The 114,386-nt window shown below is 50.8% G+C and carries 105 protein-coding genes, 3 tRNA genes and 3 pseudogenes (2 of these 111 running past the window's edge); 57 read left to right on the top strand and 54 right to left on the bottom strand.

The window, feature by feature from the left end:
* Positions 1 to 22 carry the 3' end of a low molecular weight protein-tyrosine-phosphatase gene (locus H3L98_RS01480; RefSeq protein ID WP_027022413.1) on the top strand. It extends 440 nt beyond the left edge of the window, so 22 of the gene's 462 nt are visible here — the last part of the coding sequence; its start codon lies off the left edge, out of view; its stop codon occupies positions 20 to 22.
* Positions 23 to 1,057: 1,035 nt separating this feature from the next.
* Here H3L98_RS01480 and lpxB read toward each other — a convergent pair.
* Positions 1,058 to 2,209 (bottom strand): annotated as a pseudogene (gene lpxB / locus H3L98_RS10875) (lipid-A-disaccharide synthase); the annotation flags it as partial.
* Positions 2,210 to 2,532: 323 nt separating this feature from the next.
* Between lpxB and H3L98_RS01470 the strand changes: the two are divergent.
* From H3L98_RS01470 to H3L98_RS01460, 3 genes are all read left to right on the top strand, one after another.
* Complete coding sequence (locus H3L98_RS01470; protein ID WP_027022412.1) at positions 2,533 to 2,931, top strand: YccF domain-containing protein; 399 nt, start codon at positions 2,533 to 2,535, stop codon at positions 2,929 to 2,931.
* On the top strand, positions 2,932 to 3,366 hold the full coding sequence (dtd, locus tag H3L98_RS01465; protein ID WP_027022411.1) for a D-aminoacyl-tRNA deacylase: 435 nt from the start codon (positions 2,932 to 2,934) through the stop codon (positions 3,364 to 3,366).
* Between the two features lie 204 nt (positions 3,367 to 3,570).
* Positions 3,571 to 4,290 carry a hypothetical protein gene (locus H3L98_RS01460; RefSeq protein WP_027022410.1) on the top strand — a complete coding sequence of 240 codons (720 nt, stop codon included), beginning with the start codon at positions 3,571 to 3,573 and terminating at the stop codon, positions 4,288 to 4,290.
* Positions 4,291 to 4,356: 66 nt separating this feature from the next.
* Here H3L98_RS01460 and dprA read toward each other — a convergent pair whose 3' ends face one another.
* A complete protein-coding gene (gene dprA / locus H3L98_RS01455; protein ID WP_027022409.1) occupies positions 4,357 to 5,520 on the bottom strand; it encodes a DNA-processing protein DprA in 1,164 nt (387 codons plus the stop codon).
* A gap of 706 nt (positions 5,521 to 6,226) precedes the next feature.
* Here dprA and rnhB point away from each other — a divergent pair.
* Complete coding sequence (gene rnhB, locus H3L98_RS01450; RefSeq protein ID WP_156932321.1) at positions 6,227 to 6,826, top strand: ribonuclease HII; 600 nt, start codon at positions 6,227 to 6,229, stop codon at positions 6,824 to 6,826.
* Positions 6,823 to 7,449, top strand: coding sequence for an esterase/lipase family protein (locus H3L98_RS01445; protein WP_027022407.1), 627 nt, complete (start codon positions 6,823 to 6,825; stop codon positions 7,447 to 7,449). Before rnhB ends, H3L98_RS01445 begins: the two co-directional genes overlap by 4 nt.
* Here the strand turns inward: H3L98_RS01445 and H3L98_RS01440 are convergent.
* The 3 genes from H3L98_RS01440 to H3L98_RS01430 all read right to left on the bottom strand — a co-directional run bounded on the left by H3L98_RS01440 (position 7,442) and on the right by H3L98_RS01430 (position 10,174).
* A complete protein-coding gene (locus tag H3L98_RS01440) occupies positions 7,442 to 8,782 on the bottom strand; it encodes an ATP-binding protein (protein WP_027022406.1) in 1,341 nt (446 codons plus the stop codon). The genes H3L98_RS01445 and H3L98_RS01440 overlap by 8 nt on opposite strands.
* Before the next feature lie 97 nt (positions 8,783 to 8,879).
* Positions 8,880 to 9,572: a response regulator gene (locus tag H3L98_RS01435; RefSeq protein ID WP_027022405.1), complete on the bottom strand. Its 693-nt coding sequence runs from the start codon at positions 9,570 to 9,572 to the stop codon at positions 8,880 to 8,882.
* A 77-nt stretch (positions 9,573 to 9,649) separates the two neighbouring features.
* Complete coding sequence (locus H3L98_RS01430) at positions 9,650 to 10,174, bottom strand: PepSY domain-containing protein (protein WP_027022404.1); 525 nt, start codon at positions 10,172 to 10,174, stop codon at positions 9,650 to 9,652.
* Between the two features lie 135 nt (positions 10,175 to 10,309).
* Between H3L98_RS01430 and H3L98_RS10980 the strand changes: the two genes are divergently transcribed.
* The 4 genes from H3L98_RS10980 to H3L98_RS01415 all read left to right on the top strand — a co-directional run bounded on the left by H3L98_RS10980 (position 10,310) and on the right by H3L98_RS01415 (position 12,830).
* Positions 10,310 to 10,558, top strand: coding sequence for an ADP-ribosylglycohydrolase family protein (locus H3L98_RS10980; protein ID WP_051532125.1), 249 nt, complete (start codon positions 10,310 to 10,312; stop codon positions 10,556 to 10,558).
* Positions 10,558 to 11,304: an ADP-ribosylglycohydrolase family protein gene (locus tag H3L98_RS01425; RefSeq protein WP_051532124.1), complete on the top strand. Its 747-nt coding sequence runs from the start codon at positions 10,558 to 10,560 to the stop codon at positions 11,302 to 11,304. Before H3L98_RS10980 ends, H3L98_RS01425 begins: the two co-directional genes overlap by 1 nt.
* Before the next feature lie 115 nt (positions 11,305 to 11,419).
* Positions 11,420 to 12,223, top strand: a complete 804-nt coding sequence (locus tag H3L98_RS01420; protein ID WP_027022403.1) for a DUF4198 domain-containing protein — start codon at positions 11,420 to 11,422, stop codon at positions 12,221 to 12,223.
* A 79-nt stretch (positions 12,224 to 12,302) separates the two neighbouring features.
* The gene (locus H3L98_RS01415) at positions 12,303 to 12,830 is read left to right on the top strand and encodes a TIGR00645 family protein (protein ID WP_027022402.1); all 528 of its coding nucleotides are present in this window, start codon (positions 12,303 to 12,305) and stop codon (positions 12,828 to 12,830) included.
* A 53-nt stretch (positions 12,831 to 12,883) separates the two neighbouring features.
* Here the strand turns inward: H3L98_RS01415 and H3L98_RS01410 are convergent, their stop codons facing one another.
* Complete coding sequence (locus H3L98_RS01410; RefSeq protein WP_124795757.1) at positions 12,884 to 13,543, bottom strand: hypothetical protein; 660 nt, start codon at positions 13,541 to 13,543, stop codon at positions 12,884 to 12,886.
* Between the two features lie 192 nt (positions 13,544 to 13,735).
* On the opposite strand from H3L98_RS01410, the gene fdx reads away from it, so the two are divergent.
* Together fdx and H3L98_RS01400 are read left to right on the top strand one after the other, a co-directional pair.
* A complete protein-coding gene (fdx, locus tag H3L98_RS01405; protein WP_027021964.1) occupies positions 13,736 to 14,074 on the top strand; it encodes an ISC system 2Fe-2S type ferredoxin in 339 nt (112 codons plus the stop codon).
* Positions 14,075 to 14,168: 94 nt separating this feature from the next.
* The gene (locus H3L98_RS01400) at positions 14,169 to 15,158 is read left to right on the top strand and encodes a S49 family peptidase (RefSeq protein ID WP_027021965.1); all 990 of its coding nucleotides are present in this window, start codon (positions 14,169 to 14,171) and stop codon (positions 15,156 to 15,158) included.
* A 360-nt stretch (positions 15,159 to 15,518) separates the two neighbouring features.
* Here the strand turns inward: H3L98_RS01400 and H3L98_RS01395 are convergent, their stop codons facing one another.
* The 3 genes from H3L98_RS01395 to H3L98_RS01385 all read right to left on the bottom strand — a co-directional run bounded on the left by H3L98_RS01395 (position 15,519) and on the right by H3L98_RS01385 (position 19,204).
* Positions 15,519 to 17,117 (bottom strand): peptide chain release factor 3, encoded by a 1,599-nt coding sequence (locus H3L98_RS01395; RefSeq protein WP_027021966.1) that lies wholly within the window; start codon positions 17,115 to 17,117, stop codon positions 15,519 to 15,521.
* A gap of 63 nt (positions 17,118 to 17,180) precedes the next feature.
* On the bottom strand, positions 17,181 to 17,969 hold the full coding sequence (locus tag H3L98_RS01390; protein WP_027021967.1) for an RnfABCDGE type electron transport complex subunit B: 789 nt from the start codon (positions 17,967 to 17,969) through the stop codon (positions 17,181 to 17,183).
* Between the two features lie 71 nt (positions 17,970 to 18,040).
* Positions 18,041 to 19,204 carry an extracellular solute-binding protein gene (locus tag H3L98_RS01385; protein WP_027021968.1) on the bottom strand — a complete coding sequence of 388 codons (1,164 nt, stop codon included), beginning with the start codon at positions 19,202 to 19,204 and terminating at the stop codon, positions 18,041 to 18,043.
* Positions 19,205 to 19,334: 130 nt separating this feature from the next.
* On the opposite strand from H3L98_RS01385, the gene H3L98_RS01380 reads away from it, so the two are divergent.
* The 4 genes from H3L98_RS01380 to H3L98_RS01365 all read left to right on the top strand — a co-directional run bounded on the left by H3L98_RS01380 (position 19,335) and on the right by H3L98_RS01365 (position 24,165).
* Entirely contained in the window at positions 19,335 to 19,997 is a 663-nt protein-coding gene (locus tag H3L98_RS01380) for an HAD family hydrolase (protein ID WP_027021969.1), read from the top strand.
* Positions 19,998 to 20,147: 150 nt separating this feature from the next.
* Positions 20,148 to 22,034, top strand: a complete 1,887-nt coding sequence (locus H3L98_RS01375) for a monovalent cation:proton antiporter-2 (CPA2) family protein (protein WP_027021970.1) — start codon at positions 20,148 to 20,150, stop codon at positions 22,032 to 22,034.
* A 315-nt stretch (positions 22,035 to 22,349) separates the two neighbouring features.
* Complete coding sequence (locus H3L98_RS01370; protein ID WP_182078442.1) at positions 22,350 to 23,303, top strand: hypothetical protein; 954 nt, start codon at positions 22,350 to 22,352, stop codon at positions 23,301 to 23,303.
* 73 nt (positions 23,304 to 23,376) lie between these two features.
* Positions 23,377 to 24,165 (top strand): substrate-binding periplasmic protein, encoded by a 789-nt coding sequence (locus tag H3L98_RS01365; RefSeq protein WP_027021972.1) that lies wholly within the window; start codon positions 23,377 to 23,379, stop codon positions 24,163 to 24,165.
* A 46-nt stretch (positions 24,166 to 24,211) separates the two neighbouring features.
* Here H3L98_RS01365 and recC read toward each other — a convergent pair whose 3' ends face one another.
* Entirely contained in the window at positions 24,212 to 27,523 is a 3,312-nt protein-coding gene (recC, locus tag H3L98_RS01360; RefSeq protein WP_027021973.1) for an exodeoxyribonuclease V subunit gamma, read from the bottom strand.
* A 188-nt stretch (positions 27,524 to 27,711) separates the two neighbouring features.
* Here recC and H3L98_RS01355 point away from each other — a divergent pair, with 188 nt between their 5' ends.
* The 4 genes from H3L98_RS01355 (at position 27,712) to H3L98_RS01340 (ending at position 35,617) form a co-directional block, all read left to right on the top strand.
* Positions 27,712 to 33,393 carry a hypothetical protein gene (locus H3L98_RS01355; RefSeq protein ID WP_027021974.1) on the top strand — a complete coding sequence of 1,894 codons (5,682 nt, stop codon included), beginning with the start codon at positions 27,712 to 27,714 and terminating at the stop codon, positions 33,391 to 33,393.
* Positions 33,394 to 33,572: 179 nt separating this feature from the next.
* Positions 33,573 to 33,902: a thioredoxin TrxA gene (trxA, locus tag H3L98_RS01350; protein ID WP_027021975.1), complete on the top strand. Its 330-nt coding sequence runs from the start codon at positions 33,573 to 33,575 to the stop codon at positions 33,900 to 33,902.
* A gap of 75 nt (positions 33,903 to 33,977) precedes the next feature.
* Positions 33,978 to 35,330: a Na+/H+ antiporter family protein gene (locus H3L98_RS01345; protein ID WP_027021976.1), complete on the top strand. Its 1,353-nt coding sequence runs from the start codon at positions 33,978 to 33,980 to the stop codon at positions 35,328 to 35,330.
* Positions 35,331 to 35,395: 65 nt separating this feature from the next.
* Positions 35,396 to 35,617: a SlyX family protein gene (locus H3L98_RS01340; protein ID WP_027021977.1), complete on the top strand. Its 222-nt coding sequence runs from the start codon at positions 35,396 to 35,398 to the stop codon at positions 35,615 to 35,617.
* Positions 35,618 to 35,630: 13 nt separating this feature from the next.
* Here H3L98_RS01340 and H3L98_RS01335 read toward each other — a convergent pair whose 3' ends face one another.
* The 3 genes from H3L98_RS01335 to H3L98_RS01325 form a co-directional block, all read right to left on the bottom strand.
* A complete protein-coding gene (locus tag H3L98_RS01335; protein WP_034333554.1) occupies positions 35,631 to 36,800 on the bottom strand; it encodes an NAD(P)H-dependent flavin oxidoreductase in 1,170 nt (389 codons plus the stop codon).
* Between the two features lie 170 nt (positions 36,801 to 36,970).
* The gene (locus H3L98_RS01330) at positions 36,971 to 37,387 is read right to left on the bottom strand and encodes a DUF2147 domain-containing protein (RefSeq protein ID WP_027021979.1); all 417 of its coding nucleotides are present in this window, start codon (positions 37,385 to 37,387) and stop codon (positions 36,971 to 36,973) included.
* Between the two features lie 69 nt (positions 37,388 to 37,456).
* A complete protein-coding gene (locus H3L98_RS01325) occupies positions 37,457 to 38,392 on the bottom strand; it encodes a hypothetical protein (protein ID WP_156932286.1) in 936 nt (311 codons plus the stop codon).
* A gap of 214 nt (positions 38,393 to 38,606) precedes the next feature.
* On the opposite strand from H3L98_RS01325, the gene fmt reads away from it, so the two are divergent.
* Together fmt and rsfS are read left to right on the top strand one after the other, a co-directional pair.
* Entirely contained in the window at positions 38,607 to 39,536 is a 930-nt protein-coding gene (gene fmt / locus H3L98_RS01320) for a methionyl-tRNA formyltransferase (protein ID WP_027021981.1), read from the top strand.
* Between the two features lie 84 nt (positions 39,537 to 39,620).
* Positions 39,621 to 40,013, top strand: coding sequence for a ribosome silencing factor (rsfS, locus tag H3L98_RS01315; RefSeq protein ID WP_027021982.1), 393 nt, complete (start codon positions 39,621 to 39,623; stop codon positions 40,011 to 40,013).
* Positions 40,014 to 40,171: 158 nt separating this feature from the next.
* On the opposite strand, the gene H3L98_RS01310 is transcribed toward rsfS, so the two are convergent.
* From H3L98_RS01310 to radA, 3 genes are all read right to left on the bottom strand, one after another.
* A complete protein-coding gene (locus H3L98_RS01310) occupies positions 40,172 to 40,915 on the bottom strand; it encodes a hypothetical protein (RefSeq protein WP_027021983.1) in 744 nt (247 codons plus the stop codon).
* A gap of 204 nt (positions 40,916 to 41,119) precedes the next feature.
* Entirely contained in the window at positions 41,120 to 41,650 is a 531-nt protein-coding gene (locus H3L98_RS01305) for an Imm6 family immunity protein (protein WP_051532070.1), read from the bottom strand.
* A 170-nt stretch (positions 41,651 to 41,820) separates the two neighbouring features.
* A complete protein-coding gene (gene radA / locus H3L98_RS01300) occupies positions 41,821 to 43,203 on the bottom strand; it encodes a DNA repair protein RadA (protein WP_027021985.1) in 1,383 nt (460 codons plus the stop codon).
* Between the two features lie 235 nt (positions 43,204 to 43,438).
* Between radA and H3L98_RS01295 the strand changes: the two genes are divergently transcribed.
* From H3L98_RS01295 to H3L98_RS01280, 4 genes are all read left to right on the top strand, one after another.
* Positions 43,439 to 43,807 (top strand): ACP-like domain-containing protein, encoded by a 369-nt coding sequence (locus tag H3L98_RS01295; RefSeq protein ID WP_051532071.1) that lies wholly within the window; start codon positions 43,439 to 43,441, stop codon positions 43,805 to 43,807.
* Between the two features lie 235 nt (positions 43,808 to 44,042).
* Complete coding sequence (gene hemA / locus H3L98_RS01290) at positions 44,043 to 45,314, top strand: glutamyl-tRNA reductase (protein ID WP_027021987.1); 1,272 nt, start codon at positions 44,043 to 44,045, stop codon at positions 45,312 to 45,314.
* A gap of 119 nt (positions 45,315 to 45,433) precedes the next feature.
* Positions 45,434 to 45,510: transfer RNA gene (locus H3L98_RS01285), tRNA-Met, on the top strand.
* 5 nt (positions 45,511 to 45,515) lie between these two features.
* Positions 45,516 to 45,591 (top strand) — tRNA-Ala (locus H3L98_RS01280).
* 86 nt (positions 45,592 to 45,677) lie between these two features.
* Here H3L98_RS01280 and H3L98_RS11025 read toward each other — a convergent pair.
* Positions 45,678 to 45,821 (bottom strand): annotated as a pseudogene (locus H3L98_RS11025) (excalibur calcium-binding domain-containing protein); the annotation flags it as partial.
* A gap of 276 nt (positions 45,822 to 46,097) precedes the next feature.
* Between H3L98_RS11025 and H3L98_RS01270 the strand changes: the two are divergent.
* The 12 genes from H3L98_RS01270 (at position 46,098) to H3L98_RS01215 (ending at position 60,176) form a co-directional block, all read left to right on the top strand.
* Positions 46,098 to 46,442, top strand: coding sequence for a helix-turn-helix domain-containing protein (locus tag H3L98_RS01270; protein WP_027021989.1), 345 nt, complete (start codon positions 46,098 to 46,100; stop codon positions 46,440 to 46,442).
* 196 nt (positions 46,443 to 46,638) lie between these two features.
* On the top strand, positions 46,639 to 50,316 hold the full coding sequence (locus H3L98_RS01265) for a nitrate reductase subunit alpha (protein WP_027021990.1): 3,678 nt from the start codon (positions 46,639 to 46,641) through the stop codon (positions 50,314 to 50,316).
* A gap of 88 nt (positions 50,317 to 50,404) precedes the next feature.
* Positions 50,405 to 51,964 carry a nitrate reductase subunit beta gene (narH, locus tag H3L98_RS01260; protein ID WP_027021991.1) on the top strand — a complete coding sequence of 520 codons (1,560 nt, stop codon included), beginning with the start codon at positions 50,405 to 50,407 and terminating at the stop codon, positions 51,962 to 51,964.
* Positions 51,965 to 51,966: 2 nt separating this feature from the next.
* The gene (narJ, locus tag H3L98_RS01255) at positions 51,967 to 52,638 is read left to right on the top strand and encodes a nitrate reductase molybdenum cofactor assembly chaperone (RefSeq protein WP_027021992.1); all 672 of its coding nucleotides are present in this window, start codon (positions 51,967 to 51,969) and stop codon (positions 52,636 to 52,638) included.
* 1 nt (position 52,639) lies between these two features.
* Complete coding sequence (gene narI, locus H3L98_RS01250) at positions 52,640 to 53,323, top strand: respiratory nitrate reductase subunit gamma (RefSeq protein WP_027021993.1); 684 nt, start codon at positions 52,640 to 52,642, stop codon at positions 53,321 to 53,323.
* 235 nt (positions 53,324 to 53,558) lie between these two features.
* Positions 53,559 to 54,269, top strand: a complete 711-nt coding sequence (locus H3L98_RS01245; protein WP_027021994.1) for a hypothetical protein — start codon at positions 53,559 to 53,561, stop codon at positions 54,267 to 54,269.
* A 133-nt stretch (positions 54,270 to 54,402) separates the two neighbouring features.
* Positions 54,403 to 55,143 carry a pirin family protein gene (locus H3L98_RS01240; RefSeq protein ID WP_027021995.1) on the top strand — a complete coding sequence of 247 codons (741 nt, stop codon included), beginning with the start codon at positions 54,403 to 54,405 and terminating at the stop codon, positions 55,141 to 55,143.
* A gap of 219 nt (positions 55,144 to 55,362) precedes the next feature.
* The gene (locus tag H3L98_RS01235) at positions 55,363 to 56,586 is read left to right on the top strand and encodes an MFS transporter (RefSeq protein WP_027021996.1); all 1,224 of its coding nucleotides are present in this window, start codon (positions 55,363 to 55,365) and stop codon (positions 56,584 to 56,586) included.
* Between the two features lie 19 nt (positions 56,587 to 56,605).
* A complete protein-coding gene (locus H3L98_RS01230; protein WP_027021997.1) occupies positions 56,606 to 57,988 on the top strand; it encodes a NarK family nitrate/nitrite MFS transporter in 1,383 nt (460 codons plus the stop codon).
* Between the two features lie 119 nt (positions 57,989 to 58,107).
* Positions 58,108 to 58,848: a molybdate ABC transporter substrate-binding protein gene (modA, locus tag H3L98_RS01225; protein ID WP_156932288.1), complete on the top strand. Its 741-nt coding sequence runs from the start codon at positions 58,108 to 58,110 to the stop codon at positions 58,846 to 58,848.
* Between the two features lie 9 nt (positions 58,849 to 58,857).
* Complete coding sequence (gene modB / locus H3L98_RS01220; RefSeq protein ID WP_027021999.1) at positions 58,858 to 59,517, top strand: molybdate ABC transporter permease subunit; 660 nt, start codon at positions 58,858 to 58,860, stop codon at positions 59,515 to 59,517.
* Positions 59,514 to 60,176: a sulfate/molybdate ABC transporter ATP-binding protein gene (locus H3L98_RS01215; protein WP_027022000.1), complete on the top strand. Its 663-nt coding sequence runs from the start codon at positions 59,514 to 59,516 to the stop codon at positions 60,174 to 60,176. Before modB ends, H3L98_RS01215 begins: the two co-directional genes overlap by 4 nt.
* 72 nt (positions 60,177 to 60,248) lie before the next feature.
* Here H3L98_RS01215 and H3L98_RS01210 read toward each other — a convergent pair whose 3' ends face one another.
* The 10 genes from H3L98_RS01210 to H3L98_RS01165 form a co-directional block, all read right to left on the bottom strand.
* Positions 60,249 to 60,905, bottom strand: a complete 657-nt coding sequence (locus tag H3L98_RS01210; protein WP_027022001.1) for a response regulator — start codon at positions 60,903 to 60,905, stop codon at positions 60,249 to 60,251.
* Complete coding sequence (locus H3L98_RS01205; RefSeq protein ID WP_034333557.1) at positions 60,902 to 62,794, bottom strand: type IV pili methyl-accepting chemotaxis transducer N-terminal domain-containing protein; 1,893 nt, start codon at positions 62,792 to 62,794, stop codon at positions 60,902 to 60,904. The genes H3L98_RS01210 and H3L98_RS01205 overlap by 4 nt, the downstream gene beginning before the upstream one ends.
* Positions 62,791 to 63,225, bottom strand: a complete 435-nt coding sequence (locus H3L98_RS01200) for a molybdenum cofactor biosynthesis protein MoaE (RefSeq protein WP_027022003.1) — start codon at positions 63,223 to 63,225, stop codon at positions 62,791 to 62,793. Before H3L98_RS01200 ends, H3L98_RS01205 begins: the two co-directional genes overlap by 4 nt.
* Before the next feature lies 1 nt (position 63,226).
* Positions 63,227 to 63,481, bottom strand: a complete 255-nt coding sequence (moaD, locus tag H3L98_RS01195) for a molybdopterin converting factor subunit 1 (protein WP_027022004.1) — start codon at positions 63,479 to 63,481, stop codon at positions 63,227 to 63,229.
* On the bottom strand, positions 63,465 to 63,941 hold the full coding sequence (gene moaC / locus H3L98_RS01190; RefSeq protein ID WP_027022005.1) for a cyclic pyranopterin monophosphate synthase MoaC: 477 nt from the start codon (positions 63,939 to 63,941) through the stop codon (positions 63,465 to 63,467). Before moaC ends, moaD begins: the two co-directional genes overlap by 17 nt.
* On the bottom strand, positions 63,892 to 64,557 hold the full coding sequence (gene mobA / locus H3L98_RS01185; RefSeq protein ID WP_084481879.1) for a molybdenum cofactor guanylyltransferase: 666 nt from the start codon (positions 64,555 to 64,557) through the stop codon (positions 63,892 to 63,894). Before mobA ends, moaC begins: the two co-directional genes overlap by 50 nt.
* A gap of 3 nt (positions 64,558 to 64,560) precedes the next feature.
* On the bottom strand, positions 64,561 to 65,085 hold the full coding sequence (gene moaB, locus H3L98_RS01180; protein ID WP_034333560.1) for a molybdenum cofactor biosynthesis protein B: 525 nt from the start codon (positions 65,083 to 65,085) through the stop codon (positions 64,561 to 64,563).
* A gap of 180 nt (positions 65,086 to 65,265) precedes the next feature.
* Positions 65,266 to 66,252, bottom strand: a complete 987-nt coding sequence (gene moaA / locus H3L98_RS01175; RefSeq protein ID WP_027022006.1) for a GTP 3',8-cyclase MoaA — start codon at positions 66,250 to 66,252, stop codon at positions 65,266 to 65,268.
* Complete coding sequence (locus H3L98_RS01170; protein ID WP_027022007.1) at positions 66,249 to 67,475, bottom strand: molybdopterin molybdotransferase MoeA; 1,227 nt, start codon at positions 67,473 to 67,475, stop codon at positions 66,249 to 66,251. Before H3L98_RS01170 ends, moaA begins: the two co-directional genes overlap by 4 nt.
* Before the next feature lie 259 nt (positions 67,476 to 67,734).
* Positions 67,735 to 69,138 carry an L-serine ammonia-lyase gene (locus H3L98_RS01165; RefSeq protein WP_027022008.1) on the bottom strand — a complete coding sequence of 468 codons (1,404 nt, stop codon included), beginning with the start codon at positions 69,136 to 69,138 and terminating at the stop codon, positions 67,735 to 67,737.
* A 464-nt stretch (positions 69,139 to 69,602) separates the two neighbouring features.
* Here H3L98_RS01165 and H3L98_RS01160 point away from each other — a divergent pair, with 464 nt between their 5' ends.
* From H3L98_RS01160 to H3L98_RS01150, 3 genes are read left to right on the top strand one after another with little or no spacing between them, the layout of a single operon-like run.
* Positions 69,603 to 70,178 (top strand): hypothetical protein, encoded by a 576-nt coding sequence (locus H3L98_RS01160; protein WP_156932290.1) that lies wholly within the window; start codon positions 69,603 to 69,605, stop codon positions 70,176 to 70,178.
* 1 nt (position 70,179) lies between these two features.
* On the top strand, positions 70,180 to 70,548 hold the full coding sequence (locus H3L98_RS01155; protein ID WP_027022010.1) for a hypothetical protein: 369 nt from the start codon (positions 70,180 to 70,182) through the stop codon (positions 70,546 to 70,548).
* 15 nt (positions 70,549 to 70,563) lie between these two features.
* Positions 70,564 to 70,998, top strand: coding sequence for a protein-export chaperone SecB (locus H3L98_RS01150; protein ID WP_027022011.1), 435 nt, complete (start codon positions 70,564 to 70,566; stop codon positions 70,996 to 70,998).
* 209 nt (positions 70,999 to 71,207) lie between these two features.
* Here the strand turns inward: H3L98_RS01150 and oppF are convergent, their stop codons facing one another.
* From oppF to lysM, 5 genes are all read right to left on the bottom strand, one after another.
* Positions 71,208 to 72,197 carry a murein tripeptide/oligopeptide ABC transporter ATP binding protein OppF gene (oppF, locus tag H3L98_RS01145; RefSeq protein ID WP_027022012.1) on the bottom strand — a complete coding sequence of 330 codons (990 nt, stop codon included), beginning with the start codon at positions 72,195 to 72,197 and terminating at the stop codon, positions 71,208 to 71,210.
* Complete coding sequence (gene oppD, locus H3L98_RS01140) at positions 72,194 to 73,192, bottom strand: oligopeptide ABC transporter ATP-binding protein OppD (protein ID WP_027022013.1); 999 nt, start codon at positions 73,190 to 73,192, stop codon at positions 72,194 to 72,196. The genes oppF and oppD overlap by 4 nt, the downstream gene beginning before the upstream one ends.
* Positions 73,193 to 73,200: 8 nt before the next feature.
* Complete coding sequence (oppC, locus tag H3L98_RS01135; protein ID WP_027022014.1) at positions 73,201 to 74,109, bottom strand: oligopeptide ABC transporter permease OppC; 909 nt, start codon at positions 74,107 to 74,109, stop codon at positions 73,201 to 73,203.
* A 29-nt stretch (positions 74,110 to 74,138) separates the two neighbouring features.
* On the bottom strand, positions 74,139 to 74,768 hold the full coding sequence (locus H3L98_RS01130) for an alpha/beta hydrolase (protein ID WP_027022015.1): 630 nt from the start codon (positions 74,766 to 74,768) through the stop codon (positions 74,139 to 74,141).
* Positions 74,769 to 74,865: 97 nt separating this feature from the next.
* Entirely contained in the window at positions 74,866 to 75,390 is a 525-nt protein-coding gene (lysM, locus tag H3L98_RS01125) for a peptidoglycan-binding protein LysM (RefSeq protein ID WP_027022016.1), read from the bottom strand.
* 136 nt (positions 75,391 to 75,526) lie between these two features.
* Here lysM and pgl point away from each other — a divergent pair, with 136 nt between their 5' ends.
* Genes pgl through H3L98_RS01100 form a run of 5 tightly spaced genes read left to right on the top strand, consistent with a single transcriptional unit; the run spans position 75,527 to position 79,458 of the window.
* Positions 75,527 to 76,213, top strand: coding sequence for a 6-phosphogluconolactonase (gene pgl / locus H3L98_RS01120; RefSeq protein WP_027022017.1), 687 nt, complete (start codon positions 75,527 to 75,529; stop codon positions 76,211 to 76,213).
* Complete coding sequence (locus H3L98_RS01115; protein WP_027022018.1) at positions 76,194 to 77,177, top strand: glucokinase; 984 nt, start codon at positions 76,194 to 76,196, stop codon at positions 77,175 to 77,177. Before pgl ends, H3L98_RS01115 begins: the two co-directional genes overlap by 20 nt.
* 18 nt (positions 77,178 to 77,195) lie before the next feature.
* On the top strand, positions 77,196 to 77,774 hold the full coding sequence (nudE, locus tag H3L98_RS01110) for an ADP compounds hydrolase NudE (protein WP_034333562.1): 579 nt from the start codon (positions 77,196 to 77,198) through the stop codon (positions 77,772 to 77,774).
* Between the two features lie 24 nt (positions 77,775 to 77,798).
* Positions 77,799 to 78,671, top strand: coding sequence for an SIS domain-containing protein (locus H3L98_RS01105; RefSeq protein WP_027022019.1), 873 nt, complete (start codon positions 77,799 to 77,801; stop codon positions 78,669 to 78,671).
* Position 78,672: 1 nt separating this feature from the next.
* Entirely contained in the window at positions 78,673 to 79,458 is a 786-nt protein-coding gene (locus H3L98_RS01100; protein ID WP_246327829.1) for a 1-acylglycerol-3-phosphate O-acyltransferase, read from the top strand.
* Here the strand turns inward: H3L98_RS01100 and H3L98_RS01095 are convergent.
* Positions 79,382 to 79,645 (bottom strand): hypothetical protein, encoded by a 264-nt coding sequence (locus H3L98_RS01095; protein ID WP_084481880.1) that lies wholly within the window; start codon positions 79,643 to 79,645, stop codon positions 79,382 to 79,384. The genes H3L98_RS01100 and H3L98_RS01095 overlap by 77 nt on opposite strands.
* A gap of 44 nt (positions 79,646 to 79,689) precedes the next feature.
* Between H3L98_RS01095 and pgi the strand changes: the two genes are divergently transcribed.
* Positions 79,690 to 81,360, top strand: coding sequence for a glucose-6-phosphate isomerase (gene pgi, locus H3L98_RS01090; protein WP_027022021.1), 1,671 nt, complete (start codon positions 79,690 to 79,692; stop codon positions 81,358 to 81,360).
* Positions 81,361 to 81,406: 46 nt separating this feature from the next.
* Here the strand turns inward: pgi and grxC are convergent, their stop codons facing one another.
* The 6 genes from grxC to H3L98_RS01060 all read right to left on the bottom strand — a co-directional run bounded on the left by grxC (position 81,407) and on the right by H3L98_RS01060 (position 87,203).
* The gene (gene grxC, locus H3L98_RS01085) at positions 81,407 to 81,676 is read right to left on the bottom strand and encodes a glutaredoxin 3 (protein WP_027022022.1); all 270 of its coding nucleotides are present in this window, start codon (positions 81,674 to 81,676) and stop codon (positions 81,407 to 81,409) included.
* A gap of 22 nt (positions 81,677 to 81,698) precedes the next feature.
* Positions 81,699 to 82,943, bottom strand: coding sequence for a c-type cytochrome biogenesis protein CcsB (gene ccsB / locus H3L98_RS01080; RefSeq protein ID WP_051532073.1), 1,245 nt, complete (start codon positions 82,941 to 82,943; stop codon positions 81,699 to 81,701).
* Between the two features lie 24 nt (positions 82,944 to 82,967).
* Positions 82,968 to 83,612 (bottom strand): membrane protein YczE, encoded by a 645-nt coding sequence (yczE, locus tag H3L98_RS01075; protein WP_027022024.1) that lies wholly within the window; start codon positions 83,610 to 83,612, stop codon positions 82,968 to 82,970.
* Positions 83,599 to 85,614: a cytochrome c biogenesis protein ResB gene (locus H3L98_RS01070; RefSeq protein WP_034333563.1), complete on the bottom strand. Its 2,016-nt coding sequence runs from the start codon at positions 85,612 to 85,614 to the stop codon at positions 83,599 to 83,601. The genes yczE and H3L98_RS01070 overlap by 14 nt, the downstream gene beginning before the upstream one ends.
* A 3-nt stretch (positions 85,615 to 85,617) precedes the next feature.
* Positions 85,618 to 86,277: a DUF421 domain-containing protein gene (locus tag H3L98_RS01065; protein WP_027022026.1), complete on the bottom strand. Its 660-nt coding sequence runs from the start codon at positions 86,275 to 86,277 to the stop codon at positions 85,618 to 85,620.
* A 302-nt stretch (positions 86,278 to 86,579) separates the two neighbouring features.
* Positions 86,580 to 87,203: a c-type cytochrome gene (locus H3L98_RS01060; RefSeq protein ID WP_027022027.1), complete on the bottom strand. Its 624-nt coding sequence runs from the start codon at positions 87,201 to 87,203 to the stop codon at positions 86,580 to 86,582.
* Between the two features lie 153 nt (positions 87,204 to 87,356).
* Between H3L98_RS01060 and yihA the strand changes: the two genes are divergently transcribed.
* Together yihA and H3L98_RS01050 are read left to right on the top strand one after the other, a co-directional pair.
* Entirely contained in the window at positions 87,357 to 87,983 is a 627-nt protein-coding gene (gene yihA / locus H3L98_RS01055) for a ribosome biogenesis GTP-binding protein YihA/YsxC (protein WP_027022028.1), read from the top strand.
* Between the two features lie 76 nt (positions 87,984 to 88,059).
* Positions 88,060 to 88,482: a hypothetical protein gene (locus H3L98_RS01050; protein ID WP_027022029.1), complete on the top strand. Its 423-nt coding sequence runs from the start codon at positions 88,060 to 88,062 to the stop codon at positions 88,480 to 88,482.
* A 69-nt stretch (positions 88,483 to 88,551) separates the two neighbouring features.
* Here the strand turns inward: H3L98_RS01050 and H3L98_RS01045 are convergent, their stop codons facing one another.
* From H3L98_RS01045 to aroC, 6 genes are all read right to left on the bottom strand, one after another.
* Entirely contained in the window at positions 88,552 to 89,430 is an 879-nt protein-coding gene (locus H3L98_RS01045) for a Slam-dependent surface lipoprotein (RefSeq protein WP_027022030.1), read from the bottom strand.
* A gap of 147 nt (positions 89,431 to 89,577) precedes the next feature.
* The gene (locus H3L98_RS01040; RefSeq protein ID WP_051532074.1) at positions 89,578 to 91,743 is read right to left on the bottom strand and encodes a RelA/SpoT family protein; all 2,166 of its coding nucleotides are present in this window, start codon (positions 91,741 to 91,743) and stop codon (positions 89,578 to 89,580) included.
* A gap of 125 nt (positions 91,744 to 91,868) precedes the next feature.
* Positions 91,869 to 92,798, bottom strand: coding sequence for a LysR family transcriptional regulator (locus H3L98_RS01035; protein ID WP_027022032.1), 930 nt, complete (start codon positions 92,796 to 92,798; stop codon positions 91,869 to 91,871).
* Positions 92,799 to 92,912: 114 nt separating this feature from the next.
* Complete coding sequence (gene mutM, locus H3L98_RS01030; protein ID WP_027022033.1) at positions 92,913 to 93,731, bottom strand: bifunctional DNA-formamidopyrimidine glycosylase/DNA-(apurinic or apyrimidinic site) lyase; 819 nt, start codon at positions 93,729 to 93,731, stop codon at positions 92,913 to 92,915.
* 32 nt (positions 93,732 to 93,763) lie between these two features.
* Entirely contained in the window at positions 93,764 to 95,470 is a 1,707-nt protein-coding gene (gene recJ, locus H3L98_RS01025) for a single-stranded-DNA-specific exonuclease RecJ (protein ID WP_027022034.1), read from the bottom strand.
* A gap of 5 nt (positions 95,471 to 95,475) precedes the next feature.
* The gene (gene aroC, locus H3L98_RS01020) at positions 95,476 to 96,573 is read right to left on the bottom strand and encodes a chorismate synthase (protein WP_027022035.1); all 1,098 of its coding nucleotides are present in this window, start codon (positions 96,571 to 96,573) and stop codon (positions 95,476 to 95,478) included.
* A 128-nt stretch (positions 96,574 to 96,701) separates the two neighbouring features.
* Here aroC and H3L98_RS01015 point away from each other — a divergent pair, with 128 nt between their 5' ends.
* Positions 96,702 to 97,469, top strand: coding sequence for an ADP-ribosylglycohydrolase family protein (locus H3L98_RS01015; protein WP_027022036.1), 768 nt, complete (start codon positions 96,702 to 96,704; stop codon positions 97,467 to 97,469).
* 52 nt (positions 97,470 to 97,521) lie between these two features.
* Here H3L98_RS01015 and rpsI read toward each other — a convergent pair whose 3' ends face one another.
* The 4 genes from rpsI to def form a co-directional block, all read right to left on the bottom strand.
* On the bottom strand, positions 97,522 to 97,914 hold the full coding sequence (gene rpsI, locus H3L98_RS01010) for a 30S ribosomal protein S9 (protein ID WP_027022037.1): 393 nt from the start codon (positions 97,912 to 97,914) through the stop codon (positions 97,522 to 97,524).
* Between the two features lie 9 nt (positions 97,915 to 97,923).
* Positions 97,924 to 98,352, bottom strand: a complete 429-nt coding sequence (gene rplM, locus H3L98_RS01005; protein ID WP_027022038.1) for a 50S ribosomal protein L13 — start codon at positions 98,350 to 98,352, stop codon at positions 97,924 to 97,926.
* Between the two features lie 143 nt (positions 98,353 to 98,495).
* Complete coding sequence (locus tag H3L98_RS01000) at positions 98,496 to 99,191, bottom strand: Bax inhibitor-1 family protein (RefSeq protein ID WP_027022039.1); 696 nt, start codon at positions 99,189 to 99,191, stop codon at positions 98,496 to 98,498.
* Positions 99,192 to 99,232: 41 nt separating this feature from the next.
* Positions 99,233 to 99,736, bottom strand: a complete 504-nt coding sequence (def, locus tag H3L98_RS00995; protein WP_027022040.1) for a peptide deformylase — start codon at positions 99,734 to 99,736, stop codon at positions 99,233 to 99,235.
* A gap of 148 nt (positions 99,737 to 99,884) precedes the next feature.
* Between def and H3L98_RS00990 the strand changes: the two genes are divergently transcribed.
* The 4 genes from H3L98_RS00990 (at position 99,885) to H3L98_RS00975 (ending at position 108,472) form a co-directional block, all read left to right on the top strand.
* A complete protein-coding gene (locus H3L98_RS00990) occupies positions 99,885 to 101,192 on the top strand; it encodes a LysM peptidoglycan-binding domain-containing protein (protein ID WP_034333567.1) in 1,308 nt (435 codons plus the stop codon).
* A gap of 219 nt (positions 101,193 to 101,411) precedes the next feature.
* Positions 101,412 to 101,855: a protein-export chaperone SecB gene (gene secB, locus H3L98_RS00985; RefSeq protein WP_027022041.1), complete on the top strand. Its 444-nt coding sequence runs from the start codon at positions 101,412 to 101,414 to the stop codon at positions 101,853 to 101,855.
* Between the two features lie 118 nt (positions 101,856 to 101,973).
* Complete coding sequence (gene hrpA, locus H3L98_RS00980) at positions 101,974 to 105,957, top strand: ATP-dependent RNA helicase HrpA (protein WP_027022042.1); 3,984 nt, start codon at positions 101,974 to 101,976, stop codon at positions 105,955 to 105,957.
* Positions 105,958 to 105,970: 13 nt separating this feature from the next.
* The gene (locus H3L98_RS00975) at positions 105,971 to 108,472 is read left to right on the top strand and encodes an SIR2 family protein (protein ID WP_027022043.1); all 2,502 of its coding nucleotides are present in this window, start codon (positions 105,971 to 105,973) and stop codon (positions 108,470 to 108,472) included.
* 130 nt (positions 108,473 to 108,602) lie between these two features.
* On the opposite strand, the pseudogene H3L98_RS00970 reads toward H3L98_RS00975, so the two are convergent.
* The 4 genes and pseudogenes from H3L98_RS00970 to prmC form a co-directional block, all read right to left on the bottom strand.
* A pseudogene (locus H3L98_RS00970) lies at positions 108,603 to 108,887 on the bottom strand (CitMHS family transporter); the annotation flags it as partial.
* Positions 108,888 to 109,213: 326 nt separating this feature from the next.
* On the bottom strand, positions 109,214 to 110,161 hold the full coding sequence (locus H3L98_RS00965) for an SPFH domain-containing protein (RefSeq protein ID WP_027022045.1): 948 nt from the start codon (positions 110,159 to 110,161) through the stop codon (positions 109,214 to 109,216).
* A gap of 37 nt (positions 110,162 to 110,198) precedes the next feature.
* Positions 110,199 to 110,609 carry an NfeD family protein gene (locus tag H3L98_RS00960; protein ID WP_027022046.1) on the bottom strand — a complete coding sequence of 137 codons (411 nt, stop codon included), beginning with the start codon at positions 110,607 to 110,609 and terminating at the stop codon, positions 110,199 to 110,201.
* Between the two features lie 618 nt (positions 110,610 to 111,227).
* Positions 111,228 to 112,052 (bottom strand): peptide chain release factor N(5)-glutamine methyltransferase, encoded by an 825-nt coding sequence (gene prmC / locus H3L98_RS00955; protein ID WP_182078441.1) that lies wholly within the window; start codon positions 112,050 to 112,052, stop codon positions 111,228 to 111,230.
* Positions 112,053 to 112,335: 283 nt separating this feature from the next.
* On the opposite strand from prmC, the gene H3L98_RS00950 reads away from it, so the two are divergent.
* Complete coding sequence (locus H3L98_RS00950) at positions 112,336 to 112,818, top strand: hypothetical protein (protein ID WP_027022048.1); 483 nt, start codon at positions 112,336 to 112,338, stop codon at positions 112,816 to 112,818.
* Here H3L98_RS00950 and ampD read toward each other — a convergent pair.
* A complete protein-coding gene (gene ampD, locus H3L98_RS00945; protein ID WP_027022049.1) occupies positions 112,780 to 113,334 on the bottom strand; it encodes a 1,6-anhydro-N-acetylmuramyl-L-alanine amidase AmpD in 555 nt (184 codons plus the stop codon). The two genes, H3L98_RS00950 and ampD, sit on opposite strands and share 39 nt — an antisense overlap.
* A 195-nt stretch (positions 113,335 to 113,529) precedes the next feature.
* On the opposite strand from ampD, the gene H3L98_RS00940 reads away from it, so the two are divergent.
* Positions 113,530 to 113,622: transfer RNA gene (locus H3L98_RS00940), tRNA-Ser, on the top strand.
* 123 nt (positions 113,623 to 113,745) lie between these two features.
* Positions 113,746 to 114,386, top strand: partial view of a tyrosine-type recombinase/integrase gene (locus tag H3L98_RS00935; RefSeq protein WP_051532075.1) — the 5' portion only. It continues 616 nt past the right edge of the window; only the first 641 of its 1,257 coding nucleotides appear in the window; the start codon lies at positions 113,746 to 113,748; its stop codon lies beyond the right edge, outside the window.

The raw sequence follows: 114,386 nt of genomic DNA, 5'->3' as shown, positions 1-114,386 counted from the left end.
TTTGCAGCAGGGGAAACGCTAGATAATAAAAAAACGGGGGCAGATGCCCCCGTGGTTTTTAGTAAAACATTCCGCCTTTCTTGCCACCCGTACCCAAATAGCGTTTGGGGTTGGAACTGTATTCGGAAACGCTGTGTTTTTTGTGTTCGGCTGCTGCTTCGGCTTCAGCACGGGCTTGGGCTTCGGCTGCGGCGGCAGCCGCTTCGGCTTCGGCGCGTGCCTGTGCTTCGGCAAGGGCGCGGGCTTCTTCTTCGGCACGGCGTGCCTCTTCGGCTGCACGGGCTTCTTCTTCTGCCTGCTGGCGGGCAAGTTGGTCGCTGATGCCGTTTGGCACATAGGCAGACATGCTGATGCGGCTGAGGTGGTGCAGCAGCCCGATATTGTGGGCGGGTGCAGCCGGGGTTTCAGGTGCTGTGTCAGCTGCTTCTGGGGAGGCAACAGGGGCTTCTTCCTGCACGGTTGCGGCTATAGCAGCTGTGCTGTGGCTTTCTGCTTCCACCGTGGCAGTTTCGGCAGATTGGACCTGCTGCTGGTATTTGGTAAAGATGTTATGGGTTTTGCGCCCGCCCAAAATATTAGACTGCGGCAGCACGATTTGGTTGTCGGGTGTGCCTTGTACGTCTTCGCTTTCCAATACGCGGCGGACGGGCTCGGCGGTTTGTGCGGGGGCAGCTTCGGCAGATGGGTTTTCTGCGGCAGTGCTGTCGGAAGCAAAAATCACTTCAGGTTCTGCACTGGCTACGGTTTCGTCATCGTGGCTGCGGCTGCCAAACAAGCGTGCCAACAGGGATTTTTTCGGTGCAGCAGGTGTGTCTTCTGTGGTTTGGACAGGCGTGGTTTCGGCGGCTGCGCTCACAGCAGGGGACACGGGTGCTGGGGTAACAGGCGCAGCTTCGGTTGGCGCAGGTGTAGTGGGTGCGCTTGCCGCAGGTTGTGCTGCTGTGGGTTGGGTGGCAGGTGCGCTTTGCGGTGCGGCTTCGGCTACAGGGGCTGCGGGTTCGGGTTCTAAAACCAGCGGTTCGGCAGGTTCAACCACAGGCGGGGGCAGGGCAACGCCTGCTTCGCTTAATACGGCATAGGCGGTCAGTTCGTCGGTGTTGCGCTGTAGGGCGCGGTGCAGCTTGGCAAACACTTGTTCCAATTCGGCGGCGCGGACAGGGTGGTAATACCAATCCAGTACGGCAGCGGCGAGTTTTTCGGGGGTGGCTTCTTTTTGAATCAGTTCGGGCACCACTTCGCGCCCCAGCAGAATATTGGGCAAGCCAACGTGGGGAATGGTGATTTTATGGCGCACCAGCATATAGGTCAGCGGGGAAATTTTGTAGCTGATAACCATCGGGCGTTTGCACAATGCCACTTCCAGCGTGGCGGTACCGCTGGCAACCAGCACCACATCGGCAGCGGTACACGCCAATTCGGTTTTGGCGGCCTGCATGCGGATGGGTAGGTGGCGGAATTCGTCTTGCTCTAAAAATTTGTTCAACGCTTCGCGAACAGGTGCGCTGGGGTAGGGCAGCAAAAACACCGATTGGGGCAGTTCGCGGTAAATCAGTGCGGCGGCGCGTAAAAACACGGGTGCCATATATTGGATTTCGCTGACACGGCTGCCCGGCATAATGGCGAATACGGGCGCAGTAACGTCTAATTTCAGGCGTTCGCGGGTTAAGACTTTGCTGTTTTCCATCGGCAGCATTTGCGCCAATGGGTGTCCGACAAATTCGGCTTTGCCGCCTGCTGCTTCATACAGCGGCGGTTCCATCGGAAACAGACACAAAATGCGGTCCACCTGTTTCACGATTTTATTGATGCGTTTGGCTTTCCACGCCCACACCGAAGGGCTAACGTAGTGTATGGTGGGAATGCCTACGGCTTTGAGTTTGGCGGCAACAGGCAGGTTAAAATCAGGCGAATCAATGCCGATAAACACATGCGGGCAGATTTTTTTTAGATTTTTAATCAGGTCGTGACGGATTTTCCAGATTTGGTACAGATTGCCCACAATTTCAAAATAACCGCGCACCGACAGCGGGTCTTGTTCGTGCAGGCTGTACAGTCCCGCCGCCTGCATACGCGGACCGCCTATGCCGTAAAAACGGCTGCGCGGATAGCGTTTGCGTAAGGCTTCAATCAAGTGTGCGCCCAGCAGGTCGCCAGAGGCTTCCCCGGCGCAGATGGCGATGGTAAGGTCTTTGTTGTTGGTAGAATGCATATCGGTCTGATTCTCAAATATCGTGCGGCGGTGCGGCAAATACGCAACATTGCTACCGCCACAGCGAGACTGCCGCGTGTGAAACCGTTTGCGCCGCAGCCTGTGTGATTTTTTGGATAAAAAACGGAATTGTACAAAAATTTTGCCGTCTGATAAACGTAAAAATGCGATTTCGCCCCGAGTTTTTTTACGCCCGCGCACGGGTTTTGACGATTCTTTACACCCCGCGGGCTTGTTTTGACCGCAAAGCGGCGGCATATTGATTCACAAAGCCACTGCCCAAGGCAGTAGGCTGTGATAACTTGGAAAGGAAGGAAAACCCCATGCGTACTGTATTAAATATCTTGTGGCTGGTGTTCGGCGGTTTGGTGTCGGCACTGATGTGGTGGTTGGCGGGCGCACTGATGGCAGTGAGCATTATCGGCTTGCCGTGGGCGCGGGCGTGTTTTGTGATTGGCAAATTTTCGCTGTGGCCGTTCGGGCGCGACGCCGTATCACGCAATTTGGTTACGGGTCAGGAAGACATCGGCACAGGCACTTTAGGCTTGCTGGGTAATATTATTTGGTTTGCCGTGGCAGGTGTATGGCTGGCGATTGCCCATTTAACCGCCGCTTTGGCGTGTTTTGTCAGCATTATCGGCATACCGTTTGGTTTGCAATACTGGAAACTGGCGATGCTGGCGATTGCGCCCATTGGTAAAACCATTATTCCGGTACGCTAAATGATTGCCCTGATTCAGCGCGTGCGCCATGCACGGGTAGAAAGTGGTGGCGAAACCTTGGGCAGCATCGGTGCGGGACTGCTGGTGTTGCTGGGTGTGGAAGCGCAAGACGAGCGCAGCCATGCCGACTGTTTATTACACAAAGTTTTGCATTACCGCGTGTTTACCGATGAAAACGGCAAAATGAACCTGAACCTGCTACAAAGCGGCGGCAGTTTGCTGGTGGTGTCGCAGTTTACTTTGGCGGCAGATACAGCAAAAGGCTTGCGCCCCAGCTTTTCCAGCGCAGCCGCGCCGCAGCAGGCGCAAGATTTATATGATTATTTCTGTCAAACCGCTGCCGCAGCCGTCCCCACCGCAACAGGACGTTTTGGCGCAGACATGCAAGTGTCGCTGCAAAATGACGGACCCGTAACATTCTGGTTGCAAACATAAAAAATCATAGCGATACCTAAACCCCATGGTGATTTTCATGCTAATCACCATGGGGTTTTTATTGTGTAATCAGAAATTGTCTTGTCATGTGACTATGCGGATAGTCTGGATATCCTGCTTTCAAGAAAACCGCTTATTGCTTTGTGGTTTTGATTATAATCCATTATGGTATAAATGTATTTTTCAGTTTTATAGGAGAGGGCTATGTCTAATTATGCTTGGTTGTGTGATTACACCAGTTGTTCTATTGATACTTATGGGATATGGATACAAACAGATGATTATGATGGGTCTGAAAACTTTTTTCTTGAGAAAAAGGAAAGGCTTAATCAATTAAGTGATGTGGAACAAAAGAAGTTGAACGAGTTACATAAATCTATTTATCAATTTATGAAATCTTGGCATGAAAGGGTGTTTATAAAAAATTTACCAGTAAAATTATTTAAAAAGCCTGAACTTGATATAGATTACAGTAATATGCCAAAGGAAAATGAAACCTTATTTAAAATAACTGATGGCTATTTGGTCATCAATAAGCAATTTTACAATATTATTTCTCAATTTAATTTAGGCAACACCCATTTTAGCCAAGTCTATATTTACGATATAGAAACCAAAGAGCAGCTTTCCGATATTCCTTATTATTTTCTGAATATTGCAGAAACTCGTGAGTTTTTAGATTCCGATAAAAGCAAAGGCATTAAAGCCAGTGATTATACGCCACATAAGCCCTTAAGATTCATTTGGGCTACAAAAGACGATGATATTATTTTGTCTTGTGCAGATGGAGAATTAGCTGTGGATGTGTGGAGTGAAAGATATTTACATGAATCTTTATTTTTTTCTGATAGATTGGCTCAAGCCTTATTTGAAGCAGGATTTACGCAAAAAGAATTGGGTTTAATTCGTTGTGTGATGGATTAATTGAATCAGTAGCTTGGGTAAGGGATTGGCTTTTCCCCAAGCTACGCCGTTGCTGTATGGTGGCGATTAGCGGATGCGTTGATAACGTCCACCAGAGAGCGCTGCCAATAGACCTTCTAATTCCCATTCCAATAATTGTGCATGAATATCGGCGGCGGGTAGGCGCAATTGTTCGGCTAGGGTGTCGGGGTGGAAAGGGTCGTAACCTACGGCGGCAAGCCAAGGATGTTGGGGGTCGGGTGTGTCTGTGTGAGACTCGGTGGGCGTGGGGATAAGGGTCAAGGTTTCTTTCTGCTGGCGTGGCAGTTGGCAGATTGCTTGAATGGGGCGCGGCAGCGCTTTTCCGCCGAGTGCTGTGCATTCTTGCAAAATATCATCAAGATTTTCCACTAATTTTGCGCCGTCTTTAATCAGCTTGTGGCAACCTTTGCTGTGCGGGTTGTCAATTGAACCCGGAACCGCCATTACGTCTCGTCCCATTTCTGCCGCCAAACGTGCGGTAATCAATGAACCGCTTTCTAAAGCAGCTTCCACCACCAAGGTGGCTACGCCCAATGCAGCGATAATGCGGTTGCGGCGCGGAAAATTCCCTGCTAAAGGTTTTGTTCCCAAAGGAAATTCTGAAACAATCAAACCTTGCTCGGCGATTTGGTGCGCCAAATTGCGGTGTGCGGGGGGATAGACGCGGTCAATGCCTGTTCCCCACACGGCAATCGTGCTGCCGCTGCCTTGCAACGCGCCCTGATGCGCCGCTGCATCAATGCCCGAAGCCATGCCTGAAATTACGGTAATCCCTTGTTCGCTTAATGCTTGAGCGAAATCCCGTGCAATCCGTGCAGCCTGTGGCGTGCAATGACGGCTGCCGACTATCGCTACCGCTGCCCGTCCCAATAAATCGGCATTGCCGCGCAAAAACAACAAAGGCGGCGGGGTCATGCCTTCGCCCAACAGCGGCGGATAATCGGCATCGCCCAGCAGCAGCAAACGGCAAGCTGCTTGTTGTTCCCACTGTAAAGCGTCATCGGCGGCGGCGCGTGCTTCATCGGCGCGGGTGTGCCAAGCGGCGGCGGCGCGTTTGCCATAACGGGCGATTTGCGCCACCTGCGCCGCAGGCGCAGCCAAAGCCGCTGCTGCCGAACCGTAATGTTTGAGCAGGCGCAAAAAACTTTCCGCGCCGATATGGGGCGTAAGTGCCAACTGAAGCCAAGCATGGCGTTCCGATTCGTTCATCAAGTTTCCTTTTTGGTTTGAAGCCCTGTCGTTTACGGCGGTAAAATGCGCTTTTGTTCGGGTAGGGCGTAACAACATCTTCCGAATCAGGGCAATACATGGGGCTGTGCTTTATGTGTTGCCCTGTGTGTTGAAACATTATGGGGAAAGGGGAAGGGAATGCAGATGTGCCATTATAGCGGCAAATGCGGTTTCGCTTGGATTGGGGAAAGTTTTGTCAAATATTTTGTGGGGTATGGGGCGCGGGTGTAGTATTTTTGCTATTTGTTTGTTGGTATGGTTTTGCTGAAAAATAATGGGCTTAACAGAGTTATCCACAGGCTGGAAATAAGGGTTTTGCTTGTGTTTGTGCCTGATTGGGACAAAAACGCAAACTTTGCAATCAGGCAAAACTAATATTGCCTATTTTTTAAGCAATTAAGCAAAGCAATTGAAAGTTTGGCTAAAAAATGGGGTTTGTGGGTGAGTTATCCACAATTTCTGTGGATAACTTTTTACCATACGGCAAAAAGCTGTATAACACCTGCCTATTTTTTAAGCAATTAAGCAAGGTAATTGAAAAAACGGGTAAAAAATGGCATTTGGGGGCAAGTTATCCACAATTTCTGTGGATAGCTTTTTACCATTTTGCGCGTGGGCTGTGGATAAGTTTCTATGAATGGGGCTTTGCGCTACAATCGCGGCATTTTTGCATAAAGGATGTGCGATGGCAGCGGTATTGGAAATGGCGGCGGCAGCAGATGCGGGCGTGGACGAGGCGGGACGGGGGTGTTTGGCGGGTTCGGTGTTTGCGGCGGCAGTGGTGTTGCCTGTGGGTTTTGATTGTGTGGGTTTGGCGGATTCTAAAACCTTGAGCGAAAAACGGCGTGATGCGTTGGCATTACGGATTCGGGCGGAAGCGCGTTGGTGTGTGGCATCGGCTTCGGCGGCGGAAATTGATGAGTTGAATATTTTGCAGGCAACGATGTTGGCGATGCGCCGTGCGGTGTGCGGTTTGTTGGTTGTGCCTGACAAGGTGTGGGTAGACGGTAACCGTGTGCCGTCTGATTTGCCTTGTGCGGCGGAAGCGGTGGTAAAAGGCGATGGGAAACTGGCGCAGATTGCAGCGGCTTCTATTTTGGCGAAAACGGCGCGTGATGCGGAAATGTATGCTTTGGCAAAACGTTTTCCGCAATATGGTTTTGAACGGCATAAGGGCTATGGTACGAAGGCGCATTTGGCGGCGTTGTATGAATTTGGGGCGTTGCCCGAACATCGGCGCAGTTTTGCGCCTGTGCGGGCGTGTTTGGCGGGGGAAAATGAATGAAAGTGGTGTTGTTGCACGGTTTGTTGATGAATGATTGGGTGATGCGGGTGTTGGGTAGCCGTTTGGAACAGCAGGGTTTTGAGCCTGTGTATTTCCGTTATGCGACTACCCGTGCCATGCCTAGGGAACACGCGCGGGCGTTGGCGGAACGTGTCCGCAGTCATGGGCTGGCGCCGTGTCATTTTGTGGCGCACAGCTTGGGGGGATTGGTGTTGCGGCATTTGGCGGCGATTGCGCCCGATTTGATACAGGGCAGGGTGGTTACGCTGGGTACGCCGCACGGTGGCAGTGCCACGGCTGCGGCGGTGCGCCGTTATTGTCCCGTGTTGGTGGGAAAGGCGTGGGATTGGGGTTTGGATGGGCGTTTGCCTGAAACTGTGCCTGCGGCTTGGGGCAATGTGGCGGGAACGAAAGGCGTGGGCGTGGGAAGATTATTGGGAGCGTTGGCTGCACCGAATGACGGTATGGTGGCGTTGGCGGAAACGGCATTGGCGGGCAGTTTGCCTTTGCAAGTGCCATGTAGTCATACGGGTTTGCTGCTGGATGCGGAAGTGGCGGCGCAAACGGGGTATTTTTTGCGTTATGGAAAGTGGAATACGGAAGCCTATCACCGCGTTAAATAGGCAAACGCACTGACACCAGCAAACCGCTGTCAAAATGGGTGCTGTCTGCAAGGGTGATGCTGCCGCCGTAGTTGTCGGCAATGCTGCGAGCAATTGCCAAACCCAAGCCAGAACCTTGTTCGTCCGAACCCAAAATGCGGTAAAAAGGGTCAAACACGCGCTGGTGTTCGGCGGGGGGAATGCCTTTGCCGTTGTCTTCCACACAAATCAGCAGGTGGTCGGGGTGGGCGTGTACGCTTAAATCTATGCGGCTGCCTGCGGGGGTGTAGCGTACGGCGTTGTCGGTTAGGGTTTTGACCAAAAGGTAAATATCGGTTTCGTTGGCGTGAATGTGGGCGGAGCGGTCGGACACCACGCCCAAATCGTGCTGTTTTTGCTCGGCAAGCGGAAACAGGTCTTCAATCACGCGCCCGAATACGGCGTGAATATCCACACGGCTGCGCGGGGTGGCGGCGGGGTTTTGAATCCGTGCCAACGACAGCAGTTGTTCCAGCAAATCGCGGCTGCGGCGGATGCCTGTAATCAGCATTTCGCTTTGACGGCGGGCAGCTTCGGGCAGTTCTTGCTGGTTTAAACGCTCGGCTTGCAGCGACAGTGCGGTCATGGGGCTGCGTAATTCGTGGGCGGCATCGGCGATAAAGCGTTTCTGCTGTTGGACAAAACGGTCGGTTTGCGCCAACAGCCCGTTGATGGCTAATACAAATTGTTTGGCTTCGCGGGGAATGCCCTGTGTGGACAAAGGCGTAAGGTCTTGCGGGGAACGCTGTCCGACTTTTTCCGCCAAATGCACAATCGGGCGCATGGTGCGCCGCACAATCACAAAAGTCAGCAGCGACAGCACGGGCAGCAACACCAGCAGGGGCAGAAAACCTGTCCATGCGGCGCGTTCGGCGAGTTCTTCGCGGTATTCGTTTTCCTGCATCACCACAATATGCCCGTGCGCGGTGGGGCGCACATAGGCGCGGTACAAATCGCCCGTGTGTTTCAGGTCGTCAAACAGTTTGAGACCGCTGCTGCCTTCGTGGGGGGTAAATTGTCCGTCGTCTTTGCTGAAGGTGTAAAAGCCGTGCGGGGCATGGGCAGGCAGATGAACGGGGCTGTTGTCTTTGCCGTTTAACACATACACGGCAATGCGGGCATCGTTGTCGCTGTTTTGGCGCGGAGCAGACGGATAGGCAGGGGCAATATAGGCGGAAATCTGCCGCAACAAATCATCTTGCAGCTTGTGGGTTTCGCGGTAGGTGTCTAAAAAGGCAATGCCGCCGCCCGCCAAACCTGTGAGCGTGCAGACCAAAATAAACGCCAGCGTTAAACGCAAACGGATGGAATTCATCAAAAAATCCTTTTCGGTTTGAAACTCTGCCGTTTACGGCTTTTATTCAGGCGGGGCGTCACTCCGTCCGAATCAGGGCAACACATAGGGCTGTGCTTTATGTGTTGCCCTGTGTGTTGAAACATGATGTTTTATTTACCAGCCAGCCCACGCCACGCACGTTTTTAATCAAATCTTTACCGATTTTCTTCCGCAAGCCGTGAATGAGAAAGTCAATGGCGTTGCTTTCCACTTCTTCGCCCCAGCCATACACTTTGTCTTCCAAATCGGCACGGGAATGTATCGTACCGGGGCGGGCGAGCAGGGCATTGAGCAGGGCAAATTCGCGTTTGCTTAAACCTATCATCTGCGCGTGTCCGACAATTTCGGCTTGGCAGGTGTCGGGGTGAAGGGTGATGATGCCGTTACTGGGCTTGAGCGCGGCTTGTCCGTTGTGGCGGCGCAAAACGGCGCGGATGCGGGCTTTGAGTTCGTCCATATCAAAGGGCTTGACGATGTAGTCGTCTGCGCCGCCGTCCAAGCCTGCAATGCGGCTGTCAATATCGTCGCGGGCGGTGAGAATCAGCACGGGGGTAAGGTTTTGCTGACGGCGCAGGTATTGCAGCACGTTTAAACCGTCTTGTCCGGGTAAACCCAAATCCAGCAGCAGCAAATCATAGCTTTGAGCGGAAAGCGCAGTAGCGGCGGTGTTGCCGTTATTCACCCAATCAACGGTGTAATGGCTGTCGCGCAGGTGGGCGCACAGGGCTTCGGCAATCATGCGGTCGTCTTCGGCAAGTAAAATACGCATGGCGAAAATCGGCAGGGAAAAAGGGCATTGTAAACGAAAACCGCACGGTAAGCCGTGCGGTAAGAGCTGTTTGGGTTTTAGTCGTCCAAATCAATATGTGAAGACAGTACCGCGCCGCTGTTGGCATCAATCACGGTTTGATGTTCCTGACCGTTTGCCAGCGTATCTACCCGATAATGTGCGTTACCGTATTTGGCTTTTAATTCGGCATCTTTGGCTTTACCGCCTGTTTTTTGTACGGCAGCGGTAATCGCTTGTTGCAAAGATACTTTTACTTCGGGCAACATGGCATCGTCGTCATCGTGGTCCATTTTGCTGCGGACAACCTGTCCGCTTTTGGCATCTACGCGCACTTCGTGGGTGTCGTTGCCGCGTACCACATCTACATCGTAATAGCTGCGGTTTAATTTGTGTTCAAAATCCACTTTAATGGCGCGACCACCGATTTTATCGGCTGCGGTTTTCACGGCTTGCGCGGCGGAAACGGGTGCGTGTTGCAAAGCGGCGTGTTTGGCGGGGGAGTAATCGGCATAAGCCAAACCGCCTGTTGCCAAGGCAAGGGTGGTGAAAGCGGCGGTCAGGATTTTTTGTGTGGTGTTCATGGTTTCATTCCAAATAGTGATTGATGGGATAAGCGGCATGATACAGGCGCAAAATTAGCGCAGAATTAGGTGGGGAAAGTTTTGAGATGTGTTAAGATAAATCACTAAATTTTTGGATAATTAAGGGATAAAAGAATGAATCTGCAACAGGCTTTATACGGTGCGTTATTGGGTGGTGCGGTAGGCGATGCCTACGCGCTGCCGTATGAAGGTTTGCCGCCGCGCCGCGCCGCGAAATTTTTACGTTTGCGCCGTTACGCGCTGCTGCCTTGGGCTGGCGGCATGGTGTCGGACGATACCGAACACGCGGTGATAACGGTTCAAGCCTATATTGCTTCGGCAGGCGAACCCCAAGCCTTCCGCCGCAGCCTGCGCCGCCTTTGATGCTGTGGCTGGCAATGTTGCCCGTAGGCATCGGCATGGCAACCTTAAAAAGCATTGTGAAAATGTATTTCGGCGTGCGCCGTTCGGGGACGTTTTCGGCAGGCAACGGCGCAGCCATGCGGACAGCGGTATTGGGCGTGTTGTGCGAATCGCCCGAACAGTTGGCGCAACTGTGCCGCATCAGCAGCGAACTGACCCACACCGACCCCAAAGCCATACAGGGCGCGTATGCGCTGGCGTTGCTGGCATGGGCGGAATACCGCTTGCCCGAACAGTCTGCCGAACAGATAAGCGAATGGGTGTGCAGCCGTTTGGACGATGATGAACTATGCCAGCGCATCCGCGACTACCGTCCCGACCCCAAACGCGGTAACAGCGGTTATGTCTATCAAACCGTTCCCGCCGTGTTTGCAGCGTGGCGGCAATACCGTAACCAGCCTTTAGACGGCATGGACGCGCTGATTCGTCAAGGCGGCGACACCGACACCGTGTGCGCCCTGTTTGGCGGCGCAGCAGGCGTGCGCCACGGTCAGGCATTGTTTGACGGCGTGGGCGGATATTGGTGCGAACCCGTCTTGTCGCCCACATTTTTGGCGCGTTTGGCAGCACAGGCAGCCGAAGTACAGCACAGCGGCAAAGCGCAAACGCCCCTGCGTTTTGGCGGTGCGCTCACGCTGATACGCAATCTGCTGTTGATTCTCGTGGTGCTGCTGCATGGCTTGCGCCGTTTGTTGCCGCCGTATTAAACCTTGTTTTCAGCTATTTAGACCAAACGGCTTGCCAAGTTAAATGTTATGGCATAACATTTCAGCTTTTTTAACCGCCGTTTACGGCGGGGCTTCAAACCCAGAAGGAATATTGATGAAACGCATCGTTTCCGCCGCACTGCTGTGCGCCCTGTTTACTTCCGCCCATGCCCACCGCGTGTGGGTGTCCACCGACCACACCCACGGCGGCGAAATCCTCAAAGCCGAATTGGGCTACGGCGAATTTCCCGAATTTGAACGCATTGCCGACGACCGTTTGCATATTTTCCGCAAACCCATGCAACTGATTACCGAGCAAGGCAAACAAGACCTTGTCCGCAAAGGATTACACAACTACCAATACCAAAGCGCCGCCCCCGTTAAAGACGGCAGCTATTTGGTAACTGCCGAATACCAGCCCACCTATTGGTCTAAAAACGCCGACGGCTGGAAACAGCAAAACATGACCCAAATGACCGATGCCACCTACTGCGAACAAACCCGCATGTACGGCAAAAATATTGTCAATGTCGGACACGAAAGCGCAGGTAAAACCGTGATTACCCGTCCTGTTGGACAAGTGCTGGAAATTGTGCCTTTAGACAATCCCGCCAATATCCATGTGGGCGAACGCTTTAAAGTCAAAGTTTTGTTTAACGGCGAACCCCTGCCCAAAGCCACCGTTACCGCCACCTTTGACGGCTTTGATACCAGAGACCGCAGCAAAACCCACAAAACCGAAGCCCAAGCCTTTTCCGATACCACAGGCGACGACGGCACAGTAGAGATTATTCCCCTGCGTCAAGGCTTTTGGAAAGCCATGGTGGAACACAAAACCGATTATCCCGACCAAAAAGTCTGCCAAAAATTAGCCGCCTACACCACGCTTACCTTCCAAATCGGACACAGCCACCACTAAACCCCATTATGCCGAAAAGCCCGCACCAGCGGGCTTTTGCGTTAAAATAACGCCTATTTTTGTTACACGGAAAACCAAAATGTCTGCGCCTGCGAAACACACCCACACCCAATTAAGCAAACTGATTTTTTTCAGCCGTTGGCTGCAACTGCCGATTTATCTCGGACTGATTGTGGTGCAAGGCATTTATTCGTATAAATTTCTCAAATCGCTGTGGTATTTGATGACCAATTTAAGCACCATGGACGAAAACGCCATTATGCTGACCGTATTGAGTTTGATTGACGTGGTGATGATTGCCAACTTATTGATTATGGTATTGATTGGCGGTTATGAAATTTTCGTATCGCGCCTGCATGTGGACGACCACCCCGACCAACCCGAATGGCTTAGCCATGTAAATGCTTCGGTGCTAAAAGTTAAACTGTCGATGGCGATTATCAGCATTTCGTCTATCCACCTGCTGCAAACCTTTATTAACGCAGGCAATCTGCCCGAAAGCCAAATTAAGTGGCAACTGCTGCTGCATTTGGGCTTTTTGGTATCGGCGGTAACGATGGCGTGGACGGATAAGATTGTATACAGCACCACGCATAAGGCGCATTAAGGGCAAGATAGCAGCACGATAACCTTGAATAATGGGATTAAAGCTTGTCGTGCTTACTGTTTATTGGGTAAAGGTTGCCATAAATAAACTCCTAATGTGTTGTAAAAGTGTTGGTCAATATAATCCAAAATAGGGAAGATATAGCTTGGATGATTAAAGTGAATACGTACACTTATATTGTAGGGGAGGGGAGATGCTATTTTTGTAGTACTACAGTTAAAATCCCCCCCTCTATCACAAGCAAACAAAAAACTGGGAAAATTAGTTCTTTTTGAAAGATTTGTGTTAATATTGGGCAAGTAAAAATAGTTATATACCGTCTTACTTTCCAAACACACTAATCCTTGTACATTATTCTCCTTGCAGGGTTTATCTGAAAATTTAGAAGTATAATAGTTAATTACTTCTTCTTTACTGGTAAAAGTGTCTAAAATCCTTTGATGTCGTGCTTCTATTTTATGGATATAAAATTTTCCGTGAATACCATCGGGTATGGTTTGCTTACCTAATGTTTTTCTGATTTCATCTGAATTCAAATAACCCCAATCTACCTTATTGGCTCGCCTATATCTTGAATAAGCATCTTGATTTTTTTCATCTCTGTAGTCATACACCACAGGGGCAGGGTACTGGGCTTGATTTTCTTGCTTTTCTGTGCATGCCAATAAATATAGTGAAAGAGTAGCAAGATATAGCAATTTAACGGTTTTCATGATGGTTTTTCCTGTTGGTTGGGTGTGATTGTCGTACCTAGGGCTTTGGTAAAATTTTAGCCTAAAAACAGGCTGGGTTGGCTGATTGATAAAAGCCACTAATGTTTATGATAATGACCCAACCTAACATTTTCACCACTCTTGCAGTACAATACCGCCCTTTCACACACTGGAATGATTGAGAAAATAATTATGCCTAAAATTACCGTTTTACCGCACGCCGAATTTTGCCCCGAAGGCAAAGTGATTGAAAATGCTGCTTCAGGCAGCACCGTGTGCGATGTATTGCTGGAAAACGATATTGATATTGACCACGCTTGCGAAAAATCCTGTGCCTGCACCACCTGCCATGTGATTATCCGTCAGGGTTTTGACAGCTTAACCGAACCGACTGAATTGGAAGAAGACCTGCTTGACCAAGCATGGGGTTTGGAAGCGGATTCGCGTTTGAGCTGTCAGGCAGTGGTGGCAGATGCGGATTTGGTGGTGGAAATCCCCAAATACACCATTAACCACGCCCGCGAACACTAAACCAAAGCATTCGGGCAGTTGGCAGAGATAGATGCCAAACTGCCTGAATTTTTTTATATAATACTGTGTGTTTACCGTTTAAAAAGGAAAAATGATGACTTACCGTATCCGCCGCAGTGGCGATGGCGAATCCCCCGCACCTTCAGGCGAAAGTTGGGAACGCGATACCCTGCGTGATGTGTTGTTGGAAGCCTACCGCGAACAGCGTCGCGCCCGTATTTGGAAAATGGTGTGGCGTGGGGTGGGGGTGCTGGTGTTTTTAAGCGTGGCTGCTGCCGCTTTAAACGGCGGTAATGAAAAAATCAATCCCGCCACGCATGATGACCATACCGCTGTGATTGATTTGGTGGGCGAAATCGGCGGCGACGAATACACCGACCATGTTGCCATTTTGCGCGAAGGCATGGAAGCGGCTTATGAAAACGAGAATGTCAAAGGCATTATTATCCGCGCCAACAGCCCTGGTGGTTCGCCTGTGGTGTCCAATACTGCTTTTGAAGAGGTGCGCCGTTTGAAAAACGAACACAAAGACATTCCCGTGTATGTGGTGGCGGAAGATTTGTGCGCTTCGGGTTGTTACTATATTGCGGCGGCGGCGGATAAAATTTATGCCGACCCGTCCAGCATTGTCGGCAGCATCGGCGTGGTGGGTAGCAGCTTTGATGCCACAGGGCTGATGGACAAACTGGGTATCAAACGCCGTGTGCGTACCGCAGGCAGCAATAAAGGCATGGGCGACCCCTTTAGTCCCGAAACCCCCGAACAAATCGCCATCTGGCAGCAAATGCTGACGCAAATTCACGGCGAATTTATTAAAGCAGTGCGTGCAGGTCGTGGCAACCGTTTGAAAGAAAAAGAACATCCTGATGTATTCAGCGGGCGCGTTTACACAGGCATTGAAGCGCAGAAAGTGGGTTTGACTGACGGCACGGGCAGCATTTACAGCGTGGCGCGTGATGTGGTGAAAGCCCCCGAACTGGTGGACTACACGCCCAAGCAGGACGATTTGGCACGTTTGCTCAGTCGCGGTTTGCGTGCCGAAGTGCGCCAGCAGGTATCGGCTTGGCTGGATAAAATGTGGTAAATCCCATCCCGCCGTGTGGCGGGATGGTTTTATTTTAGATGCGAGTAACAACTCGCCTTAATTTTACAATAAGTTGCAATAAACTATCTGAAAAATACATTTTCTTTACATAAAGTGGCGAATTTTCGCCTAAATGCCATTTGCCACTTGGCAAGGCAGGCAAAACCCGATACTATCGCTTACATATCACTACACAATAATAAACGTACCGGCTTTGCGGCTTTGCTTTTTACTCCTTTCGGGCAGGGCTGCAGAGGCAGATGAAAATCTGCGGGGTTTCCCAACCCCATGTTTGTGAAGCGTAAAATCTCTGATTTGAGGTATTTCAGGCAGCCTTTGGCTGCCTGCTTTTTTATGTCTTTATCCGTTTAAATTCGCCGAATGTTCGCGCGTTTCGTGGAAGACAATATCGGGCCAACGTTCCTGCGTTAAATTCAAATTGACGCGGTTGGGCGCGAGATACGCCAAATTTCCGCCTGCATCGGTGGACAAATTCGCCGCATTCGCCTTTTCAAATTCCGCCAATTTCTTTCTGTCGGCGCACGACACCCAACGCGCCGACCACACCGACACATTGTCAAACACCGCTTCCACGCCGTATTCCGCCGCCAAACGCGCCGTGACCACTTCAAACTGCAACACGCCCACCGCGCCCAAAATCAAATCCGCGCCCGAATGCGGTTTAAACACCTGCACCGCGCCTTCTTCGCCAAGCTGCTGCAAACCCTTTTGCAGTTGTTTAATTTTTAAAGGGTTTTTAATACGCACACTGCGGAACAATTCGGGCGCAAAAAACGGAATGCCCGTAAACGCCAAGGCTTCGCCTTCGGAAAAACTGTCGCCAATCTGAATGTTACCGTGATTGGGAATGCCGATAATATCGCCCGCATAGGCTTCTTCCACCAGCTCACGCGCATGCGACATAAACGTGACCACGCTGGACGCGGCGATGTCGCGGTTGATACGCAAGTGTTTGATTTTCATGCCACGTTCAAATTTGCCCGAACACACGCGCAAAAAGGCGATGCGGTCGCGGTGTTTCGGGTCCATATTGGCTTGAATTTTAAAGATAAAGCCTGAAAATTTGCTTTCGTCAGGCGATACGCTGCGCACGGTGGCATCACGCGGTTGCGGCGCAGGCGCCCAGTCAATCAGCGCGTTTAAAATTTCCTGCACGCCGAAATTGTTAATCGCCGAACCGAAAAACACGGGCGTCAGTTCGCCTGCCAAAAACTCTTGCAAATCAAACTCGTTGGAAGCGGCTTGCACCAGCTCGATTTCATCGCGCAACTGCTGCATTTCCAAGGGAAACAACTCGTCCAAACGCGGATTGTTAATGCCTTGAATCACTTCAAATTCATGCGGCAGTTTTTCGCCACCCGCATCAAACAGATACACTTCGTCGTTTAAAATATGGTAAACGCCTTTGAAGTTTTTGCCCATGCCGATGGGCCAAGTGACAGGCGCACAACGGATTTTTAAAATATTTTCCACTTCGTCCAGCAATTCCAAAGAATCACGCACTTCGCGGTCATATTTGTTCATAAAGGTAACGATGGGAGTGTGGCGCATGCGACAAACATTCAATAATTTAATGGTTTGTGCTTCCACGCCTTTGGCGGCGTCAATCACCATTAACGCGCTGTCCACCGCCGTTAAAACGCGGTAGGTGTCTTCGGAAAAGTCTTGGTGACCGGGGGTGTCCAGCAGATTGACGGTGTGTTCGCGGTAGTCAAACTGCATCACGGACGATGCCACGGAAATGCCGCGTTGCTGCTCGATTTCCATCCAGTCGGACGTGGCGAATTTGCCTGTTTTTTTGCCTTTTACCGTGCCTGCGCTTTGAATGGCACCTGAAAACAGCAGCAGTTTTTCGGTAAGGGTGGTTTTACCCGCGTCGGGGTGGGAAATAATGGCGAAGGTGCGGCGGCGGCGCACTTGGTCGGGAATGGCTGACATCTTGATTTATTTTGAAACAAAAAACGGATAATCATAACGTTGATTGGGGCGCGGGGCAATATTTCAGTCTGATGCTGCTTGGGCTTCCTGCTCGGCTTTGTGTTGGCGCAGCCATGCCAAGGCATCGGCTTTTTCTTGTGCGTTGCCGTATTGCACATCGCGCAGGGCGCGGCGGTAGGCGGCTTTGGCTTGGGCTTCTGCCAATTGGCGTTGGCGGAACTGCTCGCGGTTGGCGGCGGGACTGCTGTGCTGTTGGGCTTGGGCGCGTGCCATGGCTTGAGCAATCAGGGCAGCGGGATTGGCGGCTGCGGTTTGGCTGCGCTTTTGCTGTGTGGGTTGGGTGGGATTTTGACGGCGCGTTTGCTGCTGCTGATAACGGCTTTGCGCGTGTGCAGATGCTTGAAAACGTGCTTCGTTTTCGTGTTGTCCCAAAAAGCGGTTGCGCGGCAGGTGGGTGTCGTTTACGGCAACCATGCTGATGCAGTCCACAGGGCAGGACGGTACGCACAAACCGCAGCCCGTGCATTCGTCAGTTAAAACGGTGTGCATTTGCTTGGTTGCGCCCAAAATGGCATCCACAGGGCAAACGCGGATGCACGCCACGCAGCCGATGCAGACGTTTTCGTCTATCAGGGCAAGGGCAGGGGCTTGGGTTTTGGCGGGGGCGAGTGGCGGGCGTTGCAGCGTTCGGGCGAGGTCGTGCATCACGGTGTCGCCACCGGGGGCGCACAAATTAATGGGGGCTTCGCCTGATAACAGGGCTTGGGCATAGGGTTCGCAGCCTTGATAACCGCATTCGCGGCATTGGGTCTGCGGCAGCAGGCGGTTGAGGGTGTGTAGGGTGGGGCTCATATCCAATCCGATTGAAAAACAAAGCTGTCTGAACGGTATTCAGACAGCTTTTTTAGATTAAAAAAGGTTTATTATTTACCCATTTTCAGTTTTTGCCACAGCGCGGTGGTGGTTTTTTTGGCTTCGTCGCTCATTTGCGGCATCACAAAACCGTTTTTCATATCATCGGCAGTGGGGAAGATGGAACGGGTTTCCACCAGTTCTTTGGGCAGTTTTTCACGCGCAGGCAGGCTGGCGGGCGCAAAAGTCACTTCCAAAGCATTTTTGGCGGCGATTTCGGGGTCAAGCGTGTAGTTGATGTATTTGTGGGCGTTGGCAACGTTTTTCGCGTCTTTGGGAATCACCCACGATTCTACCCAAAAGCCCATGCCTTTGGGGGTCAGCACTTCAATACCGACATTGCTTTTCACTTCTTCCGAACGTTTTTTCGCCATGTTCAGGTCGCCGCCGTTACCTGCCACCAAGCAGAAATCGCCACGCGCCAGCGAATCGATGTAAGACGCGCTAAACTGTTTCACATCGGGACGGATGGCTTGCAAGACGTCTGCAGCGGCTTTCAAATCGTCGGGATTATCGCCTTTGGGGTCTTTGCCGATGTAGTTCAGCACAATGGGGAACATTTCGCTGGGGGTATCCCACAGGGCAACGCCGCATTGTTTCAGCTTGTTGGTGTATTCGGGTTTAAACAGCAAATCCCAGCCGTTTTCGGGCAGTTTGTCTTTGCCGCCTAGGGCTTCAATGCCTTTGGCGGTAATTGCCAAGGTGTTTGCGCCTGAAAAATACGGTACGGCGTATTCGTTACCGGGGTCGGCGCTTTCCAGCAGCTTCAGCAATTCGGGGTCGATGTTTTTGTAATTGGGAAGCAAATCTTTGTTGATTTTTTGATACGCGCCTGCTTTGATTTGGCGCGGTAAAAAGGCGATGCCCGGAACCGCCAAATCGTAACCCGATTTGCCAGTCAGCATTTTGGCTTCCAAGGCTTCGTTGTTTTCGTATAAATCGTAGGTCAGCTTCAAGTTGTTGGCTTTTTTGAAGTCTTCTACGGTGCTTTCGTCCACATAGTTGGACCAGTTGAAAATATTAAGGGTGTCGGTTTGCGGCAAATCGGCAGCAGGGGCGGCGGCGCTGCCTGATGCGGGCGCAGGCGCGGCTGCTTGGTTTTGGGTGTTATTTTGCTGACCGCCGCAGGCTGTCAGGGCAAACAGGACGAATGTCGCCAACAGATGTTTTTTCATTTGGGTTATCTTCTCTGGGTTATGGTGGAAAAAGGAAAGACGATTGTATCGGTAAAAATGGCATGGGGCAATCTTTTGTAAAGTTGTGTACGCTTCGGGTTACAATCCTGTTTTTTATTAGGACAAAAACATGGCATTGGAAGCGGTTTTTTTTGATTTGGACGGTACGCTTGCCGATACCGCGCCCGATTTGGTCGGCGCATTGGCAACGGTGTTGCAGCAGCACGGCATGCCTGCGCCCGAATACGCATTGGCACGCGCTTTGGCGGGGCATGGTTCGGTGGCGTTATTGGGTTTGGCAGGCATTGCGCCCGAACAATCCGATTTCAGCCTGTGGCAACAGGATTATTTAAGCGCCTATCGGCAACGCGCCCATCAGGACAGCCGTTTGTTTGATGGGGTAAACGCCTTATTGCAAGGCTTGGCAGCCAAAGGCTTGGCATGGGGCATCATCACCAACAAACCGCAGCGTTTTGCCGAAGATTTGCTGCCGAAGCTGGGTTTTGCCTGTGCGCCAGCAGCGGTGGTGTGCGGCGATACCTGTGCCGAAGCCAAACCCAGCGTTTTGCCTATGCACCACGCCTGCCGTTTGGCGGGGGTGGCTGCTGAAAACTGCCTGTATGTGGGCGATGCCGAGCGCGATATGCAGGCAGGACGTGCCGCAGGCATGCAAACCGTGTTGGCACGTTGGGGCTATATTCCCGCGCACGAACAGCCCGAACAATGGGATTGGGATTTTGCTGCCGATGCGCCTGTGGATATTCTATCCCTACCCTGTTTTATCGTTGATTAAAATCTTAACGATACGGCGTTGCCAACGCCCTGATGTACTCAATCGTACACGGCGGGCGTTGTCGCCTTGTCTCGTTTTTATTTTCATCAACGATGGCGACTAAATTCCGCTACAATCGCGCTTTTTTGATTCACACACGGGGGCAATCTGATGACCGATATTCTGCTTTACACCTGTATGTATCTGTTTTTTGCGGTAACGGCGGTGCTGGTGTCGCAGAAATTCGGACTCGGTTCGGTACTGGGTTATCTGACTGCGGGCATACTGATTGGTCCTGTGTTTGGTTTTGTGGGTGAAGAAACCGAAAAAATCCAACATATTGCCGAATTTGGCGTGGTGATGATGCTGTTTTTGGTGGGTTTGGAACTTGCCCCGCAAATGCTGTGGCAGATGCGCCATAAGCTGTTGGGTTTGGGCGGTTTGCAGGTGACACTGACGGTGGCGGCAATAGCGGGCATTGCGCTGTATTTTGGTTTGGACTGGCGCACGGGCGTGGCAATCGGCTGTATTTTGGCATTGTCGTCCACTGCCATTGTGTTGCAAACCTTTTCTGAAAAAAACCTGATGACCACCGCAGGCGGACAAGCGGGTTTTGCGGTGCTGCTGTTTCAGGATGTGGCGGCGATTCCGATGTTGGCATTGCTGCCTTTGTTAGCCGTTGCGCCCGTCTCTGACCCCGAAACGGCACACGGCACGGATATTTTGGCGCACCAAGCAGGTTGGGTGCAGGCATCGGTAAGCGTGGCGGCGATTGTGCTGATTGTGCTGACGGTGCGTTTTGCTGTGCCTGTGGTCTTCCGTTTTATCAGTAAAACCCGTTTGCGCGAAATGTTTACCATGTTTACGCTGGCATTGGTGGTGGGGATTGCCGCGCTGATGTCGCTGATTGGTTTGTCGCCTGCTTTGGGCGCGTTTATTGCGGGCGTGGCGTTGGCAAACAGCAGCTACCGTCACGAAATGGAAAGCAATTTAGAACCGTTTAAAGGTTTGTTATTGGGCTTGTTTTTTATTACCGTGGGCGCAGGCATGAATTTTGCCGTGTTGGGGCGCGAATTTTGGCTGATTGCGGGTTTAACCGTGGCAACATTGGCGGTTAAAGCCTTAATTTTATGGATTTTGGGAAAATTATTCCGTTTGCCTGCTTTGGGGGCGAAACTGTTTGCGCTCAGTTTGGCACAGGCAGGGGAATTTGGTTTTGTGCTGCTGTCTATCGCCAATCACAGTAAAGTTTTGAATGCACAATGGTTGGACAGAATTGCGTTGGTGGTGGCACTTTCTATGGTGCTAACCCCCTTATTGTTTATTTTTTATGAAAAAGTATTGGCAGCGCGTTATCACCGCCGTCATCAAAACCCCGCTTCCGAACGCGCCCACGATGAAATCCACGCCGCCAATCCCGTGATTTTGCTGGGACACGGACGTTTCGGGCATCAGTTTAACAGTCTGCTTAACAGCTGCGGTTTTGCCACCACCATTATTGACCATCAGGCAGAAACTGTGGAACAACTCACTACTTTGGGTATTAAAACTTATTACGGCGATGCCACGCGCCCCGAACTGCTGGCATCGGCAGGGCTGGATAGCGCGAAACTGTTGGCTGTATGTATCGGTAACCGTCAGCAGTCGGTGGAAGTGGTGGAATTTGTACGCCGCCATTATCCCAAGCTGCCGATTATTGCCCGCGCCCACAACCGCACCCATGCTTACGACCTGTATCATGCGGGCGCAAGCTGCATTATCCGCGAAACCTTTGATTCGGCGATGCGCGGCGGACAGATTGCCTTGGAAATTTTAGGCGTTGCCCCGCCCAAAGCCGCCGAACTGCGCCGTTTTTACCAGCAGCGCGATGTGTGGCAAATGGAAAAATCCGCCGAAATGTACGACCCTGATTTATCGTTTTTTGCCAATACCCGCATGATGGAAGCAGCCAAAAGCCACCATATTGAGACGGCTGCCATGCTGCAGGCACTGATGCGCGGCGAAAGTGTGGACTGGCAGCCCGACCCCAACGGTTGGGGGCGCAATTTGCGCGGCTGATATCCCTGCACGATTATTGCAAGCATTTCAACCCGTCCTGTCCTATAATGGCAATGTTATACAGGGTAATCCATACATTTAACAGGACTAAAATGCTTGGTTTTCCCAAAATTGACCGTATTGATACAGTACGCACCACTTTCATCTTTTCCATTATCCATAAGGAACAAACCCATGAGTAGCAACGGCATTTACGTTTGGGACGCCAAATACGGCATTCCGAAAACTTACGAAGAAGCCATTAAAATATCCTATCCATTAGGCGGTTACAAAGAAGCCGAACCCAATCCGCACATGGCGGCATTCGGTGCAAAAATGGCGGAATATATCCGTGAAGCATGGCAGTTTTATGAAGGCGATGAAGGCTTGGAAATGTGTTTTAACATCGCTTCCGAAACCGCCCGAATGCTGAAGGTCGAATACTGTTTTGAACAGTCGCCCAAGCAATGCCAAAACAGCTTTGCCGCCGCCATTGTCCGCGCTGCCTGCGAAAACAATCTGGTGGTGTTTCACCGCGATATGGATTGTGTGTTTCTGCCTGACGGCACGGCATTTGACGGGCAAGACCAAGCATTTCACTGGCAGGAATTTGTTGAACAATACGAGAAAGAGTGGCAGCAGCATATTCAAGAATTGATTGCCGACCGCAATAAACCGCAAATTCCGATTAGTGATGCGCAAAGAAAACGTTTGGCATCTAAAATAATTAAAGCACGCTTGGGGAAACCGTATCAGGCATTATTAAAAAAATATCAGCTTCTCCCTGAAGAATATCTGTCCATCAAGACGGATTTTTGTTATTTGGATTTTTTTCTTTATACGGATAAAGATAAATTTAAGGAAGGATTCTATGAATTTGATTGCTTCATAGATATTATTCCAAAAAAAGAATACAAAGAACCAGCAATGCAGCTTATACCTCTTTTAACTGCGCATTTACTTAAGCAAATAAATATTAGTTTTTTTGGTTTTTATGGCTTACCCGACAAAGCCCATCCCAATCTTCAGGTTGACAGACATGAGCGTGGTATGCGGGGGAGTTGGAAAATCAGTGAATATGACGAATGGGTTAAATTGGTGGAAGCGGCAGCCGATATGTTGATGTATTATCTGCCGCATATTGGCTCATTGGAAGATTTGGTTAAATTGATGCAGGCACACGATGCTGGCGAAACCAACTTTAACCAATTCACGCTGCCTGAAACCAATCCTGCTTTACGCGAATTTTGTATGGCCAGAGACTTAAAAAAATTGGCAGCATCAGAATAATTTGCAAGCAGCCGTTTATCCGTCCCGCTGCGATGGGTAAAACTTCAGGGCGCTACTCAATCAAAAGGAAGGAATGCTGATGAAATATGTGTTTATCCCCGTGTGGGCAGCGGCGTGTATTCTGTTGGGGGCTTGCGGTAAGCAAAATAACGATGCCCCTGCAGCCGCTTCCGCGCCCGCATCAGGCAGCGTGTACCGTGTGCGGATGTCGCCACCGGGCTATGCGCCCTTAAATTTCCGTTCGGCAACGGGTGCGCCGCAGGGCTTTGAACACGATATTTTGCAGGAAATCGCCAAACGCAGCGGCATCAGTTTTGATTACGGCTATTTGCCGTGGGCGCAGCTGTTTGCCGCTTTGGAAGCGGGGCAGGCAGATTTGTTGGCAAGCGGCATCAGTATTACCGAAGAGCGCAAAGCCAAATACGGCATGAGCCAAGATTATTTGGAAGTGAGCCCTGTGGTGATTGTAACCAAAGACCCAAATGTGAAGAGTTTTAAAGATTTGGCGCAGCGCAATGTATCGGTAAAACGCTATTCGGGGCATGAAAAGTTGTTGTTGGAATTGAATAAAAACAGTTCTGACTATGCAGTGTATGCCGAAAGTTCGTGGCTGACGGTGCAAAAGGTTATCAGTGGTGAGGCTGTGGCGACTTTGGGGGATTCGTCTATTATGGGGACGTTTGTTGCCAATCATCCCGATGACGGTTTGCATTTGGTAGTGGACAACGGCTATGCCAAAGATTATTACGGTTTTGTGGTGCGTAAAGACGATACGGTGCTGCTGGACAAGGTCAATAATGCTTTAGATGCGATGAAAAAAGACGGAACTTATCAGCAGATTGTGGATAAGTGGTTTAAATAATCAAGTTTTTGCATAAAACGGCAGGAAAGGGAATTCCTGCCGTTTGTTATTTTTCGTCTTCGCTGTTTAATGCAGACAGACATTCGCCAAACGGGGCAAACAGGTTTTCCACCAAACGGCGGAAGGCGGGCAAACGGTAGGGCGGTTCGGCTTCGGGGTCGCGCCCGTACAGCAGTTTGATTTCGGGATAATCGGCTTGGGCAAAGCCGTGAAAACCGCCGTGATAGACTTCTGCGGCTTTGGCTTGGGCTTTTTCCCAGTCTTGCCCGTCTGTATAAAACTTGACGGCGGCGCGTAAGCTCATGCGCGGAAAAAACGGCAGCGGGGCATGTTGTCCTGCGTGGTAGGCGGCAAGCCATTGTTGTAGGGCATCTTGTGCCTGCGCTTGCGGCAGCGGCGGCAAAGTAATGGAAGCAAACAGGCTGATGCAATGGGTGTGGCGTTGCGCTTCGGGCAGGCTGTCGGGCAAAACGGCGCAGTAAATCAAATGGGTAAGCAGCAGTTCAATTTGGTCGGCAGCAGAGGGTTTGGCTTGGCGCGAACGGACAAAATCGGCAGCGGCGATGATTTGTCCGTGTTGGCGGCAGTGCGGCAAGCGGTAGGCAAGCGCACCGGCTGCGCCGTTTAATACGCCGTTTTGTTCGGGCAGGCGCGGACTGCGTAAAATTTCGCCGTCTAAAGCAGCGGCACGGGCAGCAAAATCGTGTTGTGCCAATGTCCCCAAACGTCCTGCGGGCAACAGGCTTTGTGCGCCCAATTCGTCTGCCAGCTCATCAAACGGCAAACCGTGTTCGCGGGCGTGTAAATAGGCTTGGTCAAGCAGATGGGGCTGTTCGGGCATAAACGGTTCGCTGCTGACCCATTCTTCGCCGCTGTGCGGGGCTTGCCAATCCAAATGCTGTTTTAAATAACTGCGCGGCGGGTTGCGCCAAAAGTGTAAAAAACGGCTTTGCGGTACGGGCGCGGCAGGGGCAACGGCGGGGGTGTCGTCAGGCACATCGGGCAGAAACGGTGCAGCGGTGGTGGGGATTTGGTTTAAAGCGGCGGCGTAATCGCTGCGGCTGCCGTGCAAACGCGGCGTACCGTCAAAATAGCGCGGCGAAAAGCCTTGTAGCGGGTGTTGCAACACCCATTTGTCCATCAATTCGTTTGCAGGCACGCCCGACAACGCCGCCACGCTGTCTGCCAATTCGTATAACAGCACCGAGGGCGCAAGCGCGTCATTGCTGCGGACGCTTCTGCCCACATACGACAAATACAGCACTTCACGCGCGCTGAGTATGGCTTCCAAAAACAGATAACGGTCGTCATCACGGCGGGCGCGGTCGCCTTTTTCGGGGTGTTTGGCAATCAAATCAAAAGGCGAAGCAGAGGTGTTGCGCGGAAACTGCCCGTCATTCAAACCCAGCAGACACACGGCTTTAAACGGCAGCGAACGCATGGGCACCATGCTGCAAAATGTCATCCCGCCGCGCAAAAAGCCCGCATCGCTTTGGCTGCCGAGAAAACGGCGCACATGGGCAACGGCGGTGTCGCTGCCGATTGCCTGTTCAAAACCCGCGCTGTCGGCGTGTGTCGTCCAATCCGCCAACGCCTGTTCCCATTGCGACAGCGCATCGGCATCGCCATCGTCTGCCAAACACAGTGCCTGACACAAATCGCGCAGCCGTTGCGCCCATTGTGCGGGCGTGGCGGCGGTTTGCCATTGCCTGCGGGTGTCTGCCAACACGCGCACCAAAGCGGCAAAACGCGCCAGTACCGCGCTTTGTTCGGGCGCGGCGTGCCAAGGGCTAACCCCATGCCATAATGCGCCGTTTTCAGGCATGACCCAACCCAATATCAAGCGTTCCAAACCCTGCTGCCAAGTAAACAGATTGTATTGTCCGCCGTGTTCGGCGCGTTGTTCCGCATCTGCGCCCCAGCGGATATTCAGTTGTGCCACCGTGTCGTGCAGCAGCGGTAAATCGTCCAAAGTGATACCGAAACGGCGTTGGACGGTTTCGTTGTCCAGCAGCGGCAGCAGTTTTTCCGCTTCAAAACGTCCTGCCAGCAGCGACAAAGCCTGTTCCAAGGCATACAGCAGCGGTTGCCGCCGCGACAGGCGCACGTCTGATACCGAATAGGGCAAGGCAATACCGTCTGCGCTGCCGCCGAATACGGCTTCAATAAACGGCGCATACGGCGCAATATCGGGCGTGAGTACAGCGATGTCGTGCGGTTGCCAATCGGGGTGCGTGTGCAACAAGGTTAGTAAACGGTCTTTTAAAATATGCAGTTCGCGCAGGGGACTGTGGGCACTGTGAATCTGAATGCTGGTGTCGGCGCACAACTGCGCCAAGGGCGTATCGGCGGCGAGGTTTTGCTGTGCCAGCCAGTCGCGGTGTTCGCTTAACCAAGTATTTGAGGCTTCGGCGGGTAAGATTTGGTTTTGAATATGGTATTGCAGGGTGTGCAGCAGTGAGGGCGAGGCAGGCGTTTCGTCAAACACATCGCGTTCTGCTGAAATTTGTGCCTGTGTGAGTGCGTCAAAAAAATCGCGTCCCTGTTTGCCTAAAGATGCCAGTAAAGGGTGTCCCTGACGGCTTAAATCGGGTTCGCCTGCCTGTTGCAAAATGGTTTGTGCTTCCACTACATCGCCCCAATACAGCATGCTGGGGTTGAGCGCGTAAATGTGGATATCGCAGTGTTGTGCCAAATGCAGCAGCAGTTGCAAATACATGGGCGCAAGCGTGGCAATGCCGAAAACGGTCATGCGTTGCGGTAAGGGGGCGTTACCCAATTGTTGCAACAATTGTTGCCATAAAACCACACGGTGGGTTTGCGTGCCATCGTCCAAACTTTGCCACAAACGCGCCTGCCATAATTGGTCTTCGTGCAGATGGGGCAGGGTATGCCCTTTGCGCCATGCTTCAATCCATTGCGGGCGGTACACCTGATAATGGTCAAACACGTCGGCAAGTTGTCCTGCCAATTGGTAGGCTGCCAGTGCGCCGTTGGCAAGATAGGGTTCAAGTTTGGCGCGCACGGCAGAGAAATCAGCAGCGGCAAACTGTGGCGAATCAAACAATGCCAACAAACGCCAACGCATTACTTCAGGCGCAAACGGGCTTTGTTCGGGAACATTGTCCAAAGTCTGCCGCATCAGCCGCCACGCCAAACCCGCAGGCAGGCTGAAACGCACATTGGCAGACACGCCCAGCCGCCGCGCCGCAAAACGCGACAAAAATCGCCGCATGCCTTGGCTCTGTACCACCACTTCTTCGGTGGCAAAAGGGTCGTCCAAAGGCTGCGCCCCCCATACAGCGCACAGCATTTCCGCCAAATATTCCAAACGGTTGGACTGATACAGATACAGCATAAACCCGATTTCCGCAGCGTATGAAAAGGCAGATTATATAGCGTCTGCCCTGTTTGTCCGCGTTCAAAGCAACGGACAGCAGCATTTTTGTCTGCAAACTTCCCGCCAATTTCCCCTTTTCTTGCCGAATCGGAAAAAATTTCCGATAATACACAATACAATAACACTTAATCACGATGGAGCCATCAATGTCCGGTTACACCCTCAAAATCATCCGCAACGGCAGTGAGCGCACCTTGCCCGCCGCCACAGGCAAAACCTTAACCGTTCCCGCCGAATACCAAACGCTTTACCAAATCCACAATCCCAAAGGCGAACTCGTCCCCACCCCGCAGGTGCGCGAACACGGCATGGATTTATGGGTGTATTTGGGGCGTACCGCCGAAGGCGCACCCGATGTGATTTTGCAAAACTACCTGCTCAACTACCCCGTGGTGGATTTAAACCAGCTGGCACAGGTAGGCACTACTTTTGCCACCGCCGCGCCCCCTGCTTATGCCGAAAGCGCCGCACTGACTGCCGCGCATGTCGGAAAAATCCACACTGGCGCAGCCCTTCCCACAGGATTATTCGGTGCGCTGGGCGCATTAAGTTTGGCGGGATTGGCCGTTGCCGCTTCAGGCGGAAAAGGCAGCGGCGATAAACAAGACAATAAACAAGAAGAGAAAAAAGACCCTCCGCAACCCCCAGCCGATAAACACGTTAATACCCCCAGTGTAACCATTGAAAATATTGGCAATATCAACAAAGCCAATCAAAACCAAAGTGTAACTTTACGCGGTGCATTAGGCAAAATTGATACTGATGTCGTTGCCACCACCGTTACCGTGAATATTAACGGCAAAGATTATGCTGCCACCGTTTCATCAGACAAACAAAACTGGACGTTAGACACCACTAACACCGTTTTATCCACCAAACAAGGCGCAAACAATATTAGTGTGAGCGCCCATGTGAAAGATGGTGCGAACAACGAAGCCACATCCAATAAAGCCCAAACCACTTATCAAGTGGATACGGTGCTGGACAAACCTGTGGTAAGCATTGATGCGATTAGCGAAGTTTCCCGCGATAATCAAGGGCAAACCAAGGTTACAGGCACAATTACAGGTTTGGCAGATGATACCCAAGTGAATGAAGTCGTGGTTCAAATTGGCGGGAAAGAAGTTCAGGGTAAATGGGACAATGGCACCAAAACTTGGTCAGCCCAAGTGAATAATGGTGATTTGTTGGCACAAAATAATCATCAGCTTACGGCGGTTGCCAAAGTAAGCGATACGGGCGGAAATAGTGAAAGCGGTAGCGCACAGGGCAGCTACAAAGTAGCGGATATTCCCCAACCGCCACAACCCCCAGCCGACAAACACGTTAATACCCCCACTGTAACCATTGAAAATATTGACAATATCAACAAAGCCAATCAAAACCAAAGTGTCACTTTGCGCGGTAAATTGGATAAAGTGGACACTGATGTCGTTGCCACCACCGTTACCGTGAATATTAACGGCAAAGATTATGCTGCCAATGTTTCATCAAACAAACAAAACTGGACGTTAGACACCACCAACACCGTTTTATCCACCAAACAAGGCACAAACAACATCAGCGTGAGCGCCCATGTCAAAGACGGTGCGAACAATGAAGCCACATCCAGTAAAGCCCAAACCACTTATCAAGTAGATACGGTGCTGGATAAACCTGTGGTTAATATTGATACAATTAGCGAAGTTTCCCGCGATGAAGGAAAGCAAACCAAGGTTACAGGCACAATTACAGGTTTGGCAAACGATACCAAAGTCAATGAAGTAGTTGTTCAAGTTGGTAATAAAAATGTTACTGCTACTGTTAGTAGCGATGGTAAGACTTGGTCAGCCCAAGTAAATAATGGTGATTTGTTGGCGCAAAATAATCATCAGTTAAAAGCCATTGCCAAAGTGAGCGATACGGGTGGCAACAGTGAAAGCGGCAGCGCACAGGGCAGCTACAAAGTAGCGGATATTCCCCAACCGCCGCAACCCCCAGCCGATAAACACGTCAATACCCCCACTGTTACCATTGAAAACATTGGTAACATCAACAAAGCCAATCAAAATCAAAGTGTCACTTTGCGCGGTAAATTGGATAAGGTAGATACTGATGTTGTTGCGACTACTGTTACCGTGAATATTAACGGTAAAGACTATGCTGCCAATGTTTCATCAAACAAACAAAACTGGACGTTAGACACCACCAACACTGTTTTATCCACCAAACAAGGCATAAACAACATCAGCGTGAGCGCCCATGTGAAAGATGGTGCGAACAACGAAGCCACATCCAACAAAGCACAAACCACTTATCAGGTAGATACGGTGTTGGACAAACCTGTGGTTAATATTGATGCAATTAGCGAAGTTTCCCGCGATAACGGAAAGCAAACCAAGGTAACAGGCACAATCACAGGTTTGGCAGATGATACTAAAGTCAATGAAGTGGTGATTCAAATTGGCGGGAAAGAAGTTCAGGGTAAATGGGACAATGGCACCAAAACTTGGTCAGCCCAAGTGAATAATGGTGATTTGTTGGCGCAGGATAATCGTCAGTTAAAAGCCATTGCCAAAGTGAGCGATACGGGCGGAAACAGCGAAAGCGGCAGCGCACAGGGCAGCTACAAAGTAGCGGATATTCCCCAGCCGCCGCAACCCCCAGCCGACAAACACGTCAATACCCCTACTGTAACCATTGAAAATATTGGCGATATCAACAAAGCCAATCAAAGCCAAAGTGTCACTTTGCGCGGCAAATTGGGTAAGGTAGATACTGATGTTGTTGCGACTACTGTTACCGTGAATATTAACGGCAAAGACTATGCTGCCAATGTTTCATCAGATAAACAAAACTGGACGTTAGACACCACCAACACCGTTTTATCCACCAAGCAAGGCGCAAACAATATTAGTGTGAGCGCCCATGTGAAAGACGGTGCGAACAATGAAGCCACATCCAACAAAGCACAAACCACTTATCAGGTAGATACAGTGCTGGATAAACCTGTGGTTAATATTGATGCAATTAGCGAAGTTTCCCGCGATGAAGGAAAGCAAACCAAGGTTACAGGCACAATTACAGGCTTGGCAGATGATACCCAAGTGAATGAAGTAGTGGTTCAGGTTGGCGGAAAAGAAGTTCAGGGTAAATGGGACAATGGCACCAAAACTTGGACAGCCCAAGTAAATAATGGCGATTTGTTGGCACAAAATAATCATCAGCTTACGGCGGTTGCCAAAGTGAGTGATACGGGTGGCAACAGCGAAAGCGGCAGCGCACAGGGCAGTTATAAGGTGGCAGATGTTCCGCCGCAGCCTCAAGCAGAGCCTGAAATCGGTATCCGTATTACGGGCATTGACGGCGATAATGCGGTAGGCAGCGACCGTAATTCCACACTGGTACGCATTCAGGGTAAGGTGGATGTGCGCAGCGAGCCTTTGTTTGCGCAGGTGCAAAACCGTGAGTTGCTGCAAAGCATTGAATTAAAATTAAACGGTAAAAGCTATGAAGCGGGTTTGAGCGACAGTGCAAACGGGCGCGATTATACGTTTACGGCTTATGTGCCTGCTGCGGATTTGCGCGCGGCGAACGGGCAGAGCTTTACTTACCGTTTTTATTATGCGGCTGAGGGCATGCACAATGTGGTACCCAATTCGGGGGAATATACCTTGGCAAGCGGGAAAAAAATTGAGGGCGACTGGCTGGCTGTACCAGGACCTGAAAGCCAGCCGAGCAGCGCGGCATTGGCGAATTTTAAGGTAACGTTGGAAGGCGCGGGGGTAAAAGCGGCGGGAAGCCGTTATCGTGCCGATGCGGCGGGTTTGCCCGAGCAGCAGTCTGCGGTAAGCGGCAAGGTGTATGGCGAAGCGAAAACGGGCGATACGGTGGAAGTCAGCGTGGCGGGTAAGTCTTACCGGACTGCGGTAAAAGACGGACAAACTTTTGAAGTGTCGGTACCGACTGCCGATTTGTTGTCCGACACGTCGCACAGTGTGCTTGCCAAGCTGACTGTACAACACGAAGGCAAAACCTTAACGGCGCAAGACAGTGCGTCTTACCTGACGGGCAAGGAGGCGGACATCACGCAAGGCAACGATGCCCGTCACCCGATTGACCACAGCAAGCTGCCGTATTTTATTAAAAACCTGCGCGCCGAATGGGACCACGACCACGATCACGACGACCATTATCATGGCGGTACGCCTGTGGGTTATTTGGAAGAGCACCCTGAAGGTCTGCCGATTGAAGTGCGCTACCGTTTTTTCAGTCAGAACGAAATTAATAATTTGGAAAAAACCATCCGCGAGTTGGAAGACAAATGGTTTTCCACACCTTTTGCCAATATGCACGAGCGTTACCTGCTGCGGTATCAGGCAGAAGAGTTAAAAAGCCTGCGCGGACAGCAGCCAGTTGCCTTTTCGGAAAGCGGACAGCAGAAAATGAAAGAAATGCTCAAGCACATCAGCGACAACACGGCGGTGCGTTTTACCGAAGTGACCGACCCGAATGAAGAAACCAATATTGTCTTTTTTATTCACGATACCAAACCGAATGTGGACGGTTACGCGCATTATGGCGGCTATGTACATTTAAGCAAAAAATCGTTTGAGGGCAATAAATTTAATTTTAATACCGCTTTGCACGAAACCCTGCACTCTTTGGGCATGAAGCACCCGCACAAAGACGGACACGAGCAGGCAGGCGTGCCGCTGATGAAGCCCAATGAAGACCACAAAGGCTTAACCGTGATGTCGTATAAATTTGAAGACTTTATGGAAACGGACGCCATGCGCATGTTTGATTTGGCGTATCTGCATTACCGTTTCGGCGTAAATGCCGACCAGCGCAGCGGCAATGATGTTTATACCTTTAAGCCTTTTAACCGCCACAGCTTGGGCAACGATGTGTATATTTGGGACGGCGGCGGCGTGGATACGTTTGACGCTTCCGCGCAAGGGCAGGGTGTAACCGTGGATTTAACCCCCGGTTCGTGGATTTACGCAGGCAGTAAAACCGACAGTTTTGCCGTATTAAGCCACAACAAATTAAGCGCCACACAATTAACCGGCAGCGCAGGGCAAACCATTTTTAACGGCGACCGTTTGTTTGACAACACCTTTGCTGAAAACCAAGCCTTTATCGGTTATGGCACGCAAATTGAAAACCTGATTGGTTCGCAACACAACGATGTTTTAAAAGGCAATAAAGCCGATAATGCCATTTATGGCGGCGCGGGCAACGACGTGATTAGCGGCGATGACGGCGATGATTGGTTGGACGGCGGTGCAGGCGATGATGTGTTGGTAGGCGGTAAAGGCAACGACACCTATATTGTCGGAGAAAAGGGCGACCAAGTGGTAGAAGCAGCCAAAGGCGGTAACGACCATGTGTACAGCAGCGTAGATTACACCTTGGGCGATAATTTGGAAAACCTGACTTTGCTGGGTGCTGCGCTGCAAGGCACAGGCAATGCCTTGCACAACCAATTAACAGGCAATAATTTGGATAATACCTTAAACGGCGGCGCAGGAAATGATGTGTTGCAAGGCGGCGGCGGTAAAGACGTGCTGACAGGCGGCGCGGGCAACGACCAATTTGTGTTCAGCAGCCTGTTAGACGGCACAGTAGATGAAATCACCGATTTCCAAGCAGGTGTAGACAAAATTATCCTGTCAAGCAGCGTATTTGGCGCATTACGCAGCGAAAGCGATATTGCCAACCATATCCGTTACGACAAAAGCAGCGGCGTATTGTCTTACGATGCCGATGGTTCAACGGTGGCTTTTGCTAAAGTACAGGGCTTGGACGATGATTTAAGTGCCAATATTTTATTGGTGGCTTAATGATTTTAATCAGTTAAAACAAATATCTGTGCCTGAATAGGGCGCAGGCATTTTTGGTTTTAAATGCTATTTGAAATATAAGTAAAAATTATCACAGGATTTAAGGCTTGAATTTCATCGCGCAAAGCCTTATCTTGCTTGTATCACGAACCCACACATAACAGAAAGATTTTAAAATTATGAGCGAAAAAGTTATCCACACCACCGATGCTGCTTTTGAAGCCGATGTATTGCAATCAGACGTACCTGTATTGCTGGATTTTTGGGCGCCTTGGTGCGGTCCGTGCCGCATGATTGCGCCTGTGTTGGACCAAATTGCTGAAGAATACGATGGTAAAGTAAAAATCGTTAAAATGAATGTGGACGAAAACCAAGCCGTTCCCACACAATTTGGTGTGCGCGGTATTCCCACGCTGATGGTGTTTAAAGACGGTAAAAATGTTGCCACCAAAGTAGGTGCTTTGGCGAAAGCGCAATTAAGCGATTTTATCAATGCTTCGGTGGCTTAAATACTGAATCAAACCGCCTGCCTGTGTGCAGGCGGTTGTTTTTTTGGAATGTTTGATTAATATAAGGAATTAGGCATGAATGCGGTTTTGGTGGGCGTGCTGGTGATGCTGGCATTGTCGGTGGCGCGGGTGAATGTGGTATTGGGTTTGACGGTAGGGGCGTTTGCAGGCGGTTTGGCGGCGGGCTTGCCTGTGGCAGACATTGGTACGCAAACGGGGGTATTGACTCATTTTCAAAATGGTTTGGCAGGTGGGGCGAAAATTGCCTTGTCGTATGCGATGTTGGGCGCGTTTGCAATGGCAATCAGCCATTCGGGGCTGCCGCAGCAGTTGGCGAACAAACTCATCAGCCGCGCCGACAGCGAAACGCCGTCTGCCCGATTAAAATGGCTGCTGTTGGGCGGATTGCTGGCAATGGCGGTAATGAGCCAAAACTTGATTCCGATTCATATTGCCTTTATTCCGCTGCTGATTCCGCCGTTGCTGCCTGTGTTTGACCGTTTGCGGATAGACCGCCGTTTGCTGGCGTGTGTGATGACTTTCGGCTTGGTAACGACTTATATGTTTTTGCCTTATGGTTTCGGGCAGATTTTTTTGAACGATATTTTGTTGTCCAATATTCAAAGCGCGGGCATGGACGTAACGGGCATCAATGTGATGGCGGCGATGGCGATTCCTGCGGCGGGTATGGTGTTTGGCTTGCTGTGGGCGTATTGGCACTACCGCGCCCCGCGTGATTACACTGCGCCTGTGGCAACGGCGTTTGCTGCTGAAGTGGAACAAACCGCTACTGGTGTATCTACTGCTTCACGCTATCGCAGCATGGTGGCGGCTTTGGCGGTGCTGGTGTGTTTTGTGGTGCAATTGGTGTATGACGGTGCGTTGTTGTTGGGGGCGATGCTGGGGTTTGCCGTATTTGTGCTGTTTGGGGTGGTGCGCCGTCAGGATACCGACAGCGTGTTTACCGCAGGCATCCGCATGATGGCGGGCATCGGATTTATTATGATTGCCGCACAAGGCTTTGCCGAAGTGATGAAAGCCACAGGGCATATTGATATTTTGGTGCGTGAAAGCATGGCGTGGTTTGGCGGCAGCAAATCTTTGGCGGCGTTGGCGATGTTGGTAGTGGGTTTGCTGGTAACCATGGGGATTGGCAGCTCGTTTTCCACTTTGCCGATTGTGGCGGCGGTGTATGTGCCTTTGTGCGCGGCTTTGGGCTTTTCGCCCTTGGCAACAGTGGCGATTATCGGTACGGCGGGTGCATTAGGTGATGCGGGTTCGCCGGCTTCCGATTCCACTTTAGGACCAACTGCGGGCTTGAATGCCGATAACCGCCACGACCATATCCGCGACAGCGTGATTCCCACCTTTATCCATTACAATATCCCGTTGTTTGTATTTGGTTGGCTGGCGGCGATGGTTTTATAGTTGATTAAAATCGCAACGATAGGGCGTTGTCGCCTTGTCTCATTCAACTATATAAGGACAAAATCATGCACGAATACCATTTACTGGAAGCGCGTGTGGTGGAATTGGAAATCCGCACCGCTTTACAAGATGAATTGCTGGCTTCTTTAAACGATACGGTGGCGCAGATGCGTGATGCCTTGGAATTGCAGCAAGAGCAATTGCGCCTGCTGTACCGCCGCATGGAACAACAGGGCAGCGGCGGTTTTGAAACGGGTACTGCACCCGAAATTCCGCCGCATTATTGATTAGGGACACGCCCTAAGGTGTCGTTTGCGCCAGCTTGCCCGTGAGCAAATACTCAATGGTTTCGCTGACGGATTTAATCGCCGTACCGAAAGGCAAAGGGTCTTTACCACGGAAAAACAAACCCTTGTCCACTTCGCCGCGAAACGCTTCCGCCAGTTTTAAATCAATGCAAAACTGCCCGATTTTGTCCAAGCCGTCGCGCAAACCGCATACCGATAAGCAGTTAATGCCCTGCGTGCAACGGCGCGGGTCGGCTTTGGCGTTTGCCTGTAATTTTTCTTCACGCTTGATATAGCTGGATAAAAATTTGGTTTTAATGCCACGCGCAGGCAATCCCGCCACCGACATAAATTCCACAATCTGCTCTTTTTCCGCGCCTGCCAAGGTATTTTTAAAATTGATGTGCGCGTCGCCCTCGTGGGTCACGGCAAACGCCGTGCCGACCTGTACCGCGCTTGCGCCCCAGTCTTTTAAAGCGGTGCTGATTTTTTGAAAATTCGCCATCCCACCTGCCAAAATCAAGGGGATTTTTTCGCTTTCCAAGCCCAAATTTTTAAATACTTCAAATGTCTCTTCAATCACGCGCTTAAATTCAAATTTGGCATCGTTTACGCCCGCCACTGTCATCGCGCCCAAATGCCCTGCGGCATGGGCAGGGTGTTCAATCACCACCGCATCGGGCAACACGCCTTTTTTCATCCAACGTTTCAACACAATACCGATGCCGCGCGATTCCGACAAAATCGGAAACAGGGCAATATCTTTGTTTCCGCCCGTTAATTCAGGCAAATCCAAAGGCAAACCCGCGCCCATCACAATCGCGTCCGCGCCCGATTCGCAGGCTTGGCGCACCAAATGCGGATGGTCTTTCACCGCTTTCATCACGTTTACCGCAATCATGCCGCGCCCTTCGCTTTGCACTTTGGCTTTTTGGATTTCGCGGTCTAAAGCGATTAAATTCAAGCGTGTGTACTTTTCTTCGCTAGGCTGGATTTTGCTTTCCGCCAGCAAATCTTCATGCAGATGGCGCAAATCCACGCTGGCGATGGTGCCGATGCCGTTTTCACGCGCCACCGCGCTGGATAAACTGGATGCGGAAATGCCCACGCCCATTCCGCCTTGCACAATGGGAATCAGGGTTTTGCCGCGAATGGTTAAGGGATTAAACGAATGGGTGAGCATATTTTTCCTTAAAATCGTGTGTGTATGCGCCCATTGTACCCTGATTTCGGTAAAAATAAAATGGTTACTCTACTTTGAGTTTAAAAACTAGATGAGATAAGGTGTTTGAAAACAAAAAAAACATACGCCAAGTATGTACTTGCGTATGTTTGATTGAAAAATCAGGTAGTTTAGTCCACGCGTTTCCATGTTTGGGTACGCCCCAATGCAGAAATGCCTAAAAAGCCGCGTACTTTTAAGGTTTTACCATCGGCAGACAATTCGGCTTTGGCTTGGTAGGTTTTGCCGCCTTTGGGGTCAAAGATTTTACCGTCAGTGTATTCTTTGCCTTTTTCCTGCAAACCTGTCAGTACGGTTAAACCCACCAGTGGGCGTTTGTCTTTGCAAGCAGGGCATAGGTTTTCAACACCTTGTTCTAAATAAATAATTTTGCCTTGATAGCCTGATGCGCCTTTGCTGATTTGTACCACGGCTTTGGGTTTGCCGGTTTTGTCGTCAGTCGTACGCCATTTGCCTTCAATACCTGCGGCATTTGCCAATCCTGATAATAAAAATGCGCCTAACAACAGGGAACGGACGGATTTCATGTGTTTCCTTTAACGGGATATGGAATAGTGCGCCTATACTATATTTGCTGCTGTCAGACAGCAAGGATTTTAACGCTTCTTTGCACGCCGTTTGTTGCGGTTTGAGGTGGGGTTGGTTTTAATCGGGTGAGTGATGGCGGCAGGCTCGGGCATGTGTGCTGCTGGTTCGGGAGAGGGGTGTGCGGCAGCAACAGGCGCAGCAGGTGCATTGTGTTTCTTGTTTGGCAGGTGTTCAAACCAAATATCGCGGTAAGACGTATAGCAGCACAACAGCCCGAATACTTGAAAAAATACCCATAAGGCAATGGCAGCAACTTCAAGCAGTCCGTGGTGTTCGGTGCTGTTGGCACGCAAGATGGCAAAATAAACGGTTGCGCCTGCCAGCAGCAGCTGCACAATCATCAGCGGCAACATGGACAGCAGGTTTTTCATGCTGGATTGGATGCTTAAGCCAATGGCACGGACAGGGTTTTCGCCTTGTAAAAATACCAGCGCAGGGGCAAACCACAGCAAAACCCATGCGCCTGCCGCCAGCAGCAGCGGCAAGGCAAGCCCTTCGGGGTGGTGGCGGTATTGCGTGAGCAGATAGGCGCTGCTGCTGTAACCCACGCCCACCACCATCAGCAGCAACAGCAGGTAAAAGGTCAGCAGGTAGGTGTAATTGCTGCCGCTTTCCAATGCGGCAAACAAATGGGAAAAACGCGGCGGTTCGCGGTCAAATTCCTGTACGGAAGCGGCATTCAGAATGCCCGCGCTAAACATCAGCATCAGCAGCGGCAGCAAAAGAAAAAAAGCATTCATCTGCTGCGACACCACCCATATTACCGCTTGACACAGGGTAATAAACACACCCAAACCCAACCAGCGCAGCCAATACTGTCCAAACAGTTTAACAGCACGCCACAGCCAAACAAAGCCGTTGGCAGCGGGGCGCACGGCAGGTCGGGACAGTAAAGCCCATTCGCCGTCCAATAGGTTGAGTGCTTTATCATGGGATTTTTCCATCAGCGCTTCCATACGAAAAATAACAAATTATGGTAAAATTTTAACATTAAGCCTATGCTCAAGAAAATGAAAATCACTTTAATTTATATTAAGGTTTTGTACGGTCAAGATTTATTTTTTAACGGCAGACAAACTGATTTGCTTAAATGAAACAAAGCCAAACGCCCTGCCGCGTCAAAAGCAGCAGCTTGGCATCAAACAGAAAGGATAAATAATGAAAGTGGCTTTTGCGGGTACACCCGAGTTTGCTGCTGCTGCCTTACGCGCAGTGGCTGCCGAATTTGAACTGCCTTTGGTGCTGACCCAGCCCGACCGTCCCAAAGGACGCGGCATGGCATTGCAAGCCTCGCCCGTCAAACAAGCGGCACAGGCATTGGGTTTGCGCGTGGAACAACCGCAGTCTTTGCGCGGCAGCGATGAAATTCCGCATTTATTAAAAGCATTGGATATAGATGTGATGGTGGTCGCTGCTTACGGACTGATTTTGCCGCAAAGCGTGTTGGACGCCCCCAAACACGGCTGCTTAAACATTCATGCCTCGCTGTTACCGCGTTGGCGTGGCGCAGCACCCATTCAACGTGCCATAGAAGCAGGCGATGCCGAAACAGGCGTTTGCATTATGCAGATGGACGCAGGTTTAGACACAGGTGCAGTGGTTAGCGAACACCGCCTTGTCATTGGCGAGAACGACACCGCTGCTGATGTGCATGATGCCCTGATGCAATTGGGCGCAGCTGCGGTGGTGGCAGATTTGCGCCGTTTGCGCGATACAGGACAATTAAATGCCGTTCCCCAGCCCGAACAAGGCATCAGCTACGCCACCAAATTAAATAAAGAAGAAGCGCAAATTGACTGGTCGCAACCCGCCGACGTGCTTGCCCGCAAAATCCGCGCCTTTAATCCCGTTCCCGCCGCGTGGACGCTATGGGAAGGCAAACCCTTAAAAATCTGGCTGGCGCACAGCACGCTAGACACAGGCGCAGCAGGTGAAATACTGGCAGCAGACAGCAAAGGCATATTAGTGGGCTGCGGCACGGGCGCATTGCGGATTGAGTCGCTACAGCCCGCAGGCGGTAAACGCATGAACGCCGCCGCATTTGCCGCAGGGCGCAGCCAACTGATTGGCGAATGCTTGGGCAAATAAACTTGGTCTTGCGTGTTTTTACTATCAAAATAAAAACATATTGGCTATAATCCGCCGTTTTACAGCATATTCAGGATATCAGGCATGACCGAACAGGAATTGCAGGCTTTGCAAAAAATGGTGGATACCGCCGTAAACGCATTGGAAGACGTGAAAGCCAAAGACATTACCGTATTAGACACTTCCGATAAAACGCCGCTGTTTGCCCGCATGATTGTGGCAAGCGGCGACAGCACCCGCCAAGTTAAAGCCTTGGCAAACAATGTGGCGGTGGATTTGAAAGAAGCAGGCTTTGCCGTACAAGGCAGCGAAGGGCAGGACAGCGGCGAATGGGCATTGGTAGATGCAGGCGATTTGGTGGTGCATGTGATGTTGCCCGCCGTGCGCGATTTTTACAATATTGAAGCACTGTGGGGCGGCGAAAAACCGTCTTTTCACGCAGGCGAACAAAAACCTTGGCACGCTGCCGATAATTGACACCCCATTCAATCAAAACCGAGTTGTTTGTTTCAGCTCGGTTTTTTTTGATAAAAGCAGCAGGCGTAGGTTGGGTTGAAAACCCAACATTTCAATATATTAGGTTTTTTATGTTGGGTTTGTGTTGAGCTTCAACCCAACCTACGCTTGCTCAAATCTTATGTAGTAAACAAATCAATTTCTTTTGAGCTAAAAATTATCGGTTGTCCACTAGGTTCAAACCAGTTAAACATTTGATAATCTCTCATTTCTACAAAAGAACTTCCCTTGGCGGAACATTTGACATTGCTATTTAAGTACACCTTGCTTTTCATAAATTCAGATATTGCTTGATTTATCCTATCTGCATTCATGGGAAAGCTGCTATTCTTTTTACCATCTAAAAAATATTCAAGCCAGTTTGTAGAAAAATTAACTAGATTAAAATAGATTGGAGCAAAGCTGAAATTAAATACCTTATCGCTTACAAAAGCTTCATTTTTAAAAAAAATCTTTGTTTTACCACGAAACTCAATAAATCTAGGTAGAACCTTTTTATTACCTGATATTTGAATCAACTTATCCAATAAGAAATTAGGATAAAAATCACTTGGCATTTCTATTGGTATATTTAGTGCTTCTCCCTCTTCTGGTCTAATTGAATCATAGTCTTGGGAGGATAGGTGATTGTATATTTTATCCCATACAGGAGATAAATTAACAAAATTTTTATCCCATATGGGGTCAAAATAAATTTCTGTTAATGAAAATATTTGATATTTATTTAAAATATGTAGAAATACATTTACAATTTCCAAAGTGGTTAAGTAGGCTTCCCCAAAGGTTTTATTTCTTGCCCCATTCACAGAGAATTCCCAATAACATATGCCTTCCCACTCATCAAATCTTACAGTTTGTATCATTTTACAATCCTTTTATATTGAAATCTCATTTGACATTTTGAACAACATTATTTTTGTAAATAATTTGTATTTCTTTGGATATTTTATTTTATATTGCTTAATAACATCAAAAGTAAGCATAGGTTGGGTTGAAAACCCAACATTTCAATATATTAGTTTTTTTATGTTGGGTTTGCGCTGCGCTCCAACCCAACCTACACTTGCTTAACTCTTACTCAAGAAAATTTTTTCAATATAAAAAACAGTTTGCTTGTAATTTGTTAGTAAATTGTTTTTAATGCAAAATACTATCTCTTGATAGGAATCTATGTGTAGTAAATTCATTTTAGATAGATTTTCCATAAAAGACTTTATTGTATCTTCATCTATATTCTCTAAAATAGATGGTAAATAACATTTACTATTTTCTTTTTGATATGCTAATAATGAAATATAGGAAATTGCATAAACAATATTATCTAGTTTTAAAATATTATTATCATTTCCATCTAGTTGCATTAATATATAAATGCCACCAAAATCAGTTCCATCATCTAAAGTTGAATAGATTGTATCTGCTGAAATATTTTGGTGCTCAATCCATTTCCAGCAAAGATTTAAAGAATTTCTGATAATTTCTGTGTAATCAGAATCTAATTGATTAAAAATTAGTTCACTATAAACCAGCATTAAAATCGCTTGTTTGTTTTGATTTTGAAAATCCAATTTATTAATCTCTTGCCAAAAATCAATCAATTAACTGACCGTTTTTTAAATTAAAATTCATTCTACCATTAGCAAGCGTAGGTTGGGTTGGAAACCAAACATGATTTTATTTTCAATATATTAGGTTTTTTTATGTTGGGTTTGCGCTGCGCTTCAACCCAACCTACACTTGCTGTGTTTGTTGGTGACTGCTGTAGATGTTATTCATTATCTCCATCGCGGCACAATGCTACGGCTTCTGCCAAGCTTTCTACACCGTGAATTTTTAAGTTGGGAAATTCGTTGGTTTGGCGGGGTAGGTTGGCTTTGGGGACGATGGCGCGGCGGAATCCGAGTTTTTCGGCTTCTTTCAGGCGTTCCTGCCCGCGTGGGACGGGACGGATTTCGCCACCCAAACCCACTTCACCAAACGCCACCATTTTTTGCGGCAGTGGGCGGTTGCGATAGCTGGACAGCATGGCTAAAATCACAGCCAAGTCGGCAGCAGGTTCGCCGATTTTCACACCGCCTACGGCGTTTAAAAAGACATCGCGGTCAAAACAGGCAATGCCTGCGTGGCGGTTTAAGACGGCGAGCAGCATCGCTAAACGGTTTTGTTCCAAGCCGACTGTCAGGCGTTTGGGGGTAAAGCCGTGGGCATCGTCCACCAAAGCTTGAATTTCTACCAGCAGCGGGCGTGTGCCTTCTTGGGTAACCAAAACGCAAGAACCGGAAACGTCGTCGCGGTAACTCGCCAAAAAGATGGCAGAGGGGTTGGATACGCCTTTTAAGCCTTGTTCGGTCATGGCAAATACGCCTAATTCGTTGGCTGCACCGAAACGGTTTTTGATGGCGCGTATCATGCGGTGGTTGGAATGTGGGTCGCCTTCAAAATATAAAACGGTATCCACCATGTGTTCCAATACGCGCGGACCAGCAATCGCTCCGTCTTTGGTCACATGTCCAACTAAAATGATGGCAATACCCATTTGTTTGGCACTGCGGGTAAGCTGGGCGGCGCACTCGCGTACTTGTGACACCGAACCAGGGGCGGAAGTAATCAAATCGGAATACACGGTTTGAATGGAATCAATCACAACAATTTCGGGACGATGTTGCTTTAAAGCGGCTAACACGGCTTCCAAACGGATTTCTGCCAGCAAATCCACACCCTGCGCCCGTACGCCCAAACGCTGCGCCCGCAATGCCACTTGTTGCGCGGATTCCTCGCCCGATACATACAGCACTTTGCGCTGCGCGGCTGCCAAGGCGAGGGTTTGCAGCAGTAGGGTGGATTTGCCGATGCCAGGGTCGCCACCCAATAAAATCACAGCGCCATCTACCAGCCCGCCACCGAGTACGCGGTCCAGTTCGCCCATACCAGTAGCTTGGCGCGGGATTTCGGCGGCGCTTACTTGTGCTAAAGGTTGAACTTGAGCGGTTTCTGCTGCCCACGATTGAAAACGCGGGTTTTTCGGTTCGGGCGCGGCAAGGCTTTCCTGCAAGGTGTTCCATTCGCCGCAATGTGGGCATTTGCCTTGCCATTTGGGTGCAGTTCCGCCGCATTCGCTGCATTGGTAAACGGTTTTGGGGGCTTTTGCCATGTTTTTTCTTTCTTTTGAAACAAAGTGGTTTACGGTTTAAACGGATTAGGCAACATTTTTTGGCATCATGTTAAACCCAAATCGCTGCCATCTTACAAAATCATTATTTTCGTGAAGCCTTGCAAAGTCAGGCAAGTGCGCTGGACATATCACTGGAGCAAGGCGTAATATTCATTTCAGCCAAACCAAACGGCTAACTGAATTTTTATCCAACCCTTAACGTAAGGAAGCGATTATGAAAGCTGTCAATATTTTAACTGCCGTTGCCCTCTCTGCAGGTTTGATTTCCGCAGCTTCAGCAGGTTCGATTGATGCCAACAAAGTTACCAAACGCGCCAGCGTTAGCTACTCTTGCCAAAACAACAAGCATTTGGTGATTCACTACGGCTTTAATGCCGCGTGGGTGCCGGTTACCGCCAATGTGGAAGGGCGCACTTTGCGTTACGACCGCGCTGCTTCCGACCGTACTTCGGCGTTCTTTAAAGACCGCGCAGGCTACCGTTTGGGTGCGGGCGATTTGAACGGTCGTAACCACAAAAAATCAGGTGTCATGCTGACTGCACCGAACAACCGCATTTTGTTTAAAGGTTGTACAGCCGATTAAACAGCAATTGCTTGGATTGATTATGCCACGCCCAACTTATTGTTGGGCGTGTTTGCGTTTTATAACAGGCATATTTTCATGTGTTCGTCTGATGCTTTGCCGCGCCGATAGCCAAAATCAAACACATCTTTTGAACGCGCTGCTTTTTTGTTATAATCTCAAAAATAAAAATCATTCTAAATACAAACCATTATCATATTTTGCGCGTTTGTTCGCGCGACAGGATGAGATTGATATGAAATTGACCGTTGTCGGACTGAACCACCAAACCGCACCCCTTGCCATTCGTGAACAATTGGCGTTTACCGCCGCCAACCTGCCCGAAGCCCTGCGCGACCTGAATGCCCGCGCCGCTGCCGAAGCCGTGATTTTATCCACCTGCAACCGTTCCGAGCTGTATTGTGTGGGCGATGCCGACCAAATCGTGCGCTGGTGGGCAGATTATCATCAGCTTCCCGAAGCCGAAATCCGTCCCTATTTATACACCCACGGCTGCAGCGACACCGTGCGTCATGCTTACCGCGTTGCCTGTGGATTGGACAGCATGGTGTTGGGCGAGCCGCAAATTCTCGGACAAATGAAAGACGCCGTGCGTACCGCCCGCCACGAAGGCAGCATCGGCACATGGCTAAACGGCTTATTTCAAAAAACCTTTTCCGCTGCCAAAGATGTGCGCACCTGTACCAGCGTGGGCGACAGCACCGTATCTATGGCATCGGCAGGCTTAAAAATGGCACAGCAGCTGTTGGGCGACATTAAAAATTTAAATGTTTTGCTGATTGGCGCGGGCGAAATGATTGAATTGGTGGCGACTTATTTTGCTGCTGCCCAACCGCAAAATATTACCGTTGCCAACCGCACACTGGCGCGTGCAAGCGAATTGTGCGAACGTTTGGGCGCAAATGCTACGCCTTGTCTGTTAAACGACTTGCCTCATCTGTTGCATCAATATGATGTGGTGGTGTCGTCTACCGCTGCGCCGCTGCCGATTGTCGGTAAAGGCATGGTGGAACACGCCATGCGTTTGCGCGAAGGCAAACCCATGTTTCTGCTGGATTTGGCAGTTCCCCGCGATATTGAAGCGCAAGTTGCCGAAATTGACGGCGTACACCTTTACACGGTAGATGATATGGTGGAAGTGGTGCAAAACGGCAAAGAAGCCCGCCGCGAAGCCGCCGATGCTGCCGAAGAAATGGTTGCGGAAAAAGTGGCGGATTTTATTGAATGGCAAAAAAGCCGTCAGCGCGTACCGCTTATTTGTGCCTTGCGTGATGAAGGCGAACGCGCCCGCCTTCAAGTTTTAAACAATGCTATCAAGCAGTTGGCAAAAGGCGCAAGCCCAGAAGAAGTGTTGGAACGCCTGTCGGTGCAATTAACCAATAAGCTGCTGCACGCCCCCACCCGCGTATTGAACAAGGGTAGCGAAGACGCACCCATGCTGGTAGATGCGGTGTCGCAAATTTACCGTTTGCAGCACCCGCAAGGCACAACATGGGAACGTGCATAAGGTATTTTTATCTGATGTTGAAAAATTATCTGATTAAAAACAGTGTAATGAAAAAAATCGTCAAAATAGTTTTGACAGGATAACCCGAATCGGGTAAAGTATAGTGCTTTAAAGCTGTTGGCGAATTAGCTCAGTCGGTTAGAGCAGAGGAATCATAATCCTTGTGTCCGGGGTTCGAATCCCTGATTCGCCACCACATTCGGGGGTATAGCTCAGTTGGTAGAGCGCTTGCATGGCATGCAAGAGGTCAGCGGTTCGATCCCGCTTACCTCCACCAAATTTACAAACCATCGGTTTTTTCCGGTGGTTTTTTGTTTTTGATAATTGGGAAAAAGCAGTCCGAAACGGTTTCGGACTGCTTTGTTATTTGCACCATTGGCGTTCGCAGGGAATGCCGTCGCGGTTGCCGTCCATTTTAACGTTGGGGCAGTGGCGCAGAAAAAAGGTGGCTTCTTCGCACGAGGTCATTTGTGAACAATGGGTGCGCCCGTCGCAGCGGAAACGGTTGTGGGTCGGGGTGGCGGCGGCAAGCGGTTTGCTGTGTGTGGCTGTGGGGGCAGGGGAAACGGTTTGGCGCGTGTGCGATTGTTTCCAAAATAAAAATCCTGCCGCTAATGCCATGATTAACCACCATTTGTTCATTTTTTGTGTTCCTGACTGGGAAAAAGGGGATTTTAAAGATTTGAATTCAACTTTTCAAGCCTAATTAAACAACTTGAAAAATCCTTAAGCAAAGCCTTGCCGTACCCGACCATAAGTGATTATTTGAATACGGTTCGCGCCATGCCTAACGACAAACAACGGCAAATCCAACAACGTATCGGTCAAGCGATTGCCAAATACCGCCGTCAAAGCGGTTATACCCAAGAACAGATTGCGGAAATGCTGGACATCGGTAATGAAGCGGTTTCGCGTACCGAGCGCGGTTTAATCGCGCCTACTGCGGTGCGCCTGATTGAATTGGCGGAAATTTTGGGCTGTTCGGCTGCCGATTTGTTGGACGAAGCCGCGCCGCCGCCCGACCCTTATGCCCGCAAAATTCATGCCTTAATCAGCCGTGTGCCGCCGCAAGACCGAGAATGGCTGTTTCAGTGGCTGGAAACATTGGTCAAACGCTTGGAATCTTGAAATCAGGCTGTCTGCGTATGCGGGCAGCCTGTTGCCGTTTCTGCCTGCGGCTAATACCAAATAACTACTGCCCATCAGCCGTTTGTTGCGGGATTTCGGGCTTTAGGCGCATGGTTTGCCAAGGTTATCTGACGTATGCTTCACCATCGCAAAAGTACGGTGCAATGCCGTCAATAACCATTGTGAAGGACACGCCATGAGCCATTTTTTAGACCGATTAAAATTTTTCAGGCAGCAGCCCGAAACCTTTGCCGACGGACACGGCATCACTGTAACTGAAGACCGCAAATGGGAAAACGCCTACCGCAGCCGTTGGCAGCACGACAAAATCGTGCGTTCTACCCACGGCGTAAACTGTACCGGTTCGTGCAGCTGGAAGGTGTATGTGAAAAACGGACTGATTACTTGGGAAACCCAGCAGACCGATTATCCGCGTACCCGCCCCGACCTGCCCAACCACGAACCGCGCGGCTGTCCGCGCGGCGCGTCTTACAGCTGGTATGTGTATTCGGCGCAGCGCGTGAAATACCCGATGTTGCGCGGCGTGCTGGCGGAAATGTGGCGCGAAGCGCGTAAAACGCTGTCGCCGATTGAGGCGTGGGCATCTATTGTGGAAAACCCCGAACGTGCCAAAGCCTATAAATCGCAACGCGGTTTGGGCGGATTTGTGCGTTCCACTTGGGAAGAAGCCTATGATGTGATGGCGGCTGCCAATGCCTATACCGTAAAAAATTACGGTCCTGACCGTGTGATTGGGTTTTCGCCGATTCCCGCCATGTCTATGGTGAGCTATGCGGCGGGGGCGCGTTACCTTTCATTATTGGGCGGCGCGTGTTTGTCGTTTTACGACTGGTATTGTGATTTGCCGCCTGCTAGCCCGCAGATTTGGGGCGAACAAACCGACGTTGCCGAATCCGCCGACTGGTACAACGCCGGTTATCTGATGGTATGGGGTTCCAATATCCCGATGACGCGCACCCCCGATGCCCACTTTTACACCGAAGTGCGCTACAAAGGCACGAAAACCGTTGCCGTGTCGTCCGATTTTGGCGAGATGGCGAAGTTCGGCGATATTTGGCTTGCGCCCAAGCAAGGCACGGATGCCGCTTTGGCAATGGCAATGGGTCATGTGATTTTAAAAGAATTTCATGTAGATAATCCTTCGCCTTACTTTACCGATTATGTGCGCCGTTTAACCGATATGCCCATGCTGGTGCGCCTACAGGCTGCCGAAGACGGCAAGAACTGGCTGCCTGAATATTTCTTACGCGCTTCCCATTTGGATAATCAGTTTAACGAAGACAAAAACCCCGAATGGAAAGTGCTGGCGGTGGACGACAACACGGGCAAACTGATTGCGCCCAACGGTTCCATCGGTTTCCGCTGGGACGGCAGCCGCAAATGGAATTTGGAAAGCCGCGCCCAAGACCAAGACGTTCAGGCAGCTTTGAGCCTGAAAAACCATGCCGATGAAGTCGTATCGGTCGGTTTTGCCTATTTTGGCGGCGAACACGGCGAGATGGCGTACCGCAAAGTGCCTGTAAAAAAAATCCGCTTGGCAGACGGCAGCGAAACCTTGGTTGCCACCGTATTTGACCTGATGTTGGCAAATTATGGCGTAGAACACGGTTTAAACGATGAAAACTGCGCCCGCGATTATTTTGACGACAAACCCTACACCCCCGCTTGGCAGGAAAAACACACCGGCGTGAAACCCGAAATGGTGATTCGCGTGGCACGCGAGTTTGCCCAAAACGCCCACGATACCGAAGGACGCAGCATGGTGATTGTGGGTGCGGGTTTGAACCACTGGTACCACATGGACATGAACTACCGCAGCATCATCAATATGCTGATGATGTGCGGCTGTATCGGTAAATCGGGCGGCGGCTGGTGTCATTATGTGGGACAGGAAAAACTGCGTCCGCAAAGCGGTTGGGCGCCTTTGGCATTCGGTTTGGACTGGCACCGTCCGCCGCGCCAAATGAACGGCACATCTTTCTTTTACGCCCACACCAGCCAGTGGCGGCACGAAAAACTCGGCATCAACGAAATCCTTGCCCCCAGTGCAGACGGCAAATTGGCGCAAATGTCCATGATTGACTACAACGCCAAAGCCGAGCGCATGGGTTGGCTGCCTTCCGCCCCGCAACTGGGCGCAAATCCCCTAGATATTGTCCAACAGGCAAAAACCGCAGGGCGCGACCCCGTGGAATACACCGTATCCAAACTCAAAGACGGTTCATTGGATATGGCGTGCAACGACCCCGATAATCCGCAAAACTTCCCGCGCAACCTGTTTGTATGGCGTTCCAATATTCTCGGTTCGTCAGGCAAAGGGCACGAATACTTCCTCAAATACCTGCTGGGTACGCAAAACGCCGTGATGAGCGAAGAAAACGAGTGCATCACCCCCAGCGAAATCACCGTGCGCCCCGCCGCCGAAGGCAAACTGGATTTGCTGACCGTGCTGGATTTCCGCATGTCCACCACCTGCTTATACGGCGATGTGGTGCTGCCTACCGCCACTTGGTATGAAAAAGACGATTTGAACACCTCGGATATGCACCCGTTTATCCACCCCCTGTCCGAAGCCGTTAATCCGTTGTGGCAAAGCAAAACCGACTGGGAAATCTACAAAGGCTTGGCAAAACGTTTTTCCGAGCTGGCAAAAGACTATTTGGGCGTGCGCCAAGATATTGTCCTAACGCCTTTAATGCACGACAGCCCGCAGGAAATGGGGCAGCCGTTTGACCCGAAAGACTGGAAATTGGGCGAATGTGAGCCGATTCCCGGCAAAACCATGCCCGCCATGACCGTAGTAGAGCGCGATTACGGCGCGATTTACGACAAATTCACGTCTTTAGGTCCGTTGCTGGAAAAAGTAAACAATAACGGCAAAGGTTTGGCGTGGCAGACAGGGCATGAAGTGGAATTTCTGCGTAAGTTAAACGGTGTGCGCAGCGAAGGCGCGGGCAAAGGTCAGCCCAAGCTGGATACGGCGATTGACGCTGCCGAAATGATTTTAACCCTTGCGCCCGAAACCAACGGTCATGTGGCGATGAAGGCGTGGCAGGCTTTGGGCAAGGCAACGGGGCGCGACCACACGCATCTGGTGGTGTCCAGCGAACACACGCAAATCCGTTTCCGCGATATTCAGGCGCAACCGCGCAAGATTGTGTCGTCGCCGATTTGGTCGGGCGTGGAAAGCGAGGAAGTGTGCTACAACGCGGGTTACACCAATGTGCATGAGCTGATTCCGTGGCGCACTTTAACGGGTCGCCAGCAGTTTTATCAGGACCATCAGTGGATGCGGGCGTTTGGCGAGGGCTTTTGTGTGTACAAACCTGCGGTGGATTTGAAAACCACTGCCAAGCTGTTGGGCAAACAGCCTAACGGCAATAAAGAAATCACGCTGAACTTTTTAACGCCACACCAAAAATGGGGCATTCACAGCACTTATTCCGACAATTTGCGGATGCTGACTTTGTCGCGCGGCGGTCCGCATGTGTGGATTAGCGAAAGCGATGCGAAAAAAGCAGGCATTGCCGACAATGATTGGGTGGAAGTGTTTAACCTGAACGGGACGATTACCGCGCGCGCGGTGGTGAGCCAGCGCATTCCCGAAACGATGATTCTGATGTATCACGCGCAGGAAAAAATCGTGAATGTGCCGGGGGCAGAAATGTCGGGCAAACGCGGCGGTATTCACAATTCGGTTACGCGCACAGTGCTGAAGCCCACGCACATGATTGGCGGTTACGCGCAGCAGTCTTACGGTTTCAACTACTACGGCACGGTGGGCGCAAACCGTGATGAGTGGGTGATTGTACGCAAAATGAACAAGGTGGATTGGTTGGACGAACCCGCTTAAAACAGGGTGTTTCAGGCAGCGCGTAAGGAACGGCTGCTGCCTGAATCCCGCCAAACAAACCGATAAAACAAATGAAGGAACACTGAATATGAAAATCAGAGCGCAAGTCGGCATGGTGCTGAATTTGGACAAATGTATCGGCTGCCACACCTGCTCCGTTACCTGCAAAAACGTGTGGACCAGCCGCGACGGCGTGGAATATGCGTGGTTTAACAATGTGGAAACCAAGCCTGGCATCGGTTTTCCCAAAAACTGGGAAGACCAAGAAAAATGGAACGGCGGCTGGGTGCGCAAACCCGACGGCAAACTTGTTCCCAAGCAGGGCGGCAAGCTGAAAATCCTCGCCAATATTTTTGCCAACCCCAATATGCCGCAGATTGACGACTATTACGAGCCGTTTACCTACGACTACGAGCATCTGCAAAACGCCCCGAAAATGAACACCCCGCCCACTGCCCGTCCCGTATCGGTGCTGACCGGTAAAAAAATGGACAAGATTGAATGGGGACCGAACTGGGAAGACGATTTGGCAGGCGAATTTGAAAAACGCGCCAAAGACGTATTGTTTGAAGGCATTCAAAAAGAAATGCACGCCGCGTTTGAGCAGACCTTTATGATGTACCTACCGCGCCTGTGCGAACACTGCTTAAACCCCACCTGTATCGCTTCCTGTCCTTCAGGCAGCATTTACAAACGCGAAGACGACGGCATTGTTTTGATTGACCAAGACAAATGTCGCGGCTGGCGTATGTGTGTTTCAGGCTGCCCCTACAAAAAAATCTATTACAACTGGACGTCAGGCAAAGCCGAAAAATGCACTTTCTGCTATCCGCGCATTGAAGGCGGACAACCCACCGTATGTTCCGAAACCTGTGTCGGACGCATCCGCTATTTGGGTGTGCTGCTGTACGATGCCGACAAAATCGAGCAAGCCGCATCGGTAGAAAACCCGCAGGATTTGTATGAACAGCAACTGGGCTTGTTCCTTAATCCGCACGACCCCGAAGTACAGCGCGAAGCCCTGAAACAAGGCATCAGCCAAAGCTGGTTGGACGCGGCGAAAAATTCGCCCGTGTACAAAATGGCAATGGAATGGAAAGTCGCTTTTCCGCTGCATCCCGAATACCGCACCCTGCCGATGGTGTGGTATATCCCGCCGCTGTCGCCGATTCAGTCTGCCATTGAAAACGGCTTGGTGGGCGAAAACGGCATTATCCCCAGCGTAGATGAAATGCGTATTCCCCTGCGCTATCTGGCGAATTTGCTGACCGCAGGCAAAGTAGAGCCGATTAAAGCCGCTTTGGAACGCATGATTGCCATGCGCCGCTTTAAGCGCGGGCAAACCGTACACGGCGAAACTTTGGCACAAACCTTGGACGGCACAGGCTTAACCCCCGAAATGGTGGAAGACATGTATCAGATTATGGCGATTGCCAATTATGAAGACCGCTTTGTGATTCCGTCTTCCCACAAAGAAATGGTGGAAAACAGCTTTGACGACAAAGCAAGCTGCGGCTTTACTTTCGGCAACGGCTGTTCGGGCGGCGAAAGCGAACAAAGCCTGTTCGGTAAACGCAAAGGCACGCCGATTATTTTTCACGGTCTGCGCAAAGATGCCGAGAAAAACCGTCAAAACGGAGTGCGCTAATCATGGAACGCAATCCCGTTTACCAATGGTTTTCCGTGCTGCTGTGCTATCCCGAAGCCGAGCTTCAGGCAGCTTTGCCCGAACTGCGCCAATTTTTACATGATTGCGCCGATTTGCAGGCTTACCGTGCGGCGTTGGACGGCTTTTTAGACGCTGTGGCACACAGCAGTTTGCGCGAATGGCAGGAAAGCTATGTCGCCACCTTTGACCGCAACCGCAGCCATGCCCTGTATATTTTTGAGCATGTATATGGCGAAGACCGCGACCGCGGCAGTGCCATGGTGGATTTGCTGGAAGAATACCGCAGTAGCGGTTGGGAGTTGGGCGACGACGAACTACCCGACTACTTGCCTGCGCTGCTGGAATATTTGGCGCAGATTCCCGCCGACCGCGCCGCCAAGCTGTTGGGCGATGCCGTTCATGTGATTGCTCATATCGGCGGCAAACTCGCCCAAAACGCCTCGCCCTATGCCGTGCTGTTTGAAGCTTTGGCATCACTCAGTCCCGTTGCTGCGCAGCCGTTGATTGAACCGCCCGTGCGCGATATGGACGAAGCCATGGAAACCTTCGGCGCAGATATTTCGGGCGTTGAACCCCTGCTCAAACCGCAGCCGCAAACCGCTACCGTACAGTTTTACCCGCAGGCAGCCGCACCTGCCCGCCAAGGAGCTTAACATGAACACTTTTCATCAATTTTTCTTTGGGATTTACCCCTATATTTGCTTAAGCGTGTTTTTACTCGGCAGCCTGTTCCGTTTTGAACGCGAACAGTATTCGTGGAAAAGCGAATCCAGCCAGATTTTGTATGAAGGCGATTTGCGTTTGGGCAATATCCTGTTTCACATCGGCGTGCTGGCAGTGTTTTTCGGGCATCTGGTCGGACTGCTGACACCGCTGTGGGTGTGGGAGCTGCTGGGCATCAGTCACAGTGCCAAACAGATTTTTGCCATGCTGATGGGCGGCGTGTTCGGTTTGACCGCGCTGGCAGGTTTGCTGCTGCTGATTCGCCGCCGCTTCAAATGCGACCGTCTCGCCGCCAACAGCACATGGCGTGACAAACTGGTGTTGCTGTGGATTCTTGCCACGCTGGTGTTGGGTTTGCTTACCATTTTTGTCAGCATGGGACACACAGACGGACACGAAATGGTAAAACTGATGAAATGGGCGCAACACATCGTTACCTTGCGCGGTGGTGCGGCGGAGTTTATTGAAGACACCCATTTGCTGTTTAAACTGCATATTGTTATGGGCATGACCTTTTTCCTGATTTTCCCGTTTACCCGCATGGTGCATGTGTGGAGCGGTTTTGCCAGCTTGGGCTATTTGGGACGCGCATGGCAGGTGGTGCGCCGCCGTTAATATGGTTGATTAAAATTTCAACGATAATCAATATGCTTTTAACCTCAAACAGCCGACTGAAAAACATTCAGCCGGCTGTTGTTTTTTTCGCCCCCATTTCCAATAAAATAGACTTAAGATACAGTTAATTTTGATATAAATCAAAATTTCTAGAATAAAATACCAATTAGCCTTGAAAATCTAGTTGCCTGTAATAAAATTACTGCCTTTCATTCAGAAATTTACCTATGAACAAATGATTAGCAGTTGGAATAAATTGATTACTTCTTCAATATCGGTGGCTTTTCTGGGTATTACCGGTTGGGCTACGGCGTATTGTTACGGTTGGGGACAAGCCTTGTATTACGGCTATCCGTGGTGGCACGTCCATCAAGGTCCCGACCAAGTGGCACGCAGTTTGGCTTATGTGTGCGTGGCATCATTGGCATTGGTGGCGGGATATATATTGGGCTACGCGCTGTTGCAGCAGGTACGAAAAAGCCTGTTGTTTCAACAAATCGGCTGCTTACGGATTTTCGTGTTGATATCCGTCTTTTTTTGGCCAGTGGCATTGGAATTTTATCTGTTTATCGGCAATCTGCCGCAGCAGGTGTTGGAATATTACCTGTTGTTTACCCTGATTGCTTCCATTTTGCTGCACCGTGTGGGTAACCGTTTTACCTTGGATTGGAAGTGTTTGGTGGCAAACGAACAATATTCCGTTGTGTTTACTGCCGTTTTTTTTCTGTATTTTACTTTGCTGTCGTTTGGCATCGGCTATACGCGCCCGCATTTCCGCACCACTTACGACCGCATTGTCTTTGAAAAGCAGTCCTACTATATTTTGGCAAGCAATCACGATGTGTATATTTTGGGACGCTGTATGCGCGACAACCATTCGTTTGTGTTTTTTAATCACAATACTTTAAAGGGTTATAAAATAGACGTGGTACAGAACGGGCTTTAAGGTTTCCTATTGGGAAACATTGCGTTTAATAAAAGACTCTTTTGTATCGCAATGGTTTATCTTATAATGCGTTCTGTTGATGCCCGCAAGCGGGTGTTAAAAAGATACTCAACCAATTATAAAGGAAATCATCATGCAAACCGTTTACCACGCAGCCGATTCTCGCGGTATGGCACATCATGGCTGGCTGAAAAGCGCCCACACTTTTAGCTTCGCTAACTACTATAACCCCCAGCGTATGGGCTTTGGCGTATTGCGCGTGATTAATGACGACTTTGTAGAAGGTGGCGAAGGCTTTGGCACGCACCCCCACCGCGATATGGAAATTATTTCCGTACCTTTGAGCGGCGACTTGGCGCACCGCGACAGCATGGGTAACGGCAGCATTATCCGCAACGGTGATATTCAAGTGATGTCTGCGGGTACAGGCGTGACCCACAGCGAAATGAATGCTAACGCTGACCAAGCGGTTAAATTCCTGCAAATTTGGATTCTGCCGCGCCACAATGCTGTAAAACCGCGCTATCAGCAAATTACCATTGCTGACCAAGCGAAACCCAATGATTTTCAACAAATCCTGTCACCTAATCCTGATGATGATGGCGTATGGATTCACCAAGATGCTTGGTTCTCGTTGGCGCGTTTTGATAAAGGCACGAAAAAACGTTACGATGTAAAACGTGCAGGCAACGGAGTGTATGTGTTTGTGATTAAAGGCGAAGCCAAAATCGGCGACGTGCAATTGAAACAGCGCGACGGTTTGGGCGTGTGGGATGCGGAAGGCTTTGATGTGGAAGCCACTGCCGATGCCGAAATCCTGTTGATGGACGTGCCTTTGGATGTGGCAGCCAGCACCAATCGTCCTTTGAACTAACCGCCCGTTCAATCAATTACCTGATAAAGCAGCCTGAAAACGTAAAAATGCGTTTTCAGGCTGTTTTTTTGTGCGTAAACGGGCAGGGTGGTCATATCCGCCAAAATAACTATAAACGCTTATACCAATGCTTTGCGCCTGCCTGTCTTTCTGCGAATGCGCCGCCGCACGCTTCGGCGTAAGGTTGCGTTTTAACTTACAGAAAGGCAGGAAACCCGAATGGCTTCCGAGCAGTATAAACGCTATTCGGTACTGGTGAGCAGTACTTGGTCGTTTACCATGTGTTTTATGGTGTGGATGATGCTGGCGGTGGTGGGCATTCCCGTTAAAAATCAGTTGGGTTTGAGCGAAACCGAATTTGGTATTTTGGCGGCGATGCCTGTGTTATCGGGGTCACTGGTGCGTGTGCCGTTGGGGATGATGACCGACCGTTTCGGCGGACGTATTGTGATGTTCTGCCTGATGATGGCGAGCGTACCGGCGATTTTTCTGATGCAGTATGCCGATGCGTATTGGCAGTTTTTGCTGATTGGTTTGGTGATGGGCTTGGCAGGCGGGGCGTTTTCGGTGGGAACGCCGTATGTGGCGCGTTGGTTTCCGAAAGAGCAGCAGGGTTTGGCAATGGGTGTGTTTGGTGCGGGCAATGCAGGCAGCGCCTTAAATAAATTTATTGCGCCTGCTTTGATTGCGGCAGGCACTTGGACTTTGGTGCCGAATGTGTATGCGGCGATTATGCTGGCAACCGCCATTATTTTTTGGTTTACCAGCTACCACGACCCCAAGCATCTGACTTCTTCCAGCGTTACTTTAAAAGACCAACTGGCTTTGCTGAAAGACCCCGGTGTGTTGCGTTACAGCCAATATTATTCGGTGGTGTTCGGCGGTTATGTGGCTTTGGCCTTGTGGATGACCAAGTATTATGTGGGCGAATACGGTTTGAGCCTGCAAACGGCGGCTTTGCTGGCGGCGTGTTTTTCGCTGCCCGGCGGGGTGTTGCGGGCGTTTGGCGGTTATTTGTCGGATAAATTCGGCGCATACAAGGTAACTTGGGCGGTGATGTGGGTGTGTTGGGTGTGCTTTTTTATTTTGTCGTATCCGCAAACCGAGCTGCTGATTCACGGTAAAAACGGCGATATTGCTTTAAGCATCGGTTTGAATGTGTATGTGTTTACCGCACTGATGTTTGCGGTGGGGATTGCCACGGCGGTGGGTAAGGCTTCGGTGTTTAAATTTGTGGCAGACGATTATCCGACCAATATCGGTGCGGTATCGGGTATTGTCGGATTGGCAGGCGGTTTGGGCGGTTTCTTGCTGCCGATTATGTTCGGCGTGCTGGAAGACTGGACGGGCGTGCGTTCCACATCGTTTATGCTGCTGTATGGCACGGTGTGCGTATCGCTGGTTTGGATGCACTTTTCTTTTAAAGCCAAAGCCAAGGCTTAATTTTGAAAACGGAGTAATCATGTCTCATCTTATTCAACATTGGCAACCCGAAGACCCCGAATTTTGGCGCAGTACCGGCAAAAAAGTTGCCAAACGCAATTTGTGGATTTCCATTCCCGCGCTGCTGCTGGCATTTGCCATTTGGCAGGTGTGGAGCGTGGCGGTGGTCAATCTGCCCAATATCGGCTTTAAATATACCGAAAACCAATTATTCTGGCTGGCTGCCGTACCGGCATTGTCGGGCGCGACGCTGCGGATTTTTTACTCGTTTATGGTGCCGGTATTCGGCGGGCGCAAATGGACGGTGCTTTCCACCGCCAGCCTGCTGCTGCCTGCGCTGGGTTTGGGCTTTGCCGTACAAAACCCCGATACGGGCTACGGCACGATGTTGCTGTTGGCATTATTGTGCGGATTTGGCGGCGGTAATTTTTCGTCCAGCATGGCGAACATCAGCTTTTTTTATCCCAAAGCCGAAAAAGGCACAGCCTTGGGCTTAAACGCAGGCTTGGGCAATTTGGGCGTATCGGCGGTGCAGTTTGTCGTGCCTTTGATTATTACCGCAGGCGTATTCGGTGCATTGGGCGGTGAAGCGCAAACATGGGCGAAAGACGGCGTCAGCAAACAAATCTGGCTGCAAAACGCAGGCTTTGTGTGGGTGCCGTTTATTGTGCTTTCCACTTTGGCAGCGTGGTTCGGCATGAACGACTTGGCCAGCGCCAAAGCCAGTTTTAAAGAACAAGCGGTTATTTTCAAAAGAAAACACAACTGGATTATGTGCGTGCTGTATTTGGGTACATTCGGCTCGTTTATCGGTTTTGCCGCAGGTTTTCCGCTGTTGACCAAAAGCCAGTTTTCCGGCATTGACCCCGTTAAATACGCTTTTATCGGCCCTTTGGTGGGTGCATTGGCACGACCGTTTGGCGGTTGGCTTTCCGATAAAATTCAAAGCGGTGCTAAAGTAACGCAATGGGTGTTTGCCGGTATGATTGTGGCGGTGGCGGGTGTAATCGCCTTTTTGCCGACAAACGGGCAGGGCGGTAATTTTTGGGGCTTTTTTGCCTGCTTTGTTGCCTTGTTTGCGCTGACGGGCATCGGCAACGGCTCAACCTTTATGCAAGTGCCGGTTATTTTCTTAAACCAGCACCAGCAGTTTGCCAAACAAGGCTTGGTGAGTGAAGAACAGGCGCGTTTGAACGCTACCAAAGAAGGCGCGGCTGTGGTGGGCTTTACCGCTGCTTTTGCGGCTTACGGCGGCTTTTTTATCCCCAAAAGCTATGGCACGTCTATTGAACTGACGGGCAGTGTAAACGGTGCGTTAATCGGCTTTATTGTATTTTATGCGTTGTGTTTGCTATTAAACTGGTGGTTTTACGCCCGCAAAGGTGCAGAAGCGCGTTGTTAATGCCTGATTGATGGCATAATCATGAACAGGCAGGCGCTTGGCTTGCCTGTTTTTGATTGGCGGGAATGGTGTGGCGGCAAGGGTTTGGTTAGGCTGGTGTTTTTTATGAGATGGAAAAAATGAAAAAAATCATTGCTTTGTGTGTGTGGCTGGGTATGGTATTGCCTGCGGCGGCGGCGGAAATTACGGTTTCGGCGGCTGCCAGCCTGCGCGATGCGTTTGCGGAAATGGCGGCGGATTACCAAACGCTGTATCCCGATGCAAAGGTAAAGCTGAATACGGGGGCTTCGGGTACACTGTTGCGCCAGTTGTTACACGGTGCGCCTGTAGATGTGCTGGCAACGGCAGATGAGGCAACGATGCGGCGTGCGGTGGCAGCGGGGGCGGTACGCGCCGACAGCCGTGTGGTGTTTGCGGGCAATGCGCTGGTGCTGGTGTTGCCGCAGTCGTCGCCGCACAAAGGGTTTGCACCTGCGGATTTGCGTCAGGCGGGGGTAAGGCGGATTGCGGTGGGTCAGCCCGACAGTGTGCCTGCGGGGGCGTATGCCAAGGCGTTTTTACTGAAACAGGGGCTGTGGGCAGATGTGCAGGCAAAATTGGTGTATGCGCAAAATGTGCGTCAGGCTTTGGCGTATGTGGCGCGGGGGGAGGCAGATGCGGGTTTGGTGTACCGCACAGATGCTTTATCGGCACGGGGTAAGGTGCGGGTGGCGGCGGTATTGGCAGGCGAACCCGTGCGCTATCCTGCGGCGGTGAGCAGCCGTTCGCGTCAGCCTGCGGAAGCGCGGCGTTTTGTGGTGTATCTGCAATCGGCGCGGGCGCAGGGGATTTTGCAAAAATACGGTTTCAGCAAGCCTTAACGGATAGGCATGATGTCTGCGTTGTATTTGTCGCTAAAGGTGGCGTTTGCGGCTACGGCTGCCAATTTGGTGTTGGGGGTGGCGGTGGCGTGGCTGTTGGCGCGTTGCCGTTTTTGGGGAAAAGAGCTGTTGGACGTGGCTTTGACTTTGCCGATGGTGATGCCGCCTACGGTGGTGGGCTATTATCTGCTGGTGTTGTTCGGGCGTGAGGGGGTGTTGGGGCAGTGGCTGCAAACGGTGTTCGGCATCAATCTGATTTTTACTTGGCAGGGGGCGGCGCTGGCGGCGGCGGTGGTAACGTTTCCTTTGGTGGTACAGCCGGCGCGCGCGGCTTTGGAAGGTGTCAAACCGCAATACGAACAGGCGGCGCGTTTGGCGGGCTTGTCGGAAGCGGCGTTGTTTTGGCGGGTAACGCTGCCTTTGGCGTGGCGGGGGATTTTGGCGGGACTGCTGCTGGCGTTTGCGCGGGCGTTGGGCGAATTCGGTGCTACGCTGATGATTGCAGGCAGTATTCCGGGCGAAACGCAAACGTTGTCGGTGGCGGTGTATGAAGCGGTGCAGGCAGGCGATGACGAAACCGCTTGGCAGCTGGTGGTGTTGATTTCCTGCGTGTGTGTGGCGGTGTTGTGGATCACGCGCCGTTTGAGTACGGGCAAAGGTGCAGTATGAATATATTTGATTTTTCCATACATACCCGCTTGGACGGCGAACGTCCGTTTGTTTTGCAGGCAGATTGCCGCAGCCGCGCCCGCCGTTTGGCACTGGTGGGCGCATCGGGTGCGGGCAAAAGCCTGACCATGCAGATTGTGGCGGGTTTGTTTCCCGCACAGCACGCCCGTATCGTGATTAACGGACAAGTATTGGCAGACACTGCCCGCCGTGTGTGGCTGCCGCCGCAGCAACGGCGCATCGGGCTGGTGTTTCAAGATTTTGCCCTGTTTCCGCATTTAACGGTGGCGCAAAATATTGCCTTTGGTTTACACACGGGTTGGCGCAATCCGCCGCGCCGTCCGTTTGCGCCCGCCGTGCGCGAATGGCTGGCACAAATGGAATTGGAAGCGGTTGCCGACCGTTATCCCCATCAGATTTCAGGCGGACAAAAACAGCGTACCGCCTTGGCGCGGGCCTGTATCGGCGAACCGCGCTGCCTGCTGTTGGACGAGCCTTTTTCGGCTTTAGACACCGCATTGCGCCGTCAGATGCGCGACACGGTTGCCCGACTGCAAAGCCGTTTGCACATACCGATGCTGCTGATTAGCCATGATGAAGCCGATGTTCGCGCACTGGCAGACGAAGTTATCCGCATAGAGCAGGGGTGTACGGTTTAGAGTGGATTAAAATCAATATGATACGGCGTTACAGCCTTTTGTCGTTTTTATTTTATCAACGACAGGCGGCGTTCAGTTATGGGGAACGGCAACATTATGCTGTACCGCATACACCGCAGCCTGTACGCGGCTGTTCAGTTCCAGCTTGCGTAAAATATTTTGAACATGTACTTTAATGGTGGATTCTGCCAAATCCAATTGTCGGGCAATGATTTTATTGCTGTGTCCTACCGCCAGATGTCCCAAAATTTCCATTTCGCGCGGGGTGAGCGTGTCGAGGGCGCAGCTTTCGGCGGGGGCTTGCGGACGAATCAGCGACTGCACCAGCCGCGCCGTCATTTCGGGGGAAAACACATTGTCGCCGTGAAAGGCTTTTTTAACGGCATCCACCAAAAAATCGGCATGAATGTTTTTCAATAAAAACCCGCGCGCGCCCAAACGCATACATTCGGTTAAATCTTCGCTGTCTTCCGATACGGTTAAAATAATCACGGTTTGTTCGGGACGGCTGCTGAGTATTTGCGCCAAGGCTTCGCGCCCGTTCATCACGGGCATATCCAAATCCAGCAGCACCACATCGGGGGCAAGCTGTTCCACCAGTTTGACGCCGCTTAATCCGTCTGCGGCTTCGCCTATTACTTCACAATCTGCCTGCCGCGCCAGCAGGGCTTTGATGCCGCTGCGGAACAGGGTATGGTCGTCTATTAATACAATGCGTATGGTATTCATTCTAAAATCCTTTCTGATTGGGGCAGGGTAAGCCGTATGCGGGTGTAGCGGTTGGGGTGCGACTGAATATCCAATTCGGCACGGATGCGGCGGGCGCGTTCGCGCATAATCCCCAAACCGACATGGCTGCTGGCAAGGGGACGGCGGGTGTCAAATCCGCGCCCGTTGTCGGTAATGGTCATCACAAAATCGCGCCCGTTGTCAAAATCCACCGCCACATGCTGTGCCTGCGCGTGTTTGCGGATATTGGACAGGCTTTCCTGCAAAATAAAAATAAATTGAAGTTCCTGTTCGCTGCTTAAGGGTTGTCCGTCGCCCTGCCAGCGTACGCTGACGGCAACATGGGTCTGCTGTTCAAAACGTTGGGCAAGGGTTTGTACGGCTTCGGCGAATTCTTTGCGGGTGATTTTGGTGCGGAAATTCAGCAGCAGCTCGCGCACGTCTTCATAGCATTCTTGCACGCCTTCTTTGATAAAGTTGAGGTTTTCTTTGATTTGGGCGTGCTCGTTGGCGGCGATGGCGCTTTCCAGCATTTGTACCTGTAAATTTAAAAAGGTCAGGGTTTGGGCAATGCTGTCGTGCAATCCCTGTGCCATCAGGTTGCGTTCCTGCAAAACTGCCAAACGGCGGCTTTCGCCGATTAGACGGATGTGGCTGAGGGCAACGCCGAATTGGCTGCACAGGGCTTCAATCAGTTCGCCGGTGCGTTCAAATGCGTAAGGCTCGGCAAAATAGAGGGTCATCATGCCGAGGTCTTGCCCGTTGCAGGCGATTTTGAAAATGCGCAGGTGGGTAAAGCCTGATTGCCGGCACACGGCTTCGGTGTAGGGCGGCGGGGGCAGTTTGTCAAAAATAATGGGCTGCCATTGGTCGTTGCGGACGGATTGTCCGCACAGGCAGTCGTCCAAAATGCGGCAGGCGGCGGCGTTTTGCAGTTCGGGAGGCAGTCCGTGGTGGGCAATCAGGTCAAGGCGGCTGCGTTCAAAATCCACCAAACGGATGCTGCCCGCCTGGGCAGGCACAATGCTGATGATTTTTTCCAAAAAGCCTGCGGCGGCTTCGGCGGCGGTTTGGCTTTGATTAAGAAAACGCGAGAAAAAATAAAGCGTTTGTAAGGTTTCGTTTTTGTGAACCAAATCGCGGGTTTTGTCGGCAACTTCCTGTTCCAGCCCGTGATAAAGCTGCTGCAAGCGGGTGCTCATCTGGTTAAAACCCGAATCCACTTGGGCAAATTCGCTGGAATCGGACACAGGCACTTGTACGCCGAAACGTCCGTCATGCACGTCTTGCACGCCGCTTTGCAGGGTTTGCAGGGGACGGATAATCCATGCCGACAGCAGCAGCACGGTAACGGCGGCACTGACCACCACCATCGCCAGCAATGCGGTTTGGAAAAAACGCAGCCATTTGATGTGGTTGGTATTAACGGCTTCTACGGCAAGGGTTAAGCCGTCGATGGCGGCGATAAAGTGGGCGAGTGTGCTTTCATCTACGCTGCTGCCTTGCGCGGCGCTGCGTTCAAACAGGGGTTTGATGCGTCCGTGCCAAGCGTGTTGCAGGTGGTGCAGACGGCGGCGCACATCGGCATTATCGGGCAGAAACAGCGGACGGCGCGGGTCGCCGTGTTCCAAAGTGGCAAGGGTGTGGTCAAAACGGCGGATTTGAGCGTGAATGCGCTCGGCGGGCAGGCGGGTATTCACCGCCAAACCGAGATGGTAGGTTTGCATACGCAAACTGCCCGCATCGTTGATGGCAGCCGCACCGCCTTCCAAACGCCACGACAGCAGCAGGGTCAGGATAATGGAAGCCAGTGCGACAATCAGCCACAGCAGGGTCAGCAGTTTTAAGCGGTGCGACAGGCTGCGCGGCAGCAGGGCAGATAGGTTCATGGGTTTAGGCGGGCTTCGGGATTGGCAAGCCACGCGGCATCGTCGCCGTCCAAATAAAATTCCTGTTTCCAAATCGGCACTTCGGCTTTGACGGTGTCAATAATAAAACGGCAGGCGGCAAACGCGGCATCGCGGTGTCCGGCGCTTACGCCCACCCACACTGCCATATCGCCCACGCCCAAACGCCCGACACGGTGGACACACAATACTTCTTCTACGGCAAACCGTTGTTTTGCCTGTGCCATTACCGCTTTGCCTTGCGCCAATGCCAATTCGGGATAGCTGCTGTACACCAGATAATCCACCTGTCTGCCTGCGTTTTGGCGGCGAACCCAGCCTTCAAAACAGGTAAACGCGCCGCAGGATTCGGCTTGCAGCAGGCGTTGGCGTAAGGCGGCGGGGTCAATCGCCTGTTCGGTCAAATCAAACATATCAGCCTCCGGATACGGGCGGAATAAAGGCAACGGTGTCGCCGTGGTTTAAAGGCTGCTGCCAATCGCCAAAGGCGTGATTGACGGCAGGGCGCAACTGCGTTTGGTTTAAATCAAAATCATGGCGCGAGCGCAGTTCGGCATACAGTTCGGCAGGGGTGGCGGCATCAGACGACACGGTTTCGCTGTCGCAGCCTGCCTGTTCGCGCAAGGCGGCAAAATACAGCACGGTAAAGGATTTAACGGTTAAATTCATGTTTGCCTCCCGATTTGTGCAGTAAGCGGATGTGGCTGATTTCAATATCGTGGCTTAAGGCTTTTGTCATATCGTACACGGTGAGCGCGGCGGCGGAAACGGCGGCCAAGGCTTCCATTTCTACGCCGGTTTTGTGGGTAACGGCGGTTTCGGCGGTGATGTGCAGGCTGTGGTTGTGGTCGTGGTAGGCAAAATGCAGCTTGCAGCGTTCCAACATCATCGGGTGGCACATGGGAATGATTTGCGCGGTGTTTTTGGCGGCCATAATGCCTGCCACGCGGGCAATGTCGGTAATCGCGCCTTTGGCGGTTTGACCGTTGGTGGTTTGGATATGGGCATACACTTCGGGCGGAAAAAATACCGTGCCTTCAGCGCGGGCAACGCGCAGGGAAGGCTGTTTGTCGGATACGTCAACCATTTGGCTGTGTCCGTGTTCGTTCAGGTGGGTGAGTTGGGGCATGGTTTGGAATCAAAAAAGTTGAAGGGTGTAGGGCTTGCCACGCGGCACGGGCGGCGGCAAATTCTTCGGGGGTATTAAAATTGGCTAAAGGCTGTTCGGCGGCAGGTAGGGGGACTTGGGCGGTGGTTTGTTGCGCCAGCCAGCCGTGTACGCGCCGTTGTCCTGCGGCAACATCATTTGTCAAAGCGGAGGCAAGCTGCGCCGACCAATGTGCCAGCAGGGGCAAACTGTGTGCGCCGTGTGCCAGCATGACCACGCCTTCGCGCCATGCGGGGGTGTGGGCGGCGGTGTGCAGCAGCGCAGCCACGCGTTCGGGGTGTAACAAGGTATCGCAGGCAAACACATATACGCCGTTAAAACCTTGGCTGCGGGCGTGTTGCAGGGCAGGGGCAATGGCAGACAATGCGCCTTGTTTGTCGGGCAGGCTGTCGGGCAGGTATTCGGCGCGGGGGCTGTCGGTAAAACGTGTGCCGTCTGCCGCCAGCCACACGGGACGGCGCGCGGCGGCAATGTGTGTGTCAATCAGGGTGCGGTTTTGCCACGGCAGCAACGGTTTGGGCGAACCCATGCGGCTGCTGCGTCCGCCGCACAAAATCAACAGCGGGTCGGCAGGCATGTTTCAGGCAGCCTGCCACGCATTAAACACGCGGGTAAAACCGCAGCTTTCCAAACGCGGGTCAAGCTGGGGCGCAATCACTTTTTCCCAAGCGGTGCGGCAGGCGTTGGTTGAGCCGGGCAGACAAAAAATCAAGGTGCGGTTTGCCATGCCCGCCACGGCGCGGGACTGAATGGTGGACATACCGATTTCCTGATAGGAAACGGCGCGGAACATCTCGCCAAAGCCCGGAATGCTTTTGTCAAACAGGCAGGCAACCGCATCAGGGGTCACATCGCGGTCAAACATACCCGTTCCGCCCGTTACCAGCACCACGTCAATTTCAGGGTTGGCAATGGCAACGGCAACACGGGCGCGGATATCGTATAACTCGTCGCGGCACAAATCGCGCGAATGCAGGCTGTGTCCGCCGTTTTGCAGGGCTTGGCACAGATAATCGCCGCTGCCGTCTTCTTTAAAGCTGCGGGTGTCGGTAACGGTGAGCACATGGATGTTTAAGGGGCGGAAGGCGGGGGCGGGTTTGGACATGGGGGTTTCCTGTAGGTAAGCGGTTTTTGCGGCAGTGTGTCAAGGTTTGGGCTGCCTGAATATGCTCCCTCTCCCGTGCAAACGGGGGAGGGTTGGGGAGGGGGTAATTTTGGCAAGTATTTTCCCTCACCCTAGCCCTCCCCCGTTTGTACGGGGGAGGGAATGATGCGGCGGCAGGGTTCAGCCGCCAATCATGGATAAATCGCGGATTAAGCCAAAGTTTTTATTGTGTAAAAAATGATGTTCGGGTTTGTGTGCCACCCATTCTCGCAACTGTGCCATCAGCGCATCGGCATCGCCGTTGTGCAGATGGGGGCGCAAATCGTATGCCACACCGCCAAACAGACACAAGTGCATTTTACCCTGCGCCGAAACGCGCAAACGGTTGCAGTTTTTACAGAAATCTTGGCTGTAGGGCGCGATAAAACCGATGCCGCCGGCAAAATCGCGGTGGCGGTATTCACGCGCGGGGCCGGCATCGGCATCACGCGGCAGCAGCTGCCAGCCTTCGCGCAACAAACGCTGTTCCAAGCTGCCTGCCGACAGGTGTTGCGCGGCAAACAGGGCATGGTTGTCGCCCGTTTGCATCAGCTCAATAAAACGCAGCGTCAGCGGACGGCGGCGCACATACTCTAAAGCATCAGCAAAGGTTTGTTCCGCGTGTTCGCGCAGCAATAGAGTGTTGATTTTAATTTGGTAAAAACCGCTGTCTAAAATCTGTTCCACATCGTGCAAAATGGTGTCGCATTCGTTTTTGCCGGTGATGCGGCGGAACACGTCGGCGCGGAAGCTGTCCAAGCTGACGTTGATTTTGTCCAAGCCTGCGGCACGGTACTGGGCAAAATGTTTGCCCAAACGGTGGGCGTTGGTGGTAAGCGCGATGCTGCGGATTTCGAGACGGGCGCGGCAGGCGGCGATAATGTCGGGCAGGTCGCGGCGCAAAGTGGCTTCGCCGCCGGTCAAACGGATTTTGCGCGTGCCGCTGCGGGCAAAGGCTTCGACTAAAGTATGAATTTCGGGCAGGCTTAATTCGTCTGCTTTGGCTTTGCCCTGATAACCGTTGGGCAGACAATAGCTGCAACGGTAGTTGCACAAATCGGTTACCGACAGGCGCAAATAGCTTAAACGGCGGGCAAACGGGTCAGTCAGCGGCGCATGGTTGATCATAAAAACGCCCCGTCAAACGGCTGTACGGTTACGTGGCTGCCTGCAGGCAGCGACGGGCTGTCGGCGGGCAGAATCATATAGGCATTGGCGCGGCTGATGCCGTAGATGCGGTGCGAATCCTGTGCGCCGCAGGGTTCTGCCAACCAATTGCCTGCTTCGTCCATGCGGATAAGGGCGCGTTGAAATTCGGTGCGTCCGCCGCTTTTACGCACATCACAGGCCAAAGTGGCGGTAAAACGTAAAGGTTCGGGCAGTTCTTCCGCGCCGCAAAGCTGCCACAGCGCGTTTTTTAAAAACACGTCAAAGCCGACAAAGCCCGAAATCGGATTGCCCGGCAAACCGAAATACCATGCTTGCAGCATCTGCCCGAACACAAAGGGCTTACCGGGTTTCATTGCCACTTGGTAATGATGAATCGCGCCCAAGCGAATCACGGCTTCGCGCATATAATCGTAATCGCCCACCGATACGCCGCCTGAAGTAATCACGGCATCGTGGTTTTGTGCGGCATCGTCCAAAACGTGCAGCACCTCTTCCAAATTGTCGGGAACTTGTTTTAAATCCACAATTTCAATCGGAAACTGCGCCAAACGCGCCATCAGCATGGGGCGGTTGCTGTCGTAAATACAGCCTTCAGAGGGCGCAGGCGTGCCGACCTCGCACAATTCATCGCCCGTAGACAGCACCGCCACTTTGATTTTGCGGTACACCGACACTTCGCCCAAACCCAATGCCGCCAACAGCAACACATCGGCTTCGCGCACAATGCGCCCTTTGTTCAATACGCGGCTGCCTGCGGCAATTTCTTCGCCACGGTAACGGATATTGGCGCGGTCGGCCACATCGTGCGTCAGCGTGATGCAGCCGTCGGCGTATTCGGTGTGTTCCTGTACCAGCACCGTGCGGCAGCTTGGCGGCACGACTGCGCCCGTCATAATGCGGATACATTCGCCTTCGTTCAGACTGCCTGTAAACGGGTGTCCTGCCGCCGATTCGCCCGCCACTTTCCACACGCTGCCTGCCGCCGCCGCTTCAGGCAGTGCATAACCGTCCATCGCCGACAAATCGGCATGGGGCAGACAGGCAGGCGCAAGCACATCTTGCGCCAACACCCGTCCCACCGCATGGGCAACGGCAACGGTTTCAGATTCGGGCAGACGGCGGCAGCGGGCGATGCGTTCGCGCATCTGTTTTTGCAGTTCGGCAACGGGGGTTAGCGGCATAGCGTGGATTCCTTCAAGCGTATAAGCGGCATAGGGGAAAGATTATAGAACGCCAAGCGGATAAGACCAATGCGCCCGATACAGGGGGCAGACTAGTTATAAAGAATTAGGGCGGATTGGGAACAGCATTCCGCCGTGGCTATGGTTGAAATGATTTATTTTTCAGACAAGCCCAGCCGATACCTTATAAGAAATAAAGAATTGTAAGCCATTATTTTATCAAAAAATTATGGTTGATAAAAATAAAAACACAAGCCAATCAACACTCCACCACACGCACGGAAACGGGAACGGCTTTTTGTTTTAAAGTGTATGCCAAACCCGCCAAAGAAGTTTCTTTATAAGTGGATTTCATATCGCGCCCGGTTTGCAACATGGTTTGTATCACCATGTCTAGGCTGACTTTTTTATCCGTTCCGTCTTCCAGCAGGGAAAGTTGCGCCAATTTGATGGCTTTTTCGGCGGCGATGCCGTTGCGCTCGATGCAGGGGATTTGCACCAATCCGCCCACGGGGTCGCAGGTTAAGCCCAAATGGTGCTCCATTGCCATTTCTGCGGCGTTTTCCACCTGTTCGGGACTGCCGCCGCTGACCGCGGCAAACGCGCCCGCCGCCATGGAACAGGCAACGCCCACTTCGCCTTGACAGCCCACTTCCGCGCCCGAAATGGAAGCATTGGTTTTGTATAAAATGCCGATTGCGCCTGCGGTGAGCAAAAAATCTTCTACAGCGCGTGGCGACGACAGGGGATGAAAGGTGCGGAAATAGTGCAATACGGCAGGAACAATGCCTGCCGCGCCGTTGGTGGGGGCAGTGACCACACGTCCGCCTGCGGCGTTTTCTTCGTTTACCGCCATGGCGTAAATCATGGGCCAAAGCTGGGTATTGAGCTGACCCGCATCACGCAGCGCCTGCATTTTTTCCGCCAAATCAGGGGCGCGGCGGCGCACATTTAAACCCCCAGGTAGTTGCCCGCGTTGCAGCAGTCCGCGCTGCACACAGTCGGACATGGCTTGGGCAATGGCGCTGACACGGCGGCGCACGGCAAGTTCTTTTTCGCCGCTTAAGGCTTTTTCGTTGGCAACCACAATTTGGGCGATATTCAGCCCTGTGTGTTGGCACATCTGCTGCAATTCCGCCATATTGCGGAAAGGATAAGGAACAGCGGCGGTGTTTTCAGGCAGCTTGCCAAATTCTTCATCGGTAACAATAAATCCGCCGCCAACGGAATAATAAATCTGTTCGTGCAAAGTGTGTTCGGCGGCATTGTAGGCGGTAAAACGCAGTCCGTTGGGGTGTTTGGGCAAGCTGTCGTCATAACGCACCACCATATCCCGCGCCACTTCAAAGGTAATCGGGAAGCTGCCGTTTAATTGCAGTTCGGCGTGGCGGTTGATGCGTTCCAATCGGGCAGCAATACTTTCCAAATCAATATCGTGGGGCAAGCTGCCTTCCAAACCCAGCAGCAGCGCGTCAAACGTGCCGTGTCCCTGCCCCGTTAATGCCAGCGAGCCGTACACCTCTACGGCAATGCGCGACACTTGCGCGGCATTTCCCGTGCGGGTAAGGCAGTCGGCAAAATCGGCGGCGGCTTTCATCGGTCCGACCGTGTGCGAGCTGGACGGTCCCAGCCCGATTTTAAAAATATCAAAAATGCTGAGCATAAAAGGTTTTCCTGATAAACAAAACATGAATTGTAAAATACAGCTTTTCAGACAGCCTGAAAAGCTGTATTTTAAGAATTGGTTTGCAAACAGGGTTTATCAACCCAGTCTATGCTTGCTGCCTGTTTCCGTACAAACCGATGATGTTCAGGAAAAAATCTTTGTTGTCCAATAAATAAGAAAAGGCTCATCCCGAAGAGAAAAAAAGCAGCCCTTTTGGAGGGGTTGCTTTTTGTTTGTGAAAGTTTATGGTACAATCTAGGAAATAGCTCACATAAAGCAGTTAGTGCTGATATGCTAGCTGGTATAAATTAACTGAGCAAAAGAACCACTTATCTAATCAGGTTTTCATCATGAAATATTTTTATAGGTATGTATTGTTTTATGGTGTATCTAATTTTCTCTAGTTGCATTATTCCTAAATTACAATAAGAAACTTTTATCATTGATAGTGAATACGCTAAATGGATAATAATAAACGTTTATATGGTACTCATGGCACATGTAGAACATACGCAGATGACATAGTACGAAATCAAAAATTTAATTTAGGACATGGACGGCATGGGCGTGGGGTTTATCTATGGCACTCACATAGTTCTGATGACTGGAAGTTTGCTCAAGAATTAGCAATACAATATGCCATACATAATTCTAAACGTTTTAAAGATGTAAATGATTCCAGTATTTGTTGGTTAAAATGCATATTATCAGTACCCGATAGTCGATTTTATGATTTAGTTTGCCATGAACATTACGGGCTTTTTTTATCCTTTCTAGATAAAATGCGTAATAAGCTTGGGGATAAAGAGATAACAAAATGTAAATGGACAGAAATATACTCTTCTTTTTTTACAATGATAAAAAAAGTAAGAAAAGAAGAGTATGGGATAGATGAGGATATTGCTGTTTATTATGTTTTAGCTGAGGCTCCATTCATTAAAAAACATGAAAATTTGTATACAACGACCAATAAAACCGTAGGTTGTTATGTTGTTAGAGACCATAAAGTATTTGTAAAAATTGAAAGGTGTAATTAATATGAAATTAGATAAAGCTTTTCAGGATAAGTTTTTGTCTTATTTAGATGGCTTATCCAAAGATGAAATTATTAGTATTATTGAAGAGCCTGCTGTGGATGTTGGTTTTTTAGCTAATGTTATATCTTTCAATAATATAATTGATATGTATAACCACTACTCTATTGGAAATATACATAATGATTATTTTTCCAATATATCTTCTAACTATGAAATTCGTTATTTGATTAATATAAGAATGAGAAATCATTATAATGATGTATTTAACCTAATTTTGAATAAAAAAGAGCCAATTGGTTTAGGTGATAATATAATTGAAGAAGAATATGCTATTGCAGCAAACGATAGCAGATATGCAATTGCAGCTTAAATAAAGGTGTTAATCATGAATATTCGATTAGTAGGGTATAGAGTAATGAATACTGTATTTAATGCATCTATACCTATTTTGGATACATTATCCAATATTTCAAATATGGAAATGAATGAGTACTCAAATTCAATGAATTTTGATGTTGTTTATCCTGAACATAGACCTAAAGATTTTTTTGTTCTTTTTAACATAAATTTAATGGAAAAGGATAAGATGGAGGAAGATTCTGAAGGATTATTTTCTATTAAATTTCTATCACATTTTGAATGCGATCAGGACATTGATGATAAATTTAAAAAATCTGATTTTCCTATTGTAAATGCTCCAGCTATTGCATACCCATTTGTTAGAGCGTTTGTTAATAACTACTTTATAAATGCTGGTTATGAGCCAGTTCTTCTTCCAACATATAACTTTGTTAAATTTAAAGATAAGCATAGAAAATAATAGTTATTTATGCTTTTTAAACTTATTAAATCGGCGTAACGGATAAAATGATTGCTAATTTTTATTACGATAATTGGATATAAAATACCGATTTGTCTTTATCGTAATAAGAAACGGTCAAGCAAGCGTGGATTGGGTTTATTAATCCAGCCTACCTGCATAAACCAATCATGCTTGGCATTATATTCCGCCAAGCATGATGTTTTTGATTACGCCGCCACCTGTTGTTTCAAACACGCTGCCTGATGGCTGTCGCTGCCCTGTAAAACGGGCTTGGTTTCGCTGCACGCGCCGTCTGCCTGCGGGCATCGGGTGCGGAACACGCAGCCAGATGGTGGGTTAATCGGGCTGGGTAGGTCGCCTGGTAGCAACTGAATCACTTTATTGCGTTCCGCTTCGGGGTCGGGCAGGGGAACGGCAGACATCAACGCTTGCGTGTAGGGATGGGCGGGACGTTCGTAAACGGCTTTGTCCGTACCCAATTCTACGGCATTGCCCAAATACATCACCAATACGCGGTCGGAAATATGCTTGACCACCGATAAATCGTGGGCGATAAAAATCAGTGCCAAGCCCATTTCTTTTTGAACTTGTTTCAGCAGATTAATTACTTGCGCTTGAATGGATACGTCCAAGGCGGAAACGGGTTCGTCGCAGATAATGAGTTTGGGCTCTAAAATCAGGGCGCGGGCGATGCCGATGCGCTGGCATTGTCCGCCTGAAAATTCATGCGGATAGCGGTTGATTTGGTTGGCAAGCAATCCGACTTTTTGCATCATGGCTTTAACACGCGCCAGCACTTCGTCTTTTTTTAAGTGGGGATAATAGGTTACCAAGGGTTCGGCGATGATGTCACCCACGGTCATGCGCGGGTTCAGCGAAGCCAAAGGGTCTTGGAAAATCATTTGAATATGCTTGCGTTTTAGGCGCATGGCTTTTTCAGGCAGCCCGACCAGTTCTTCACCTTCAAACAAGATGCTGCCTGATTTGGCTTTGACCAAGCCGATAATGGTACGCGCCAAGGTGGACTTGCCGCAGCCAGATTCGCCCACCACGCCCAGCGTTTCGCCTGCGTTGAGGGTAAACGAAATGCCGTTTACGGCTTTGAGGGTGGCGGGTTTTTGCCAGAAAAACGCGCCGCTGGATTGGATGTCAAAATGGGTTTGTACATCGGTAAGTTGTAATAAGGGCTGACTCATGCGGCGGCTCCTTCGCTTTCGGCGGCGTGGTGGGGGTGTACCCAATGGCAGGCGCGTTGGCGGCCGTTGGGCAGGAATTTTAATTCGGGCGGCTGGCTGCGGCAGATGTCCATCACATGCTCGCAACGCTCTTGAAACGGACAGCCTTCAGGCAGCTTGAGCAGGTTGGGCGGGTTGCCCGGAATGGTTTTTAATTCTTCCGCGCCGTCGTCGTCCAAACGCGGCACCGCACCCAACAGCCCGATGGTGTAGGGGTGGGTGGGACGGTAAAAAATTTCATCGGTCGGACCATACGCCATGGTGCGCCCTGCGTACATCACCAGCACTTTGTCGCAAATGCCTGCCACCACGCCCAAATCGTGGGTAATCATAATAATGGTGGTGTTAAAATCTCGTTTTAAATCATTGAGCAATGCCATAATCTGCGCTTGCACGGTAACGTCTAATGCAGTAGTGGGTTCGTCTGCAATCAGCAGTTTGGGGCGACACAGCAATGCCATCGCAATCATCACGCGCTGGCGCATACCGCCTGAAAATTCATGCGGATACATGGCGATGCGTTTTTTCGCTTCGGGAATTTTCACCGCTTCCAACATCCGCACCGATTCCGCCCACGCTTCGGCTTTGCCCATACCTTTGTGCAGGCGCAGCACTTCGGCAAGCTGGTCGCCCACTTTCATATAAGGATTAAGCGAAGTCATCGGGTCTTGGAAAATCATGGCGATTTGTTCGGCGCGGATTTTGTTGAGCGCTTTTTCAGGCAGCCCCAAAATTTCTGTGCTGTTAAACTGTACCGAGCCTGACGTTTTGCCGTTTTTTGCCAGCAAGCCCATAATGGCAAAGGCGGTTTGCGATTTGCCCGAACCCGATTCGCCGACAATGCCCAGCGTTTCGCCCTGATTAAGCGTGAAATTGAGATTATTGACGGCGGTTACGTTGCCGTCTTCGGTTTTAAACTGTACGCGCAAATCGCGTACTTCCAATAATGCGCTCATACAGGCTCCTAGCGGTCTTTCGGGTCTAGCGCATCGCGCAGCCCGTCGCCGATAAAGTTAAAACAAAACAGGGTAATCACCAAAAACGAAGCGGGGACAATCAACTGCCACGGCGCAACCTGCATGGTTTGCGCCCCTTCCTGCAACATCGCGCCCCAACTGGTCATCGGCTCTTGCACGCCCAAGCCCAAAAAGCTCAAAAACGATTCAAACAAAATCATGCCCGGAACGAGTAGCGAGGCATACACCACCACCACGCCCAACACATTCGGCACAATATGGCGCAACACGATTTTGCGTTTGGATACGCCGCAAACGTGTGCCGCTTCAATAAATTCTTTTCCTTTCAGGCTTAAAGTTTGTCCGCGCACAATCCGTGCTACGTCCAGCCACGACACCATGCCAATGGCAACAAAAATAAACACCAGATTGCGCCCGAACAGGGTTACCAGCAAAATCACAAAAAACATAAACGGAAAGGCGTTGAGGATTTCCAAAAAGCGCATCATCAACATATCGGTTTTGCCGCCCATATAGCCCGATACCGCGCCATACACCGTACCAATCAGCACCGCAACCAATGCACCTGCCACGCCCACCATCAGCGAAATGCGTCCGCCGATGGACACGCGGGTAAACAAATCGCGCCCGAGTGCGTCTGTGCCGAAATAGTGTTTGTTGGCAAACGAGGGCGCAGCCTGCATATTCGCCCAATCGGTGTGGCTGTAGTCAAACGGGGCAAGCATCGGCACAATCAGCACCCATGCGCTAATCAGCAACAAAACCACCATGCTAGCGAGTGCGGCTTTGTTGCGGGAAAAGCGTAACCATGCGTCTTGCCACAGGCTGCGCCCTTTGATGTCGGCATCGGCAGCGGCGGCTGCCAGTGCAGATGCCTGTTTTTTACTGATGAGCATCGGTGTTCCTTTTTCGGTTTGTTATTGTATTAAATTAAGGGCAGGACAAATCGGCGCACGGTGTCGCGCAGGGGGACGAGTTTGCCGTGGAAAAAATGCGAGCATTCGGGCAAAACCACCACAGGCAGGTTTTGCGGCGCTGCCCAAGCCAAAGGCTTGGACAATGCCACCACTTCATCGTCTGCGCCGTGAATCATCACGGTGCGCGAGGTGTCGGGAACGGCGGGGGCGGGAACGGGATAATGTCCCAAAGCTGCGCCAATCAGCAGCAAAATATCGGGGCTGCGCTGTTGTGCGGCAAACACCGCCACATAGCCACCAAATGAAAACCCTGCCAACACCAGCTGTTGCGCCTGCGGGTGCTGCGCCCGTGCAAAATCCACCACTGCCACGCAATCATCGGTTTCGCCGCGCCCGTGGTCGTATGTGCCTTCGCTGTTGCCTGTGCCGCGCAAATTGGGCAGATAGCAGTGATAGCCCAGTTCTGCCAGCACTTTGGCGGCGGTTTGAATCACTTTATTGGTAAACGTGCCGCCTTGGGTGGGATTGGGGTGGTTAATCACTGCCACGCCGCGTTCGCTGCCTTTGGCGGGAATATACAGGGTTTCCAACAGCCCTGCGGGGCCGTTGAGGGTAAGCACGGTATCGGGTTTGAGCATAAGTGTTCCTACTGGGCGGTTAAATCCAAAATACAAACGGGGCAGGCAGACTGTGGTGTGTCTGTCTGCCCCGAAAAGCGGACTTTAAATAGAATAATTAGTCGGGAATACGCAATTTTTGTCCCGGATAGATTTTATTCGGGTCGGTAAGCATGGGTTTGTTGGCTTCAAAAATTTTGTTGTACTGGTTGGCATCGCCGTAATACTGCTTGGCAATGGCAGACAGGGTGTCGCCCTTTACCACATCATGAAAACGGGATTCGGTGGCAGCGGCGGCTTCGGCGTTTTCCGCGGCAGAGGGCGCACCGCCTTCGGCTTCGGCAGCTTCGCGGCGGGCAGCGGCTTCGGCGGCTACCTGTACCAGCAGTTTTAAGCGGTTGTCCACATGTTTCACACCGCTAACATTGCCCGCAGCCAAAGCCGCTTTTTCAGAAGCGGGCAGGTCGGGGGCGATGCCCGTTAAAATCACGGTTTTGGTTTCGGGGTTGTAATCGGCTTCCAACTGGTGCAAGCCCAATAATTGTTCTTCCAAATGGCTTTTGATTTTGGCAGAGACTTCGGCGGGGTCGTCCGAACCGAATAATTTTGCGCCCGCGTCTTGAATAAAACTGAACAAGCCCATGTGTGTGTCCTTGTGTGTGTGTGATAAAAGGGCGAGTATAACGGCATTTTGGCGATTGTGCCAATGATGGGCGCAGCGCGTTTTTTGACAGAGTTTGCGCTACAATATAAATTATTTGTTATTGGTTCCCATTGCCATGATTCAGCACCATACTTTTACCGATGCCCCCAGTGCCGCGTTTGCGCTGGCACAAGCCGTTGCCAATGCTTTGCGCGACACCCTTTCCCGTCAGCCCCATGCCACGCTTGCCGTGTCGGGCGGACGTTCACCAATTGCCTTTTTTCAGGCATTGAACACACAAGATTTGGATTGGTCGCGTGTGAACATCACTTTAGTCGATGAACGCATTGTCGCCACCACCCACGCCGACAGCAACACCGCTTTGGTGCGCGAATACCTGCTGCAAAACCGTGCTGCTGTGGCGCGTTGGCTGCCTTTAATTGCAGACGGCGAACTTGCGCCCACGCCTGCTGTGGCATTGCCGTTTGCCCAACAGCATTTTGTTCAGCCCGATGTGGTGGTGTTGGGCATGGGTGCAGACGGACACACCGCCAGTCTGTTTCCGCAAGCGCCGCAGTTGTCCGCCGCACTGGCACCCGATGCGCCCGCGCTGCTGCACACCAGCCCCCTTACCGCCCCGCATGAGCGTTTAACTTTAAGCCTGCCCGCGATTGAACGCGCCGCTGCCGTATTCCTTGCCATTGGCGGTGCAGAAAAACTGGCTGTTTATCAACAGGCAGCAGAACGGGCGCGAATGGATTTGCCTGTCAGCCTGATTTTACATTCCGAAAAGGTGCGTGTTGATGTGTACAGCCACCCTTAACGGCTATCCGCGCCTGTTGGCGGATATTGGCGGAACCAATGCCCGTTTTGCTTTACAAACCGCGCCCGAACAATGGGAACGGACAGCCGTGTTGCCCTGCGCCGATTACGCCACCATAAACGATGCCGTTGCCGCCTATTTGCGTGAATATGCCCACGGCGAAACGGTGCGCCACGCCGCTTTTGCCATTGCCAACCCGATTCGCGGCGATTGGGTGCAGATGACCAATCATCATTGGGCGTTTTCCATTGAAGCGGTGCGCCAAGCCTTTGCTTGGGAAACTTTGTTGCTGTTAAACGATTTTACCGCGCAGGCTTTGGCGGTGTCGCGCACGGCAGAACATCATTTGGTGCAAGTTGGTGGCGGTAAGGCAGCGGCAGACGCGCCCAAAGCGGTGATTGGTGCGGGAACGGGCTTGGGCGTAAGCGGGCTGATTCCGTCTGCCGCAGGGTGGACAGCGTTGGCAGGCGAGGGCGGACATGTTAGCTTTTCGCCGTTTGACGATACCGAAGTGATGATTTGGCAATACGCCCGCAAACAGTTCGGACACGTTTCCGCCGAGCGTTTGTTAAGCGGTGCGGGGCTGGTGTTGATTTATCAGGCTTTGGCGCAGCAGCAGGCGCACAGCGTACCGCTGGATTGGTCGCCTGCGGACATCACCGCACAGGCACTTAACGGCACATCGCCGCTGTGCCGTGAAACTTTGGATATTTTTTGTGCCATGCTGGGAACGGCAGCGTCTAATTTGGTTTTGACCTTGGGCGCGCGTGGCGGTGTGTATGTGTGCGGTGGCATTGTGCCGCGTTTTGCGGATTATTTTAAACAATCGCCGTTCCGCCGCCGTTTTGAAGACAAAGGGCGTTTTGCCGATTATTTGGCAGACGTGCCTGCTTATGTGGTATTAAGCCCTTATCCGGGCATTGAAGGCGCAGCGGCGGCATTGCACAACCATTTGCGCCGTTAATATAAAGGAATTGAAACAATGAATTATTTGGATAACGACTTAACCCCACCCGAAATCTTATCGGTGCGCGTGGCAGCAGAAACGGCTGTTTTTCAGGTGCAAAGCGTGGATTTGCAGTTTGCCAACGGGCAAAAACGCACCTATGAACGGCTCACCCCAGCCCGCCGCCGTGCCGTGATGGTGTTGCCCGTGTATCAAAACCGCCTGATTATGATTCGTGAATACGCCGTAGGCAGCGAGCGTTACGAATTAACCTTCCCCAAAGGGCTGATTGATGAAGGTGAAACGCCCGAACAGGCAGCCAACCGCGAATTGCAGGAAGAAATCGGTTTTGCCGCCGATGAATTTACCCTACTGCGCCGCCTGTATATCTCGCCCGGACACATGTTCAGCCCCATGCACGTGTTTATTGCCGAAGGTTTGCGCCCCTCTGCCTTATCGGGCGATGAACCCGAACCCTTGCAGCAAGTGTTTGTTGATTTGGATAAAATTCCCGAATTACTGGCGCATCCCGAAATGGGCGATGCACGGGTATTGGCATCATTGTTTTTATTTGAGAACGTTTTTGCAGCAAAACACGGTAAAATAGCGCTTTAATGATTCAGTCAGAGAGAAAATATTATGCTTAGCAAAATCAGTGAAGAGTTAAACACCCTGTCTGCCGCCGAACGCAAAGTAGGCGAATGCGCCTTGGCAGAACCCAAATGGTTTGTTCATGCTGCGGTGGCAGAAATCGCCGAACGTGCGGGTGTGAGCCAACCCACGGTTATCCGTTTCTGTCGCAGCTTGGGTTATAAAGGCTTGCCCGAATTCAAATTGGCATTGTCTGCCAGCATCAGCCATTCGGGTTTGCCCTATGTGCATGCCGAATTAAACATCGATGACAGCATGGGCGATGTGATGGAAAAAGTGTTGGGCAACACCGCCGCTGCCTTATTGGGCGCGCGTCGCAGCCTGAATCAGAGCGATTTGGAAAACGCTGTTGCCATGCTGACCCACGCCCGCCGTATTGAGTTTTACGGGGTAGGCAATTCGGGCATTGTGGCGCAGGACGCGCAACACAAGTTTTTCCGTTTCGGCATTTCTACGGTGGCGTATTCGGACACACACACGCAATTGATGGCGGCAGCGGTATTGAGTGCCGATGATGTGCTGGTGGTGATTTCCAATTCGGGTTCGTCCATCGAGCTGCTGGATTCGGTGAGCATTGCCAAAGAAAACGGCGCACAAGTGATTGCCATTACCCGCAGTGACAGCCCCTTGGCGCAGTTGGCAGACTGTGTGCTGCCCGTGGCGGTGCAGGAAGACAACAGCCGTTATACGCCGATGGTGTCGCGCATGCTGCAATTGGCGGTGGTGGATATTTTGGCAATCGGTTTGGCATTGCGTTTTGGCGAAACCATCAGTCTGCAGTTGGAAAAGGTGAAACGCAGCGTGCGCAAACACCATGTGGCGGCAGACGGTGACGCTGCCGATACTTCAAACGCTGCTTAATATGACAGCTTTGGTGACCCGCAAAACGCGCACCGCTTATGCGGTGATGGCGTGGCGTTTGGCGCGGCTGCTGGCTTGGCTGCTGCGTACCGCGCTGCGCCTGCGCCGTTTGGATGGTGCGGACGATGCCACGCGCCGCCGCGTATTGCAGCAGATGGGCGAAGAATGTCTGCGCATTATGGCGGTGCGCGTGGACAATCCCGCTGCGCCCGTGGTGGCAGACGGCACTTTGCTGGTTGCCAACCATGTGTCGTGGCTGGATATTTTTGTGCTGGTGTCGGTGTATCCCTGCCGTTTTATTGCCATGACTGAATTGCAGCGTTGGCCTTTTATCGGCAAAATGATACGCAATGCGGGTGCGGTGTTTATTGACCGCAGCAGCCGTAAAGACATTGACCCCATCAATGCCGCCATTGCCCAAGCCTTGCGCAGCGGTGGCAATGTGTGCTTTTTCCCCGAAGCGCGAACCTCATTAGGCAACGGCGTGTTGCCGCTGAAAGCCGCCCTGTTCCAAGCCGCAATTCAGGCAGACGCGCCCATACGCGCCGCCGCCTTGCGCTATTACGACGCAGCAGGGCAGCGCACCGAAGCCGTTTCCTTTGCCGATATCAACCTGTTTGTGTCGTTGTGGCGGATTTTGCGTTTGCGCGAAATCGTGGTGCGCGTGGATTTTGCCGATGCCATGCGCCCCGAAGGCGACCGTTTTGCCATTAAAGACCGCGTGGAGGCGTATCTTCGCCAACAGGTGTTGTCTGACAGTCCGAATCCGCAGCGTCTGCTGCCGTAATTTCTGCCCGCCTTTCCTGTAATTTCATCAAACGGTTGCGGCGGCGCACCATCGCCACCCAGAACGCAAACAGCGTAGGCAATACGGTAAACACCACCAAATAAATCAACTGCCGTGCCAAACCCGGTTGCGCCACGGCAAACATCAGTGTGGTAAACACATAACCCATCAATACAATATGCCACATGATGATTTTCCTGTTTTAACGATAAAATATTAGGATAAACAATAATGACCCACCCTGTCGATTTGCCCGCATGGCAAGCCCTCACACACGATTTTCAACGCACCCGCAACCAACACATGCGCGAACTGTTCGCCCAAGACCCGCAACGCGCCGAACGCTATTGGCTGGAAGTGGGCGAAATGGTGCTGGATTATTCCAAAAACCGCATTGACGACACCGTACTTGCCCATTTAATTGAATTGGCGCAACAAAGCGGTTTGCAAGAACGCATCGGCGCGATGTTTGGCGGGGAAAAAATCAACCTGACCGAACAACGTGCCGTTTTGCATACCGCTTTACGCAACCGCAGCAACACGCCCGTGTATGAAGACGGCGAAAACGTGATGCCGCAGGTAAACGCCGTATTAGCCAAAATGGGGCGTTTTGCCGATGCCGTGCGCGGCGGACGTTGGACGGGCTACACAGGTCAAGCCATTACCGATGTGGTCAATATCGGTATCGGCGGTTCCGATTTAGGACCGTTGATGATGTGTTCTGCGCTCAAGCCCTACGGACACGAGCGTTTAAGCATGCACTTTGTGTCCAATGTAGACGGTACGCAGCTGCGCGGGGTGCTGGAAAAAGTACGTCCCGAAACCACCCTGTTTGTGATTGCGTCCAAAACCTTTACCACGCAGGAAACCCTGACCAATGCCCGTACTGCCCGCGAATGGTTTTTGCGCGATGCGGGCGAAGCGGATATTGCCAAACATTTTGTTGCCGTGTCCACCAATCACGAAGCCGTTGCCGCGTTTGGTATTGATACCGAACACATGTTTGAATTTTGGGATTGGGTAGGCGGACGTTACAGCCTGTGGTCGGCGATTGGTCTGCCGATTATGCTGTATTTGGGCGAAACCCATTTTGTGCGTATGCTGGAAGGCGCACACCTGATGGACCAACATTTTGCGCACACCCCGTTTGAACGCAATATGCCTGTGATTTTGGCACTGCTGGGGATTTGGTACAGCAATTTTTACGGCGCATCTACCCATGTGATTGCCCCTTACGACCAGAATTTACACCGTTTTCCCAAATTTGTGCAGCAATTGGACATGGAATCCAACGGCAAACAGGTTCAGGCAGACGGTACGCCTGTTACCACCACCACAGGACCGATTATTTGGGGCGAAACAGGCATTAACGGACAACATGCTTTTTTCCAATTGATGCACCAAGGCACACATTTAACGCCTGCGGATTTGATTGTGTCTTTGGAAAAACGCAGCAATTTACCGGGGCATCACGAAATTTTGTTAAGCAATGCCATTGCCCAAGCCGAAGCGTTTATGCGCGGTAAAACCGCCGAAGAGGCGCGTGCGGAACTGTTGGCAGCGGGCATGGGCGAAGCCGAAGCACAAGCCCTAATCCCGCACAAAACCTTTTCGGGAAACCGTCCGACCAATATGATTTTATTGGAAAAGATTGACCCGTTTAATATGGGTGCGCTGGTGGCGCTGTATGAACATAAGGTGTTTGTGCAAGGCGTGGTGTGGGGGATTAACAGCTTTGACCAGTGGGGCGTGGAATTGGGTAAGCAGTTGGCAAAAACGGTGTTGGCGGAACTGACGGGCGAAATGGACACGCAGGCGCACGATGCTTCTACCATGCGTTTGATTAAACGTTACCGCCGTGCCAATTGTGAAACGGACGGAACGTGTCATTTGCTGGATTAAAATCAACGCCGTTTCTGTATGGAAACGGCGTTGATTTGTTTAACGGTTAGCTGATACCCAACAGCGGCAGCAATCCGCCTTGCTGGTGTAGGGCTGCCATATCGGTAAAACCGCCAACATGGGTGTCGCCGATAAAGATTTGCGGAACGGTGCGCCCGCCGTTGCTGCGTGTTTGCATTTCTTCAAACAGGGCGTTGTCGCCGTCAATATTGATTTCTTGAACATTATCCGCGCCCACTTGTGCCAACAGGGCTTTGGCACGGGTGCAGTAGGGGCAGAAGGGGCGGGTGTACAGAATAACGGGATGGGTGTTCATGTGTGTGTCTTTCTATAAAAGGTTAAAGTTGTCCGTAGGAATGCAGTCCGCTTAAAAACATATTCACGCCCACAAAGGCAAAAGCGGTAATAAACAAGCCGATAATCGCCCACCACGCCAACACTTTACCGCGCCAGCCTGCCACCAAACGCATGTGCAGCCACACGGCGTAGTTCAGCCAAACGATAAACGCCCATGTTTCTTTGGGGTCCCAGCTCCAGTAGCGTCCCCATGCGTCTGCTGCCCATAGTGCGCCCAAAATGGTGGCAATGGTAAAAAATAGAAAGCCAACCGCAATGGCTTTGTACATGGCTTCTTCAATATGGGCGGGGTCGGGCAGGAAACGGCTGCCGCGCAGTGCCAATAGCTCGGCAATACCGAACATCGCCGCCATACCAAATGCGCCGTAGCCGATAAAGTTGGCGGGAACGTGAATTTTCATCCACCACGATTGCAAGGCGGGAATCAGCGGTTGGATTTGGTGTGCGCCGCGCGAAACGCTGTACCACACCACAAAACCCGCCAATACGCACATCAGCCCGTACACAAATCCGCCCAGCTTTTGCATGGCAAATTTTTTCTCGTAATACAGATACATCAGCGCGGTAATCACCATAAATAAAATAAACACTTCATACAGGTTAGACACAGGAATGTGTCCGTTGTTGGGGCGCAGCAGATAGCTTTCGTGCCAACGCACCAGCAATCCCGTAAAGCCTGCAAACGCGCCTGCCCATGCCAGATTTGTGCCTAAATTCAATAACAAATTACTTGTGGGGGCATCGGGACGGCGTTTTTGTGCCTGACGTGCGGCGAGTGCGCCCACGCTGTAAGCAGCAAACGCCAATATGGTCAGGGCGCATTGCCACATCACGGCGGATTGGCTGCTTAAAAAGTAGCGCAGTAAAAATTTGCCTTGGGCTTTGCCTGTGGCAGCAGCGATTTGGTCGCTGGCGTGGGCGATGTTGCCCGCATACAGCCACACCGCCAAACCCGCAGCAGCAGCCGTTCCCAGCATAAACCAGCGCATGGGCTTGAAAAACCAGCCCAAACCAATGGCAATGGCAGCACTTGACCATAAAATCGCCACTTCATACACATCCATGTGATGCGGGATTTTGATGTGTGCTGTGATGGTTATTGTCAGTACGACTGCGGCAAACAGCCAGTCAGACGGGCGCAGGGTTTTGAGAAACGCACGTTGCTGCAACAATTCGTGCTGCGGCAGCGGCGGTGCTGGAATCCTGTCAGATGAATGGTGGCTCATGGTGTGTCCTTTCGTTAAAAATCATTATTGTGATGGCGTGGCGGGCGCAATCCATGCCACGGCTGCCTGTACCACCCAGCCCACGCCAAAGGCAAACAGCAGCGTGCCTGCGCCAAATGTTCCGCCTAACAGCCAGCCTGCCGCGCATACCGATACTTCCAAAGCAGTACGCACTACGCCGATGCGCCAGCCCGTAGCACGACAGATGCCTACCATCAAACCGTCTCGTGGACCTGCACCCAAATGGCAGGTTAAATACAATGCCGAAGCCGTTCCCACCGTCAGCACCCCACCCATGCACAACAGCAGTCTTGCCCACAGCGCATCGGGCGCGGGCAACAGTTGCACCATCAACCCCAACACTGCTGCAATCACCACCATATTGCACAGCGTACCGATACCAGGGCGCATTCGCAGCGGCAGCCACAACAGTAGCACCACCGCGCTCACAGCAAACGTTACCCAACCCAAACCCACACCCGTGGTCAGCGCAATGCCCTGTGCCAGTACCGTCCACGGTGTTGAACCCAAAGCACCCAGCACCAACATCGCTTCGCCCACGCCAAACAATGCCAGCGACAGTAGCAATACCGTCAGCGACAAGGGCGTGGGTCGCCACAGTGAGGGCGCAGACCAGCGCGTATGCGGTAAAACTTTACGGTTTTTCATGTGCTTGTGGGCTTTCCGCCGTTTCTTGTGCCAATACGCTTAATTTGTGCAGATGTTCGGGGAACTCGCGGTTTAATTCGCGCTCGTTTCGCGCTGCGGACATGGCAAAATGGGCGTTGTCGCCGTCAAACAGCAGCCATGCGCGTTTTTCGCGCACATAAAACATAAATACCGTTCCCAACACCAGCAGCAGCGAACCCAAATACACCAAGCCTGCACCAGGGGATTTACTCATTTGAATCCCCGACATATTCACGGACTTGTAACCTGTCATTTGCAGCAGCACGGGCGCGGAAAATTGCGTTAAACCTGTGTAGGCATCCAAGCTGTTGAGAATAAATTTATTCCGTGCTTCGCCTGCGGGCATGGCGGGAAGCTGTTTGTAAGCAAGGGCTTCGTCTAGGGCGTGGTGCATCGCGCCGATTAAAATCTGATACATCAGCTCGCCCGTTTTTTGCTGTTCGGCAGCGGGAACGGTGTTTTTAATGTGGCTGTCGATGGTGTGAAAACCGCCGCGTTGAAATTGTGCCAACAGGTGTTTGACGGCTTCTTGAAACTGCGGGCGCACTTCTTCGCTAACGGCGGCAGCGGCTTGGGCAATGATTTTTTCTTGTGCTTCGGGACGGCGCAGGGTTTCGCGCAATGCCATAAAGCTGTCGGGTTTGCCCTGTGCATCGGCGGGAATCATCAGCCAGCGGTAGGGTTCGTTGGCGTTGGCGCGTTCGCCTGTGGCAAAGTACAGGCTGCCTTCGCGCAACAGCGGCAGCATATAATTGACGTATTCGCGGGCTTGTCCTGCACGGTCGCGGATTTTAAAGGTAATGGTGGGTCCGACATTTTGAAATTTTTTGTCTTGGCGCACGCTGCGCACTTCGTGCAGCTTGCCCGATAGGTTGTCGGGGGTGTCGGGGCTGTCCAAGTTTTCTACGTTATACACGCGCAGTTCGCCAAATTCCAAACGGTATTGTCCCGTGCTGCCCAAATCAAGGGGGTATTGGCGTTGGGAAACGGCTTTCATAGCGGCGGCTTCGCCGTTTCCGCCCAAATTCCATGTGCGAAACTGCACGTCTGAACCGCCGTCGCCATAGCTTGCCTGATACAGGGTAACGCCGCGATGGGTAAAGGGGTGATTGACGCGGATGGTTTTGTTGATGACTTCGCCGCTGGCGGTATCGGTAATGCGCAGGTCGCTGGCAAAATCTTTGGGCATGCCCGTATCGTAAAAATCAATATGAAATTTTTTCAGTTCCACGCTAAAGGGCAGTTCTTGCAGCAGCATGCCTTTGTCGGCGTTGATAAAGGCAGCGGAAGTGGTTTGTCCTTCTACGATTTCGGCATTGGCGCGGAAAGAGGGGTTTTGCGTGCCTAAAATGCTGTGTGGCTGAAAATCGCGGGCAAACACGGCGTTTTGTTCAGGCACAATGCGCCCGCCCAACATACCCAGTTTTAACAATAAGTTGCTGTCAATCAATCCGCCAATGCAAATCACAATTAGGGCGCTGTGCGCCAAAATATAACCCCATTTGTTGGCAGAACCTTTTTTGGCGGCGAGCAATAGTGTGCCGTCGTCGCGGCTTTGGCTTTTGACGCGGAAGCCGTTTACTTCCAAATAACGCTGTGCCACGGCGGGATTCAGCTGGGGAAGGGCGGCGTTGTGGCGCATGTGGGTCAGCGATTTGGCGGTGGCGTTGAGGCGGAACGAACGCATCTCGCGCAAAAAGGGCGGAATATTGCGCCACAGACACAGCCCTGTGCTAATCACAAGAAATAGCATAATCAGCACAAACCACCATGAGGCGTAAACGTCAAACAAACCCAAAGAACGGAACATTTCCGCCCAAAACGGTCCGAATTTAACGACATAGTTTTGCGGGGGCTGATTTTGTTGCAGCACCGTGCCGATAACCGAGGCAATCGCCAAGACACACAACAGCGCCACGGCAAAACGCATGGAACTTAAAAAGGCAAACCACGGACGGCGGATAAGGGGGATTTTTGACATGGGTCAGTCCAATATATTGACGGCGGTGGCGGCGTTGTTGCGCACCACATACAGTTCGTTGCCGTTTGCCAGTTCGGCAAGAAAAACATCTTCTAATTCAATGCCCATTTCGGCAAGCGCAGCAATCAGCCAGTTGGGGTCTCTGCCGATTTGTTTGAGCTGTCCTGCCAAAATCTGCCCTTTGTGCGCGAGCAGGAAATTGCGTCTGCCTTCGCCGTGTTTGATAACGGTGAGGGTGCCGTCTGCTTCAATTTGGGCAAAATCCACTTCGCGCAGCGAGTAAATTCCGCGTGAACGCAGTTGCGCCATAAAATCGGGCAGGTGAAAGGGGGTACGCGCTTTGAGCAGATGGGGTTGCAGTTTGCCGTTGATGATAACGGACAGGGCTTTATCCGTTGTGCTTGGGCGGGCGGCGGGATACAGAAAACGGTTGAGCAGCAGCATGATGCCAATGGCGGCAAGCAGTTGTGCCAGATAGGATAAAACGGCGGTGTCAGGTTGATAAACGGTGCTACCTGCCATGCCGCCAATGAGCAAACCGCCCATCACATCAATGGGCGTTAATGCTTGGATTTGGGTTTTGCGCTTGAGTGTTAAATAAGCGGCAACCGTGGCAAAACCGGCAAGCAGTTTGAATGCGGCAAACAGGTGTGGGGCTGTCATGTAGGGCATGGCGGGCGGTAGAAACGGCGATTTTAACGCGGATTCAGGCTGCCCGAAACGGTTTTACCGCTTGGGCAGCCTGTAATAGATTGAAGCTATTGTCAGTATAAGATACTGAACGCGGCATCAAAAAATCAATTTAGGGCGTGTCCCTATTTGCTTTGCCAAGCGGTTTTTTGAGTAGAAATCCGTGTATGCAAGGCAAAAATCCGCGCAAGGTTGAACACCTTGCAAGGATTTTTAACGCGGCAGACGCGGGTTTATACCAAAAACACCGCCGCATAAGTAAATAGGGATATGCCCTAGTGCAAACCTTGAATAAAGTTCGCCACGGCTTTCATGTCTTCTTCGCTCATGCGTTTGGCGATGTCGCGCATCATATTGCCCGTGCGCTGGTCGGCGGCGTAGGCTTTCAGCTGGGTGACCACATAATCGGCGTGCTGACCGCTCAAACGCGGATAGGCGGTAACTGCCGTACCTGCAGCAGGAATGCCCGCACCGTTGGGGCTGTGGCACGCCATGCAAGCAGGGATTTTTTTCTCTGGCAAGCCGCCACGGAAAATTTTTGCGCCCAATTTCGGGTCGGGTTTGGGATTGGTTTCGCCCGAACGCGGCGGCTGTTTGGCATAAAACGCCGCCACATTGCGGATGTCTTCATCGCTCAAACCCTGCACCATCGGCATCATTGCCGCTGATGAACCGGTGGTGCGTTTGCCTTCTTTGATGTCTTTGGTTTGTTTGTAAATAAATGCGGGATGCTGACCCGCCAAACGCGGATAAGCAGCAATGCTGCTGTTGCCATCAGCGGCATGACAGGCAGCGCACACCGTTTCGGCGATTTGTTTGCCTTTAGCCAAATCGGCAGCGGGCGCGGCAACAGCCGTTGCACCCAACAGCCACAGCGCAGGTACCATCAGTCGTTTCATGGAAAATGCTCCTGAATAATGGGCTGCGCCGCAACAGCGCAACCGTTGTTGTCGTTATGCTTGCAACGGTGCGGAAAACGCACAAATCCGCCTGCCGCCGCGTCAAACATGGTATTCTATACAATATCTTGATTCTACACAAATGCCCGAACCATGAGCCGTCTGTTTCAAAACGCCAAATTTTTTACTACCGTCAATCACTTGAAAGACCTGCCCGACACCCCCGCCGAAATTGCCTTTGTGGGGCGCAGCAACGCAGGAAAATCCAGCGCGATTAACACCTTATGCAACCATGTGCGTTTGGCGTTTGTGTCCAAAACCCCAGGGCGCACCCAACACATCAACTTTTTTGAGCTGTCTAACGGCTGCTTTATGGCGGATTTACCGGGCTACGGCTATGCCCAAGTACCCGAAGCCATACGCACCCATTGGGTAACGCTGCTGGGACAGTATTTGCAAACCCGCCCGCAACTGCGCGGTTTGGTGCTGATTATGGATGCCCGCCACCCCTTAAAAGATTCCGACAAAAAAATGCTGGAATTTTTCCTGCCCACTGGCAAGCCCGTGCATATCCTGCTTTCCAAAGCCGATAAATTATCCAAGAACGAACAAATTAAAACCTTGTCGGCAGTCAAACAATCGTTGCGCGGCATGGCACAAACACAGCAAATTTCGGTACAACTGTTTTCCAGCCTAAAAAAACAGGGCATAGACGAAGCCGAAGCCGCCGTAGGCGCATGGTTTGCATCAGACCACACCCGCGCCGACAACGAAGTTTAACGCCATGCCAACACATCACAACAAGGCACAGGTTTATAATGGCACTTTCAACCCGATTGCACCGAAAGGAACTGCCATGCAAAAAATCTTCCGTTTTGCCGCTATAGCCGCTGCCGCGTTTGCCTGTGGTGGCGCACTTGCCGATGATTTGGTGATTGACAGCAAAAAAGAAGTGCTGTACGAATGCCGCTGGTTAAACGGTAAAAAAGACGACACCATTCAATTGGGCGTGATGTACGGTATGCACAAAGGGCGCATTGTCGCAGCGCAGGTAAAATTAAACGATGTGATTTCCCCCGGATTATTCCCTGTAGAAAACGGCAAGCAAGTGAGCCGTTTTGCCAGCGCAGGCGGCACATTGTGGACAACTGAGCCTTTGGATGCCAAAACGTTAGACCAAAAAAACGGCGGCGTATTTTCAGTGCGCCAAGGCAATACCAACCGCATTGTGGTAGATAACTGCAAGCTGGATAAAGCCACCACTGCCAAACTGAAATAATGCTTGATTAAGCAATACAAACCCCATATCCCGTGTAAACAGGATATGGGGTTTGCTTATGAGAATAAATTATTGTTTGCTTGCGCCAAATGCACCGCCAAATTTACCGCTGGCAGGTTGGTCGGCAATTTCACGTTCGTCAAACACGCCTGCTAATTCTGCGCCGTTATCGCCATAAAATGTACCTTTGGTAAAGACTTTATTATGCGTACCTTGGAAATGGCTGCCTTGAATGGTGGCGCGTAAAGGGATGTCTCGGTATTGCCCAGTAAATGACAAAGTACCCTCTAAAGTTTTTTTGCCAAAATCAACAGTGAATTGTGATGTTCCTTTGAAATCATCTTTTTCATCATCCACTAATGCTAAAGCGCGTCCCCGATAAGTGGCACTTCCTTTATTGGGTAAAGATTCACTTTGGCTGCCTTGGGCAAACAAATAGGCAAAATCTTTACTGGGGTGTTTGTATGTGGAAACTGTGCCATAGCGGGCATATTTTAAGTGTGTACCGATAATACCGTATTCAGTTTGTTTGTCCCAATCAAAAAAATCACTATCTTTAGTGCGATTAATGGCATCTTCGGGAATCAGGGCAATACTTTGTCCTTCAACTTGTAAAATTTCCAATTTGCCATTGGGGGTGTGAATGCTGGTATCGGGGGAAAATTTCTCGTATTTTTCACCAAAATAATCACCTGTAATCACAGTAGATTTAGGTGGCTGGGTAGTGGGCTGGTTGCTGTTTCCACTATTGTTTGGATTACCCGCAGAGGTGTTGGGCGGATTGGTGGCGGGATGATTTCCGCCATGATTTTGATTATTGCCTGCTTGGGTGCCAGAGGGCTTGCCTTGATGGGTGTTGGGGTAGGGCAGTTCTTGCAGGGAAGTGCCGCTGCTGCCACAAGCGGTTAGCAGCAGGGTAAGGGCGAGTGTGCTAAAAAGGGTTTTCATAATCTACCTTATTGATATGGATAAAAATATGTTCGGTGAGGCACGGCGCTTATATTGGCAGAATATGGGGGTTTTGGCAATCTTTCGGCTGGTAAATAAAGGGCAAACTGCCTGAAAACCCACAGAACGGTTTTCAGGCAGCGGAGTTTACAAACGCATCACGCCCGTTACGCCTTTCACTTCTGCCACCGATGCCAAAACACGCGGTAAATCATCTACTTGTTTGACTTCTAAAGTGAAACGCATGGTGGCTTCCATTTGGCGCGATTGGGTTTGTACGGCGGTTACGTTGATTTTGTGGCGGGTAAGGGTGTCGGATACGTCGCGCAGCAAGCCCGAGCGGTCGTGGGCGCGGACTTCAATGCCGATGGCAAACACTTGTTCTGCCGAAGCCTGCGCCCATGCTGCGGGCAGGACTTTTTCGGGGTGTTGGCGCGAGAGGTTGGCAAAATCGCTGCAACTTTGCCGATGCACGGATACGCCGCGGTCGCGGGTAATAAAGCCTGCGATTAAATCGGGCGGGGCGGGTTTGCAGCATTTTGCCAGATTGGTCAGCAAGCCGTCTTCGCCGTCTATCAATACGCCGTTGCCGCCTGCTTTGATTTTGGATTTGCGGACAATATTTTGCGGCGATGCGGGCGGTGGCGGTGGGGTGGTTTCACAGGCTTTTTGGACGGCGCGTGGGGTAAGTTCGCCTTGTCCGAGTGCGCTGTACAGCTCGTCCAACTGCTTAAAACCGAGTTTTTCGCACAGCTGCTGCTGGTTGGGTTTGGGGTGGATTTTGGCGATGATTTTGTCAAAACGGTTTTTGCCGTCTTCGCGGATGGTTTCGGCGTTTTGGCGGCGGATATGGGCGCGGATTTTGCTGATGGCGCGGTGGCTTTTTACCCAACCTTCGTGCAGCCAGTTTACCGAGGGTTCGCCTGATTTGGCGGCGATGATTTCCACGCGCTGTCCGTTTTCCAAGGGGGTGGATAAAGGCACAATCTGCCCGTCCACTTTTGCGCCGCGGCAGCGGTCGCCCAAATCGCTGTGCAGGGCGTAGGCAAAATCAATGGGGGTCGCGCCTGCAGGCAGCGACAGCACTTTGCCGTGCGGGGTCAACACATAAATGGTGTCGTTAAACAATTCGGTTTGAAAGGCGGCGGCAAGGTCTTCCGTGCCGCTTTGCGCCATGTTTTCGCGCCAGTCCAGCAATTGTCGCAGCCAAGCAATTTTTTGTTCGTAGGCGCTGTCGCCTTTACCGCCTTCTTTGTAACGCCAGTGCGCCGCCACACCGAATTCGTTGAATTCGTGCATTTCAAAGGTGCGGATTTGCACTTCAATGCCCTTGTCTTCCGGTCCGACAATCACGGTATGCAGGCTTTTGTAGCCGTTGCCTTTGGGGTTGGCGATGTAGTCGTCAAACTCACCCGGAATCGGTTGCCACAGGCTGTGGACAATGCCCAAGGTGCTGTAACATTCTGCCACGCTGTCCACCAAAATACGCACGGCGCGGATGTCGTACAAGCCGTCAAAATCCAGCTTTTTCTTCACCATTTTTTTGTAAATGGAATAGATGTGCTTGGGACGACCTGCAACATCGTAATGAATGCGGGCTTTATCCATTTCGCCGCGCAAAATATTGAGAAAATTGTCAATATATTCTAGGCGTTCTTCGCGTTTTTCGTCTAATAGGGTGGCGATGCGGCGGTATTCTTCGGGATTATGATGGCGGAAACCGAGGTCTTCCAGCTGCCATTTGAGTTGCCACACACCCAAACGGTTTGCCAAGGGCGCGAAAATATCCAATGTTTCTTTGGCAAGGGCGCGGGTGGCAGGGGAATCGGGCACTTGTCCGAGATATTGCATGGTGCGCGTGCGTAGGGCGAGTTTAATCAGGACGACACGGATGTCGGACACCATCGCCAACAGCATTTTACGCATGGCTTCGGCTTGTTGGGCGCGTTCTTCGGGGGTGGCAAGGGCATCTACACGGGCAAAATGGGTGAGTTTTTGGACTTCGTCTATACCGTGAACGAGTTGGCAAACGGTGGGACTGCATTGTTCGCTAATCAGGGTTTCCCAGTCGTTGGCATAGGCGGGCAGGTCGGTCAGCACGGTGGCGGCAACGGCATCGGCAAGCAAATCCATATCCGCCACCATTTGTGCAGCAGACAGCAAACGCGGCAACAGCGGTTCGCCTGCCTGTGTGCCGCGTGCATCGGCGGGATAGTGTTGTTCGGCAAGGGCGAGGGCGTTTTCCAATACGCGGCGCGGCGCGGTTTCTTGCGCGGCGGCGTAGTTAAGATAGGATTGGCGCAGTTCGGTCATGGTGCATCTCCTGATGGCGGGTGATGCGTCAATATAGCCGATGCGGGGGATTATGGGAAGCAGCTTTAGGGCGTGCCTCTATTTGCTGATGCGGCGCTATTTGGGGCAAAGCAAATGAGGTCCGCCTAATCTGTACTCAAACGGCTTAAACCGGGCAGGGTGGCAAAACCTTCACGGCGGACAATATCGCAAAAATCATTGAGATAAATACGGTCTTGGTCTTGACGGCGTAAAGCGGCGTATAACTCGCTTTGCAGCGGTGGCGTACCGATTTGACGCGCCACCACATAGTTTTTTTCCACATAGGGCATCACCGACCAATACGGCAGTGCCGCCACGCCGCGTCTGCTGGCAACCAGTTGCACAATGGCAATGGTTAATTCGCTGTGGCGGCGCGGCGGATTGATGCCCTGCGGCAGCAGCAGTTTGCGTGGTAAGTCCAGCATATCATCAGGCACGGGATAGGTAATCAGCGTTTCGGCGGCAAAATCTTCGGCTTGCCAGATTTTGCGTTCTGCTAAAGCGTGGTCGGGGGCGCAAATGCCCACCATTTCATAAGCAAACAGCGGACGATAAACAATTTCGGGCTGGGGGATGGCTTCCGATACAATCGCCAAATCTGCCCTTTGGCTTAACAACAGGGCAACGGGGTCTGCCTGAAAGCCCGACACAATATCCAATTCCACCTGTGGCCACTGTGGGCGGAACACGCCCATGGCAGGCATTAGCCAATCAAAACAAGTGTGGCATTCCACCGCCAAACGCAGCTGTCCCGCTTCGCCGTGTACGATTTGGGTTAAATCGCGTTCCGCCGCTGCCACCAAAGGCAATAACTCGTGCGCCAGCTTCAACAGCCGTTCGCCTGCGGGGGTAAAACGCAGCGGCATGGATTTGCGTTCAAACAGCGGCGTATCAAAATGTTTTTCCAAAGCACGGATTTGGTGCGACAACGCTGATTGGGTTAAAAACACCCGTTGCGCAGCCACCGCCAAGCTGCCCGTGTCTGCCAAAGCCGCCAATGTACGCAGATGACGCAGTTCTAAAATGGATTCCATCATGTAGTTTATATAGTTAATGTGATTTATTTTTCAGACAAGGCGGCGATGCCGCAGACAGTACAAAAGTACGGCAAGGCACGCCAACGCCGTATGAGAAATAAAGCATATTGACTATACTTGACACACAGGGCAAAAAAACGTACCACGTTGCCCGATAACCGTTTTTTCCACAGGCGCACCGCAGTGTAAACAAGGCTGTCCCGCACGGGCATACACCTTGTATTCCTGCTGAAAATAACCGCTTTTGCCTTCGCTGTCCACAAAATCGCGCAGCGTGCTGCCACCTGTGGCAATCGCTCGCGCCAAAATTGCTTTTACTGCTGCCACCAAACGGGTACAGTCGTCCAAAGTAAGCGATTTGGCGGGGCGGGACGGCAGCAATCCCGCTTGAAACAGGCTTTCGTTGGCATAAATATTGCCCACGCCCACCACCACCGCATTGTCCATTAACGCCGTTTTAATCGGGCGCGACTGCTTGTGCAATGCCTGAAACAGATATTGCGCGGTAAAATCCGCTTCTAAAGGTTCGGGACCCAAATTTGCCAGCAAGGGATGATGTTCTGCCGCGCCCGCAAACCACAAAACCGCCCCAAAACGGCGCGGGTCGTGGTAACGCAAAACCGTATCATCATTAAAAATAAAATCCACATGGTCGTGTTTGCCTGCGGCAGGCGCGTCGCCGCGAAACACACGCAAACTGCCCGACATCCCCAAATGAATCAAAACCATGCCCGTATCAAAACGGATAAGCAGGTATTTGGCGCGGCGTTGGCAGTCGCGCACGGTTTGCCCGCGCAGCACATCGGATAAATCGGCAGGTACTGCCCAACGCAATTTGGGCTGGCGCACCTGTACATTGGCAAGGGTTTTGCCGCTGATGTGCGGGGCAATCCCGCGCAAGGTGGTTTCAACTTCGGGTAATTCAGGCATAATCTTTATTATTAATTAATTAAAAATGGATTTTAAACCGCTTCCCAATGTTCGGCATACAGCTGCAATTCTTCATTGCCGCGCCATTCGTTTACAGTGGGGCGGTACACCATGCGGATGTGTTCAGGCAAATCTTGCGGGCAACGCCAAAACATGGCTTCAAATTCGCAGCCGTCTTTTTTCAGCCACGCTTTCAGGTGTTGTTTGTCGCCACCCAAACGCTGTTGGCGCAATACGCTGAATTCGTCGGCAAAACTGGGCGGGGGAAATCCTTGTCCCCACACGGGACGCGCCAGCTCACGGGCAACGGGCAGGGTTAAATCGCTGCTGTCCAAGCTGCCGTCTGTCAAATAGGTTTGCGACAGCAAATCTTCGTCTGCCAATTCGGATACGACTTGTTCCAATACGCGCTCAAATTCTGCCAAGCCGTCTTCACGCATACTCAAACCCGCTGCCATAGCGTGTCCGCCAAAACGGGAAATCAGCTTCGGACAGCGTTTGGACACCATATCCACGGCATCGCGCAGATGCAATCCGGGTAGGGAACGTCCTGAACCGCGGATTTCGCCCTTGCCTGCGGGGGCAAAAACAAAAGTGGGACGGTAAAAACGTTCTTTCAAACGTCCTGCCACAATGCCTGTTACGCCCTGATGAAAATCGTCGCGGTAGGCGCACAGGGTGAGTTGCTGCGGGGGCAGGCTGGCGGGAAAGCTGCTTAAAATATCCGCCAACATGCCTTGCTCGATTTCCTGACGGGCTTGGTTCAGGCTGTTTAATTCGGCGGCAAGGCTTTGTGCGGTTTCCAAATTATCTGCCAACAAACAGGCAATGCCTACTGACATATCGTCCAAACGCCCTGCGGCGTTCAGGCGTGGTCCAAGGGCAAAACCCATATCAAAGGGTTGGGCTTTGCGCGGGTCGCGGCGAGCGGCTGCAAACAGGGCGTGAATGCCGTGGCACATTTTGCCTGCGCGCATTCTTTTCAGCCCTTGCGAAACGAGAATGCGGTTGTTGCGGTCAAGCGGGACAACGTCGGCAACGGTGCCCAATGCCACCAAATCCAGCAGTTCTGCCAAATTGGGTTCGGGGCGTGTGGTGGAAAAATATTCGCGTTGGCGCAATTCGGCGCGTAAAGCGGTTAAAACGTAAAAAATCACGCCCACACCCGCTAGGTTTTTACTGGGAAAGGTGCAGCCTTTTTGATTGGGATTGACGATAATGCAGTCGGGAACGCGGTCGCCGGCAACGTGATGGTCGGTAACAATCACATCCATGCCACATTCGCGGGCGCGGGCAACGCCTTCGCTGCTGGAAATGCCGTTATCCACGGTAACAATCAGTTCTGCGCCGCGTGTGTGGGCGATGTCTGCCAGTTCGGGGGTGAGTCCGTAGCCGTGTTCAAAGCGGTTGGGAACGAAAAAATCGGTTTTTGCGCCCATGGCTTGCAAGCCTTTGACGGCAACGGTGCAGGCGGTGGCGCCGTCTGCGTCGTAATCGGCGATAATCAGGATGTTTTCTTGACGATGTATGGCATCTGCCAAACGTGCAGCGGCGGCGGTGCAGCCTGTGAGTGCCTGATAGGGCAGCAGCGCGGCGAGTGAGTCGCCCAATTCGTCAGCGGACGCAACGTGGCGGGCGGCAAACAGCCGTGCCAGCAGCGGGGGTGTACCTGCCTGTTCCAAAGCGGCTTGGGCAGCGGAATCAACGGGACGGCGGGCAATCAGTTTGGCGTGAGACATGGTGTTTAGCGGTTTTGGGCAATATCGGGCGTGCTGACGCGCACATCGGCATTTTGGGCGCGGTGGCGCAGGGCGTGGTCTGCCAGCACCAAGGCAAGCATGGCTTCGGCAATGGGCGCAGCGCGTAAACCGACACAGGGGTCATGTCGTCCATGGGTAGCGATTTGTACGGGATTGCCGTGAATATCGATGCTTTGGCGCGGGGTGGCGATGCTGCTGGTGGGCTTGATGGCAAAGTCGGCAACAATGGTTTGCCCTGTGGAAATCCCGCCCAAAATCCCGCCTGCGTGGTTGGATAAAAAGCCTTGCGGGGTCAGTTCGTCGCCGTGTTCGCTGCCACGTTGTGCCACGCAGTCAAAACCTGCGCCGATAGACACGGCTTTGACGGCGTTGATCGACATCAGGGCGTGGGCAATATCGGCATCTAGGCGGTCAAACACGGGTTCGCCCAAACCGACAGGCACATTCCGCGCTTCAATATGTAATTTTGCGCCCACGGAATCCAGCGATTTACGCACGCTGTCCATATAGGCTTCCAATTGGGGGATTTGGGAACGGTTGGCGGCGAAAAAGGGATTTTCGTCAATAAAATCTTCGCTTTCAAAGGCGATGGTTTGTGTGCCGATTTGGGTAACGTAGCAGATAAATTGCGTACCGAATTGTTGTTTAAGCCATTTTTTGGCAACCGCACCTGCGGCAACACGGGCGGCGGTTTCGCGGGCTGAACTGCGTCCGCCGCCACGGTAATCGCGGATGCCGTATTTGTGCCAATAGCTGTAATCGGCATGGCCGGGGCGGAAACTTTCGGCAAGATTGCCATAGTCTTTGCTGCGTTGGTCGGTATTGCGAATCAGCAGGGCAATGGGCGTGCCGGTGGTTTTGCCGTCAAACACGCCCGATAAAATTTCTACTTGGTCGGCTTCGCGGCGTTGGGTAACGTGGCGGCTGGTACCGGGTTTGCGGCGGTCTAGGTCGTGCTGGATATCGGCGACATTCAGTTCCAGCTGCGGCGGACAGCCATCAATAATACAGCCCAAGCCTGCGCCGTGGCTTTCGCCAAAAGTGGTGATGCGGAACAGTTGTCCGAAAGTGTTGCCTGCCATGCGGTTTATCCTTGCAAAACAAAAACCGAGTGTAGCACAGAGCGGCGCGGGCGTGCGGCGGGATTGTGTTTAGTGTGTACCGATAAATGCGCTATAATGCTGTTTAATCGGAATATTAAGGAAAGATTATGCTGGGTGCAGCCATTGGCAATATGGTCGGCTCACGCTTTGCGCCAGAACACAAAAGCACCGAATTTACCCTGTTTACCCGCGATAGCGCCTATGGCACGCCAACCATCTGCACGGCTGCGGTGGGCGATTGGGTGTTGAATGGGTGCAGCCAAAGCCCTGCGGTGTATTTGCAAAAATGGTGTCGCCGTTATCCGCATCCGCACGATGCCTACAGCCTAAATTTTGGCAATTGGCTGTGGCAAGGTACACCTGAACCTTATGGTAGCCTTGGGGTAGGGGCAGCATTGCGGGTGTCGGCGGTGGGGTGGGCGTTTAACAGCTTATCGGAAACGCTGAATATGGCTTGCGACAGCGCGGTGGTCACCCACGACCACACCGAAGGCATTAAAGGGGCGCAAGCCGTCGCCGCTGCCATTTTTTGGGCGCGGACGGGCGAAAGCAAAGCCTTTATCCGCGACAACACAGCACGTTTGTTTGGCTATGATGTGGGGCGCAGCCTCAGCCGCATCCGCCCAAACTACCATTTTCATCACAGCAGCCCGCATATTGTGCCTGTGGCGCTTACCGCTTTTTTTGAAAGCGAAACATTTGAACACGCACTGCGTTTGGCGGTATCGCTGGGTGGGAATGTATCGGCGGTTGCCACGCTTACAGGCGCGGTTGCCGAAGCCTATTATCGCGGCATCGCCCCCGCCATTCGTCAAAAAACGCTGCGGACGCTGCCTGACGACATCACCGAAGTCTTGTTAAATATCCCCATGTAATCCCATACAAAAAAACGCCCCGAACATTTTCGGGGCGTTTGCAGGCAAACAATTAACGTTTGGAGAACTGTTTGGCGCGGCGTGCTTTGCGTAGACCGAATTTTTTACGTTCCACTTCACGCGCATCGCGGGTAACAAAACCAGCTTGAGACAAAGCAGGTTTCAAAGCAGCATCGTAGTCAATCAGGGCGCGGGTAATGCCGTGACGGATGGCACCAGATTGACCGGTTTCACCACCACCGCTTACATTGATTTTAATATCAAAGGCTTCAGCGTTTTCAGTCAAAACCAAAGGCTGACGCACCACCATGCGGCTGGTTTCACGTGAGAAGAATTCATCAACGGGACGACCGTTTACAATAATCTGACCGCTACCTTTTTGCAGGAACACGCGGGCAACAGAGCTTTTGCGGCGACCGGTGCCGTAATAGTATTTACCGTTCATCTGGTGTCCTTAAATTTCCAAAACTTTGGGTTGTTGAGCAGCGTGTTGGTGTTCGGCACCAGCATACACTTTCAGTTTTTTAATCATGGCATAACCCAAAGGACCTTTGGGCAACATGCCTTTTACGGCTTTTTCCAAAGCACGACCGGGGAATTTTTCCTGCATTTGGCGGAAGCTGCGCTCGTAAATACCGCCGGGGAAACCAGAGTGACGGTAGTATTTTTTGTCTTCAAATTTGTTGCCAGTCACGCGCAATTTGTCGGCATTAATCACAATAATGTAATCACCAGTGTCCACGTGGGGGGTGTATTCGGGCTTATGTTTGCCGCGCAGACGGCGGGCAACTTCGGCTGCAACACGACCGAGTACTTTGTCTTCGGCGTCGATTACAAACCATTCGCGTTGCACCTCGTGCGGTTTCGCTGAAAAGGTTTTCATAATAGGGTAATCCAATAAATTCGGTATAAATAGAAACCGTTGATTTTATCGTTTTCAGATGGCTGTGTCAATTGATGTTTGGCGCAAAAACGGGCGGTAACGTTCAAGCCGTTACCGCCCGTCAAGCCTTTTGGCAACGGGGTTTAATCGTCGCCAGCAAACGCCAGCAGCAGGTGCAGCAGGCTGCTGAAAATATTGTACAGCGAAATAAAGATGGTCAGTGCCGCGCTGATGTGGCTGTCTTCGCCGCCTTCAATCACATTGCGGATTTGCCACATAATCAGCAGCGAACTGAACACCACAAACGCGCCCGACAGGGTTAAACCCATCACAGGCAGTTGGAAAAACAGGTTGGCGACCACGCCAATCATCAGCACGATTGCGCCCATACCCAAAAACTTGCCCAAAGCGTGGGTGTTGATATTGGATTTACGCGCCAGATATGCCATGGCAAAAAACACGCCTGCGGTCATCAGTGCGGCAGTCATTACCAGTTTGCCGCCATTGGCAACGGCTGCGGTAACCATCAGCAGCGGCGACAGCATCAATCCCATGCCGAAGGTAAACACCATCAGCAGTGCCACGCCTGTTTTGCTGTAGCGGTTTTTTTCAATGGCAAAACACATGCCGTAAAAGAAGGCAAACATAATGCCGATTGCCAGCCATTGGTTGCCCAAAGCGGCAAAGGGGTTAAACATCATGCCTGCGCCCGCGCCTAAAGCACAGGGCAGAAACGACAGTGCCAGCAGGTTATAGGTTTTTTGCAGTAAAACTTCCTGCGGCTGGCTTTGCGTGGCAATGCCCGTGTAGTCGGAAACGTGTTGTTGCGGTTCGTTCATGTTTAGACTCCTAATGTGGGTGTGTAAAAAACATCATTGTATTACATATTTTCGCGTTCGCGTTTTTTGAGTTTGGAACGGATGCGGTTTTGCTTGAGAGTGGACAGGTATTCCACAAATACTTTGCCGTTTAAATGGTCAATTTCGTGCTGGATGCAGATGGCAAGCAGTCCGTCTGCTTCAATGGTGTGGCTGTTGCCGTCCAAATCAAGATATTCGGCGGTGATGCGCTCGGCGCGGGTCACTTTGTCGTAAATACCTGGAACGGACAAACAGCCTTCTTCGTAGGTGGTTTCACCGTCTTTGGCGGTAATCACGGGGTTTACCAGCACCATTAGGCTGTCGCGTTCTTCCGACAAATCAATCACCACCACGCGTTCATGCACATCTACCTGTGTGGCTGCCAAGCCGATGCCGCGTGCGGAATACATGGTTTCTGCCATATCGGCAGCGAGTTGTTTGATGCGGGCGTCTATTTGCTTAACGGGTTCTGCCACTTTGTGCAGGCGTTCATCGGGGTACTGTAAAATTGTCAGCAATGCCATTTTGCTGCTTCCTTTCTGAAAAATAATGGGCTTATGGTGTCGCAATCGTACCATGCCTGATGCAGAAAATCACACAAACGCTGGCACAAGGGCGGCAAAATGCTCTATTATTGCGCTTATTTGTCAATTGTCAATCTCAGGGGCTAACATGCACAAGCACCTTACTGTTTTGTTTTGCGCCGCAGGCGTGGCGCTTTCGGCGCCAGCGTTTGCCAAATCCAAGTTAAAAGTGAAACCCAATGCGCCTGCGCGTTATGTGGTCAAGCAGGGCGACACTTTATGGGAAATTTCGGGTAAATATTTGTACCGTCCGTGGAAATGGCCGGCGCTGTGGCAGGTAAACCGTGGCAAAATCCGCAATCCGCACCTGATTTATCCGGGGCAGGAACTGTATTTGAGCTATGTAAACGGACGACCCGTGCTGACGGCGAAAAAACGCGCCCGTGGCGGACGTGCCAGCACGTCGCAAGGCGGTATTCCCACCATTAAGCTGGGACCGCGTACCATAGATTTGGATAACAGCATTCCCACCATTAATGTGGATTTCTACCGTTTGTTTATGAAGCACCCGCAGTTTGTTGCCGAAGAGGATTTGGCGCACGCACCGCGCATTGTGGCGGGGGAAGACGGACGCACGCTGTTTACCACGGAAGACCGCATTTATGCCGATGGTCCGATTGAATCGGGCAGCTATCTAGTTTACCGCGTAAAAGAAGATTTGAAAGACCCGATTAGCGGCAAATCTTTGGGACGTTTGGTAGAATTTGCCGGCGAAGCCTCAACTTTGCCTGTTCACGACCACGGCATGGCAAACCGCGACAATCAGGAAATGACACCCAAGCAGCGCGAGAAACTGAGTGCGGACGAATACTATGTGCGCGAAGGGCATAAACGTGTTGCCGTGCGTACTGCCCAAGCAATGAAGCTGACCAATGCCACATCGGAAATTTTGCGCGGCGATTACCTGCTGAAAAAACCCGATGTGCTGACAGGCTTCTATATGATGCCCCATCCGCCTGCGCGTGATGTAGATGCCCGCATTGTGACCATGATGGACGGCATTTCCGAAAGCGCGATGACCCAAACCATTATTCTGAACAAGGGCGAAGCAGACGGCATTGATGCAGGTACGGTGTTGGCGGTGTACAAACCTAATCGCATTGTCAAAACCGAATGGAACAATCCCGATAAAAAAGCCTCGCAGTTTGTGAACCTGCCCACCGAAGAAATCGGTTTAGCGATGGTGTACCGCACCGGCGAACACGTTTCATCGGCGATTATTTTGGAAAGCAGCACCAATGTGAGCAAAGGTGATGTGTTACGCGCACCGGGGGGCGATTTGTCGGTGGATGAAGAAGAATCCACCGTATTGCAGGGCGGTATGATTGAAGGCACGCCCGGCTTTTTGGACGATGTAGAGCGCGATTGGAAAGACGTGATTGAACACGTTAAATAAATTTTCTTGAGCACTTTACTGAAAATAGGGGTTTGCCTAATTGGGAAGCCCCTGTTTTTCATGCCGGTTTGGTATTAAAGCGGTTTTTGGCTGCCGTGATTTTGTCCGTTCAGGCTTGACAAGGCGGCAGATATTGAATAAAAAGCATGGTTTTTAACATTTCTGCCGCCCCGATTCATTTTTCCGACACGGGCGTCCGACCGAAATAAGGAATCAGCCATGAGCGAACAAGACCAACCCGTTTTTAGCATTGAGAAACTGTATGTTAAAGATTTGTCTTTAGAAGTACCCCACGCCCCGCAAATCTTTTTGGAATCGGAAACCCCCGAAGTGGATATGCGTGTGGCCACCCACAGCCAAAAAGTGGAAGACGGCTTTTATGAGTGCGGCATTACCGTTACCATTACCGCCACTTTAAAAGACGAACGCGTGGTATTTTTGAGCGAAGTCAATCAAGCAGGTATTTTCCGCCTGTCCAACATCCCCGAGGAAGACATTAAAATCCTGTTGGGCGTCGCCTGCCCGAACATCCTGTTCCCCTATGCGCGTGAAACAGTATCTTCTACCGTAACCCGCGCAGGCTTCCCGCCCGTATTGCTGGCACCGATTAACTTTGATGCCATGTATCAGCAATCGCAAGAAGAAGCCGCTGCTGCCGAATAATGCCTTGCGCTTAAGCATCAACGCCGAACCGTGTCATACGGTTCGGTTTTTTATTTTCAGTTGCCTACTTTGCTGGTACAATCAAATACTTAATATTGTTTATTATTTCTGATTTCCGATGCAGCAGCCCGATTTATCCCAAGTGCTTGCCAAAGACCGTTATTTCTTACAACGTGCGTTTAAACAGCCGCAAAAATTCGGCGGTTTGGCAAAAGTTCAACAAAAATACCAAAAATCCCACGAAATTTACCAAAAACGCCTACAAAACTTGCCCAAACCGCAGTTTGACGACAGCCTGCCCGTGCATGAAAAACGCGCCGAAATCCGCGATGCCATTGCCGCTAACCAAGTTACCATTATTTGTGGCGAAACGGGTTCGGGTAAAACCACGCAGCTGCCGAAAATCTGTTTGGAATTGGGGCGCGGCGCGGCAGGTTTAATCGGGCATACCCAACCGCGCCGTTTGGCGGCGCGCTCTGTGGCGGAACGCATTGCTGAAGAGCTGGGGCAGAATATTGGGCAAGCCGTTGGTTATAAAGTGCGTTTTACCGACCACACCGCACGCGATGCCAGCATCAAACTGATGACAGACGGCATTTTGCTGGCGGAAACCCAAACCGACCGTTTTCTTACCGCTTACGACACCATTATTATTGACGAAGCGCACGAGCGCAGCCTGAATATTGATTTCCTACTTGGCTATCTGAAACAAATTCTGCCACAGCGACCTGATTTAAAAGTCATTATCACATCAGCGACCATTGATGCCGAGCGTTTTTCCCAGCATTTTAACGGCGCACCCGTGATTGAGGTAAGCGGGCGCACCTATCCTGTGGACGTGCTGTATCGCCCCTTGCAAGCCGATGATGAAGATGAAGCAGAAATAGAAACCGCCGATGCCATTGTGGATGCGGCGGACGAATTGGCGCGTTTTGGCACAGGCGATATTTTGGTTTTTCTACCGGGTGAGCGCGAAATCCGCGAGACTGCCGAAGCCTTACGCAAATCGCCCTTGCGTAAAAATGATGATATTTTACCGCTATTTGCGCGACTTTCCGCGCAAGAGCAGCACAAAATTTTCCATCCGCAGGGCGACACGCGCCGCATTATTCTTGCCACCAACGTCGCTGAAACCTCGCTAACCGTGCCGCGCATCCGCTATGTGATTGATACGGGTTTGGCGCGGGTGAAACGCTATTCGGCGCGGGCAAAAGTGGAGCAGTTGCACGTTGAAAAAATCTCGCAGGCAGCGGCGCGGCAACGGTCGGGGCGTTGCGGGCGCGTATCGGCAGGCGTATGCATCCGTTTGTATTCGCAAGAAGATTTTGAACAACGCCCACCGTTTACCGACCCCGAAATTATCCGCAGCAATTTGGCGGCGGTGATTTTACGTATGGCGGCGCTGAAATTGGGCGATGTGGCGGCGTTTCCGTTTTTAGAAGCGCCCGACCAGCGTTATATCAACGATGGTTTTCAAGTTTTACAAGAACTTGGCGCGGTAAACGACAAAAACCAATTAAGCAAAACAGGCGAGCAGATGTCGCGCCTGCCGATAGACCCGAAAATCTCGCGTATGCTGTTGGCGGCGCAAAAGCATGATTGCGTGGCGGAAATGCTGGTGATTGTGTCTGCCTTGTCGATTCAAGACCCGCGCGAACGCCCTTTGGAAGCGCGTGAAGCAGCGAATAAGGCGCATGAGCGTTTTGCCGATAAGCAGTCGGATTTTTTAAGTTATTTGAATATTTGGGATTCTTTCCAGCGCGAGCGTGATAAGGGCTTGACCAATAAGCAGTTGGTGCAATGGTGCCATCAGTATTTTTTATCGCATTTGCGTATGCGCGAGTGGCGCGAATTGCATAAGCAACTGGCTGATATTGCGGTAGAAATGGGTTTGGTGGAAAAGGAACGCGCGTTCAGGCAGCCTGAAAAAGTGGCGCAACTGCAAGCCAACGAAACGGTACAAGACCAAGATTTATCCGCCAAATTAAAACAAAAACAATTGGATAAAAAACAGCATCGCGCCCAAATCCGTGCCAAAAAAGCCGCAGGCTACGAACAAATCCACCGCGCTTTATTAACGGGCTTAATCGCCAACGTGGGTATGAAGTCGCCTGAAGGACACGACTACACAGGCGCACGCGGCAGCCATTTTCATTTGTTTCCCGCGTCGTCTTTGTTTAAAGCCAAACCCAAATGGGTGATGGCGGCGGAACTGACTGAAACGACAAAACTTTATGCCCGCGATGTGGCGGAAATCAAGCCCGAATGGATTGAAGCGGAAGCGCCGCATTTGGTGCGCTATCATTATTTTGAGCCGCATTGGGAACAAAAACGTGGCGAAGTGGTGGCAAGTGAGCGCGTAACCCTTTATGGTTTAACGGTTTTGCCGCGCCGTCCGATTGCTTATGGCAAGGTTGCGCCCGAAGAAGCGCGGGAAATTTTTATCCGCAGCGCATTGGTGGCGCAGGAATGCGATTTAAAAGCAGCGTTTTTTATCCACAATAAAAAACTGATTCGTGAAATCAGCGAATTAGAGCATAAATCGCGCAAGCAAGATGTGTTGGTGGACGAAGAAGCCTTGTTTGCGTTTTACCACGACAGGCTGCCTGAAAATTATCAAGTATCGGAAAACAAAACGGTTGCGCTGGCGGATATCCGCACCTTTGAAGCGTGGCTGAAAACAGTTGATGAAAAACAACTATTTTTGTCGCGCGAAGATTTGATGCAGCACGCCGCCGCGCACATTACCGAAGAGCAGTTCCCCAAATTTTGGCGTAATCAGGACGGAAAATTTAAACTAAATTACCGTTTTGAACCGCATCACCCGCTTGACGGCGTTACGCTGACCGTACCGCTAACCGTATTAAACCGCGTCAACGCCGCCGAATTGGAATGGCTCGTTCCGGGCATGATACGCGAAAAATTACAGTTGCTGATTAAGGCATTACCCAAACAAATCCGCCGCGTATGTGTGCCTGTGCCTGATTTTATTACCCGTTTTCTCGCTGCCGAACCTGACCACAGCCAGCCGATTTTGCCGCAGCTTGCCCATGCCGTTGCCAAACACACGGGCGATATGCGTTTGTTGGAACAGATTAATTTGGACGATTGGGCTGCACAGCGTTTACCCGAACATTGTTACGCCAATATCCGCGTGGTGGACGATGGCGGACAGGAGTTGGCAACGGGGCGCGATTTGGCGCAACTGCAACAGCAGCTTGGCAACGCCGCCGCCATGACTTTCCGCGATAATACCCAAGAATTTGAACGGGATAACTTGACCGATTGGAGCATCGGCACGCTGCCTGAAAGCATTAAATTTGCGCGTGGCAAACAGCAGCTCACGGGTTACCTTGCCCTACAAAAAGAAAAAAACGGCAACATCGCCTTACGCCTGTTTGATACGCCCGAAGCTGCCGCACACGCCCACCGTGCAGGCGTGATTGCGCTGATGCAGCTTCAGCTTAAAGACCATATGAAAGATTTAAACAAAGGTATTCAAGGTTTTACCCAAGCAGCAATGTTGCTGAAACATATTCCTGCCGACACCCTGCGCGATGATTTGACCCAAGCCGTGTGCGACCGCGCCTTTATCGGCGAAGACGAACTGCCGCGCAGTGAAAAAGCCTTTAAAGAACAAATTAAACGCGCCCGCAGCCGCTTGCCTGCGGTAAAAGAAGCCCTGAGCCGCTATTTGCAGGAAACCGCCGCCGCCTATACCGAATTAAACGGCAAACTGGGTAAACATCCGCTAACGCCATTGCTGCGTCGCCGTGTGGAACAGCTACTTTCGGCAGGATTTGCCACGCGTACCCCGTGGGCGCAATGGCAACGGCTGCCCGTGTATCTAAAAGCCATGACCCTGCGGATGGAAAAATATAGCGCCAATCCTGCCCGCGACCAAGCAAGGGAAGCGGATATTAACCAGCTTGAACAGATGCTAAACGATAAGTTACAATCACTAACACGGCAAAACCAGCCTGTGTTTGATGAATTGTTGGCGTTTGCTTGGCAGTTAGAGGAATTGCGCGTTTCCTTGTTTGCGCAGGAGTTGAAGACGCCTCATCCAGTATCGGTTAAACGGTTGTTAAGAATGTTTTGATTAGGAGATCTAAATGAATTACGAAGAGGCTTTATATCATGCAAAATCTGGGCAGGCATTATTATTTTATGGTGCTGGTATGTCATCTGAGGTTATTAATCTGAATGATGAAAAAATGCCCATAGGTAGGGAGTTATCGAAATTAATTTATAAAGAGATCGATCCTTCAGGAGCTAATGATTTTGATTTAGGATATAGTACACAAATTTTTCTAAAAAAGAAAAGTAAAGGTGATTTGATTTCATTGATCAAGCCCATTTTTCAAACAAAAAAATTACCTAATTATTACAAAGACATTGTTGAAACACCTTGGAGAAGTATTTTTACAACAAATTATGATAACTCTTTTGAAGTACAAGCACAACATTTGGGATTGGAACGGAATGCAGTTTCGCCGATGATGAATCCTAATGATTTTCATGCAAACTCAAAGAATATTATTCATATTAATGGTTATATTGAAACAGTCACTCCCAATGATTTAGAAAATAACTTTAAGCTAGCAAATGTAAGTTATTTAGCAGATCAGTTTGTAAAAAGTCCATGGTATGAAAGTTTTTTTACAGAAGTCATTGCAAGCAAAGCTATATTTTTTGTAGGGTACTCTTTAAGTTATGATTTTGATATTGCAAAGTTATTTTTTGATTTTCATGATGCTCTTAAGGAAAAAACTTTCTTCATTTCAAATAATGAAAATCCAATCCTAGATGATTTTGGAACTGTTTATACCAAAGGAGTGGAAAATTTTGCAAGAGATCTTTCAAAGCTCAATACAGTATATAGTACTGAAACAAATGAAAAGGTTTATATAAATTTTAAAGAGTTCAAGTTAATACGCTCTGAAAAGAAAAATTTAAATGTCAATGAAGAAACAGAAAAGTTCCTGATATTAGGGCATGAAAATCAAAGTTTACTTGAGAAAGTTGTTAGAATTGAAGATTACAAGGATTATGCTGTTAATAGAATCAATGATTTAAATCTTGATAGTATAGATAAAAGTTTTATTTTTGTATATGGGGATTTAGGTGTTGGGAAAACTGTACTAGTTGAGCAGCTTTGTATATTTTATTTTCACAAAGGATATGGTGTTTTCACGCTTAATAAATCATTTTACTCCCCATTAGAAGATATTGATATTATTTTATCAACAAAACAAAAGGCTATATTTGTTTTGGATGTGAATAATTATACAGATGAGATACATAATCTTATACGCTATTTACGTCAAAAAATTCGCCAAGATGATAAAGTGATAGTTTCATTAAGAACTGATGAATACGAATTGGCATTTAATGAATTAGTTTTTCGTACCCCCTGCCTATCATCTGATATGATTCGTGAAATTTGCGCTGATAAACTTAACGGATCTCAAGGGGAAAAATTTTTATCAATTTTAGAGAATAATGGTTTTCTTATTCCTATACTTGATGAACTATATCCCAATAATAAATTTGATAAAAAAACAAGGCTTCTAGCAGACTCAAATAAACAGTTAAGTCATTTGCTATTGTCGTTATTAAAATCTGAATCTATTATTCAGAAATATAATCCAATATTTCAGGATCTCGAACTTCAAAGGGAAAAATTAATGATCCTAACAACAGTTTTTATGTTACATATCCTTTATGGTGAGGAAGTGGAAAAAAATGTATTATATAAAATAACAGAAAGTAGCCGTATAATTCAACCTGATTTTGGAAAGGATAAGTTATTAAATCATTTCTTTACACGAAACCAAGGTAATTTTGTTACTCCAAAATCTACATTATTTGCACAATTCTTTTTTGAGCAATTCCCTAATCCAGCTTTAATGGTTGAAATATTGTCAACAGTTGCAAAGAGATGCTTTACATTAGGGCAAAAGGAGCAAAATAATTTCCAAAAAGGGGCATATAAATATGGAAAAACATATAAAATGTTAGCAACATATACAAATATACAACGGATGATCTCTACTAAAAAAGAAAAACGAAATTCATTGATTCAATATTATGAAACACTACGAGGATTTGGATTAGAAATTGAGAATCCACATTTTTGGTTGCAATATGCCATTGCACGGTTGGCGTATGCGGAAAGTGAACCTCAACCCCATTTAGAATTAGCAAAAAAATATTTAGATACAGCGATGGAGTTAGCCAGAAAGAAAAGGGGTTATAAGACCTATGACTTGCAAACTCAATTAGCACGTTTTTATATTTATAAAAGCTCCTTGCTGGAAAAGGCAGAGGAAACAATACCATATTTAAAAGAGGCAATTCAATATCTTGATGTTGTAACTGAGAAAGATAAAAAACGTGCTTCTTTTCGACAAATAAGATATTTATGTGAGGTCATCTTAAAGCATATACATGGATACACACCTGATAATATTGATTATTTTTTAAAAGCGCTTCAAAGATATAAGCTTAGTATAGGAAGTTCGCCTATGAGTGTTCAAGATGATAAAACAGTTGAGATATCTAGGGAGAAAATAGAGCTCTTAATTCCTAAGTTAGAACGTATATTGAGTTAAAAGCTCAACATAGTAGCAAATGATGTTTAGTTAGGATTAGTCCCACATTTGTATCCAAGAATAGGGCAGCCTGAAACCCACAAATTTCAGGCTGCTCTCATATGATTATTGCAGGGTAGAGATTTTGAACTCAATTCATTACGGTGGCAGGATGCAAAGGCACGACCCCCACCATAATACTGCTTGCCAAAATCAGCAGCGATAAAGCCCAAATCCAGAAAAACGAATAGCGGATATGTTTGCCCATAGAAAGCTGTGCCAAGCCCAAGCCCATCCACAGCGCGGGCGAAAGCGGAGTCACAAATGTGCCGACAATACTGCCAATCAGCATGGCATAACCCGCAGCGCGTGGGTCCACGCCCGATTGCGAGGTAATTTGTTCCATCACGGGGAACAAGCCGAAATATTGTGAATTCATCTGAAAATTGCACAAGTTGAATAAAATATCATAGGGTGTAAGTTTTTAGGTAAGAAATTGATTATTTGTTATAAATTATCAATACAAGTGCATGAAAAACTCCCTGAAAAGTGTTACATTTTTCACTGTATTTACTATAGTTGATAAAAATAAAAACGAGACAAGGCAGCAACGCCCGCCGTGTACGGAACAGTACATCAGGGCGTTGGCAACGCTGTATCGTTGCGATTTTAATCAACTATATAATAGGCATCGGTGCTGAGCACCAAACAAACAGGCTGCCTGAGTGATTTTCAGGCAGCCTGTTTGTCTTTATCAAAAAATTATTGATTTTTCTGTGATTTGACAATACTCATACCTGCGGAAACCAATCCGCCCAAATCGGCGATATTGGCAGGCATAATCAAGGTATTGTTTTCTTTGGCAAGTTTTGAGAAGGCTTCTACATATTGCTCTGCCACTTTTAAATTCACCGCTTCGCTGCCCCCCGGTTCTTGAATGGCGGCGGCAATGGTGCGGATGGCATCGGCGCTGGCTTGTGCCACCAAACGCAGGGCTTGCGCTTCGCCTTCGGCGCGGTTGATTTGGGCGACTTTTTCGCCTTGTGAAGCATTGACGGCAGCTTGCGCTTCGCCTTCGGATTTTTTGATTTCGGCTTCGCGTTCGCCTGTTGCCAAATTGATTTGTTCGATTTTCAAACCCTCGGATTGGGCGATGCGGGCGCGTTTGTCGCGTTCGGCGGTGATTTGCGCCTGCATGGCGCGTAAAATTTCTTGTGGGGGAACAAGGTCTTTGATTTCGTAACGCAACACTTTTACGCCCCACGATACGGCGGCTTCGTCTAATGCGGCGACTACGGTGCGGTTGATGTCGTCGCGCTCTTCAAAGGTTTTGTCCAATTCCATGCGCCCGATAACGGAACGCAAGGTGGTTTGTGCCAGCTGGGTAATGGCGAGAATGTAGTTGCTGGAACCGTAAGAAGCGCGTTTGGGGTCAGTAACTTGAAAATACAAAATCCCATCTACGGTTAATTGGGTGTTGTCGCGGGTGATGCAGACTTGGCTGGGGACGTCCAGCGGGATTTCTTTGAGCGAGTGGCGGTAGGCGATGCGGTCGAGAAAGGGAACGAGAATGTTTAATCCGGGTTTGAGTACGGAGTGAAAACGCCCCAAACGTTCCACAATATAGGCTTCTTGCTGTGGAACAACTTTAAATGCTTGAAAGCCGATGATAATCACCACCGCTAAAATCACCAAAGGTAAAAATGACATAATGTTTGACTCCTTAACAAGCTGATTGAAAAAATTATTAGGAACGCAGCAGCAAAACAATGCCGTCTTTGCCGATAATCACGGCGTGGCTGCCTGCGTGGGCGTGGTGCTGCGGGTCGGGAAAACGGGCTTCCCATTGTGTGCCGCGGTATTGTACGCGCCATAATCCACCGCCTAACTCGCTTTCCAGCGTAACGCTTTGACCGATGTCCAAGTCGTTTTGTACGGCGGGGGCAGGGGCAGCACGCCGCCGCCAACGGTACACCCACACCACGCCCGCCAGCGACAACAGCGATGCCGTCCACCACGGGGCAGTGCTGTCCGCACCAAACAGCCATGCCGCCAAACCTGCACCCGCCAAAGCTGCCGACAGCACCAGCAGATACACCGTACCTAAAAAAATCTCTGCCGCAAACAGCAATGCAGCGGCTGCCAGCCAGTAAGTCATGATGCGTCCTTGCGTTGTGGGAATTGTGTGAGAATGTACAGAAAAAATAAACCTTTGGCAAGATATGGTGAAAAGGTTTGCTTTCACACATCGGGTGGATATTTGCTTGTAGGGACAGCTGTGGTAAGCATGCAAATAAGGCTGCTATGGATAAATAGCAGCCTTTTAGGGAATTGCGCTAATGGTACACTGGGTAATCAGCCGACCGATGTTATTCCCCTAACACTCCCAATCAGCGCGACCACTGTACCGCGTGAGAATCATTATAGTGCAGCTTATTTTAAGAATAAAGAGAGTAAGGAAAGTTACCTTTTAAATCAGGCAATGTTTACAATGCAACCGTACTTTTAGAAAAAACTAGGGAAGCCGATGATACGGCTTCCCTAATCACAGACGGCGCATATGATACATCAGGAAATCCCAGCATCAACCCGTCTGTTGTTTTTCGACAACTGGAACGTCTGCTGTATCGCTTGAGAGTTAAGCATAGTATAACTGACGACTTCACGCAAGATGCAGCATATATAGTTGATTAAAATCGACAACGATACAGTGTTGTCGCCTTGTCTCGTTTTTATTTTTATCCACTATATTATCAGTAAGCGAGTAATGGGCCAGCTATGTCGGGCTGTGCCGCTGTCCGAAACTTATCCGTTCATGTCCTGCCAAATCGGGCAGGGTGGCGACAGATTGAAAACCGTTGTCGCGTAAAATTTGGCGTACGGCTGCGCCTTGCTGATAGCCATGTTCAAACAGCAGCCAGCCGCCGTGATGCAGGTGTGCGGGCGCAGCGGCGGCGATGTGGCGGTAGGCACTTAAACCGTCTGAAAAATCGGTTAGTGCGTGCTGTGGTTCAAAACGCAAATCGCCTGTGTGCAAATGCGGGTCGTCTGCTTCAATATAAGGCGGATTGGATACGATAATATGACACAGCGGCGGCGCAGCTTGCACGTCTAGCCATGAACCTTGGGCAAAGGCAATGTCTGCGCCGAGTGTGGCGGCGTTACCACGTGCAACCCCCAAAGCATTGGCGCACACATCGCTGGCAAACACGCGGGCATCGGGGCGTTCCAGCTTGGCGGTAATGGCAATAATGCCGCTGCCTGTGCCGATGTCCCACAATGTGCCGTGTTCGGGCAAATGGGCTAAAGCGGCTTCCAACAGGTGTTCCGTTTCGGGACGGGGAATCAGCACGGCGGGCGAAACGGCAAAATCGCGCCCGTAAAATCCGCGTGTTCCCAAAATATACGCCATCGGTTCGCCTGCCAAACGCCGTTGCAGCAAGGCTTGCAAATGCTGTTGTTGTTCGGCGGTAAGCGGCAGGTGGTCGCGGGTGAGCAGTTGGGCGCGGGTAAGACGGGTGGCGTGTTGCACCAGTAAATATTTTTCCAAACGCGGCAGCGGACACTGCGCCAGCCAGTCGGCAGGGGTAATATGGTTCATAAAATTCCTTTTTGGTTTGAAACCATGCCTTGATGGTGGCAAAATGGTGGGGTTGGGTCAAGATGTTTCAACACACGGGGCTACACATCAAGCACATGTGTTGCCCTGATTCGGACGGAGTGGCTCTCCGCCCGAACAAACGTTTATTTTACCGCCGTAAACGGCAGGGTTTTCAAACCGAAAAGGAAACTTGATGAAAGGCTTTTGCCGTTTGGGACAACACAGGTTTGCGTTTTAATGCTGTCCTTTTGTTGAAACAAATACTTAACGGAATTCCTTAAACATGGCTACTTTTCAAGAAAATTTTCCCCGTAATCCCTACGGCGGGCAGCGCATTGATGGCGGCGGCGAGCATTTTCCCGTGCAAACTACGGCGTTGTCGTTTTCGCAAGGACGCTGTACGGGCTGGCAGGCGCAGATTGAGCAGCCGCCCGTACCGCAGCAGGCAGATTTGCCTGTGGCAGAACCCGAATTGCCCGAAGGCTGGCAGGCAGGTTTGCCGCCGCCCAAGCTGGTGTTGGTGGAAGATTATCACAAGCCTGAAGCGCAGCCGTCTGATGTGTTGTACACAGGCAAAACAGCGGTGGACAGCCCCGAAGCCGAAACAGACGGCGCAGCAGAAACGCCCAATCCCGTGCCTTTGCCCGCGCAAGGTCCGGTTTATACCATTTACCGCGCCGTATGGGGCAGCAGCTATTACTACCGCCGCCAACACAACGGCTATGCCTTACACGTTCCGTCGCACGGGAAAGCCGAAACGTTCTAATTGCGCCCAATCAAAAAAATGTCCGGGGTCGGTTTTGCGCTGCGGCGCGATATCCTGATGCCCGCACACCGCCGTAATCGGATAATGCTGGCACAAAGCCTGCAAAAGCCGCGTTAAAGCCGTGTATTGCGCCGTTTCAAACGGTTCAAAATCACAACCTTCTATCTCAATGCCTATTGAAAACGCATTGCAACGCTCACGCCCTTCAAAGCGCGACACGCCCGCGTGATACGCCATTTCATCACACGACACAAACTGCACCGTTTCGCCGCTGCGGGCAATAAAAAAATGTGCCGATACGCGCAAGTCCTGTAATTGTTTGAAAAACGGGTGTGCATCAGGCTGAATTTGATTGGTAAACAGCCGTTCTACCGCATCGCCGCCGTATTCAAACGGCGGCAGCGAAATATTGTGCAACACCACCAAATCCACCGCCGTATTGTCAGGGCGCGGGGAAAAATTAGGCGAAAAACATTGCTTTGCGCCTTGCCATCTGCCTTGATGCCATTCGTTCATTGTGTTTCCTTGCCGTTATTGCTGATTTTATCCGCATTATAAACGGCAAAGCGCTGAAAACCGATTTTTTAAAAAACCGTTACCCATTGTATATTGCATCAAATAATTTTATAAATAAAACAATAGAAAAAAACCAATCCCGTTCAATTGGCTTGACACATTTATCAAGCACGGATACAATTCAAATCTTGAACTGGAGTAATGGCTGAGAGGCTGAAGGCACTTCCCTGCTAAGGAAGCATGTGGGGTCAACCTGCATCGAGGGTTCGAATCCCTCTTACTCCGCCACAACATTTTTTAAATACTTTTACCTGTATTTAAAAACCACATAAAACAGGCTAACTTTCATCAAGTTAGCCTGTTTTTACTTTTCAATGCTTTTCACAGCGTTGCACTCTTTTTCTTTTTTTTGTGGTATTTTTTCTGGTATTGCTCAAATACCAACTCAATGCCATGCCTAAAATCGTTATCCCGCTCACACCCGCGCAAGTCAAAGGCGCGAAACCCAAACCCAAAATGTATAAATTGCCCGATGGTGGTGGGCTTGCCCTATGGGTGCTGCCGTCAGGCAAAAAATCGTGGCGGCTCACTTATACCCGACCAAATGGCAAACAAGACACGCTCACACTTGGTATGTACCCCGACCACTCATTAGCTGATGCCCGCGATTGGCGGGCAGAAATCAAAGCGAAACTGGCAGCGGGTAAAAATCCTAAATCCATTGCCACAGACACAGGCGCACAATACCGATTTGAAAATCGGCTCGCCGAATGGCATGAACGCTGGGCGCGGCAGGGCGGAAAGCAGGGGCGCGGTAAAAATCCGAAATATGCCGCACAGGTATTGGCAGCGATTGAAGCCAATATCTTGCCCGACTTTAAAGGGCGCGATGTACGTACCCTTACCACAGCAGAAATTGTGAAAGTGTTGCGGAAGATGGAAAAACGCGGCGTGTTGGAATACCTGCAACGGGTTAAAACCAGTTTGGGGCTGATGTTTGACTATCTTGTGGCAGATGGTACGGTAACACACAATCCCGTGCGTTTGATTGG

It is taken from the genome of Conchiformibius steedae (genome assembly GCF_014054725.1).
In the GTDB taxonomy this organism is placed as follows: domain Bacteria; phylum Pseudomonadota; class Gammaproteobacteria; order Burkholderiales; family Neisseriaceae; genus Conchiformibius; species Conchiformibius steedae.
The sequence above is the reverse complement of the archived record's forward strand: the minus strand, read 5'-3'. Positions and strand labels throughout refer to the sequence as shown.

Excerpts from the sequence above, each read along its gene's own strand:
- H3L98_RS01470 (WP_027022412.1), top strand. The coding sequence starts at position 2,533 with ATGCGTACTGTATTAAATATCTTGTGGCTGGTGTTCGGCGGTTTGGTG.
- dtd (WP_027022411.1), top strand. The coding sequence starts at position 2,932 with ATGATTGCCCTGATTCAGCGCGTGCGCCATGCACGGGTAGAAAGTGGT.
- H3L98_RS01460 (WP_027022410.1), top strand. The coding sequence starts at position 3,571 with ATGTCTAATTATGCTTGGTTGTGTGATTACACCAGTTGTTCTATTGAT.
- dprA (WP_027022409.1), bottom strand. The coding sequence starts at position 5,520 with ATGAACGAATCGGAACGCCATGCTTGGCTTCAGTTGGCACTTACGCCC.
- rnhB (WP_156932321.1), top strand. The coding sequence starts at position 6,227 with ATGGCAGCGGTATTGGAAATGGCGGCGGCAGCAGATGCGGGCGTGGAC.
- H3L98_RS01445 (WP_027022407.1), top strand. The coding sequence starts at position 6,823 with ATGAAAGTGGTGTTGTTGCACGGTTTGTTGATGAATGATTGGGTGATG.
- H3L98_RS01440 (WP_027022406.1), bottom strand. The coding sequence starts at position 8,782 with ATGAATTCCATCCGTTTGCGTTTAACGCTGGCGTTTATTTTGGTCTGC.
- H3L98_RS01435 (WP_027022405.1), bottom strand. The coding sequence starts at position 9,572 with ATGCGTATTTTACTTGCCGAAGACGACCGCATGATTGCCGAAGCCCTG.
- H3L98_RS01430 (WP_027022404.1), bottom strand. The coding sequence starts at position 10,174 with ATGAACACCACACAAAAAATCCTGACCGCCGCTTTCACCACCCTTGCC.
- H3L98_RS10980 (WP_051532125.1), top strand. The coding sequence starts at position 10,310 with ATGAATCTGCAACAGGCTTTATACGGTGCGTTATTGGGTGGTGCGGTA.
- H3L98_RS01425 (WP_051532124.1), top strand. The coding sequence starts at position 10,558 with ATGCTGTGGCTGGCAATGTTGCCCGTAGGCATCGGCATGGCAACCTTA.
- H3L98_RS01420 (WP_027022403.1), top strand. The coding sequence starts at position 11,420 with ATGAAACGCATCGTTTCCGCCGCACTGCTGTGCGCCCTGTTTACTTCC.
- H3L98_RS01415 (WP_027022402.1), top strand. The coding sequence starts at position 12,303 with ATGTCTGCGCCTGCGAAACACACCCACACCCAATTAAGCAAACTGATT.
- H3L98_RS01410 (WP_124795757.1), bottom strand. The coding sequence starts at position 13,543 with ATGAAAACCGTTAAATTGCTATATCTTGCTACTCTTTCACTATATTTA.
- fdx (WP_027021964.1), top strand. The coding sequence starts at position 13,736 with ATGCCTAAAATTACCGTTTTACCGCACGCCGAATTTTGCCCCGAAGGC.
- H3L98_RS01400 (WP_027021965.1), top strand. The coding sequence starts at position 14,169 with ATGACTTACCGTATCCGCCGCAGTGGCGATGGCGAATCCCCCGCACCT.
- H3L98_RS01395 (WP_027021966.1), bottom strand. The coding sequence starts at position 17,117 with ATGTCAGCCATTCCCGACCAAGTGCGCCGCCGCCGCACCTTCGCCATT.
- H3L98_RS01390 (WP_027021967.1), bottom strand. The coding sequence starts at position 17,969 with ATGAGCCCCACCCTACACACCCTCAACCGCCTGCTGCCGCAGACCCAA.
- H3L98_RS01385 (WP_027021968.1), bottom strand. The coding sequence starts at position 19,204 with ATGAAAAAACATCTGTTGGCGACATTCGTCCTGTTTGCCCTGACAGCC.
- H3L98_RS01380 (WP_027021969.1), top strand. The coding sequence starts at position 19,335 with ATGGCATTGGAAGCGGTTTTTTTTGATTTGGACGGTACGCTTGCCGAT.
- H3L98_RS01375 (WP_027021970.1), top strand. The coding sequence starts at position 20,148 with ATGACCGATATTCTGCTTTACACCTGTATGTATCTGTTTTTTGCGGTA.
- H3L98_RS01370 (WP_182078442.1), top strand. The coding sequence starts at position 22,350 with ATGGCGGAATATATCCGTGAAGCATGGCAGTTTTATGAAGGCGATGAA.
- H3L98_RS01365 (WP_027021972.1), top strand. The coding sequence starts at position 23,377 with ATGCTGATGAAATATGTGTTTATCCCCGTGTGGGCAGCGGCGTGTATT.
- recC (WP_027021973.1), bottom strand. The coding sequence starts at position 27,523 with ATGCTGTATCTGTATCAGTCCAACCGTTTGGAATATTTGGCGGAAATG.
- H3L98_RS01355 (WP_027021974.1), top strand. The coding sequence starts at position 27,712 with ATGTCCGGTTACACCCTCAAAATCATCCGCAACGGCAGTGAGCGCACC.
- trxA (WP_027021975.1), top strand. The coding sequence starts at position 33,573 with ATGAGCGAAAAAGTTATCCACACCACCGATGCTGCTTTTGAAGCCGAT.
- H3L98_RS01345 (WP_027021976.1), top strand. The coding sequence starts at position 33,978 with ATGAATGCGGTTTTGGTGGGCGTGCTGGTGATGCTGGCATTGTCGGTG.
- H3L98_RS01340 (WP_027021977.1), top strand. The coding sequence starts at position 35,396 with ATGCACGAATACCATTTACTGGAAGCGCGTGTGGTGGAATTGGAAATC.
- H3L98_RS01335 (WP_034333554.1), bottom strand. The coding sequence starts at position 36,800 with ATGCTCACCCATTCGTTTAATCCCTTAACCATTCGCGGCAAAACCCTG.
- H3L98_RS01330 (WP_027021979.1), bottom strand. The coding sequence starts at position 37,387 with ATGAAATCCGTCCGTTCCCTGTTGTTAGGCGCATTTTTATTATCAGGA.
- H3L98_RS01325 (WP_156932286.1), bottom strand. The coding sequence starts at position 38,392 with ATGGAAAAATCCCATGATAAAGCACTCAACCTATTGGACGGCGAATGG.
- fmt (WP_027021981.1), top strand. The coding sequence starts at position 38,607 with ATGAAAGTGGCTTTTGCGGGTACACCCGAGTTTGCTGCTGCTGCCTTA.
- rsfS (WP_027021982.1), top strand. The coding sequence starts at position 39,621 with ATGACCGAACAGGAATTGCAGGCTTTGCAAAAAATGGTGGATACCGCC.
- H3L98_RS01310 (WP_027021983.1), bottom strand. The coding sequence starts at position 40,915 with ATGATACAAACTGTAAGATTTGATGAGTGGGAAGGCATATGTTATTGG.
- radA (WP_027021985.1), bottom strand. The coding sequence starts at position 43,203 with ATGGCAAAAGCCCCCAAAACCGTTTACCAATGCAGCGAATGCGGCGGA.
- H3L98_RS01295 (WP_051532071.1), top strand. The coding sequence starts at position 43,439 with ATGAAAGCTGTCAATATTTTAACTGCCGTTGCCCTCTCTGCAGGTTTG.
- hemA (WP_027021987.1), top strand. The coding sequence starts at position 44,043 with ATGAAATTGACCGTTGTCGGACTGAACCACCAAACCGCACCCCTTGCC.
- H3L98_RS01270 (WP_027021989.1), top strand. The coding sequence starts at position 46,098 with ATGCCTAACGACAAACAACGGCAAATCCAACAACGTATCGGTCAAGCG.
- H3L98_RS01265 (WP_027021990.1), top strand. The coding sequence starts at position 46,639 with ATGAGCCATTTTTTAGACCGATTAAAATTTTTCAGGCAGCAGCCCGAA.
- narH (WP_027021991.1), top strand. The coding sequence starts at position 50,405 with ATGAAAATCAGAGCGCAAGTCGGCATGGTGCTGAATTTGGACAAATGT.
- narJ (WP_027021992.1), top strand. The coding sequence starts at position 51,967 with ATGGAACGCAATCCCGTTTACCAATGGTTTTCCGTGCTGCTGTGCTAT.
- narI (WP_027021993.1), top strand. The coding sequence starts at position 52,640 with ATGAACACTTTTCATCAATTTTTCTTTGGGATTTACCCCTATATTTGC.
- H3L98_RS01245 (WP_027021994.1), top strand. The coding sequence starts at position 53,559 with ATGATTAGCAGTTGGAATAAATTGATTACTTCTTCAATATCGGTGGCT.
- H3L98_RS01240 (WP_027021995.1), top strand. The coding sequence starts at position 54,403 with ATGCAAACCGTTTACCACGCAGCCGATTCTCGCGGTATGGCACATCAT.
- H3L98_RS01235 (WP_027021996.1), top strand. The coding sequence starts at position 55,363 with ATGGCTTCCGAGCAGTATAAACGCTATTCGGTACTGGTGAGCAGTACT.
- H3L98_RS01230 (WP_027021997.1), top strand. The coding sequence starts at position 56,606 with ATGTCTCATCTTATTCAACATTGGCAACCCGAAGACCCCGAATTTTGG.
- modA (WP_156932288.1), top strand. The coding sequence starts at position 58,108 with ATGAAAAAAATCATTGCTTTGTGTGTGTGGCTGGGTATGGTATTGCCT.
- modB (WP_027021999.1), top strand. The coding sequence starts at position 58,858 with ATGATGTCTGCGTTGTATTTGTCGCTAAAGGTGGCGTTTGCGGCTACG.
- H3L98_RS01215 (WP_027022000.1), top strand. The coding sequence starts at position 59,514 with ATGAATATATTTGATTTTTCCATACATACCCGCTTGGACGGCGAACGT.
- H3L98_RS01210 (WP_027022001.1), bottom strand. The coding sequence starts at position 60,905 with ATGAATACCATACGCATTGTATTAATAGACGACCATACCCTGTTCCGC.
- H3L98_RS01205 (WP_034333557.1), bottom strand. The coding sequence starts at position 62,794 with ATGAACCTATCTGCCCTGCTGCCGCGCAGCCTGTCGCACCGCTTAAAA.
- H3L98_RS01200 (WP_027022003.1), bottom strand. The coding sequence starts at position 63,225 with ATGTTTGATTTGACCGAACAGGCGATTGACCCCGCCGCCTTACGCCAA.
- moaD (WP_027022004.1), bottom strand. The coding sequence starts at position 63,481 with ATGAATTTAACCGTTAAATCCTTTACCGTGCTGTATTTTGCCGCCTTG.
- moaC (WP_027022005.1), bottom strand. The coding sequence starts at position 63,941 with ATGCCCCAACTCACCCACCTGAACGAACACGGACACAGCCAAATGGTT.
- mobA (WP_084481879.1), bottom strand. The coding sequence starts at position 64,557 with ATGCCTGCCGACCCGCTGTTGATTTTGTGCGGCGGACGCAGCAGCCGC.
- moaB (WP_034333560.1), bottom strand. The coding sequence starts at position 65,085 with ATGTCCAAACCCGCCCCCGCCTTCCGCCCCTTAAACATCCATGTGCTC.
- moaA (WP_027022006.1), bottom strand. The coding sequence starts at position 66,252 with ATGATCAACCATGCGCCGCTGACTGACCCGTTTGCCCGCCGTTTAAGC.
- H3L98_RS01170 (WP_027022007.1), bottom strand. The coding sequence starts at position 67,475 with ATGCCGCTAACCCCCGTTGCCGAACTGCAAAAACAGATGCGCGAACGC.
- H3L98_RS01165 (WP_027022008.1), bottom strand. The coding sequence starts at position 69,138 with ATGCTCAGCATTTTTGATATTTTTAAAATCGGGCTGGGACCGTCCAGC.
- H3L98_RS01160 (WP_156932290.1), top strand. The coding sequence starts at position 69,603 with ATGGATAATAATAAACGTTTATATGGTACTCATGGCACATGTAGAACA.
- H3L98_RS01155 (WP_027022010.1), top strand. The coding sequence starts at position 70,180 with ATGAAATTAGATAAAGCTTTTCAGGATAAGTTTTTGTCTTATTTAGAT.
- H3L98_RS01150 (WP_027022011.1), top strand. The coding sequence starts at position 70,564 with ATGAATATTCGATTAGTAGGGTATAGAGTAATGAATACTGTATTTAAT.
- oppF (WP_027022012.1), bottom strand. The coding sequence starts at position 72,197 with ATGAGTCAGCCCTTATTACAACTTACCGATGTACAAACCCATTTTGAC.
- oppD (WP_027022013.1), bottom strand. The coding sequence starts at position 73,192 with ATGAGCGCATTATTGGAAGTACGCGATTTGCGCGTACAGTTTAAAACC.
- oppC (WP_027022014.1), bottom strand. The coding sequence starts at position 74,109 with ATGCTCATCAGTAAAAAACAGGCATCTGCACTGGCAGCCGCCGCTGCC.
- H3L98_RS01130 (WP_027022015.1), bottom strand. The coding sequence starts at position 74,768 with ATGCTCAAACCCGATACCGTGCTTACCCTCAACGGCCCCGCAGGGCTG.
- lysM (WP_027022016.1), bottom strand. The coding sequence starts at position 75,390 with ATGGGCTTGTTCAGTTTTATTCAAGACGCGGGCGCAAAATTATTCGGT.
- pgl (WP_027022017.1), top strand. The coding sequence starts at position 75,527 with ATGATTCAGCACCATACTTTTACCGATGCCCCCAGTGCCGCGTTTGCG.
- H3L98_RS01115 (WP_027022018.1), top strand. The coding sequence starts at position 76,194 with ATGTGTACAGCCACCCTTAACGGCTATCCGCGCCTGTTGGCGGATATT.
- nudE (WP_034333562.1), top strand. The coding sequence starts at position 77,196 with ATGAATTATTTGGATAACGACTTAACCCCACCCGAAATCTTATCGGTG.
- H3L98_RS01105 (WP_027022019.1), top strand. The coding sequence starts at position 77,799 with ATGCTTAGCAAAATCAGTGAAGAGTTAAACACCCTGTCTGCCGCCGAA.
- H3L98_RS01100 (WP_246327829.1), top strand. The coding sequence starts at position 78,673 with ATGACAGCTTTGGTGACCCGCAAAACGCGCACCGCTTATGCGGTGATG.
- H3L98_RS01095 (WP_084481880.1), bottom strand. The coding sequence starts at position 79,645 with ATGTGGCATATTGTATTGATGGGTTATGTGTTTACCACACTGATGTTT.
- pgi (WP_027022021.1), top strand. The coding sequence starts at position 79,690 with ATGACCCACCCTGTCGATTTGCCCGCATGGCAAGCCCTCACACACGAT.
- grxC (WP_027022022.1), bottom strand. The coding sequence starts at position 81,676 with ATGAACACCCATCCCGTTATTCTGTACACCCGCCCCTTCTGCCCCTAC.
- ccsB (WP_051532073.1), bottom strand. The coding sequence starts at position 82,943 with ATGAGCCACCATTCATCTGACAGGATTCCAGCACCGCCGCTGCCGCAG.
- yczE (WP_027022024.1), bottom strand. The coding sequence starts at position 83,612 with ATGAAAAACCGTAAAGTTTTACCGCATACGCGCTGGTCTGCGCCCTCA.
- H3L98_RS01070 (WP_034333563.1), bottom strand. The coding sequence starts at position 85,614 with ATGTCAAAAATCCCCCTTATCCGCCGTCCGTGGTTTGCCTTTTTAAGT.
- H3L98_RS01065 (WP_027022026.1), bottom strand. The coding sequence starts at position 86,277 with ATGACAGCCCCACACCTGTTTGCCGCATTCAAACTGCTTGCCGGTTTT.
- H3L98_RS01060 (WP_027022027.1), bottom strand. The coding sequence starts at position 87,203 with ATGAAACGACTGATGGTACCTGCGCTGTGGCTGTTGGGTGCAACGGCT.
- yihA (WP_027022028.1), top strand. The coding sequence starts at position 87,357 with ATGAGCCGTCTGTTTCAAAACGCCAAATTTTTTACTACCGTCAATCAC.
- H3L98_RS01050 (WP_027022029.1), top strand. The coding sequence starts at position 88,060 with ATGCAAAAAATCTTCCGTTTTGCCGCTATAGCCGCTGCCGCGTTTGCC.
- H3L98_RS01045 (WP_027022030.1), bottom strand. The coding sequence starts at position 89,430 with ATGAAAACCCTTTTTAGCACACTCGCCCTTACCCTGCTGCTAACCGCT.
- H3L98_RS01040 (WP_051532074.1), bottom strand. The coding sequence starts at position 91,743 with ATGACCGAACTGCGCCAATCCTATCTTAACTACGCCGCCGCGCAAGAA.
- H3L98_RS01035 (WP_027022032.1), bottom strand. The coding sequence starts at position 92,798 with ATGGAATCCATTTTAGAACTGCGTCATCTGCGTACATTGGCGGCTTTG.
- mutM (WP_027022033.1), bottom strand. The coding sequence starts at position 93,731 with ATGCCTGAATTACCCGAAGTTGAAACCACCTTGCGCGGGATTGCCCCG.
- recJ (WP_027022034.1), bottom strand. The coding sequence starts at position 95,470 with ATGTCTCACGCCAAACTGATTGCCCGCCGTCCCGTTGATTCCGCTGCC.
- aroC (WP_027022035.1), bottom strand. The coding sequence starts at position 96,573 with ATGGCAGGCAACACTTTCGGACAACTGTTCCGCATCACCACTTTTGGC.
- H3L98_RS01015 (WP_027022036.1), top strand. The coding sequence starts at position 96,702 with ATGCTGGGTGCAGCCATTGGCAATATGGTCGGCTCACGCTTTGCGCCA.
- rpsI (WP_027022037.1), bottom strand. The coding sequence starts at position 97,914 with ATGAACGGTAAATACTATTACGGCACCGGTCGCCGCAAAAGCTCTGTT.
- rplM (WP_027022038.1), bottom strand. The coding sequence starts at position 98,352 with ATGAAAACCTTTTCAGCGAAACCGCACGAGGTGCAACGCGAATGGTTT.
- H3L98_RS01000 (WP_027022039.1), bottom strand. The coding sequence starts at position 99,191 with ATGAACGAACCGCAACAACACGTTTCCGACTACACGGGCATTGCCACG.
- def (WP_027022040.1), bottom strand. The coding sequence starts at position 99,736 with ATGGCATTGCTGACAATTTTACAGTACCCCGATGAACGCCTGCACAAA.
- H3L98_RS00990 (WP_034333567.1), top strand. The coding sequence starts at position 99,885 with ATGCACAAGCACCTTACTGTTTTGTTTTGCGCCGCAGGCGTGGCGCTT.
- secB (WP_027022041.1), top strand. The coding sequence starts at position 101,412 with ATGAGCGAACAAGACCAACCCGTTTTTAGCATTGAGAAACTGTATGTT.
- hrpA (WP_027022042.1), top strand. The coding sequence starts at position 101,974 with ATGCAGCAGCCCGATTTATCCCAAGTGCTTGCCAAAGACCGTTATTTC.
- H3L98_RS00975 (WP_027022043.1), top strand. The coding sequence starts at position 105,971 with ATGAATTACGAAGAGGCTTTATATCATGCAAAATCTGGGCAGGCATTA.
- H3L98_RS00965 (WP_027022045.1), bottom strand. The coding sequence starts at position 110,161 with ATGTCATTTTTACCTTTGGTGATTTTAGCGGTGGTGATTATCATCGGC.
- H3L98_RS00960 (WP_027022046.1), bottom strand. The coding sequence starts at position 110,609 with ATGACTTACTGGCTGGCAGCCGCTGCATTGCTGTTTGCGGCAGAGATT.
- prmC (WP_182078441.1), bottom strand. The coding sequence starts at position 112,052 with ATGAACCATATTACCCCTGCCGACTGGCTGGCGCAGTGTCCGCTGCCG.
- H3L98_RS00950 (WP_027022048.1), top strand. The coding sequence starts at position 112,336 with ATGGCTACTTTTCAAGAAAATTTTCCCCGTAATCCCTACGGCGGGCAG.
- ampD (WP_027022049.1), bottom strand. The coding sequence starts at position 113,334 with ATGAACGAATGGCATCAAGGCAGATGGCAAGGCGCAAAGCAATGTTTT.